The sequence below is a fragment of the Rhodococcus sp. JG-3 genome, assembly GCF_000482405.1.
Lineage (GTDB): Bacteria > Actinomycetota > Actinomycetes > Mycobacteriales > Mycobacteriaceae > Rhodococcoides > Rhodococcoides fascians.
Genome location: NZ_KI519398.1, coordinates 1 through 113,809, shown reverse-complemented (window position 1 = coordinate 113,809; position 113,809 = coordinate 1). Strand labels below are relative to the sequence as shown.

Annotated in this window: 116 protein-coding genes, 1 pseudogene and 2 riboswitches (1 of these 119 cut by a window edge); of the genes and pseudogenes, 68 read left to right on the top strand and 49 right to left on the bottom strand. The window is 65.0% G+C overall.

Translation table 11 applies throughout. The annotated features are described in order from the left end of the window. A protein-coding gene (locus K414_RS25790) for a bifunctional diguanylate cyclase/phosphodiesterase (protein ID WP_094622827.1) crosses the window boundary here: on the top strand, positions 1–1,448 show its 3' portion. Its footprint begins 847 nt before the window's first position; the window shows 1,448 of its 2,295 coding nt (coding positions 848–2,295); the start codon falls outside the window, past its left edge; it ends in the stop codon at positions 1,446–1,448. Positions 1,449–1,463: 15 nt separating this feature from the next. On the opposite strand, the gene K414_RS0101645 is transcribed toward K414_RS25790, so the two are convergent. After that, on the bottom strand, positions 1,464–1,775 hold the full coding sequence (locus K414_RS0101645) for an antibiotic biosynthesis monooxygenase (RefSeq protein ID WP_027494354.1): 312 nt from the start codon (positions 1,773–1,775) through the stop codon (positions 1,464–1,466). Between the two features lie 10 nt (positions 1,776–1,785). Then, positions 1,786–2,763, bottom strand: coding sequence for an IS481 family transposase (locus K414_RS0101640; RefSeq protein ID WP_027494353.1), 978 nt, complete (start codon positions 2,761–2,763; stop codon positions 1,786–1,788). A 131-nt stretch (positions 2,764–2,894) separates the two neighbouring features. Between K414_RS0101640 and K414_RS25785 the strand changes: the two genes are divergently transcribed. Together K414_RS25785 and K414_RS0101630 are read left to right on the top strand one after the other, a co-directional pair. Further along, positions 2,895–3,671 (top strand): alpha/beta hydrolase, encoded by a 777-nt coding sequence (locus K414_RS25785; protein WP_051364884.1) that lies wholly within the window; start codon positions 2,895–2,897, stop codon positions 3,669–3,671. Beyond that, positions 3,638–4,447: an alpha/beta hydrolase gene (locus K414_RS0101630; protein WP_027494352.1), complete on the top strand. Its 810-nt coding sequence runs from the start codon at positions 3,638–3,640 to the stop codon at positions 4,445–4,447. Before K414_RS25785 ends, K414_RS0101630 begins: the two co-directional genes overlap by 34 nt. Here K414_RS0101630 and K414_RS0101625 read toward each other — a convergent pair. Then, on the bottom strand, positions 4,444–5,328 hold the full coding sequence (locus K414_RS0101625) for an A/G-specific adenine glycosylase (protein WP_027494351.1): 885 nt from the start codon (positions 5,326–5,328) through the stop codon (positions 4,444–4,446). The genes K414_RS0101630 and K414_RS0101625 overlap by 4 nt on opposite strands. 121 nt (positions 5,329–5,449) lie before the next feature. Between K414_RS0101625 and K414_RS0101620 the strand changes: the two genes are divergently transcribed. From K414_RS0101620 to K414_RS0101610, 3 genes are all read left to right on the top strand, one after another. Beyond that, positions 5,450–6,076 (top strand): carbonic anhydrase, encoded by a 627-nt coding sequence (locus K414_RS0101620; RefSeq protein WP_027494350.1) that lies wholly within the window; start codon positions 5,450–5,452, stop codon positions 6,074–6,076. A 111-nt stretch (positions 6,077–6,187) separates the two neighbouring features. Continuing rightward, entirely contained in the window at positions 6,188–6,934 is a 747-nt protein-coding gene (locus K414_RS0101615; RefSeq protein ID WP_027494349.1) for a hypothetical protein, read from the top strand. A 15-nt stretch (positions 6,935–6,949) separates the two neighbouring features. Next, positions 6,950–7,819, top strand: a complete 870-nt coding sequence (locus tag K414_RS0101610; protein ID WP_027494348.1) for a hypothetical protein — start codon at positions 6,950–6,952, stop codon at positions 7,817–7,819. A gap of 46 nt (positions 7,820–7,865) precedes the next feature. Here K414_RS0101610 and disA read toward each other — a convergent pair whose 3' ends face one another. From disA to K414_RS0101595, 3 genes are all read right to left on the bottom strand, one after another. Beyond that, on the bottom strand, positions 7,866–8,951 hold the full coding sequence (gene disA / locus K414_RS0101605) for a DNA integrity scanning diadenylate cyclase DisA (RefSeq protein WP_027494347.1): 1,086 nt from the start codon (positions 8,949–8,951) through the stop codon (positions 7,866–7,868). 128 nt (positions 8,952–9,079) lie between these two features. Next, positions 9,080–10,477 carry a DNA repair protein RadA gene (gene radA, locus K414_RS0101600; RefSeq protein WP_027494346.1) on the bottom strand — a complete coding sequence of 466 codons (1,398 nt, stop codon included), beginning with the start codon at positions 10,475–10,477 and terminating at the stop codon, positions 9,080–9,082. Positions 10,478–10,530: 53 nt separating this feature from the next. Beyond that, on the bottom strand, positions 10,531–11,139 hold the full coding sequence (locus K414_RS0101595; RefSeq protein ID WP_027494345.1) for a hypothetical protein: 609 nt from the start codon (positions 11,137–11,139) through the stop codon (positions 10,531–10,533). A 288-nt stretch (positions 11,140–11,427) separates the two neighbouring features. On the opposite strand from K414_RS0101595, the gene K414_RS0101590 reads away from it, so the two are divergent. Genes K414_RS0101590 through rlmB form a run of 5 tightly spaced genes read left to right on the top strand, consistent with a single transcriptional unit; the run spans position 11,428 to position 15,500 of the window. After that, entirely contained in the window at positions 11,428–11,916 is a 489-nt protein-coding gene (locus K414_RS0101590; protein ID WP_027494344.1) for a CarD family transcriptional regulator, read from the top strand. Between the two features lie 35 nt (positions 11,917–11,951). Next, positions 11,952–12,617 (top strand): 2-C-methyl-D-erythritol 4-phosphate cytidylyltransferase, encoded by a 666-nt coding sequence (ispD, locus tag K414_RS0101585; RefSeq protein ID WP_027494343.1) that lies wholly within the window; start codon positions 11,952–11,954, stop codon positions 12,615–12,617. Next, positions 12,614–13,078, top strand: coding sequence for a 2-C-methyl-D-erythritol 2,4-cyclodiphosphate synthase (ispF, locus tag K414_RS0101580; RefSeq protein ID WP_027494342.1), 465 nt, complete (start codon positions 12,614–12,616; stop codon positions 13,076–13,078). The genes ispD and ispF overlap by 4 nt, the downstream gene beginning before the upstream one ends. A gap of 23 nt (positions 13,079–13,101) precedes the next feature. Further along, complete coding sequence (cysS, locus tag K414_RS0101575; protein WP_027494341.1) at positions 13,102–14,517, top strand: cysteine--tRNA ligase; 1,416 nt, start codon at positions 13,102–13,104, stop codon at positions 14,515–14,517. Next, positions 14,517–15,500, top strand: a complete 984-nt coding sequence (gene rlmB, locus K414_RS0101570) for a 23S rRNA (guanosine(2251)-2'-O)-methyltransferase RlmB (protein ID WP_027494340.1) — start codon at positions 14,517–14,519, stop codon at positions 15,498–15,500. Before cysS ends, rlmB begins: the two co-directional genes overlap by 1 nt. A gap of 18 nt (positions 15,501–15,518) precedes the next feature. On the opposite strand, the gene K414_RS0101565 is transcribed toward rlmB, so the two are convergent. The 6 genes from K414_RS0101565 to K414_RS0101540 are packed head-to-tail and all read right to left on the bottom strand — an operon-like array spanning position 15,519 to position 20,508. Then, on the bottom strand, positions 15,519–16,373 hold the full coding sequence (locus K414_RS0101565) for a biotin-dependent carboxyltransferase family protein (protein ID WP_027494339.1): 855 nt from the start codon (positions 16,371–16,373) through the stop codon (positions 15,519–15,521). Beyond that, the gene (locus tag K414_RS0101560; RefSeq protein WP_027494338.1) at positions 16,370–16,972 is read right to left on the bottom strand and encodes an allophanate hydrolase subunit 1; all 603 of its coding nucleotides are present in this window, start codon (positions 16,970–16,972) and stop codon (positions 16,370–16,372) included. Before K414_RS0101560 ends, K414_RS0101565 begins: the two co-directional genes overlap by 4 nt. Beyond that, positions 16,972–17,730: a 5-oxoprolinase subunit PxpA gene (locus K414_RS0101555; RefSeq protein ID WP_027494337.1), complete on the bottom strand. Its 759-nt coding sequence runs from the start codon at positions 17,728–17,730 to the stop codon at positions 16,972–16,974. The genes K414_RS0101560 and K414_RS0101555 overlap by 1 nt, the downstream gene beginning before the upstream one ends. Before the next feature lie 10 nt (positions 17,731–17,740). Beyond that, the gene (locus K414_RS0101550; protein ID WP_027494336.1) at positions 17,741–18,619 is read right to left on the bottom strand and encodes a metal ABC transporter permease; all 879 of its coding nucleotides are present in this window, start codon (positions 18,617–18,619) and stop codon (positions 17,741–17,743) included. After that, positions 18,616–19,449 carry a metal ABC transporter ATP-binding protein gene (locus tag K414_RS0101545; RefSeq protein WP_027494335.1) on the bottom strand — a complete coding sequence of 278 codons (834 nt, stop codon included), beginning with the start codon at positions 19,447–19,449 and terminating at the stop codon, positions 18,616–18,618. The genes K414_RS0101550 and K414_RS0101545 overlap by 4 nt, the downstream gene beginning before the upstream one ends. 48 nt (positions 19,450–19,497) lie before the next feature. After that, entirely contained in the window at positions 19,498–20,508 is a 1,011-nt protein-coding gene (locus K414_RS0101540) for a zinc ABC transporter substrate-binding protein (RefSeq protein WP_027494334.1), read from the bottom strand. Between the two features lie 141 nt (positions 20,509–20,649). Between K414_RS0101540 and K414_RS0101535 the strand changes: the two genes are divergently transcribed. Then, positions 20,650–21,756 (top strand): LacI family DNA-binding transcriptional regulator, encoded by a 1,107-nt coding sequence (locus K414_RS0101535; protein WP_027494333.1) that lies wholly within the window; start codon positions 20,650–20,652, stop codon positions 21,754–21,756. Positions 21,757–21,975: 219 nt separating this feature from the next. Here the strand turns inward: K414_RS0101535 and otsB are convergent, their stop codons facing one another. Then, entirely contained in the window at positions 21,976–24,528 is a 2,553-nt protein-coding gene (gene otsB, locus K414_RS0101530) for a trehalose-phosphatase (protein WP_027494332.1), read from the bottom strand. 59 nt (positions 24,529–24,587) lie between these two features. Continuing rightward, on the bottom strand, positions 24,588–25,331 hold the full coding sequence (locus tag K414_RS0101525) for an FCD domain-containing protein (RefSeq protein ID WP_027494331.1): 744 nt from the start codon (positions 25,329–25,331) through the stop codon (positions 24,588–24,590). 80 nt (positions 25,332–25,411) lie between these two features. On the opposite strand from K414_RS0101525, the gene K414_RS0101520 reads away from it, so the two are divergent. From K414_RS0101520 to K414_RS0101505, 4 genes are all read left to right on the top strand, one after another. Then, positions 25,412–25,972, top strand: a complete 561-nt coding sequence (locus K414_RS0101520; protein ID WP_027494330.1) for a gluconokinase — start codon at positions 25,412–25,414, stop codon at positions 25,970–25,972. Between the two features lie 259 nt (positions 25,973–26,231). Beyond that, positions 26,232–26,534 (top strand): WhiB family transcriptional regulator, encoded by a 303-nt coding sequence (locus K414_RS0101515; RefSeq protein ID WP_027494329.1) that lies wholly within the window; start codon positions 26,232–26,234, stop codon positions 26,532–26,534. 38 nt (positions 26,535–26,572) lie between these two features. Further along, positions 26,573–27,376 (top strand): DUF2637 domain-containing protein, encoded by an 804-nt coding sequence (locus tag K414_RS0101510; protein ID WP_027494328.1) that lies wholly within the window; start codon positions 26,573–26,575, stop codon positions 27,374–27,376. A 22-nt stretch (positions 27,377–27,398) separates the two neighbouring features. Beyond that, positions 27,399–27,911 (top strand): DUF427 domain-containing protein, encoded by a 513-nt coding sequence (locus tag K414_RS0101505; protein WP_027494327.1) that lies wholly within the window; start codon positions 27,399–27,401, stop codon positions 27,909–27,911. 4 nt (positions 27,912–27,915) lie between these two features. Here the strand turns inward: K414_RS0101505 and K414_RS0101500 are convergent, their stop codons facing one another. Genes K414_RS0101500 through K414_RS0101490 form a run of 3 tightly spaced genes read right to left on the bottom strand, consistent with a single transcriptional unit; the run spans position 27,916 to position 31,858 of the window. After that, positions 27,916–28,953 carry a hypothetical protein gene (locus tag K414_RS0101500; protein WP_027494326.1) on the bottom strand — a complete coding sequence of 346 codons (1,038 nt, stop codon included), beginning with the start codon at positions 28,951–28,953 and terminating at the stop codon, positions 27,916–27,918. Beyond that, on the bottom strand, positions 28,950–29,573 hold the full coding sequence (bluB, locus tag K414_RS0101495) for a 5,6-dimethylbenzimidazole synthase (protein ID WP_027494325.1): 624 nt from the start codon (positions 29,571–29,573) through the stop codon (positions 28,950–28,952). The genes K414_RS0101500 and bluB overlap by 4 nt, the downstream gene beginning before the upstream one ends. 11 nt (positions 29,574–29,584) lie before the next feature. Then, complete coding sequence (locus K414_RS0101490; protein ID WP_037218803.1) at positions 29,585–31,858, bottom strand: bifunctional diguanylate cyclase/phosphodiesterase; 2,274 nt, start codon at positions 31,856–31,858, stop codon at positions 29,585–29,587. A 134-nt stretch (positions 31,859–31,992) separates the two neighbouring features. On the opposite strand from K414_RS0101490, the gene dinB reads away from it, so the two are divergent. After that, a complete protein-coding gene (dinB, locus tag K414_RS0101485) occupies positions 31,993–33,225 on the top strand; it encodes a DNA polymerase IV (RefSeq protein ID WP_255032281.1) in 1,233 nt (410 codons plus the stop codon). Here dinB and K414_RS0101480 read toward each other — a convergent pair whose 3' ends face one another. Next, positions 33,226–34,623 carry a cytochrome P450 gene (locus tag K414_RS0101480; RefSeq protein ID WP_027494322.1) on the bottom strand — a complete coding sequence of 466 codons (1,398 nt, stop codon included), beginning with the start codon at positions 34,621–34,623 and terminating at the stop codon, positions 33,226–33,228. Between the two features lie 95 nt (positions 34,624–34,718). Between K414_RS0101480 and K414_RS0101475 the strand changes: the two genes are divergently transcribed. The 3 genes from K414_RS0101475 to K414_RS0101465 all read left to right on the top strand — a co-directional run bounded on the left by K414_RS0101475 (position 34,719) and on the right by K414_RS0101465 (position 36,397). After that, entirely contained in the window at positions 34,719–35,294 is a 576-nt protein-coding gene (locus K414_RS0101475) for a TetR/AcrR family transcriptional regulator (RefSeq protein WP_027494321.1), read from the top strand. 22 nt (positions 35,295–35,316) lie between these two features. Then, complete coding sequence (locus K414_RS0101470; RefSeq protein ID WP_027494320.1) at positions 35,317–35,598, top strand: DUF2277 domain-containing protein; 282 nt, start codon at positions 35,317–35,319, stop codon at positions 35,596–35,598. Between the two features lie 106 nt (positions 35,599–35,704). Continuing rightward, positions 35,705–36,397, top strand: a complete 693-nt coding sequence (locus K414_RS0101465; RefSeq protein ID WP_032371501.1) for a hypothetical protein — start codon at positions 35,705–35,707, stop codon at positions 36,395–36,397. Between the two features lie 17 nt (positions 36,398–36,414). Here K414_RS0101465 and K414_RS0101460 read toward each other — a convergent pair whose 3' ends face one another. Continuing rightward, entirely contained in the window at positions 36,415–37,578 is a 1,164-nt protein-coding gene (locus tag K414_RS0101460; protein ID WP_027494318.1) for a globin domain-containing protein, read from the bottom strand. A 173-nt stretch (positions 37,579–37,751) separates the two neighbouring features. Between K414_RS0101460 and clpB the strand changes: the two genes are divergently transcribed. From clpB to pyrE, 5 genes are all read left to right on the top strand, one after another. Beyond that, a complete protein-coding gene (gene clpB, locus K414_RS0101455) occupies positions 37,752–40,298 on the top strand; it encodes an ATP-dependent chaperone ClpB (protein WP_027494317.1) in 2,547 nt (848 codons plus the stop codon). Between the two features lie 102 nt (positions 40,299–40,400). Further along, entirely contained in the window at positions 40,401–41,342 is a 942-nt protein-coding gene (locus K414_RS25780; RefSeq protein WP_051364883.1) for a DUF5666 domain-containing protein, read from the top strand. Positions 41,343–41,458: 116 nt separating this feature from the next. Beyond that, complete coding sequence (locus K414_RS0101445; RefSeq protein WP_027494316.1) at positions 41,459–42,421, top strand: hypothetical protein; 963 nt, start codon at positions 41,459–41,461, stop codon at positions 42,419–42,421. A gap of 57 nt (positions 42,422–42,478) precedes the next feature. After that, positions 42,479–43,054, top strand: a complete 576-nt coding sequence (locus K414_RS0101440) for a LemA family protein (protein WP_027494315.1) — start codon at positions 42,479–42,481, stop codon at positions 43,052–43,054. A 101-nt stretch (positions 43,055–43,155) separates the two neighbouring features. Next, positions 43,156–43,704, top strand: a complete 549-nt coding sequence (gene pyrE / locus K414_RS0101435) for an orotate phosphoribosyltransferase (RefSeq protein WP_027494314.1) — start codon at positions 43,156–43,158, stop codon at positions 43,702–43,704. 57 nt (positions 43,705–43,761) lie between these two features. Here the strand turns inward: pyrE and K414_RS0101430 are convergent, their stop codons facing one another. From K414_RS0101430 to K414_RS0101410, 5 genes are all read right to left on the bottom strand, one after another. Next, positions 43,762–44,259 carry a class F sortase gene (locus tag K414_RS0101430; RefSeq protein WP_230072970.1) on the bottom strand — a complete coding sequence of 166 codons (498 nt, stop codon included), beginning with the start codon at positions 44,257–44,259 and terminating at the stop codon, positions 43,762–43,764. 97 nt (positions 44,260–44,356) lie between these two features. Beyond that, positions 44,357–46,204, bottom strand: coding sequence for a hypothetical protein (locus tag K414_RS0101425; RefSeq protein ID WP_027494312.1), 1,848 nt, complete (start codon positions 46,202–46,204; stop codon positions 44,357–44,359). A 271-nt stretch (positions 46,205–46,475) separates the two neighbouring features. After that, positions 46,476–47,702 carry an MFS transporter gene (locus K414_RS0101420; RefSeq protein WP_027494311.1) on the bottom strand — a complete coding sequence of 409 codons (1,227 nt, stop codon included), beginning with the start codon at positions 47,700–47,702 and terminating at the stop codon, positions 46,476–46,478. Next, positions 47,699–48,160, bottom strand: a complete 462-nt coding sequence (locus K414_RS25775) for a MarR family transcriptional regulator (RefSeq protein ID WP_037218801.1) — start codon at positions 48,158–48,160, stop codon at positions 47,699–47,701. Before K414_RS25775 ends, K414_RS0101420 begins: the two co-directional genes overlap by 4 nt. A gap of 91 nt (positions 48,161–48,251) precedes the next feature. Beyond that, positions 48,252–48,851 carry a hypothetical protein gene (locus K414_RS0101410; RefSeq protein ID WP_051364882.1) on the bottom strand — a complete coding sequence of 200 codons (600 nt, stop codon included), beginning with the start codon at positions 48,849–48,851 and terminating at the stop codon, positions 48,252–48,254. Between the two features lie 141 nt (positions 48,852–48,992). Between K414_RS0101410 and K414_RS25770 the strand changes: the two genes are divergently transcribed. Continuing rightward, positions 48,993–49,688, top strand: a complete 696-nt coding sequence (locus K414_RS25770) for a lysoplasmalogenase (protein WP_051365285.1) — start codon at positions 48,993–48,995, stop codon at positions 49,686–49,688. Here K414_RS25770 and K414_RS0101400 read toward each other — a convergent pair. After that, complete coding sequence (locus K414_RS0101400) at positions 49,615–50,064, bottom strand: hypothetical protein (RefSeq protein WP_027494309.1); 450 nt, start codon at positions 50,062–50,064, stop codon at positions 49,615–49,617. The two genes, K414_RS25770 and K414_RS0101400, sit on opposite strands and share 74 nt — an antisense overlap. Positions 50,065–50,154: 90 nt before the next feature. Between K414_RS0101400 and K414_RS0101395 the strand changes: the two genes are divergently transcribed. The 4 genes from K414_RS0101395 to K414_RS0101380 all read left to right on the top strand — a co-directional run bounded on the left by K414_RS0101395 (position 50,155) and on the right by K414_RS0101380 (position 53,571). Then, positions 50,155–50,943: an SDR family oxidoreductase gene (locus tag K414_RS0101395; RefSeq protein WP_027494308.1), complete on the top strand. Its 789-nt coding sequence runs from the start codon at positions 50,155–50,157 to the stop codon at positions 50,941–50,943. Between the two features lie 131 nt (positions 50,944–51,074). Beyond that, the gene (locus tag K414_RS25765) at positions 51,075–51,692 is read left to right on the top strand and encodes a DUF6636 domain-containing protein (RefSeq protein WP_027494307.1); all 618 of its coding nucleotides are present in this window, start codon (positions 51,075–51,077) and stop codon (positions 51,690–51,692) included. Further along, the gene (locus tag K414_RS0101385; RefSeq protein WP_051364881.1) at positions 51,689–52,372 is read left to right on the top strand and encodes an RNA methyltransferase; all 684 of its coding nucleotides are present in this window, start codon (positions 51,689–51,691) and stop codon (positions 52,370–52,372) included. Before K414_RS25765 ends, K414_RS0101385 begins: the two co-directional genes overlap by 4 nt. A gap of 62 nt (positions 52,373–52,434) precedes the next feature. Beyond that, entirely contained in the window at positions 52,435–53,571 is a 1,137-nt protein-coding gene (locus K414_RS0101380) for a glycoside hydrolase family 76 protein (RefSeq protein WP_027494305.1), read from the top strand. 16 nt (positions 53,572–53,587) lie between these two features. Here the strand turns inward: K414_RS0101380 and K414_RS0101375 are convergent, their stop codons facing one another. Together K414_RS0101375 and K414_RS0101370 are read right to left on the bottom strand one after the other, a co-directional pair. Continuing rightward, positions 53,588–54,253: a DedA family protein gene (locus tag K414_RS0101375; protein ID WP_027494304.1), complete on the bottom strand. Its 666-nt coding sequence runs from the start codon at positions 54,251–54,253 to the stop codon at positions 53,588–53,590. A gap of 73 nt (positions 54,254–54,326) precedes the next feature. After that, entirely contained in the window at positions 54,327–55,058 is a 732-nt protein-coding gene (locus K414_RS0101370; RefSeq protein ID WP_027494303.1) for a VTT domain-containing protein, read from the bottom strand. A 194-nt stretch (positions 55,059–55,252) separates the two neighbouring features. On the opposite strand from K414_RS0101370, the gene fbaA reads away from it, so the two are divergent. Beyond that, complete coding sequence (fbaA, locus tag K414_RS0101365) at positions 55,253–56,293, top strand: class II fructose-bisphosphate aldolase (RefSeq protein WP_027494302.1); 1,041 nt, start codon at positions 55,253–55,255, stop codon at positions 56,291–56,293. Positions 56,294–56,356: 63 nt separating this feature from the next. On the opposite strand, the gene K414_RS25760 is transcribed toward fbaA, so the two are convergent. Continuing rightward, positions 56,357–57,058, bottom strand: coding sequence for a hypothetical protein (locus tag K414_RS25760; RefSeq protein ID WP_045841401.1), 702 nt, complete (start codon positions 57,056–57,058; stop codon positions 56,357–56,359). Between the two features lie 148 nt (positions 57,059–57,206). On the opposite strand from K414_RS25760, the gene K414_RS0101355 reads away from it, so the two are divergent. From K414_RS0101355 to K414_RS0101345, 3 genes are all read left to right on the top strand, one after another. After that, positions 57,207–57,623 carry a DUF3151 domain-containing protein gene (locus K414_RS0101355; RefSeq protein ID WP_027494301.1) on the top strand — a complete coding sequence of 139 codons (417 nt, stop codon included), beginning with the start codon at positions 57,207–57,209 and terminating at the stop codon, positions 57,621–57,623. Positions 57,624–57,660: 37 nt separating this feature from the next. Beyond that, on the top strand, positions 57,661–58,755 hold the full coding sequence (locus K414_RS0101350; RefSeq protein ID WP_032371495.1) for an FUSC family protein: 1,095 nt from the start codon (positions 57,661–57,663) through the stop codon (positions 58,753–58,755). A gap of 78 nt (positions 58,756–58,833) precedes the next feature. Further along, entirely contained in the window at positions 58,834–59,763 is a 930-nt protein-coding gene (locus K414_RS0101345) for a cation diffusion facilitator family transporter (protein WP_027494299.1), read from the top strand. On the opposite strand, the gene K414_RS0101340 is transcribed toward K414_RS0101345, so the two are convergent. The 3 genes from K414_RS0101340 to K414_RS0101330 form a co-directional block, all read right to left on the bottom strand. Beyond that, complete coding sequence (locus K414_RS0101340) at positions 59,753–60,220, bottom strand: pyridoxamine 5'-phosphate oxidase family protein (RefSeq protein ID WP_027494298.1); 468 nt, start codon at positions 60,218–60,220, stop codon at positions 59,753–59,755. The two genes, K414_RS0101345 and K414_RS0101340, sit on opposite strands and share 11 nt — an antisense overlap. Positions 60,221–60,336: 116 nt before the next feature. Further along, positions 60,337–61,110: a site-2 protease family protein gene (locus K414_RS0101335; RefSeq protein WP_027494297.1), complete on the bottom strand. Its 774-nt coding sequence runs from the start codon at positions 61,108–61,110 to the stop codon at positions 60,337–60,339. Between the two features lie 16 nt (positions 61,111–61,126). Next, positions 61,127–61,792: a hypothetical protein gene (locus K414_RS0101330; protein WP_027494296.1), complete on the bottom strand. Its 666-nt coding sequence runs from the start codon at positions 61,790–61,792 to the stop codon at positions 61,127–61,129. Positions 61,793–61,995: 203 nt separating this feature from the next. On the opposite strand from K414_RS0101330, the gene K414_RS0101325 reads away from it, so the two are divergent. The 5 genes from K414_RS0101325 (at position 61,996) to K414_RS0101295 (ending at position 68,134) form a co-directional block, all read left to right on the top strand. Next, complete coding sequence (locus tag K414_RS0101325) at positions 61,996–63,285, top strand: adenylosuccinate synthase (protein ID WP_027494295.1); 1,290 nt, start codon at positions 61,996–61,998, stop codon at positions 63,283–63,285. Positions 63,286–63,696: 411 nt separating this feature from the next. Then, entirely contained in the window at positions 63,697–64,254 is a 558-nt protein-coding gene (locus K414_RS0101320; protein WP_027494294.1) for an alternate-type signal peptide domain-containing protein, read from the top strand. A 529-nt stretch (positions 64,255–64,783) separates the two neighbouring features. Beyond that, positions 64,784–65,452, top strand: coding sequence for a signal peptidase I (locus K414_RS0101310; RefSeq protein WP_237606114.1), 669 nt, complete (start codon positions 64,784–64,786; stop codon positions 65,450–65,452). 618 nt (positions 65,453–66,070) lie between these two features. Beyond that, entirely contained in the window at positions 66,071–67,603 is a 1,533-nt protein-coding gene (locus K414_RS0101300; RefSeq protein ID WP_051364878.1) for a signal peptidase I, read from the top strand. A 90-nt stretch (positions 67,604–67,693) separates the two neighbouring features. Beyond that, complete coding sequence (locus K414_RS0101295; protein ID WP_027494289.1) at positions 67,694–68,134, top strand: hypothetical protein; 441 nt, start codon at positions 67,694–67,696, stop codon at positions 68,132–68,134. A gap of 72 nt (positions 68,135–68,206) precedes the next feature. Here K414_RS0101295 and K414_RS0101290 read toward each other — a convergent pair whose 3' ends face one another. Continuing rightward, a complete protein-coding gene (locus K414_RS0101290; protein ID WP_027494288.1) occupies positions 68,207–68,731 on the bottom strand; it encodes a methylated-DNA--[protein]-cysteine S-methyltransferase in 525 nt (174 codons plus the stop codon). A 90-nt stretch (positions 68,732–68,821) separates the two neighbouring features. Here K414_RS0101290 and K414_RS0101285 point away from each other — a divergent pair, with 90 nt between their 5' ends. Further along, on the top strand, positions 68,822–70,303 hold the full coding sequence (locus tag K414_RS0101285) for a PLP-dependent aminotransferase family protein (protein ID WP_027494287.1): 1,482 nt from the start codon (positions 68,822–68,824) through the stop codon (positions 70,301–70,303). 84 nt (positions 70,304–70,387) lie between these two features. Here K414_RS0101285 and K414_RS0101280 read toward each other — a convergent pair whose 3' ends face one another. Beyond that, complete coding sequence (locus K414_RS0101280; RefSeq protein WP_027494286.1) at positions 70,388–71,464, bottom strand: CaiB/BaiF CoA-transferase family protein; 1,077 nt, start codon at positions 71,462–71,464, stop codon at positions 70,388–70,390. A gap of 95 nt (positions 71,465–71,559) precedes the next feature. On the opposite strand from K414_RS0101280, the gene purT reads away from it, so the two are divergent. Next, positions 71,560–72,756 carry a formate-dependent phosphoribosylglycinamide formyltransferase gene (gene purT, locus K414_RS0101275; protein WP_027494285.1) on the top strand — a complete coding sequence of 399 codons (1,197 nt, stop codon included), beginning with the start codon at positions 71,560–71,562 and terminating at the stop codon, positions 72,754–72,756. Here the strand turns inward: purT and K414_RS28070 are convergent. Further along, positions 72,753–73,448, bottom strand: a complete 696-nt coding sequence (locus tag K414_RS28070; protein WP_152530340.1) for a type II CAAX endopeptidase family protein — start codon at positions 73,446–73,448, stop codon at positions 72,753–72,755. The genes purT and K414_RS28070 overlap by 4 nt on opposite strands. 42 nt (positions 73,449–73,490) lie before the next feature. On the opposite strand from K414_RS28070, the gene K414_RS0101265 reads away from it, so the two are divergent. Beyond that, a complete protein-coding gene (locus K414_RS0101265; protein ID WP_027494284.1) occupies positions 73,491–73,973 on the top strand; it encodes a DUF456 domain-containing protein in 483 nt (160 codons plus the stop codon). Here K414_RS0101265 and K414_RS0101260 read toward each other — a convergent pair. Further along, the gene (locus K414_RS0101260; protein WP_032382211.1) at positions 73,970–74,716 is read right to left on the bottom strand and encodes an amidohydrolase family protein; all 747 of its coding nucleotides are present in this window, start codon (positions 74,714–74,716) and stop codon (positions 73,970–73,972) included. The genes K414_RS0101265 and K414_RS0101260 overlap by 4 nt on opposite strands. A 55-nt stretch (positions 74,717–74,771) precedes the next feature. Between K414_RS0101260 and K414_RS0101255 the strand changes: the two genes are divergently transcribed. After that, positions 74,772–75,641, top strand: a complete 870-nt coding sequence (locus K414_RS0101255; protein WP_027494282.1) for an SMP-30/gluconolactonase/LRE family protein — start codon at positions 74,772–74,774, stop codon at positions 75,639–75,641. Between the two features lie 104 nt (positions 75,642–75,745). On the opposite strand, the gene K414_RS0101250 is transcribed toward K414_RS0101255, so the two are convergent. After that, complete coding sequence (locus K414_RS0101250; RefSeq protein WP_027494281.1) at positions 75,746–77,131, bottom strand: FAD-dependent oxidoreductase; 1,386 nt, start codon at positions 77,129–77,131, stop codon at positions 75,746–75,748. Between the two features lie 304 nt (positions 77,132–77,435). Here K414_RS0101250 and K414_RS0101245 point away from each other — a divergent pair, with 304 nt between their 5' ends. From K414_RS0101245 to K414_RS0101230, 4 genes are all read left to right on the top strand, one after another. Beyond that, entirely contained in the window at positions 77,436–78,299 is an 864-nt protein-coding gene (locus K414_RS0101245; protein WP_027494280.1) for a TauD/TfdA family dioxygenase, read from the top strand. Between the two features lie 80 nt (positions 78,300–78,379). Continuing rightward, positions 78,380–78,907, top strand: coding sequence for a hypothetical protein (locus K414_RS0101240; RefSeq protein ID WP_027494279.1), 528 nt, complete (start codon positions 78,380–78,382; stop codon positions 78,905–78,907). 48 nt (positions 78,908–78,955) lie between these two features. Next, complete coding sequence (locus K414_RS0101235) at positions 78,956–79,369, top strand: rhodanese-like domain-containing protein (RefSeq protein WP_027494278.1); 414 nt, start codon at positions 78,956–78,958, stop codon at positions 79,367–79,369. After that, on the top strand, positions 79,366–80,589 hold the full coding sequence (locus tag K414_RS0101230; protein ID WP_027494277.1) for an O-succinylhomoserine sulfhydrylase: 1,224 nt from the start codon (positions 79,366–79,368) through the stop codon (positions 80,587–80,589). Before K414_RS0101235 ends, K414_RS0101230 begins: the two co-directional genes overlap by 4 nt. 5 nt (positions 80,590–80,594) lie before the next feature. On the opposite strand, the gene K414_RS0101225 is transcribed toward K414_RS0101230, so the two are convergent. From K414_RS0101225 to K414_RS28065, 5 genes are all read right to left on the bottom strand, one after another. Next, a complete protein-coding gene (locus tag K414_RS0101225; RefSeq protein ID WP_027494276.1) occupies positions 80,595–81,668 on the bottom strand; it encodes an isochorismate synthase in 1,074 nt (357 codons plus the stop codon). Next, positions 81,668–82,483 carry an HAD-IIA family hydrolase gene (locus tag K414_RS0101220; RefSeq protein WP_045840622.1) on the bottom strand — a complete coding sequence of 272 codons (816 nt, stop codon included), beginning with the start codon at positions 82,481–82,483 and terminating at the stop codon, positions 81,668–81,670. Before K414_RS0101220 ends, K414_RS0101225 begins: the two co-directional genes overlap by 1 nt. A gap of 33 nt (positions 82,484–82,516) precedes the next feature. Further along, positions 82,517–82,816, bottom strand: coding sequence for a WhiB family transcriptional regulator (locus K414_RS0101215; RefSeq protein ID WP_027494274.1), 300 nt, complete (start codon positions 82,814–82,816; stop codon positions 82,517–82,519). Between the two features lie 169 nt (positions 82,817–82,985). Then, positions 82,986–83,387 (bottom strand): hypothetical protein, encoded by a 402-nt coding sequence (locus K414_RS0101210; protein WP_027494273.1) that lies wholly within the window; start codon positions 83,385–83,387, stop codon positions 82,986–82,988. Positions 83,388–83,429: 42 nt separating this feature from the next. Then, positions 83,430–84,629 (bottom strand): hypothetical protein, encoded by a 1,200-nt coding sequence (locus tag K414_RS28065; protein ID WP_051364874.1) that lies wholly within the window; start codon positions 84,627–84,629, stop codon positions 83,430–83,432. Between the two features lie 234 nt (positions 84,630–84,863). Next, a riboswitch (SAM riboswitch) is annotated at positions 84,864–84,957 on the top strand. A 162-nt stretch (positions 84,958–85,119) separates the two neighbouring features. On the opposite strand from K414_RS28065, the gene K414_RS0101200 reads away from it, so the two are divergent. The 4 genes from K414_RS0101200 (at position 85,120) to K414_RS0101185 (ending at position 88,435) form a co-directional block, all read left to right on the top strand. Then, positions 85,120–86,031 carry an amino acid ABC transporter permease gene (locus K414_RS0101200; protein ID WP_202595087.1) on the top strand — a complete coding sequence of 304 codons (912 nt, stop codon included), beginning with the start codon at positions 85,120–85,122 and terminating at the stop codon, positions 86,029–86,031. After that, positions 86,028–86,825, top strand: coding sequence for an amino acid ABC transporter ATP-binding protein (locus K414_RS0101195; protein ID WP_027494271.1), 798 nt, complete (start codon positions 86,028–86,030; stop codon positions 86,823–86,825). Before K414_RS0101200 ends, K414_RS0101195 begins: the two co-directional genes overlap by 4 nt. 42 nt (positions 86,826–86,867) lie before the next feature. After that, the gene (locus K414_RS0101190) at positions 86,868–87,842 is read left to right on the top strand and encodes an ABC transporter substrate-binding protein (RefSeq protein ID WP_027494270.1); all 975 of its coding nucleotides are present in this window, start codon (positions 86,868–86,870) and stop codon (positions 87,840–87,842) included. 68 nt (positions 87,843–87,910) lie between these two features. After that, positions 87,911–88,435, top strand: a complete 525-nt coding sequence (locus K414_RS0101185) for a GNAT family N-acetyltransferase (protein WP_048316460.1) — start codon at positions 87,911–87,913, stop codon at positions 88,433–88,435. Positions 88,436–88,497: 62 nt separating this feature from the next. Here K414_RS0101185 and K414_RS29505 read toward each other — a convergent pair whose 3' ends face one another. Both K414_RS29505 and K414_RS28060 read right to left on the bottom strand, forming a co-directional pair. Further along, positions 88,498–88,716 (bottom strand): hypothetical protein, encoded by a 219-nt coding sequence (locus K414_RS29505; RefSeq protein WP_230597364.1) that lies wholly within the window; start codon positions 88,714–88,716, stop codon positions 88,498–88,500. Between the two features lie 314 nt (positions 88,717–89,030). After that, positions 89,031–90,938: an HNH endonuclease signature motif containing protein gene (locus K414_RS28060; protein WP_081701508.1), complete on the bottom strand. Its 1,908-nt coding sequence runs from the start codon at positions 90,936–90,938 to the stop codon at positions 89,031–89,033. A 369-nt stretch (positions 90,939–91,307) separates the two neighbouring features. On the opposite strand from K414_RS28060, the gene K414_RS0101165 reads away from it, so the two are divergent. From K414_RS0101165 to K414_RS0101120, 10 genes are all read left to right on the top strand, one after another. After that, positions 91,308–91,814, top strand: a complete 507-nt coding sequence (locus K414_RS0101165) for a hypothetical protein (RefSeq protein ID WP_152530339.1) — start codon at positions 91,308–91,310, stop codon at positions 91,812–91,814. A 103-nt stretch (positions 91,815–91,917) separates the two neighbouring features. Next, positions 91,918–92,011, top strand: a riboswitch (SAM riboswitch). A gap of 175 nt (positions 92,012–92,186) precedes the next feature. Beyond that, positions 92,187–93,842, top strand: a complete 1,656-nt coding sequence (locus tag K414_RS0101160; protein ID WP_081701507.1) for an ABC transporter substrate-binding protein — start codon at positions 92,187–92,189, stop codon at positions 93,840–93,842. Next, a complete protein-coding gene (locus tag K414_RS0101155; RefSeq protein WP_027494266.1) occupies positions 93,839–94,819 on the top strand; it encodes an ABC transporter permease in 981 nt (326 codons plus the stop codon). Before K414_RS0101160 ends, K414_RS0101155 begins: the two co-directional genes overlap by 4 nt. Then, positions 94,812–95,708: an ABC transporter permease gene (locus K414_RS0101150; protein WP_027494265.1), complete on the top strand. Its 897-nt coding sequence runs from the start codon at positions 94,812–94,814 to the stop codon at positions 95,706–95,708. The genes K414_RS0101155 and K414_RS0101150 overlap by 8 nt, the downstream gene beginning before the upstream one ends. Then, entirely contained in the window at positions 95,705–97,303 is a 1,599-nt protein-coding gene (locus tag K414_RS0101145) for an ABC transporter ATP-binding protein (RefSeq protein ID WP_027494264.1), read from the top strand. The genes K414_RS0101150 and K414_RS0101145 overlap by 4 nt, the downstream gene beginning before the upstream one ends. Beyond that, positions 97,296–98,375 (top strand): LLM class flavin-dependent oxidoreductase, encoded by a 1,080-nt coding sequence (locus K414_RS0101140; protein WP_027494263.1) that lies wholly within the window; start codon positions 97,296–97,298, stop codon positions 98,373–98,375. Before K414_RS0101145 ends, K414_RS0101140 begins: the two co-directional genes overlap by 8 nt. Positions 98,376–98,377: 2 nt before the next feature. Next, entirely contained in the window at positions 98,378–99,742 is a 1,365-nt protein-coding gene (locus K414_RS0101135) for an NtaA/DmoA family FMN-dependent monooxygenase (protein WP_027494262.1), read from the top strand. Further along, the gene (locus K414_RS0101130) at positions 99,739–100,479 is read left to right on the top strand and encodes a DUF1684 domain-containing protein (RefSeq protein WP_230591599.1); all 741 of its coding nucleotides are present in this window, start codon (positions 99,739–99,741) and stop codon (positions 100,477–100,479) included. The genes K414_RS0101135 and K414_RS0101130 overlap by 4 nt, the downstream gene beginning before the upstream one ends. Beyond that, a complete protein-coding gene (locus tag K414_RS0101125) occupies positions 100,476–101,600 on the top strand; it encodes an LLM class flavin-dependent oxidoreductase (RefSeq protein ID WP_027494260.1) in 1,125 nt (374 codons plus the stop codon). The genes K414_RS0101130 and K414_RS0101125 overlap by 4 nt, the downstream gene beginning before the upstream one ends. A 37-nt stretch (positions 101,601–101,637) precedes the next feature. Then, complete coding sequence (locus K414_RS0101120) at positions 101,638–102,573, top strand: NADP-dependent oxidoreductase (protein ID WP_027494259.1); 936 nt, start codon at positions 101,638–101,640, stop codon at positions 102,571–102,573. Between the two features lie 24 nt (positions 102,574–102,597). Here the strand turns inward: K414_RS0101120 and K414_RS0101115 are convergent, their stop codons facing one another. Together K414_RS0101115 and K414_RS0101110 are read right to left on the bottom strand one after the other, a co-directional pair. After that, positions 102,598–103,464 (bottom strand): LLM class flavin-dependent oxidoreductase, encoded by an 867-nt coding sequence (locus tag K414_RS0101115; RefSeq protein ID WP_027494258.1) that lies wholly within the window; start codon positions 103,462–103,464, stop codon positions 102,598–102,600. 1 nt (position 103,465) lies between these two features. Continuing rightward, a complete protein-coding gene (locus tag K414_RS0101110; RefSeq protein WP_027494257.1) occupies positions 103,466–104,485 on the bottom strand; it encodes an aldo/keto reductase in 1,020 nt (339 codons plus the stop codon). A 108-nt stretch (positions 104,486–104,593) separates the two neighbouring features. Here K414_RS0101110 and K414_RS0101105 point away from each other — a divergent pair, with 108 nt between their 5' ends. Further along, positions 104,594–105,169 carry a TetR/AcrR family transcriptional regulator gene (locus K414_RS0101105; protein ID WP_027494256.1) on the top strand — a complete coding sequence of 192 codons (576 nt, stop codon included), beginning with the start codon at positions 104,594–104,596 and terminating at the stop codon, positions 105,167–105,169. A gap of 29 nt (positions 105,170–105,198) precedes the next feature. On the opposite strand, the gene K414_RS0101100 is transcribed toward K414_RS0101105, so the two are convergent. Then, entirely contained in the window at positions 105,199–107,013 is a 1,815-nt protein-coding gene (locus K414_RS0101100; RefSeq protein WP_027494255.1) for an FAD/NAD(P)-binding protein, read from the bottom strand. Positions 107,014–107,139: 126 nt separating this feature from the next. Here K414_RS0101100 and K414_RS0101095 point away from each other — a divergent pair, with 126 nt between their 5' ends. The 4 genes from K414_RS0101095 to K414_RS0101075 all read left to right on the top strand — a co-directional run bounded on the left by K414_RS0101095 (position 107,140) and on the right by K414_RS0101075 (position 110,712). Next, the gene (locus K414_RS0101095) at positions 107,140–107,550 is read left to right on the top strand and encodes a nuclear transport factor 2 family protein (protein WP_027494254.1); all 411 of its coding nucleotides are present in this window, start codon (positions 107,140–107,142) and stop codon (positions 107,548–107,550) included. Positions 107,551–107,877: 327 nt separating this feature from the next. Continuing rightward, positions 107,878–108,750, top strand: a complete 873-nt coding sequence (locus K414_RS0101085) for an LLM class flavin-dependent oxidoreductase (protein ID WP_027494253.1) — start codon at positions 107,878–107,880, stop codon at positions 108,748–108,750. 12 nt (positions 108,751–108,762) lie between these two features. Further along, positions 108,763–110,109, top strand: coding sequence for an LLM class flavin-dependent oxidoreductase (locus tag K414_RS0101080; RefSeq protein WP_027494252.1), 1,347 nt, complete (start codon positions 108,763–108,765; stop codon positions 110,107–110,109). A gap of 78 nt (positions 110,110–110,187) precedes the next feature. Then, the gene (locus tag K414_RS0101075) at positions 110,188–110,712 is read left to right on the top strand and encodes a hypothetical protein (protein WP_027494251.1); all 525 of its coding nucleotides are present in this window, start codon (positions 110,188–110,190) and stop codon (positions 110,710–110,712) included. A 14-nt stretch (positions 110,713–110,726) separates the two neighbouring features. Here the strand turns inward: K414_RS0101075 and K414_RS0101070 are convergent, their stop codons facing one another. Beyond that, the gene (locus K414_RS0101070) at positions 110,727–111,206 is read right to left on the bottom strand and encodes a winged helix-turn-helix domain-containing protein (protein ID WP_032366689.1); all 480 of its coding nucleotides are present in this window, start codon (positions 111,204–111,206) and stop codon (positions 110,727–110,729) included. A gap of 279 nt (positions 111,207–111,485) precedes the next feature. On the opposite strand from K414_RS0101070, the gene K414_RS0101065 reads away from it, so the two are divergent. Then, positions 111,486–111,899 (top strand): GNAT family N-acetyltransferase, encoded by a 414-nt coding sequence (locus K414_RS0101065; protein ID WP_081701671.1) that lies wholly within the window; start codon positions 111,486–111,488, stop codon positions 111,897–111,899. Between the two features lie 17 nt (positions 111,900–111,916). Here the strand turns inward: K414_RS0101065 and map are convergent, their stop codons facing one another. Then, entirely contained in the window at positions 111,917–112,687 is a 771-nt protein-coding gene (gene map / locus K414_RS0101060) for a type I methionyl aminopeptidase (protein WP_027494248.1), read from the bottom strand. 103 nt (positions 112,688–112,790) lie between these two features. On the opposite strand from map, the gene K414_RS0101055 reads away from it, so the two are divergent. Then, positions 112,791–113,486: a GNAT family N-acetyltransferase gene (locus K414_RS0101055; protein ID WP_094643879.1), complete on the top strand. Its 696-nt coding sequence runs from the start codon at positions 112,791–112,793 to the stop codon at positions 113,484–113,486. A 2-nt stretch (positions 113,487–113,488) separates the two neighbouring features. Here K414_RS0101055 and K414_RS29040 read toward each other — a convergent pair. Next, positions 113,489–113,809 (bottom strand): annotated as a pseudogene (locus tag K414_RS29040) (hypothetical protein); the annotation flags it as partial.

The window sequence follows — 113,809 nt, the reverse complement described above, 5'->3', positions numbered from 1 at the left end:
GTTGGGTGATCGTGCTGTCCTCTGCGTTGGTCATATCCCTGGTCGGCGGCAGGATGGCCTGCTTCCTCGGAACGCTGCGCAGGCAGGCTTCGGTGCTCGAGAACGTGGCACGAACGGATGCCGTTACCGGACTGGGCAACCGCAGGCTGCTTCGGGAGCGGCTCGACACGATGCTCGCCACGCGCGGCGAATCGGACGTCTTCACGCTCGTGGTCGACATCGACCGTTTCGCTCAGATCAACGAGACCTTCGGTTACAGCGTGGGCGACAGCGTGCTCCGCGAGATCGGCCATCGCCTCGTCGCCTCGGTGCGGTCCGACGATCTGGTGGGGCGGCTGGGAGGCGATCAGTTCGTCGTGGCGATGCGTCGGCTCCCGGGCAGGACCGATATTTTCGACATGGCTCATCGGCTCCAATTCGCGGTCAGCAGAACGATGTTCGTGCACGACATCAACGTCGCCCTCGATGCGGCGGTAGGGATAGCGGCGTTCGAGGAGTGTTCGGGAGCGTCCGAGACGAACGGCGTCGACGGCGAGGCGATGTTGCAGCGAGCTCATGTGGCGTTGACGTCCGCGAAGGCAGGCCATGCTCGCATCGGTCTGTACGAGCCCGACATGGACCGAAACCGACACGATCAGATGCGACTGTTGGGCGAGCTCGACACGGCGATCCGTGACCATCAGCTCCGGGTGTTCTTCCAGCCGTGTCTCGATCTCGAGTCGGGCAGCGTCGACCGGGTCGAGGCTCTGCTGCGGTGGCTGCACCCTCGCGAGGGACTGATCGGGCCGTCGACGTTTCTCCCCGATGCCGAGCGCACCGGCATGTTGCCCGCCATCACCGCACTGGTGCTGGACGAGGCACTCGCGCAGTGCAGCGCACTACGACGGCGAGGCATCACTCTGTCTGTCTCGGTGAACCTTTCGGTTCGGAATCTTCTCGACGAGACACTCACCGAACAGGTCGCCGCGGCACTGGCGAAACACTCCGTACCGGCGCACGCCCTGGAGTTCGAGGTCACCGAAACGACAGCCATGACCGACCCGGTGCGATCGGTGGCTGCGTTGACCTCGTTGCGCAGCCTGGGGGTGACTCTGGCCATCGACGATTACGGGACCGGCTACAGCTCGCTGGCGTACCTGCAGACCCTGCCGGTGCAGACCCTCAAGATCGACCGCTCGTTCGTCTCGAAGATGAACTCCGACGACACCGACGCGTCCATCGTTCGCTCGACCATCGACCTGGCCCGCAGTCTGGGTGTGCGAATCATGGCCGAGGGCGTCGAGGATGCAGGCACCCTCGACGCCCTTCGTCGGCTGGGTTGCGATGCAGCACAAGGCTTTTACCTCGGTCGCCCGATGCCTGCCGAGCTGTTGTTCGACGCCGTGCACAAACTCGATTCCGATACGCCCACCAGACTGGAGTGGGAGCTCGCCCGTCAGCCCATCTGACGGCGAACTGCGTCGTCACGAGGTGGCGGGCACGTCCAGCACGACCTCGAACTCCAACAGTGACGCGCCCGACGCGACCGGCTTGCTCTCGCCGGAACCTGCGTGCGCCTGCCGTGACGGGCCACCGGACCAGGCCTGGAACGACTCCTCGTCCTCCCACTGGGTGACGACGAAATAGCGTGTCTCGCCCTTGACCGGACGGAGCAACTGGAACCCGAGGAAACCGGGCGAACCGTCGACCGTTCCGGCACGCGCGGCGAAGCGCTTCTCGAGCTCGGGGCCTGCGCCCTCGGGTACGTCGATCGCGTTGATCTTCACAATGGCCATTCTCGGGAGACTACCTGTTCTTCCCGGGGACGTTGTGGACGGTCAGTCGCTCGATGGGTGACTTGCCGCCGATGCCGGTATGGGGTCGGTGGTGATTGTAGTGATGGATCCAGTCTTGGTAGGTCGCCGCTCTGGCTTCGTCGGAGAGGTAGGTGTTCGCGTAGGCCCATTCCTGGTTGAGGGTTCGGTTGAATCGTTCGACTTTGCCGTTGGTCTGCGGCCGATACGGCCTGGTTCGCTTGTGCTTGATTCCAGGGCCTAGGGTCTGCGCGAACAGTGTTGAGCGGTAACAGGATCCGTTGTCGGTCAGCACACGCGCGATCGTGATGTCATGGGCAGCGAAGTAGGCTTTGGCGCGCTCGAAGAACCCCGAGGCGGTTTCTTTGCGTTCATCACCGAGAATCTCCGAATACGCGAGCCGGCTGTGATCGTCGACAGCGTGATGGACGTAGGAGTAACCGCGGCCCTGTTTCTTGTTGTGCCGCTTTCCGATCGCGCGGCCGAGCTTGCGATGTCCGCCGCCGTCGGGGATTCGGCCGAGCTTTTTGATGTCGATGTGGATCAGATCCCCGGGAGCGGGATGCTCGTAGCGATGCGGCTGCGGGCGTCGTACAGCAAGTCCGGTGTTCTGGTCGAGGTGGCGAAGCAGCGGCATCTTGTAGCGGCGCAGGACCGCTGAGACGGTGCTGTGCGGCATGTGTAGGTGGTAGCCGATGCGGTGTGGTCCCCACCGGCGGAGGAAGCGCAGGTTGATGATTCGGCGTTCGGTGCGGGTCGGTGTCCGGTTCGGGTTGTGGTGGGGTCTGCTCGAGCGGTCGGCCATTGCCGGTGGGCCGCCGGTGCGGTAGCGGTCGGCCCATTTCTTGGCTGTGGTCGGTGAAACCTGGAATCGTTCGGCCGCTCGGCGGATCGACCATCCGTCGTCGACAATCGATGCCGCGAGTTTCAATCGCCCCTTCGGGGTGAGCAAGGCATTAGCGTGTGACACGAGGACCTCTCGGTTGTCGGTGCAGTTGTGGTAACCACACCGATACCGGAGGTCCTCACCTATCTGTCGCTGCCACGCCGTCCACAACGTCCCTGCTCATTACAACTACCCCGCCGATATGCTCGGCGGTGATGCTCTACGACGAGGGTGGATCCGGCCGTTCGATACTGCTGCTGCACGGGCTGATGGGCAGTGCGACGACGTGGCGACGCCAGATTCCGTGGCTCCGAGAATTCGGGCGGGTGCACACCTACGACGCCCCGGGCCACCGTCGGCCTCCGCCGCCCGAACTGACGACCGAGGCGTTCGTGGACGACCTGATCGAGCACCTCGAAACAGTGGGTCCCAGTGTGCTGGTCGGTCATTCGATGGGAGCGCTGCACGGCTGGTGTGCGGCTGCGCGGCGACCCGATCTGGTCACCGCGCTCGTCGTCGAAGACATCGCGCCGGACTTTCGCGGTCGAACGGCGGACGGCTGGGCGGCGATGATCCGGGCGTGGCCGCAACCGTTCCCGGACGCCGACGCGGTACGCGCCTTCTTCGGAGATGTTGCCGGACAGTACTTTCTGGATTCGTTCGAGCTCAGCGACGACGGCTGGCGACTGCACGGTGACGTCGATACGTTCGAGGCCATTTCGCAGGAGTGGGGGACGCGGCACTTCTGGAACGAATGGGATGCCGTCCGTGCTCCGGTTCTGTTGATCGAAGGTGAGCACACCATCACGCCGGCCGGACAGATGAGCCGAATGCACTCGGCCAAGCCCGGATCGGTGTACGTCCGAGTCGAGGGTGCGGCGCATCTCGTTCACGACGAAGCCCCGGAGCGGTATCGCGACGCCGTCGAGGGGTTCCTGCGCACACTAGGATCATCCGAATGCCGCTCGCACAGCTCAACGGAATCGACCTGAACTACGACGTCACCGGTGACGGACCGCTCGTGGTTCTGGTGATGGGAACGGGAAGCCCGGGCCGCGTCTGGCGAACCCATCAGGTTCCCGCGCTGGTGAAGAGCGGATATCGCGTGGTCACATTCGACAATCGCGGTATCGCACCGTCGTCCGAGTGTGCGCGCGGGATGACGCTCGACGACCTGGTCGCAGACACCGCCGCCTTGATCGAACATCTCGGCGGCGGAAAGGTGCGCGTCGTCGGCACGTCGATGGGCGCACGCGTGACCCAGGAATTGGCGTTGGCGCGGCCGGATCTGGTGTCGCACGCAGTGATGATGGCCACCTACGGCAAAAACACCACAATGCGTCAGCAGTTGACGAAGGGTGAGAAAGACCTGTTCGACGCCGGAGTCGAACTTCCGGCCTCGTACCGGGCGGCGATGACTGCGATGCAGAACTTCTCGCCCAAGACCTTGGCCGACGAGGCAGCGATCGGCGACTGGCTGGCGGTGCTCGAATACTCCGGCGGCAAGAAGACGGCCGGTATGCGGGCGCAGATCGGACTCGAAATGCGTGCCGGCACAGACAGATTGATAGCGTATCGCCGAATTTCGGCCAAGTCGCTCGTCGTCGGATTTGCCGACGACCGGCTCATTCCGGTGCAGCAGTGTCGTGAAGTGGCTGCGGCGATACCCGGTGCGCGCTACGTCGAAATCGCCGATACGGGCCACTTCGGCTACCTTGAACGACCCGACGCCGTCAATGCGACTCTGGTGGAGTTTCTGTCGTCCTAGCTGTCCGAACCCTCACCGGCCAGCGCGAACAAGCCCGATTCGGTCTGCTCGATCAAGCCGTCGGTCAACAGTGAGTCCAACGCGCGGTCACGCTGGGTTGGGTCGGTGGGCCAGACGATGTCGAGCTGAGCCCGCTCCACCGGCCCGGTGCTCTCCCGCAGGACCGACATCAGTTTGCCGCGTACCTGTCGATCGGTTCCGGCGAATTTCTGCACCTTCTTCGCCGGGCCGGTGTGCGCAGGCCGCCCGGCCTCGATCCAGGCGCACTCGGGAAGTGGGCACAGCAGGCACGCCGGATTCTTGGCGGTGCAGATGAGCGCGCCGAGCTCCATCAATGCCGCCGAATACCGGGCGGCGCGGGGCACGCTGACCGGAAGCAGTTGTTCGACGTCGGCCAAATCCCTTGTCGTCGAGGGATTTCCAGGCTCGGCGTTGCCGTGCAACGCACGCGCGACGACGCGTCGAACATTGGTGTCCACCACCGGAACTCGCTGGCCGTAGGCGAAAGTCGCCACCGCCCTGGCCGTGTAGGCCCCGATGCCGGGCAGGCCGAGCAGGGTGTCGACGTCCCGCGGAACCTCGTCGCAGTAGTCCTCGGCAAGCACCCGAGAACACTCGTGCAGACGCAATGCGCGACGCGGGTACCCCAGCTTCCCCCACGCCCGCAGCACCTCGGCCTGCGACGACGCGGCCATCGCCGAGGGGAGCGGCCACCGCTGCACCCACTGCTCCCAGATGGGAGCCACCCGCACGACGGGCGTCTGCTGCAGCATGATCTCGCTCATCAGGATCTGCCATGCGGTCACTCCCGGACGACGCCACGGCAGGTCGCGTCCGTCGGTATCGAACCATCCGAGCAGGGCCTCGGGATCGATCGGCAACTGTGCGCCCTTCTTCTCGTGTCTGTGACGGGTACCAACAGTAGTGAACCCGACTCGCCGGTAACCCTCTGCGCGTGCACCCGACTCGCCGGTAACCCGCTGCGCGTGCACAATGAGAGCTATGCCTGCTTCGAATCCGATCGCTGCCTGGAAGTCACTCAAGGAAGGCAACCAACGGTTCGTCTCCGGAGAGGTCCTGCATCCGTCGCAGGGGATCGAGGACCGCGCCCGGCTCGAGAGCGCTCAGCACCCCGGGGCCATCCTGTTCGGCTGCGCCGACTCACGCGTCGCCGCCGAGATCATCTTCGATCAGGGCCTCGGCGACATGTTCGTCGTTCGCACCGCCGGCCACGTCGTCGATTCCGCTGTTCTGGGCTCCATCGAGTACGGCGTCGCGGTGCTCAATGCTCCGCTGATCGTCGTGCTCGGACACGACCACTGCGGTGCCGTCCAGGCGACCGTCGACGCACTCGAGAGCGGTGACGTGCCCGGCGGCTACATCCGCGACGTCGTCGAGCGCGTCACCCCGTCGGTGCTCTCGGCCCGACGCGACGGCCACGAAGCCGTCGACGAGTTCGAGGCGCGCCACGTCCAGGAAACCGGCAACCTGCTGATGCAGCGTTCGCGCATCGTCGCCGAGAAGGTCGAAGCCGGCGAGCTGGCGATCGTCGGACTCACGTACCAGCTGTCCAAGGGGCGTGCGCAGCTTCGCGAGGTCATCGGCGACATCGGCGAACAGCCCGCCTGAACGGTCGAGCAGCCCGCCTGACGGTCCGGCAGCCCCCGAAAGCCCGTTCGCCGGTGCGACACGCCGCGTGGGCTCAGGGATAGCCAGGCTTCGGCCGCATACGGTTGATTCGTGTTGGAACCGACCGGGCCATTGCCTCCCGAAATCTATTGGCGACGCCGCGCACTCGCCATCGGTGCGGCCGTTGTCGTCCTCGGCTTGATCGTGTGGTTCATCGCCTCGCTCAGCGGTCGTTCCGACGACCCCGAGGCCGCTCCGGCCGGGGTCGCAGCTCCGGCGACCACGTCCGCCCTGCCGTCGCCCAGCTCGTCTGCCACGCCCGGTGGTTCGGGTGGCTCCGGTGGTTCGGGTGAGGGATCGGGCGGTTCCGGTGGGTCCGGTGGTTCGGGCGGCGGTACCGACTCCGCGGCCGGCGGTGGCACGACAGCAGCAACGACCAGTGGTGCGCCCGCTCCGGCGATCGCCAACCAGTGCCCGGATCAGTCCCTCGCGATCAAGGTGACGCCCGAGAAGGCCACCTATCGCCTCGGCGAAGAGCCCGTGTTCACCGTCGTGATCACCAACATCGGGTCAGCGGAGTGCCAGCGCGACGTCGGTGCCGGGTTGCAGCAGGCACTCGTCTACACGCTCGACAATCAGCGCATCTGGTCCAACATCGACTGCTTCCCGAACGCTGCGTCGGATCTGCGAACCTTCAAGCCCGGTGAGCAGGCCGGCTTCACGGTGAAGTGGTCGGGCACCAACTCGGTTCCCGGTTGCGGTGAAGAGCGCGTCCCGGTCGGCGTCGGTGCATACCAGGCCATCGCGCAGCTCGGCGAGCTCAAGAGCGTGCCGGAACCGTTCAACATCACCGGCTGAGTACGGTCGAATCTCATGACCACCCCGACAGCGCTTGCCCGAGCGGCCTACACGACGCTCGAACCCTTCCATGTGACCGCGTACTTCAATCCGGAACTCGGATCTGCGTACGAGGACACCGGACTCGACGGACATGCCTGGTACGTGGGCGCACGGGCCGCGCCGATGGGTCCGTGCGCGCCCAGCGTCGTCGCGGCTGCGTTCTACAACTTCAACCCGGTGTTGATCGAGCAGGCGTGGCCGGCCGCTGTGGCCGTCGGTCTGGATGCGGTGTCCGATCGTCGGTGGGCACTGCTCGACTCCGTCCTCGGCGCAGCATTGGGTTCCTTGGCCTCCGAGCCCGATCTCGCGACCATCGCGGAGCGATTACGCAGCATCGGCGACGCGGCGTCCTTCGCCGGCCGTCCTCTCGCAGCAGCATGGCATTCCACCGAACGACCCGACGTGCCTCATCTCGCCCTGTGGCATTCGATCACCGTGCTGCGTGAATGGCGGGGCGACGGCCACCTCGCCGCGTTGATCGACGCGGAACTCGACCCCGCGGAAGCAGCGGTATTTCACGAAGCCGTCCGCCCGACACCACAGCCCGGGCGTCGAGCGCTCGGCAAGCGCATCACACAGCTGACGCGACAGTGGTCCGAGACCGAATGGGATTCGGCTGCAGAACGACTCGCCGTCCGGGGACTGCTCACCACTTCTGCCGAGGGGGAGACGTTGACCGAGGCCGGCACCGCTCTCGATCGGCACATCGAGGAGCGCACCGACGCCATGGCTTCGGCAGTGTGGAAGACCGTTCCGGATGCGGAGCAGCTGATCACGAGCGCACGGCCCTACGTGAAAGCCGTGATCGACGCTGGTTTCCTCCCGGGGACCAAGAAGCGGTAGGGGTTACCGGTTCTCCCAGTGGTCCCGGGTAGGGTCGTAGCGCTTCCTAGTCGTAGGGCCCGGAGATCGAGGCCTCTGCCAAGCGGGACAGTCCCTCACGAATGTGTCTGGCCCACAGGCCGCCGATGCCGTCGACCGACTGCAGATCGGCGGCGGTTGCGGCCAGCAGGCCCTGCAAAGTGCCGAATGCGCCCACGAGTCGGTGAATCTGGCTGAACTGCAACCGCGGCACTCGCGTCAGTACGCGATAACCGCGCGGACTCATCGGGGTGTCCAACGCTTCGATGGTCGCGGGATAACCGAATGCCCGGGACAGAGTCGTCAGGTCCAACAGGTCGACATCGGTCAGCTTGTCCAGCGCCGCGAGCGCTTTCTCCACACCGGTGGTGCTCGACGGTTCGTTGCCGGCGAGATAGTCGCGCACGATCAGTTGACGGTCGATGTCGTTGTCGCCCAACAACTCTTCGAGCTGAAGAGCGAGCTGACGGCCGTCGGTGCCGAGTTCGAGGACGTTCTGCTCGATTTCCACCGACACCCGTCGCACCATCTCGAGGCGCTGGGCGACGGTCAACGCGTCGCGCAGGGTCACGAAATCTTCGATCTCCACGACCGAGAGCTGACGCGTGTTCTCGTCGAGCCGGGCCTTGTATCGCTCGAGCGTGGCGACGGCCTGATTGGCGCGCGAGAGGATGGTGGCTGAGCCCTCGACGACGTGCCTGATGCCGCTGATGTAGACACTGACGATGCTCATCGACTGGCTCACGGAGACAACGGGATACCCGGTCTGCATCGCGGTTCGCTCGGCCGCGCGGTGTCGGGTGCCGGATTCGACGGTAGGAATCTTGTGGTCGGGGACGAGCTGAACATTGGCCCGAACGATGCGCTGCCCGTCGGTCGAAAGCACTACTGCGCCATCCATTTTCGACAGCTCGCGCAGTCGTGTCGGCGCGAACTCGACATCGAGCTCGAACCCGCCGTCGCAGATGGCCTCGACCTCTTCGTCGTAGCCCAGGACGATCAATCCGCCGGTGCGGCCGCGCAGGATTCGTTCGAGACCGTCCCGCAGGGCGGTGCCCGGTGCCAGTCGAGCGATGGTCTCGCGTAACGCCGGGGACTGCGCGGCGCCTTCCATGGCCAACCCCCTCGTGTCGTAACGGCATGCGGCAGATCTGGAGCTCGTGCCCAACAAAGACTAACGCGCCGCCGAATGCGGGCCACGCCGTTGCACACGGGCAGCGCCGTAAAGGGTACCGCCCGGTGTCATACCGGCCGCATACGCGTGTACGTCAGGGCCTCGCCGACGTTGGTGACGGTTTTGACCTTGATGCCGGGCGGGATGGGGCCCGCGTCCTCGGGGACGATGGCGTAGTTGAACCCCAGTCTGGCTGCCTCGGCGAGGCGGCGCCCGAGCCCGGCGACGCGTCGTACCTCGCCGGCGAGCCCTACTTCCCCCAGAATCACCATTCCTGCGGGCAACGGTTGATCACGCACCGCCGACGCCACCGCAGCTGCCAGAGCCAGATCTGCGGACGGCTCACTCGTGCGCATCCCGCCGACCGTCGCGGCATAGACCTCGGCCTTGGACACCTTCACGCCGCACCGGCGTTCCAGGACGGCCAGAATCATCGCGACACGGGCGTGATCGAGTCCGCTGACCGCGCGTCGCGGTGACGGCATCGCGGTGTCGACGATCAGTGCCTGCAACTCGGCCAGCAGCGGTCGCTTGCCGTCCATCGTGACGGTGACGGCGGTCCCGGGGACGGCGTCGTTGCGGTGATGCAGGAACAGCCCGGACGGGTCACTGATGCCGACGATTCCGGTCTCCCGCAATTCGAAGCAGCCCACCTCGTCCGAGGCGCCGAACCGGTTCTTGACGCCGCGAATCATGCGCAGCGTGGAGTGCTTGTCGCCCTCGAAGTTGAGGACCACGTCGACGAGGTGTTCGAGCGAGCGTGGACCTGCCACCGCGCCTTCCTTCGTCACGTGCCCCACGAGCAGAACGGCGACTCCGGTGGTCTTGGCCAGCGTGGTCAACGCACTGGTGATGGCGCGGACCTGAGTGACACCGCCGATGACGCCGTCGACGTCGGCGGCGAGCATCGTCTGCACCGAATCGACGATCAACAGGCTGGGCTTGACCTGTTCCACATGTCCGAACACGGTTGCCAGATCGGACTCGGCGGCGAGAAAGACGCGCTCGTGCACCGCGCCGGTACGGTCTGCCCGCAGCCGAACCTGCCCTGCCGATTCCTCGCCGGTGACGTAGAGCGCGCGGCGATCGGGAGCCGAACGCGCCCACCGATGCACCACCTCGAGCAGCAGCGTCGACTTGCCGACGCCCGGCTCACCGGCCAGCAGAACGACCGAACCGGGGACCAGACCGCCGCCGAGGACACGATCGAACTCGTCGATGCCGGTGGTGTTCGCCTGCGAGGTTGCGCTGCTGATGGTCGTCAGTGCAGCTGCGGGCGTCGTCGGGATCATGGCACCGCCGCCCGAGCGGAGCGCCGATGCACCTGCGCGCGACGTGAGCGGTGCCGCGGTGGCCTGGACCTCGTCCATCGAGCCCCAGTCGCCGCATTCGGGACACCGACCGACCCACTTGGAGACCGAATGATGACACGCGGAGCAGCGGTAGCTCGACTTCAGTTTGACCACGTCGGAAGCCTAACGATCGGCACCGACAGGTCCGGTGACCTCGTGCGGAGGGGTCAGTGCCCGCCGCTGTGCTCGGAGACTGCCTCTTCGGAGCGCTCGAGTTCGTGACCGGCGTCGACGGGGACGTTGACGACAACATCGCCCGCATTGGCGAACTCGAAGGTGACCGGCAGCGTCAGGCCCGGGCGCACGTTCTCGCTGATGTCGGCCATCTCGACCTTGATGAGCTGGATCGGAAGCAGAGGATCGTCCAGCTGCGTGTCGGCGGGTGATCCGGCACCGAGCGCGGTCAGCGGAGCGATCTCGGTGCTGCCCGGTTCTGCCTCGTCGACGATGGTGACCTGAGCCTCGGGAGAGGAGATCCCGGTCAGCTCGTCCGCCACGGCGGGGTTGGCGTTGATGGCCGTGAACCCGAGCTCGACGGTGCCGCCGGGCTCGATGCTGTACTCCTCGGAGGAGGGGTACACGACGTGCACGTTGCGAAGCTGAATGTCTCCGACGTCGACGGAATTGCCGTTGACCGCCGCGACCTGAGTGGCCGTCTGCGAGATCTGACCTGCGCCGCAGGCGGTGAGCACGAGGGTGCCACCAGCGAGAAGCGCGAGGGCGGCGGCCGTTCTGCGATGGCGGCCAAGCGGTGTCGCAGCGTCGATTGCAGTCACTTCGGTCGTCCTCCATGTGGTGCCGGGCCGGCTCGGTCCATCTCGTCCACTAGGCAGAGTAGTAGTTCTCGTCCACCGACCGCTCGTGGGGTCCGCCACTGCTCACGATGCGCCAGGTAGGGCAGCCTTCCGCACGGAACGGGGGTGTTACGACCGCGGCCGAAATGTGGCATCGGATACACGTCGAACGGTCTGTGTCAACCCCTGATTCGGCAGCACTGTGCCCCTGACCTGCGCCGTTGATATTGGGCGTGGTATTCTGGATAAATCGAAAGGGGCACTTGTCACATGATTTTCAAGGTCGGAGACACCGTCGTTTACCCCCATCACGGAGCGGCGCTGATCGAAGCGATAGAGACACGCACCATCAAGGGTGAACCGAGAGAGTACTTGGTTCTCAAGGTCGCGCAAGGCGACCTCACCGTTCGAGTCCCCGCGGACAATGCCGAGTACGTCGGCGTTCGCGATGTCGTCGGGCAAGAAGGCCTCGACAAAGTCTTTCAGGTGCTGCGCGCACCGCACACCGAAGAGCCCACCAACTGGTCGCGTCGCTACAAGGCCAACTTGGAGAAGCTGGCTTCCGGTGACGTGAACAAGGTGGCAGAGGTCGTTCGTGATCTATGGCGTCGCGAACAGGATCGTGGATTGTCGGCAGGCGAGAAGCGGATGCTCGCCAAGGCGCGTCAGATCCTCGTCGGCGAGTTGGCACTGGCCGAGGGAACCGACCAGGCCAAGGCCGACACCATGCTCGACGAAGTTCTCGCCACCGCTTCGTAGAGTGAGCAGCTTCGCAGAATGAGCAGCTTCGTAGCGTGAACGGTACCGCCGGCGACGTTGTCGCCCTGGTACCCGCAGCAGGTAAAGGCCTTCGGCTCGGACACGACGAGCCGAAGGCTTTCGTCTGTCTGGGTACCGACTCTCTTCTCGCGCGGTCCGTGGACGGACTGCGTGCCTCGGGTGCCGTCGACCGCATCGTCGTCATCGTGCCCGTCGATCTGCTCGACGCGGCCCGCGGGCTCGTCGGCGACGACGTCATCGTCGTGGCAGGCGGCCGCGAACGCACCGATTCGGTGCGCGCCGGTCTCGCCGTCGTCGGAGACGCTTCCGTCGTGCTGGTCCACGACGCCGCTCGCGCTCTCACCCCGCCCGGGTTGATCGCCCGCGTCGTCGCCGAGGTCCGAGCCGGACGACCAGCGGTCATCCCGGTGCTGCCCGTCGTCGACACCGTCAAGGAAGTCGACCTCATGGGCGCTGTGGTCGGCACGCCCGATCGCGCGAGTCTGCGTGCGGTCCAGACCCCGCAGGGCTTCGACGCCGACGTCCTGCGTCGCGCCTATGCCGCCGCTACCGACATCTCCACCGACGATGCGGGACTGGTCGAGCGCATCGGCGAGACGGTGCACACCATCGTCGGCGACGCGCTCGCATTCAAGATCACCACTCCGCACGACCTACTACTGGCAGAGGCGCTCCTATGAGAGTCGGCATCGGCACCGACGTCCACCCCATCGCTCCCGGCCGACCCTGCTGGCTGGCCGGACTGCTCTTCGAGGACGCGGACGGTCTCGAGGGCCACTCCGACGGCGACGTCGCCGCGCACGCGCTGTGTGACGCCCTGCTGTCCGCTGCGGGCCTGGGCGATCTGGGGTCGGTCTTCGGTACCGGGCGTCCGGAGTGGGACGGGGTCAGTGGAGCCGCGATGCTGACCGAGGTACGACGGTTGCTCGACGCCGACGGGTTTGCGGTCGGCAACGCTGCGGTGCAGATCATCGGTAATCGGCCCAAGATCGGACCGCGCCGCGTCGAGGCGCAGGACGTTCTCTCGGGTGTGCTCGGTGCACCGGTGTCGGTGTCCGCGACCACCACCGATGGGCTCGGGCTGACCGGTCGCGGCGAAGGAATCGCGGCCGTCGCGACCGCACTTGTCATGACGAGGTAAAACCACCGGTAGCATTGCTGGTCGTGACCCTTCACCTACACGACACCGAGACGAGGGCCCTGCGGGAATTCACCCCCTTGGTCCCTGGCCATGTATCGGTGTACCTGTGTGGGGCAACGGTGCAGGGTGAGCCTCACATCGGCCACGTACGCAGCGGAGTGGCGTTCGACGTCCTGCGCCGCTGGCTGTTGGCACACGACTACGACGTCGCTTTCGTTCGCAACGTGACGGACATCGACGACAAGATCCTGAACAAGGCGCGCGACGCCGGTCGTCCGTGGTGGGAGTGGGCGGCAACGTACGAGCGTTCGTTCACCTGGGCCTACGACCGACTCGGTGTGCTGCCGCCGTCCGCCGAACCGCGTGCGACGGGCCACATCACTCAGATGGTTCAGATGATCGAGCGGCTGATCGAGCGTGGGCACGCGTATGCCGATTCGTGCGGAGACGTGTACTTCGACGTACAGAGTTTCCCGAGTTACGGCGCGTTGTCCGGTCACAAGCTCGACGACGTACACCAGGGCGAGAGCGTTGCCGAGGGCAAGCGCGATCCTCGCGACTTCACACTGTGGAAGGGTGCCAAGCCCGGCGAGCCCTCGTGGCCGACGCCGTGGGGTCCAGGCCGTCCCGGCTGGCATCTCGAGTGCTCGGCGATGGCGGAGACGTACCTCGGCGCGGACTTCGACATCCATTGTGGCGGACTCGATCTGGTGTTTCCGCATCACGAGAACGAGCGGGCTCAATCCATGGCGGCCGGCGACGGCTTCTCGCGCTACTGGCTGCACAACGGCTGGGTGACGATGGGCGGCGAGAAGATGTCCAAGTCTCTCGGCAACGTCCTCTCGGTACCCAACGTGCTCAAAAAGGTTCGGCCGCAAGAACTTCGGTTCTACCTCGGTGGCGCGCACTATCGCTCGATGCTGGAATACTCCGACACTGCGCTCGAGACCGCGGCGGTGACGTACCGGGGCATCGAAGGGTTCGTCCGGCGAGCCGTCGAACGTGCCGGTGACGTACCGATGGGCAAGTGGACCGCCGGGTTTGCCGCGGCTCTCGACGACGATCTCGGTGTGCCCAAAGCGTTGGCCGAGATTCACGCCACCGTCACCCTCGGCAACACCGCCCTCGAGTCCGGTGACCTACCGGCAGCCGTGGAGCATGCGGGCAGTGTGCGGGCGATGCTCGACATCCTCGGTGTCGACCCCCTCGATCCGCACTGGTCGAGCGACAGTGGTTCGGATGCAGCAGCTCTCGGTGCACTCGGCGTTCTCGTCGAGGCCGAGCTGGAGCGTCGAGCAACGGCGAAGGCGACCAAGGACTGGGCCGTCGCCGACGAGATACGCGATCGACTGGCGCAAGCCGGAGTCGATGTGACAGATACACCCAACGGGCCCGAATGGTCGCTGGGTACGAGCAAGACCGACGAAGCAGGTTTGTGATGGCAGGCAATTCGAGTAGGCGCGGCGCAATCCGCAAGGACGGCACCAAGAAGGGGCAGGTCGCCGGATCCGGAGGCAAGCGTCGTAAGGGCCTCGAGGGCCGCGGTGCAACGCCCCCCGCCTCCGAGCGCACCAAGCATCCCGCAGCGCGTCGGGCCAAGCTCGCCGAGAAGTCCGCGCAGAACCGCGGCGCTACCACCGGAGGACGCGCGGGTGGACGCCCGGCCGGACGCAAGGCCGAAGACGGTCCCGAGGTGGTACTCGGGCGCAACCCGGTCGTCGAGTGCCTGCGTGCAGGCGTTCCGGCCACCGCCCTGTGGGTTGCCGTCGGTACCGACAGCGACGATCGACTCAAGGAAGCCGTGCAGCGTGCAGGCGATGCGCGGATCTCCATCCTCGAAGTGCCTCGCTCCGATCTGGACAAGCTCAGCGCCAACGGACTGCACCAGGGCCTCGCCCTGCAGGTGCCGCCGTACCGCTACGCGCACCCCGACGATCTGATCTCGAACGCGCGCACGCACCAGGAACCCGCACTGCTCGTGGCGCTCGACAACATCACCGACCCGCGCAACCTCGGTGCCGTCGTGCGTTCGGTGGCCGCGTTCGGTGGTCACGGCGTCGTGATTCCGCAGCGTCGCAGCGCCAGCGTGTCGGCGGTGGCCTGGCGCACCAGCGCCGGTGCCGCAGCCCGACTGCCCATCGCGCGGGCGGTCAATCTGACTCGCACACTGAAGGATTGGCAGTCCAAGGGCGTCACCGTCGTCGGCCTCGACGCAGGCGGCGACACCGACCTCGACACCTTCGACGGTAAGGGCCCGGTCGTCATCGTCGTCGGATCCGAGGGCAAGGGCCTCTCGCGTCTGGTCAGCGAGACCTGTGACCACATCCTGTCGATCCCGATGGCCGGGCCGGTGGAATCGCTCAACGCATCCGTCGCTGCTGGCGTCGTGCTGGCCGACATCGCGCGTCAGCGTCGAGGCTGAGGTTGCGCGGGGCCTGGATCAACCGGCAGCGTGGAACTGGATCCGCGTTCCGGGGGTCAGTTGCGCGGCGGCGGACACATCGTCCGCGGTGACGACGGCGATCACCGGATAGCCGCCCGTGACGGGATGGTCGGCGAGAAACAACACCGGCTGTCCCGAGGGCGGCACCTGTAGTGCCCCGAGAACCATTCCCTCGCTGGGCAATTCGTCGTCGACCGCGCGGGCCAAGGGCTCCGCACCGTCGAGCCTGATGCCGACGCGATCCGAATCCTGCGTGACCGTCCAGGGCTGCTGCACCAGGACCGATCGGGCATGCTCGGTGAACCAGTCATCGCGCGGGCCGAATGTGATGTGCAGTGTTTGTCGAATCGGCGGTGGTACTACGAAATCCGCTGCAGGCCAATGGTCTGTGGCGTCGCCGACCGGGAGCACCGTGCCGGGGGAGAGTCGAGCGGGCCCGAGGCCCGACATCGTGTCCGTCGATCTGCTGCCGAGAACCGGAGGGACGTCGATGCCTCCTCGGACGGCGAGGTAGCTGCGCAGACCCGATGAGGGCGGCAACAGAGTCAACTCCTGCCCGGCTCGGACCACGAGCGTCGAATGCGGTCCCTGCACGGTGCCGTCCACGCGGCAGATCACGTGCGCTCCGGTGACGGCCATGACGGCGTCGAACTCGGCTCGGACCTGCAGGCCACCGAACGTCACTTCCAGGGTGGCGGCCCCGGAGTCGTTGCCCACCAGACGGTTTGCCGCATCGTGTGAACGGAGATCCGCTGCACCGGATCGTCCGACGCCCACCGCCGCGTGGCCACGTCGTCCACGATCCTGGACGGTGCACAGCGGACCCGTCTGCAGGACGGTCAGGGTCCTCATGTCGACTCGAATCTGACGGTGGTGCCGGGTGTGAGCAGTGCCGGTGGAGTGCGCTCACTGTCCCACAGCGTCACGTCGCTGCGGCCGATCAATTGCCATCCCCCGGGTGAGGATCGCGGGTAGATGCCGGAGAACTCGCCGGCCAGACCCACTGCGCCTGCCGGGACGCTGGTGCGCGGTGAATCACGTCGCGGCACGTGCAGTCGGGTGTCGGTGCCGACGAGGTAGCCGAAGCCGGGCGCGAAGCCTCCGAACGCGACCGTCCAGGTCTGTTCCGTATGCGCTGCAACCACTTCGGCGACAGACAGGCCCGTCAGGCGGGCGACGTCGTCGAGATCAGCGCCGTCGTAGGTGACGGGAATCGTGACCGCCTCGGATGCGGCAGTGGGGTCGTCGACAGCGGGTTCCAGCGCCGCGACCCACTCGAGTATCGGTGCCGGTGCCCCGTCGAAGATCACCAGCACGGTGCGGGCGGCAGGAACCAGATCGACGACCGCGTCCGGCCGTTGGCGGACCATGGACCGGTTGTACGACATGGTCTCGGGCAGGTCGGCGAACTCGATCAGCAGCGCGTTCTCGCCTGCGGGGAGGAGGCGCATCAGACGAAGGAGGCGATATCGACAGCGTTGACGCGCAACAGGTCCCGCACGGCATTCGCCATCGCCACCGCGCCGGGGGAGTCGCCGTGCAAGCAGATCGATTCGGCGCGGACTTCGACCGTTGTGCCGTCCACCGCCTCGACCGTACCGTCGGTGATCATCGTCAGTACCCGCTCGGCGACCGCCTCGGGATCGCCGAGCACGGCTCCCGGTTCCGAGCGCGAGACCAGAGTTCCCTGTGGGGTGTAGGCGCGATCGGCGAAAGCCTCTGCGACCGTGCGTAACCCGACGCGTTCGGCTTCGTCGAGGAATGCCGAACCGGGCAGTCCGAGTACCGGCAGGTGCGGGTCGTACGCGGCTACTGCCTCGGCGACGGCTTTCGCTTGCTCGCGGTGATGCACGATCGCGTTGTACAGCGCACCGTGCGGTTTGACGTACGTGACGGCCGAACCGGCCACTCGGGCAAGGCCGTCGAGGGCACCGATCTGGTAGATCACGTCGGCGGTGAGGTCTGCGGGGGCGACGTCGAGAAAGCGTCGACCGAATCCGGCGAGGTCCTGATAGCCGACCTGAGCCCCGATCCGCACGCCTGCGTTCGCAGCCGAGCGACACGTGCGCAGCAGAGTGGTCGGATCACCGGCGTGAAAGCCGCACGCGACGTTGGCACTGGACACCACTGCGAGCATCGCGTCGTCGTCGCCCAGAGTCCACGCACCGTAGCTTTCGCCGAGATCGGCGTTGAGATCGATGGCCGTCACCTTGGACAGTCTAGGCGGCGACGAGCCGTCCCGAATTGGCCTTGCGGGTTGCCCCGATGCCGCGGCAGAGGAGGTAGATGACGAACGAGATGGTCGTGACGAAAGTCGAGACCGGGAGCCCCGGAGCGAGCGAGAGCAAGATGCCACCGACAGCGGCGATCTCGGCGAAGAGGATGGACAGCAGCGTCGCCTTCAGCGGGCTGGCCGTGACCCGCGCGGCGGCCGCGGCAGGCGTGATGAGCAGCGAGAGCACCAGCAGCGCGCCGACGATCTGCACGCCGAGTGCGCAGGCAACACCGACGAGTACGGCGAACACGACCGAGAGTGCGCGAACGGGGACGCCGCGGGCCAGGGCCACCTCGGGGTCGGTGCTGGCGAACAACAGCGGGCGGTACACGACGGTGAGGACGATCAGCACGAGAACGGCGCACACCAGCAGCAGCTGGATTCCGCTCTGCCCGACGCCGACGATCTGGCCGATGAGCAACGAGAAGCTGGTGCCGGTTCGGCCCGGGTACAGCCAGATGAACAGCACCGACAGGCCGAGGCCGAACGACATGATGACGCCGATGACCGAGTCACGGTCGCGGGCCTTGTTGCCGAGCAGGGCGAACATCACCGCGGCGACGACGGATCCGACGATGGCCCCGAGTCCGACGGTGATACCGACGAGCAGTGCAGCGGACGCACCGGTGAGGGAGAGCTCACTCGATCCGTGTACCGCGAAGGCCCACTGTCTACTGACGATGAGCGGTCCGAGCGCACCGGCGAGCAATCCGAGAATGGCAGCGGCGATCAACGCCTGCTGAACGAAGTCGTAGCTCAGCAGATTCGCCGTGGTGTCGAAGTCGAGCATTTTCGAGAATGCGTCGAGAACCTTCTCGTTCATGCCTTGTCTTCTCCGTCGTGCGGTACGGGTGGATGGTGGGCGCCGGCCGAGCCGAGCGCATCGATCGAGTCGCCGGTTCCGACGACGACGAGCCGACCGCGAACCTTCAACACCTCGACCTCGGTGCCGTACAGCTCGGACAGCACCTCGGTGGTCATGACGTCCTCGGGAGTCCCGATCCGGAACCGGCCGTCGACGATGTAGACGACGCGGTCGACGAGCGGGAGGATCGGGTTGATCTCGTGCGTCACGAACAGCACGGCTGTGTCGTGCTCCCGCCGTCGGCGATCGATGAGGCCGGAGACCAACGATTGGTTGGCGAGGTCGAGGCTGAGCAGGGGCTCGTCGCACAGCAGTACCGACGGATCGCCGACGAGTGCCTGGGCGATCCGCAGTCGCTGCTGTTCACCACCGGACATCGAGCCGACCGGTGCGCCGGCGAAGGAATTGGCGTCGACCTGATCGATGGCGCGCTGCACCGTCTCCTTGCGCTGCCGCATGCCGCGCAGTCCCATGCCCCATTTGTGGCCGTCCCAGCCCAGACCGACGAGATCGCGTCCGCGTAGCGGCAGATCGTCGTCGATGTTGCGTTGCTGGGGGACGTACCCCACGCCCGACTGGCCGCGGCGAACGGGACTGCCGCCGATCGACGCGGTGCCGGACGTGAGGTGGTTCTGACCGAGCAGCACCTTGAGCAACGACGTCTTACCCGACCCGTTGGGGCCGAGGACGGCGACGAACTCGCCCGCCGCGACGGACAGATCCAGGTTCTGCCAGAGTGTGCGGTCGCCGAAGGCCAGTCCGGCATCGCGCAGTTCTACAGCAGGCATGCGTTACAGCTTTCCATCAGCTGCCCACCGATCTGGAGGCGGATCGGCTCACGGGTTGGTGCTGAGCGCGGCCTGCAGGTCCGTCGCGGCCTTGGTCTGCCACTCGATGAACGTCATCCCGGCGGGCAGAGTTTCGGTGACCTCGACGACGGGGATGCCCGCAGCCTCGCTGGTGGTGCGAATGTCCTGTGTGACAGCGTCTTCGGTCTGAGTGTTGTAGACCAGCGCGCGGACGGACTTGGACGTGAACAGATCCCGTGTCGAGGCGATCGATGCGGGCGACGGGTCGTTGCCCTCCTCGATGGCGTCCTTGAAGTCCTCGGGAGTGCGGTCGTCGAGATCGGACTCTTCGAGGAGGTAGTGCGCGATCGGTTCGGTCTGGGCCACCGGTGCGTTCGGGAACTCGGCGGCGATCCGGTCCGTCACGTCGGTGATGGCGTGGATCTGCTCGTGGAACGTTTCGGCGTTGGCGGTGTACTGCGCGGCGTTGTCCGGGTCGAGTTGACCGAGCTTGTCGGCGATCTCCTCGGCGGTGTGCGCTGCGACCTCGGCGTTGTACCAGACGTGTTCGTTGACCTCGCCGTGCGAGTGGCCGTCTTCGGTAGCGGGCTCGGTTGCTGCCTCGGACGTCGTCTCGGAGTCGTGATCGTGGTCCGCGTCGAGCAACGTGAAGGCATCGACGGACGGCACGTCCTTGCCCTCGGAGCCGAGGATGTCCTCGATGAACTGGTCGTAGCCACCGCCGTTGTAGACCACCAAGGACGCCTCGGCAACCGCGGCGGCGTCACCGGGGCTCGCCTCGTACGAGTGTGGATCTGCCGACGGGTCGGCGATGATCGACTTCACGGTGGCCAGGTCGCCCGCAACGGCCTCGGCAACGCTGCCCCACACGTTCGTGGACGCGACGATCGTGATCGGACCGTCGACGGGGTTGGCCGGAGCGGACTCGGTGCTCGTCGGCTCGTTCGAGCTGCACGCGGTCAGTGCCAGCGCAGCAGCGCAGGTCAGGCCGATGAGGGCCGAGCTCTTGACCCGAGACGGGCGGTGGAAGGACGACATCGATGTACTCCTGAAGGCAGGGCTTGACGCTAATGGAAACCGTTACCGTTGTACTCTAGCTCTCGGGCGGGCTCGGTATCGAATCGGACGAGCCCAACCTCGATTTTCACTGCAGCGTGGTGTGGGACTAACGTCCCGGTTATGGCCAGGTCAAGCGAGCCCCGACGTCAAGCGACGTTGGCGTCGATCGCAGCCGAGCTGAAGGTATCGCGAACCACCGTCTCGAATGCCTACAACCGACCCGATCAACTCTCGCCCGAACTGCGCGAACGCGTCCTCCAGGCAGCCAAGCGACGCGGTTACGCAGGCCCGGACCCGGTCGCGCGATCGCTGCGCACCCGCAAAGCCGGAGCCATCGGACTACTGCTCACCGAAGCCCTCAGCTACTCCTTCCGCGACCCCGCCGCCATGAGCTTCCTCGCCGGTCTCGCCGAATCCTGCGAGGCCGCAGGACAAGGACTGCTGCTCATCCCCGCCGGAGCCGAACGCGACGACGTCCAAGCCGCAGCCGTCGTCCAACAAGCAGGAGTCGACGGATTCGTCGTCTACTCCGTCGCCGACGACGACCCCTACCTGGCCGCAGTGCGCGAACGACACCTACCCATCGTCGTGTGCGACCAACCCCGCAACATCCCCGAGGCCGCCCTCGTCGCAATCGACGACCGCGTCGCCATGAAAATGCTCGCCGCACATCTGATCTCGCTGGGACACGAGCATCTTGCAGTGCTGTGCATGCGGCTCGGACGCGACCGCCGCGATGGCGTCGTACCCCCGGGGCGGCTGGCCGACAGTCACTTCCACGTCCAACGTGAACGCATCGCCGGCGTCCAGGCAGCCATTGTCGACGCCGGACTCGACCCCGACACCCTCACCGTCGTCGAACGATTCGACCACACCGTGCGCTCCGGCCACTCCGCCGCAGCCCAGGCACTACAGGCCAACCGCGAGACCACCGCACTGCTCTGCACCACCGACGTCATCGCCCTCGGTGCACTCAACTTCGCCAGAGTCTCGGGAATCGATGTGCCGAGCCAACTCTCGGTCACCGGATTCGACGGCATCTCCGACGCCATTCGCGAGAACCTGACCACCGTGCGCCAGGACGCCGAGGAAAAAGGCCGCCGCGCAGGCAAACTGGTGCTCTCGTCCTCGCACTCGGGCATCGTCGCCGCCGAAACCCTCCCGACCGAACTCTTCCGCGGCCGCACCGCAGCACCGCCGCCGGCTCAACCGCCCGCAATCGCCTGACCTTTACCGTCGCCCGTTTGGCCGCTCACCCCAGATTTGCGCCCCAGATCTGCGCCCCTTTTGGGATCAATGTGGGTTTCAGTCACTCAGAGTGCAACAAAGCCACATTCATTCAGTGTCGGCCGGAACCCCGTTCGGGATGAATGTGGGTTTCAGTCAGTCTGACTGCAACAAAGGCGCATTGATCCCAACTGGGGAGGAGTGAACCGGGGGTGGGGGTCAGACGGGCTGAGCGCTGAGCAATCTCGCGCAACGCAGCAGACCCAGGTGACTGTAGGCCTGAGGGTGGTTGCCGAGAGAGCGTTCGGCAATCGGGTCGTATTCCTCACTGAGCAGTCCGGTCGGTCCGGCGGCGCTGACGAGTTGAGCGAACAGAGCCTCGGCCTCGGCGCGTTGGCCCACCAGCAGGTATGCCTCGACGAGCCACGCTGCGCACAGGTGGAATCCGCCTTCGCCGCCGGGCAGACCGTCGTCGTGGCGGTAGCGGTAGACCGTCGATCCACTGCGCAGTTCGGCTTCGGTTGCGGTGACGGTGGCTGCGAAACGTGGGTCCGACGGCTCGATCAGTCCGGACAGGCCGATGTACAGCGTCGCGGCGTCGAGGTCGGTGCCGTCGTATGCGGCGGTGAAGGACTGCACTTCGTCGTTCCAGCCGTTGGCGAGCACTTCTTCTCGGATGGTGTCACGAAGCTCGGACCAGCTCGATTCGGCTGTGCGACCGAAGGTTTCGGCCAGACCGATGGCGCGGTCCACCGTCGTCCAGCCCATCACCTTCGAGTAGACGTGGTGGCGGGGATTGTCTCGGATTTCCCAGATGCCGTGATCGGGTTCGAACCAGCGTCGCTCGACGGCTTCGACCATCGCGCGGACGAGGTCCCAGTCGTCGTCGGACAGGCCGTTCTCCGACCCCGCGGCTTTGCGGGCGTGTGCGAGGGCGGACACCAATTCGACGATGGGGCCGAAGACGTCGAGCTGAACCTGTTGGTTGGCAGCGTTTCCCACGCGGACCGGACGTGAACCCGCGTAGCCGGGCAGCTCGTCGATGACGGCCTCGGGCGGCAGGCCCAGGCCCCAGATGGTGTAGAGCGGGTGCAGGCGTTCGGGTCCCGACACCGATTCGAGTACCCCGTGGATCCACGAGAGGTAGTTCTCGGCCTCGGCTGTCGATCCGACGTCGACCAGTGCGGTCGCGGTCAGTGCAGCGTCGCGCAGCCAGCAGTATCGGTAGTCCCAGTTACGCACTCCACCAATGTCTTCGGGCAGCGAGGTGGTGGCGGCCGCCATGATCGAGCCGGACTCGGAGTGCACGAGGCCGCGCAAGGTCAAGGCCGATCGCTTCATCAGGTCGCGTTTGAGCGGCGGCAGATTCAGGCCGTCGGCCCAGTCCTTCCAGTACGACTCCGATGCTCGACGCCGTTCGACCTCGGGCCACGGGTGCTCGCTCAGATCGTCTGTGCCGAGCCGCAATTCGAGAACGATCGGCCCGTTCGACGGGTCGACCTCGGCGTGGGCGGACTGCTGGGATCCGTCGGAGACGATGTTCCAGGTGACACCGGGGCTGCGCAGGACCATCGGGTCCGCGGTGCCTAGGATGCGCAGTCCGTCGACGTCGGGTTCCAGTGACGCCCACGCCTTTCCGAACTCCGGACGCGGCGCGAACGTGACGATGGCCGGTGCCTTGCCGGTGATGACGCGGGTCAGTGCGGTCTGGCCCTGGCCGATGTCGTGCGGGAGGTAGTCGGTGACCTGCAGGCTGGCCCATTTGGTCTGCACGGTCATCGTGCCGTCCACGTACTGCTGGCTCAACGGAAGCGATGCGCGGACGGGCCCGATGCTGAAGTGTCCGGCCTGATCGCCGCCGAGCAGGTGTGCGAACACCGCTGCCGAATCGGGCTCGGGGTGACAGAGCCAGGTGACGTCGGCATCGGGAGTGAGCAGCGCGACGGCGTTGGGGCTGGCCAACATCGTCAGTCGTTCGATGCGCGGGGCGTCGGCTCCGGAGAGCCACTGCCGACGCTCCTCGAGCAGGAACGCCAAGGCCAGTGCCACATGCTCGGTGCTGTCGATGCGGAACTCGGCGAGAGTATCGCCCGGTCCGATCTTGACCCCGATGTCGGGTCCGTGCAGGTGGCCGAATGCCTTCTCGTCGGTGACGTCGTCGCCGAAAAAGACTGCGGCAGTGGAGGCTTCCTGATGTCTGAGGATATCGAGGGCGACGCCCTTGTCGGTGATGATGACGGCCAGCTCGATGACGGACTTGCCTTCGGTCACCTGGACGCCGTCGCGTGCGGCAGCACCGGAACGCACGGCGGCCAGGGCTTCCTCGCCCGCGGCGGGCTCGGCGTTGCGCACGTGCAGTGCGACGCTGGCCGGCTTGGTTTCGATACTCACGCCCGGATGGGCGTCGGCGATGGCTTGGAGCTCGCCGGTGATGACGGTGAGGAGCTTCTTGGCATCGTCGTCGATGGCGTTGACGAACCCGGCGTCGAACTCGCTGCCGTGGCTGCCCACGAGCTGCACCTCGGACGGCAATCGCGAGAGGATCGCGAGATCGCGAAGAGCGCGGCCGGAGATGACCGCAGCGTTGGTGCCGGCGAGGGAGGCGAGCCCGCGCATGGCGCTGACGGACTCGGGGTGCGGGAAGGCCTTCTGCGGGTCGGAGACGATCGGAGCCATGGTTCCGTCGTAATCGGACGCGACGAGCAAACGCGGAGTCCGAGCGACTCCGACGAGTGCGCGGCGAAGTTCGAGCGGCAATTCGAGAGCAGTCACGCGTCGAATCTAGGCGATGAACCTCGTCTCGGCGTACCTGGCTTCGTGCGTCCGGTGCATCACTGCTGGTCGGGAACCAGACCGGGCGACGGCGTCACACCGGAAGCAGCCGACATCGACCTCGCGGACTTGGTGACGATGGCCAACATCGCTCGTTGTGCGGCGTCGGCGTCACCGGACTGGATCGAGGACGCGACCACTCCGTGCAACCGGATGGCCTCGGGGTCTGCTTGCCGCGACATCAAGGCATGGCGGGTGCGTCCGGCGAGTACCTCGACGACGATGTCCGACATCGACCGCAACATGGGATTGCCCGACGCCTCCAGCAGCGTGCGGTGAAAGTTGCAGTCGTGTTCGAGGTAGGCCTCCGAGTCCGCGGACCGCGACGTCGACGACATTCCGATGACGGCAGCGGTGAGCGCCCCGCAGTGCTCGGGGGTGGCTCGGTGGGCAGCGAGTTTGGCTGCCAAAGGTTCGATACCGGACCGCAGTTCGCTGAGCAGCAGCAGCTGCTCGGCGCGGGCAGGCCCGGCCAGTTGCCAGCGGATGACCACCGGGTCGAGGGAGTTCCAGTTCTGCGAACCCAGCACCGTGATGCCGACGCGTCGCCGAACGGTGAGCAGGCCCAGTGACTCGAGAACACGAACGACTTCTCGCACCACGGTTCGCGATACGGCGAACCGCACGGCGACGTCGTCGGCCGAGATTCGGGTGCCACTCGGGATCGCGCCACTCACGATGTCGCGCCCGAGCTCGTCGAGCACCGAATCGTGGAGTTGGCGAAAATCATTGGTCTCGGTCATGTCCGATCGATCGTCCCACGGGTTGCCCGGTTTCTCGCGTCTGTCCGATCCCGATGCACCGGATGGAGCAGTATCGAGGCATGGCAGCAGAGAAGACAGGCAGAGCGCACCATCCGGTTCTCGTGGTGATGGGAGTGTCCGGATCGGGAAAATCCACGGTGGCGGGCATCCTCGCCGGAGCATTGAAGTGGGACCTCCAAGAGGGCGACGACCTGCACCCGGACGCCAACGTCGCGAAGATGGCGTCGGGTCAGCCCCTGACCGACGAGGACCGATGGCCCTGGCTCGACATCATCGCCGAGTGGATCACCGACCACACCAGCACAGGACGATCGGGAATCGTGACGTGCTCGGCACTCAAACGGTCGTATCGGGACGTACTGAGCGCAGGGGCGAAGGACGGGGCGCCGGTGATCTTCGTGCACCTGGCCGGAACCAAGGACCGAATCAGCGGGCGTCTGAATGCACGGATGGACCACTTCATGCCGTCCTCGCTGCTCGACACCCAGATCTCGACCCTGGAACCCCTCGGCGACGACGAGAACGCCATCGTCGTCGACATCGGCCCGCCGCCCACCAAAATCGCTGAACACGTCCTCGTCGAACTCGAAAAACGCGCAGGAATGTCCGAAAGCCACTGAGTGCTAGCTGCCTCGGTCCTCTCGCTCCCCACCCGGGTTCGGATCAATGCGGGATTCAGTCGGTCAGAGTGCGGCAATGGGACATTGATCCACACCCGGGGGCCGAAACAGGGCAGAGGTCCGGGGCGGAGTGTCCGGTAAGTGCATATTCCAAGCAAGCGCGCTTGATTTTAAGTACTACGAATGACCGAAAGGACTTGTAAAAGTACGACGAATGCGAGAAGGTGAGCTTGTTCACTTTTCAGTGAGGAGACAGCTCATGGTGCGAGGCGCACCCGCCAGGCCGGTCCAACTTCCCGTTCCCAATGCAGATGTCTGGGACTGGCAACTCGACGGTCTGTGTCGTGGTCTCGACTCGTCCGTGTTCTTCCATCCCGAGGGGGAGCGAGGCCGCGCCCGCGCCACTCGGGAAAAGACCGCCAAGCAGGTCTGCGGCCGGTGCCCGGTGCTCGAGCAATGCCGTCAGCACGCACTCGAGGCGAACGAGCCGTACGGCGTGTGGGGCGGAATGTCTGCACACGATCGCGCCGACTTCTACCGAGGGGCCATCCGAACCGCTTGATCGGAACCTGTCGGTGGTCTCGTGTTTCATGACGACCCATGAACAAGGTCCTGCGTGCGACGCTCGTCAGTGCGGTCGTCATCACCACCGTCATCGGAATCGCGTCGTTCGTGTTGAGTTTCGCCGCACTGTGGGATCTCGCCACGATGGCGGGCGTCCCGCGATCACTGTCGTGGCTGTGGCCGGTGATCGTCGACGGCACCATCCTGCAGGCTACGATCTCCGTCATCGCACTCGCCCAATTCGAGGAACAACGCAGTGGTCGACGCTTCTTCTGGGGCGTGTTGATCACGGCAGCTCTGGTCAGTATCGGCGCAAATGCCATGCACGCCTTCATTTCCGACGCCGGAACACTGCATCCGGCGCTGTCGGCCGCCATTGCGACGGTCGCCCCGGTCAGTCTGTTGGCCGCGACCCACGGACTCGGCATCCTGGTCCGAGTGCCGGCCGAACTGCCGCGCGACGTCGAACCACCCGAACTACCCGTACCCGAACAGACCCGTGAAGTCGGACAGGTCCATGCGGTCGAAACGGCCGGCAGGGCCGAGGCGCAAGACCACCACAAGACCGAGCAACCCGATGACGTCGAGTCGAGCATCGCAGACGTTCCGGTCGATGCCCGGAGGCTGACGGTCCCCGTCGCCGCGAGCATCGACGACCGTGACGGCGACACCTCGGGCGCGCGAACCCAGGAGACGCTGATCGAGGACGTTCGTCGCGAGGTGCCGGCGCGCGATATTCCGGTCACCTCCGTGCGTACGGTCGAACCTCTCGACGACGTCGATCGCTGGATTCTCGACGAGGAACGGGTGGACGATCTCTATCCCGTCGACGCTCCGTGACATCCGGTGGCACCATCGAGTGATGAGCCAGAATCTGCCGAGATCCGTAGTTCCCGAGAAGCCGAAGCCGGGTCAGGAGTCGGTGTGGGATTACCCCCGTCCACCGAAGCTCGAGTCCTCCAACCGTTCGCTGGTCGTCCGGCTCGGCGGAGAGGTGGTCGCGCGCACTACCGCCGCGTACCGAGTGCTCGAAACCAGCCATCCGCCCACCTGGTACGTCTCGCCCGCGGACGTGGTTCCGGGTGCGTTGACGCCGTCCGAGGCCCGGTCGACGCACTGCGAATGGAAGGGCGCGGCGACGTACTGGGACGTGCACGGCGGCGACGCCGTGGCACCGGCCGCGGGGTGGAGCTACGAGAACCCGACACCGCGGTTCGCCGAGATCGCCGGCTACCTCGCGTTCTCACCCAGCCGACTCGACTGCGAAATCGACGGCGAGGCGGTCCGGCCGCAAGAAGGCGGTTTCTACGAGGGCTGGATCACCGACGACGTGGTCGGCCCGTTCAAGGGCATTCCAGGCTCCTACGGCTGGTGATCACTCACCCCGCGGGTAGCTCGGCGCGGGGGATGATCTGAATCGAACTCGTTGCGCCGGGGTCGCTGCCGGTCACCAGCACGTCCCCGGTGCGCGGGTCCACGGCAACGGAGTTGGCCTGTGTCACGGTCGGAACGTCGCCCAGGATTCGCGGTGCGGAGACGTCCGAAACATCGACCACGCGCAGCAGGTTCGACGCGGTCAACGTCACGAACAGCAGTGCCCGGTCGCGGTCGACGGCCAGTCCATACGGATTTCCCGGGGCCTCGATCGACGCGGTCTGGCGAATACTCCCCGCAGCGTCGACCGAGGCGAGAAGAACGGTTCCGCCGTCGGTATCGGCGAATCCGGCCGTTGTCTCGTTCACCGTCACGGCGTGGGTCAGCTTGACGCCGATCGGGGCCTGCGCCACCTCCCGCTGGGTCGCGCCGTCATAGACCCACACGCCGTTGCCCTGCACGTCTGCGACGGCGGCGTACGGGCCGAGAGCGGCAGCGCCACCGGGCTGGACCGGGCCCGGCGGTAGCTCCGACAAGACCGATCCCTCGCGCAGGAAGATCACCCCGCCGCCCATCTCGTTGGTGGCCAAGATCGTGCCGCCGGAGGTGAGCACCGCGTCGTGCGGCTGCCGTCCGACACCCGTGGCCGTGGACAGGATCGCGCCGTCGTTCAGCGCCACTTCGAGTAGTTCGTCACTGCCTTCGAGCGGGGCCAGGACCGGGCCGTCGGGACCTGCCAGCGACAGGTGCCGGGGTGCGCCCGTCGTCTGGACCATCTGCCGGACGGCACCCGTCGCCGCGTCGAACAGCACCACGCCGTCGGGCTCGCGTACTCCGGCGGCGGCGATGCCCGACGTCCCTACGACGATGCCCTCGGGAGCCCCGGGGAGCGGAACGACAGTTCCGACGGGATCGGCAGAATCGGGCGCCTGGGCGGGTTCGGCTGCCGGAGTGGTTGCCGGCGAGAGGGATTCGTCAGGGGCAGAAGAGCACCCCACGAGCAGGAGGCACATGACCGTCGCCGCGGCGAGAGCGGTTTTCACGATCGGCGGTACTGCTCGAAGTGCAGGGCATCGTCCAGTGGACGCCCCGTGCGCCAGCCGAATCGCTCGAGATCCGGTACCTCCTGGAACGACTCGACCGGGCCCACACACAACCATGCGATCGGACGCACCGGGGCGGGGATGTCGAGCAGTTCGATGAGGTACGCCTCGTCGTAGAACGACACCCAGCCGACCCCGACGTTCTCGGCTATCGCTGCGAGCCAGAGGTTTTCGATGGCCAGTACTGCCGAGAACAATCCGGTGTCGTCGACGGTGTCGCGGCCGAGGACGTGCGGGCCTCCCCGGTTCGGGTCGTACGTGACCACCACTCCGGTGCCGCTGGTCTCGATCCCTTCGATACGGATGGGATCGAACGTCTGTCGGCGCTCGGAGTCGAGCTTGTCCGCGAAGTCCTGTCGGCAGTCGGCGACGTGTGCGGCGAAGGCGCGCAACGTGTCGGGTTTGCGGACCACTATGAAATCCCAGGGCTGGGTGTTACCGACGCTCGGTGCCTGATGCGCTGCGCCGAGGATGCGGCGCAAGGTGTCGTCGTCGACGACGGTTCCGTCGAACTCGTCTCGCACGTCGCGGCGAGATCGAATGGCCGCGTATACCGACAGTGTGGCTTCGGTCATGATATCCGTTCTCCGATAACAGTTTTCAGGTTCTCGTTCAGTTCGTCGACGAGGGCGGGCAGGTGCTCGCCGGGGGTGGGGCGGCCCAGATGGAAGCCCTGCGCCCGTCCGCATCGCAGCTCACGCAACACCGATACCGTCCTTTCGTCCTCCACGCCTTCTGCGGTCACCGACAGCCCCAGTGTGCGCGCCAGTTCGATGGTCGAGCGAACGATGGCGGCGTGAGTGGCGTTGTGCGACATTCCGCTGACGAACGTTCGATCTATCTTGAGTTCCTGGACCGGGAGGCGCTCGATGTAGGCCAGAGAACTGTAGCCCGTGCCGTAATCGTCGATGGCGACCTGCACTCCCATGGCGTGCAGACCGGCCAGCACCTCGGTGGCACCGGCGGGGTCGGTCATCGCGGAGCTCTCGGTCACCTCCAAGGTCAACTGCTCAGCAGGACAATCGAACTCGGACAGGACCCGGGACACGTGGAAGATCAGGCTGTCGTCGAACAGGTTTCGGGTGGAGATGTTGACGGCCATGCGCAGGTGCAGGCCCGATGCCGCCCATCGCTGTCGTTCCGCCAGGGCTTGCTCGAGGACGTAGCGGGTCAGTGGGCGGATCAGTCCGGTGTGCTCGGCCGTGGGCAGAAATGCGCTGGGAGAGAGAATGTCTCCACTCGGGTGGTGCCAACGCAGCAGGGCTTCGACCCCCACCACGGTCATAGAGTCCAGATCGACCTGGGGCTGATAGCGCAGTCTCAGTTGATCCGACGCGAGGGCGGCGGTGAGCTCGCCCAGCATGATCAACTGCTCGCTCTTGTCCCGGTCCATGGACCGGTCGTAGTACGCGACGCGCGATTGCACGGTCTTCGCGGCCTGCACGGCGAGGTCGGCGCGCTGCACCAGACGGTCGGGTGTGGCGTCGTCCTCGGCGACGCCCACCGGGGCGTTCGTCGCCACCCCCACGCTCGCTTCGATGAGCAACGACATGTTGCCCACCTCGAACGGCGTCGAGAATTGTTCGAGTATGTCGCGGGCGAGGGCTGCGGGATCCATCGAATCCGACTCACCGCACAGCGCGAATTCGTCACCGGCCAAGCGTGCCAACAGGATCGCGTCGTCGCCTACCGTGCGCAGTCGGGTGGCGACGGCGGCCAGCACCTGATCTCCGAGGCCCCGTCCGAACGTGTCGTTGATTTCGGTGAAGCGGTCGATGTCGACCGTCAGCAACGTCGATTCACCGGCGTTGCCGTAGATCCGGTGTTCGAGGGCGCGCAGATTGGCCAGTCCGGTGAGGTGGTCGGTGTCGGCGACGGCACGGAGCTGAACGGTCTGGGTGTGCAGCAGTCGCAGCAGGTCGGTGATGCGCAGGATCACCAGGACCACCAGAATGCCCGCGCACAGCATGACCGCCCATCCCCATTGTGCGATCGGCTTCTCGCGCACGACTTCGACGACCATCACGGCGGGGGCGGTGAGCGTGGCGGCGGTCAGCACGACGACGGACGGTGTGGTGAACGACGCCATCAGGTGGGCGTCGGATTCGATGGTGGGGCTGGTGATTCTCCGCATCGACGGGTGGAGTGCGGCGACGCCGATGAGGACGTAGGACAACGTCCACCCCGCGTCGAGCAGCGAGCGGTCGGCCGAGGAATCGGACACGATGGAGAAGTTGTTCACGGTGTCGGTGACGACGAGCAGGACCACCGCCGCGGTGAGCAGTCGGTAGGACAGTGCCCGCCATTGACGAGAGCCGACGAAGTGGGCGAGCAACCCGAGCAGAAAGATGTCCATCGCGGGATAGGCGACATCGACCAGCCCGGCGACGCCGGAAATGCCGTCCCCGTCCAGCGACGGTTGGACCGCAAAAACCCAGGTGAGCAGTGCGAATGCGACCATCACGATAGCGCTGTTGGCGATGTGGCCGCGTTCGCTCGCCCGCCACTTGTGCCGGACCAGCAGGAACAGTCCGAAACCGTAGATCGGGTAGCCGACGAGGTAGAGCGCGTCGGCGAGCGACGGATAGGGCGCGACGCCTCCGCCGGCGTGAAGCCACTCGTAGACGATGTCGCCGAGCACCCATACCGCGGTGCCCGCGGCGATGCTCCACCAGGCGGTTCGGTTGCGCGGACGGTTCAGCCTGGTTCCCACGATCGTGGCGGCGACGGCGGACGCCCCGACCACGACGAAGATCGATTGCGACCAGACGGAGTCGGGCACCGCGAAGTAGGCGATGCAGCCGAGTACGCCGAGTGCTCCGTACCACCGCCACCAGGCCGTCACAGTTGTCTCCAGCCGTTCGCGTGATCCGACGACTCAACAATGGCACATCAGGTGACCTGGGTCACTTTCTCGGGGTGCTTTTCGGGCTCGATGCAGGTAACGGGGATGTCGGTGCCTCGTGGGAGCATGAAAACGTGGAGTCGAGCGCCGAAACGGCGAAGAGCGGGGAAGCGAGCATCATGCATGCCGATCTCGACTCCTTCTATGCCTCGGTGGAGCAGCGAGACGACCCGCGGCTGCGGGGAAAACCGGTGATCGTCGGCGGGGGAGTGGTACTCGCGGCCAGCTACGAGGCCAAGGCCTTCGGGGTACGCACCGCGATGAGCGGTGGGCAGGCGCGGGCGGTCTGTCCGCAGGCGATCGTCGTGCCGCCGCGTATGGAGGCGTACTCCCAGGCGAGCAAGGACGTGTTCGACGTCTTTCACGACACGACGCCGCTCGTCGAGGGAATCTCCATCGACGAGGCCTTTCTCGACGTCGGAGGCCTGCGCAAGATAGCGGGCAGCGCACTCGACATCGGGCAGCAACTGCGCCGCGACGTCGCCGAACAGGTAGGGCTCCCAATCACCGTCGGGATTGCCACCACCAAGTTCCTGGCGAAGGTGGCCAGTGCGTTCGCCAAACCCGACGGGCTGCTGTTGGTGCCACCCGGTGGTGAACTCGAGTTCCTGCACCCGCTGAACATCGAAAGGCTGTGGGGCGTCGGCAAGGTCACCGCCGAGAAGCTGCACGTACTCGACATCAGAACCGTGGGAGACATCGCGGCCTACGGCGAGAGATCGCTGGCCTCGGTGTTGGGAAAGGGCGCAGGAGCGCACCTGTACGCACTGGCCATGGGACGAGATCCGCGCCGCGTGCAGCCCGGAAAGTCGCGCAGTTCCATCGGTGCCCAGCGGGCCCTGGGCCGCGGGCGGCACGACGCGGCCGAGGTGGAGGCGTCGTTGATCGGCCTCGTCGATCGCGTCACGCACCGAATGCGGGGCGCGCAGCGGACCGGCCGAACCGTGATGTTGCGCTTGCGGTTTGCCGATTTCACCCGGGCCACCCGATCGCACACCCTCGATCGCGCCACCGCCGACACCCGGGACATCCTCGATGCCGCACTCGAGCTGCTGCACGAGGCGGCTCCGCTGATCGCGGAGAAGGGCATCACTCTGGTCGGGGTGACGGTCTCGAGCATCGACAGGGGCGGAGCCGAGCAACTGGAACTGCAGTTCGACGCCCCCTCGGTACGCAGACCACCCGAGGCGTCGGCTCTCGACCGTGCGTTGGACGGGGTGCACAAGAAGTTCGGGTCGACGTCGCTGACGCGCGGGGTACTGCTCGGACGAGACCCGGGGGTATCGGTACCGCTGCTGCCGGACTGACTACGTGCGCACCGTGGGCTGCACCCGAAAGCCCTCGGGCATGATGGTCAGCCGCTCCGTGACCTTCAGCCGATACGACGGGTCGGCCTGCAGATCGAAGCGTTGCAGCACGGTGCCGAGTACCAGTACGGCCTCATGGATGGCGAATTGCCTTCCGATGCATGCTCTTTCGCCCGTCCCGAAGGGCTTGTACACGTGCGCCGGCCGAGCTTTGATGCGGGCGGGCAGAAAGTTGTCGGGGTCGAATTTCTCCGGCCGATCGCCCCACACCGGATTTCGATGCAGTGCCGTCGCGAGCACGATCGCCCAGTCTCCTGCCGCCATGGGGTAGCCGTCGCCGATGACGGTGTCGGCTCGTGCGCCGCGTCCGAACGCGGGAACCGTCGGCCACAGGCGCAGTGATTCGTCCAGGACTCGGCGGACGTACCGGAGTTTGGGGACCTGGCCGAACTCCGGCTTGTCCGTCCCCCAGATCTCGTCCACCTCGGCCCGGGCACGTTCAAAGACCTCGGGGTGGGTGGCCAGGAAGTACAGTGCGAAAGACAATGCGCCAGAGGTGGTCTCGTGCCCGGCGATCAAGAACGTCAGAATCTGGTGGCCGATGTTGGTTTCGCTCAATGCATTCGGGTTGTCGGCCTCGCGCGCCGCGTCCATCATGATCTGCAGTAGGTCGGTGAAGTCCCCGTCGGACTGTCGACGAGTACGTACGACGTCGGTGAGTACCTCGGCCAGGTACTTCTTGTTCTGCTCGTATCGGCGGTCCGATCGGGCGAACAGCGGCGCGGCGAACGCCGGGATCGACACCAACGCCCGCCGTTGGTTGTACGTCAGTGCGCCGACCATCGCGGACACGAACGGGTGTGGTTCGGCGCGGGTGAACGAGCCGAAGCTGTAGCTGAATCCGGTGCGTCCGATGGTCTCGAGTGTCAGCTTCGTCATGTCCGAGGACACGTCGGTCGTCGACGCGTCGCGTGAACGTTCGGTCCAATGCTCGATCAGATCGTCCGCGACGTTCACCATGATGTCGTGGTAGCCCCGCATGGCTCCGGCGGTGAACGCCGGCCGCAGCAGATCGTGGGCCCGTTGCCAATTGGGCTCGTCGTTGTAGGCGGTGAACAGGCCGTCGGCACCGATGTCGCGGAGGCGCTCGACGCCCGGCGGCAGGAACTTCTCGAAGCGGCGTTCGTCGCAGAGATCGCCGACCACGTCGGCACCCGAGGCGAAGACGAAGCGCTTGCCGAGGATGTGGCGCTCGAACATCGGTCCGAGCCGGGCGGCCAGAGCTGTCGAATCCTGGATCGGCGAGCGCGGGTCGACACCGATGACGTCGCCCAGTATCGGCAATCGATACGGCGGATGCGGTAGTACGCCGTCTCGTAGTGCGAATTCCGTCGACATGGCCGCTCCTCAGTCCCCGAACCGACTCGTTGAACCGGTGTCAAATAGTGACCGTACTCACCGTTGAACTCGTGTCAAGTAAGGTTCGAGACCCCATGACCACACCTCGAAAACGCATGACACCGGAGCAGCGGCGTGCGCAGCTGATCGAGATCGGGTCGACCCTGTTCGCCGAACGTCCCTACGAGGACGTGTGGATCGAGGAAGTGGCAGACCTGGCCGGGGTCTCACGGGGTCTGATGTACCACTACTTCCCGTCCAAACGGGAGTTCTTCGTCGAGATCGTGCGCACCGAATCCGAGCGCAACCTCGCCGTCACCGCCCCGGACCCGTCGTTGCCGGTCCTCGAGCAGATAGCCGCCGGACTCGACGCCTACATTGCCTACACCGACGAGCATGCGCACGGCGTCCGCGCGGTCAATCGAGGCGCGCTGCTCGGAGACGACCGCATCAACGACATTCTCACGCGCGAGTTCGACATCCAGCAGCAACGCATTCTCGACGCGCTGCCGGACGAGTTCCACGACGACGAGATGATCCGGGCCGCGCTCCGCGGGTGGGTGGCATTCGTCCGCGCGGTCTGTCACGACTGGGTGGAGCGCAGGACTCTGAAGAGGGAACAGGTTCGCGAGCTGTGTCTGAAGGCGATCGCAGGTCTTCTCGAGGTGTGACCTGCGGGTCTATCGTCGGGGAATGTGCCGAAACATCACCACCCTGCGGGGCTTGGAACCACACGCCACCGACGACGAGATCGAGGCTGCGGCGCGTCAGTACGTTCGCAAGATCAGCGGAGTGCAGAAGACGTCCGACGCCACCCGTGACGCGTTCGAGACGGCAGTCGCCGAGGTGACGGCCACGACGCATCGGCTGCTCGACGCCCTGCCGGACCGGCGGCAGCCACCTCCGACGGTGCCTCCGCTCAGGCGTCCCGAAGTGCAGGCGCGGATTGCCGCCAAGGCGGCTGCCCGGGCCTGACGCGCGCTAGCAGACCACTGCATCGAATGGATGGTTTTCCGCAGAATCGGACGCGCGATCGGGGTCGAGGGTGGCAAACTGGTCGAGTCAGGCAAAGGGGGTGACGATGACCGATCGACGACGACGACGCACGTTCGATTCCCGAGACGGTGACGCCGAGGTCGCCGAGCCGCTGCTGCGAGCGGTGTTGTCCTACGCGCCCCGCGACGAGACCCCGATGCCCCATCCTTCCGAGGGCATCACCTTGCGGGCCGAGAACGGATCCGGTTCGATCCGCCTGGAATTGGCCATCGCCGACGATCTCGGGGTAGGCGTACCGGGACCGTTCGGATCCAGATTCTACGAATGTGGATCGTTCGAAGTGGTTGTGCCGCAACGGGACCCACGCGAGGGTGCGTTGTTGATGATTCACCTGCTCGAAGCCGAGGCTCCGCACCGATTCGAGTTCACCGCATCCATGCCCGCGTGTTGGGCGTTACGGCTCGAGCGAGACGGTTCCGTATCGGTGCTCGACGACACCGGCGACGCGGTGATATTCATCGGCCGCCCTTGGGCTTTCGACTCCGACCTGCACCCGGTGCACGTGTACTACACCATCGAGAACGGCCTGCTGGTGCAGAATGTCGGAGCTACCTCCGACACCGGATACCCCATCCTCGTCGACCCCGATCCCGAGGCGATCATCACCGGAGACGGCAGGCTCGTCACCGAGAGCTGGACACCGCGGCTGGTCGTCGGAGGCATCGTCGAGGACCTCCCGCCGCGGTCGATCTCCAGACGAAAGATCATTCCCGGCTGAAAAATGTTGCAGCGCAATCAGAACGGATCGTGCTGAATGTGCTCCATCGGCGTACCGACCTTGCGCAGTGCGTACAGCGTGGTGCGCACCATCGACGGCGATCCAGAGATCTGAATCTGCCGATCGGCCCACGAGCCGAACCGCGTCACCACCTTGCCTACCGGGCCGTGCAGCCGATGATGCATGCCCCACGGTAGTTCGCGCGTCGGACCCGAGTGCCACCACGGATCCTCGAGCTCCTCGGTCACCGGCACCACCGTCAGCCACGGATTCGACAACGACAGCTGCCACAGTGTGTCGAGGTCGTAGAGGTCGCACGGATACGTCCCGCTGACGAACAGATGCACCCGCGGATTGGTGCTGCGCTGGGCCATCTCCATCACCTGCGCGCGCAACGGCGCCAAACCGGTGCCCCCGGCGATCATCAGCACGTCCTCGCCGATCGTGCGATCGACGTGCATGCCGCCCAGCGGCGGGCTGATCAGCCAACGGTCGCCGACAGTCGTTTCGGTGACCATCGCCGGTGATACCCAGCCCCCGGATACGCGTCGAACATGGAACTCGATCTCGCCGTAGGGGTTGCTGGGAATGGCAGGGGATAGGTAGCGCCACAGTTTGGGCCGCTGCGGAATCTGCACACTGACGTACTGGCCGGGGAAGTAGGGAATCTCCCCGTCGGTCTTCAGTCGCACCACGGCCAGGTCGTCGAGCAGGCGGTGATGTTCGACGACCGTCGCGCTCCAATACGGGGGCAGTTCGTCGTTGTCGGCGGCGGCGGCCATTGCGTTGCTCACCACGGTGAGGGCGTCTCGCCAGGCGGTCTCGACCTCGTCGGTCCACATCTCGGTGCCGGCGAAGCTCCGGAAGGCGCTGATCAGCGCCGAACTCCCCGCCCGGAAATGTGCCCCGGAAATTCCGTGCTTGCGGTGGTCCCGGCCCAGCTGTTCGAGGAACGGCTCGACGCGGTCGGCGTCGTCCAGATTGTCGAAGATGTACCCCAGTGCCAGAACGAAATGCTCGCGCAATGCGTCCATCGATGCCGGGAACAGGGAACGGAAGTCGGGATACTCGGCGAAAAGGTGAGCGTAGAACGACCGGGACAGCTGTTCGGGACCGTTCGGTGCAGCCGCTACCGACTTGAATCCGGTGCGGACCAGGGAGACCGTGCGTGCGTCGAGCAACCTCCACCCCCACCGATTGACACCTTCGACCGTCACCAAAGTAGACCGATCGAGACTTTCGCGCATCAGGGCATCGCGCACGAAAAGAATCAAGGTTGAGCGGAACAGACTCAACTTGTCTATGGTTGTACCCAGCGACACGCTCGAACCCCACACTGGAAAGAAGGTGACCGGTGGACAGTTTCACTCCCACCACGAAGTCGCAGGCAGCACTTTCCGCTGCCCTGCAGGCCGCATCCGCGGCCGGTAACCCGGATATCCGTCCGGCACATTTGTTGGTGGCGTTGCTCGATCAGACCGACGGCATCGCCACACCATTGCTGAAGGCCGTCGGCGTCGACCCCGCAACGGTGCGTCGAGAAGCGCAGAACCTCGTCGACCGCCTGCCCTCGGCATCCGGTTCGACCACCACTCCGCAACTCGGCCGTGAAACCCTCGCCGCGATCACCGCAGCGCAGCACCTGGCCACCGAACTGGACGACGAGTTCGTTTCCACCGAACACCTCATGGTGGGTCTCGCGACCGGAAACGACGACGTCGCCAAGCTCCTCTCCGGCCATGGTGCCGGAGCCAACGAGCTGCGCGACGCGTTCCAGGCGGTCCGCGGCAGTGCCCGCGTCACCAGCGCGGATCCGGAGAACACCTACCAGGCGCTGGAGAAGTACAGCACCGACCTGACGGCGCTCGCCCGAGAAGGCAAGCTCGATCCCGTCATCGGCCGCGACACCGAAATCAGGCGTGTCGTCCAGGTGCTGTCCCGGCGAACCAAGAACAACCCCGTTCTGATCGGTGAGCCCGGTGTCGGCAAGACCGCCATTGTCGAAGGACTCGCACAACGCGTCATCGCCGGCGACGTACCCGAAAGCCTGCGTGGCAAGACCGTCGTATCCCTCGATCTCGGTTCGATGGTCGCCGGCGCGAAGTTCCGCGGTGAGTTCGAGGAGCGGCTCAAGGCCGTGCTCGACGACATCAAGAACTCCGCCGGTCAGGTCATCACGTTCATCGACGAGCTGCACACCATCGTGGGCGCAGGAGCCACCGGCGACTCGGCGATGGACGCGGGCAACATGATCAAGCCGATGCTTGCTCGCGGCGAGCTCCGACTCGTCGGCGCGACCACCCTCGAGGAGTACCGCAAGTACATCGAGAAGGACGCCGCCCTCGAACGCCGCTTCCAGCAGGTCTACGTCGGGGAGCCGTCGGTCGAAGACACCGTCGGCATCCTGCGCGGACTCAAGGAACGCTACGAGGTGCACCACGGCGTCCGCATCACGGACTCCGCCCTGGTGGCCGCCGCGACCCTCAGCGACCGGTACATCACGGCCCGGTTCCTGCCGGACAAGGCGATCGACCTCGTCGACGAGGCTGCATCGCGTCTGCGCATGGAGATCGACTCGCGTCCCGTCGAAATCGACGAGGTGGAGCGAGCCGTCCGTCGCCTCGAGATCGAGGAGATGGCCCTGGCCAAGGAGACCGACGACGCATCGAAGGCCCGGCTGGACAAACTGCGTCAGGAACTCGCCGACCTGCGGGAGAAGCTGGCCGAGCTCAGCACGCGGTGGCAGAACGAGAAGAACGCCATCGACTCGGTGCGGGCGCTGAAGGAAGAACTCGAGAACCTGCGCGGAGAATCCGATCGTGCCGAACGCGACGGTGATCTCGGCAAGGCCGCCGAACTGCGGTACGGCCGGATCCCGACCCTGGAGAAGGAGCTCGCGGCCAAGACCGAGGACTCACCTGCCCAGGGCGACGTGATGCTCAAGGAGGAGGTAGGCCCGGACGACGTCGCCGACGTGGTGGCGACGTGGACCGGAATTCCGGCCGGCCGAATGCTGGAAGGCGAGACCGCCAAGCTGCTGCGGATGGAAGACGAACTCGGCAAGCGAGTCGTCGGACAGAAGGATGCAGTGCAAGCGGTGTCCGACGCCGTCCGACGGGCCCGCGCCGGGGTGGCCGACCCGAACCGTCCGACGGGCTCGTTCCTGTTCCTCGGACCCACCGGCGTCGGTAAGACCGAGCTCGCGAAAGCGTTGGCGGAGTTCCTCTTCGACGACGAACGCGCGATGGTGCGCATCGACATGAGCGAGTACAGCGAGAAGCACGCCGTCGCCAGGCTCGTCGGTGCCCCTCCGGGCTACGTCGGCTACGAGGCCGGCGGGCAGCTGACCGAGGCGGTACGCAGGCGTCCGTACACGGTGGTGCTCTTCGATGAGGTGGAGAAGGCACATCCGGATGTGTTCGACATCCTGCTGGCCGTGCTCGACGAGGGCAGGCTCACCGACGGCCAGGGCCGCACGGTCGACTTCCGCAACACGATCCTGATCCTCACCTCGAACCTCGGTGCCGGCGGCACCAAGGACGAAGTGATGGACGCAGTGCGGCGCTCGTTCAAGCCCGAGTTCGTCAACCGGCTCGACGACGTCGTCGTGTTCGACGCACTGTCGGAGGACCAGCTCGAGTCGATCGTCGACATCCAGCTCGGCTTCCTCGCGAACCGTCTGGCAGCTCGTCGACTGACTCTCGACGTGTCGTCGCCGGCCAAGATGTGGCTGGCCGTACGCGGTTACGACCCGCTGTACGGTGCTCGACCGCTTCGCCGACTGATTCAGCAGGCAATCGGCGACCAGCTGGCGAAGCTCCTCCTCGCCGGTGACGTGCACGACGGCGACGTGGTGCCCGTCAACGTCAGCCCCGACGGCGAACGGCTCATCCTGGGCTGACGCCCGAGCCGGCAACCAGCCCGAGCAGGCCCGCACGACACCTCGTGCGGGCCTGCTGTCGGTAGCCACTGTCGACGTTCTCGGCGTGGGTACCCTCGTGGAATGACAAATCCGGACGACCCGCGAGCACCCCGAGATCGCGATCAGGACGCGGCGCAGCAGCCGGAGTCATCCCAGCCGACCCAGGACTACGGGCACCCAGGTGCCCAGCAGTACCCGGATGCCCAGCAGTACCCGGATGCCCAGCAGTACCCGGACGCTCAGCCGACGGAGGCGTATCCGACCCAGGCCTACGGCAACCCCGACCCGCAGGCGTACCCACCGGGCTACCAGCCGACGCAGGCGTTCCCGCCCTTCGACCCGGCGCAGCAGGCGGCCGCGAACCAGGCCTACGGACAGGCCCCGGGATACGACACCCAGCAGTACGGTCACACCCAGCAGTTCGGTCACACCCAGCAGTTCGGTCACACCCAGCAGTTCGGACAACCACAGCAGTTCGGGGGCACCCAGCAGTTCGGGGGTGCGCCGCCGCCGCAGGAGCCGAACAGCGTCGATTCCGGCAGTAAGGGGCCCCGTCCGTGGGTTCTGGCGCTGATCGGGCTCGTTGTGCTCGTCATCGTCGTCTCGTTCGGGATTGCGTTTCTGAGCGGCGGGCGCGACGAACCGGGCACCACCGCCGCGGCACCGTCCACCTCCATCCGGCCCTCGCCGTCCAGCGCGCCCACGACCACGCCGCGGCCCACGGAATCGGGTGCGACAACCACACCCGAGCTCATCCCGGGCGGCATTCCCGAGATCCTCGGCCAGCTCGGCTCGTCGGTGGGAACGATCAACGCCAACGACGGTTCGACTCTTACGCTCGACGGCCTCGACGGCGCTCCGGTCACAGTGCAAACCACACCGCAGACCCAGATAATCTCGTTGTCCGGTCGCGATCTCGCGTCGTTGGCCGTCGGTGCTTTCGTCGTGGTGCAGGGCGAGGCCGTCGAGGACGGAATCATCCGTGCGAACGTCATCATCGAGACCCCCAAGCTCGGAGGGTAAGGCGGGAGTGGAGCCTGCGGAATGACCCGCAGCTCTCCGTGCGGCTCCTATGACCGTTCACAGGAGTCGGCGGCCGTGGACGGGCGCGAGGTGGAAGTCGATTAAGGTGGTTCGCGATGACGGCAATGTGGTTCGGCCTGGCGGTAATTGCACTCGTGGGCGCAGCAGCGCTGCTCTACATCGACCGATCCAAGCGAGATCGATCCGGTCGGGTACGGCAGATGTGGGCCAAGGCCCAGGGGTACGAGTACCGACCCCACGACCGAGAGCTGGTCACCCAGTTCTCGCGCGCCGCGCTGTCCAAGCCCGAGTTCGATGTGGCTCTCGGCGTCGTCACCGGAGTTCGGCGTGGTGAGGAGTTCGTACTCTTCGACGTCGAGGAGACGGGCACCATCGTGGCCGTCCAGCGTTCCGTCGGCTCCGATGTCGATATCGACCTGAGACCCCGCTCGACGCCACCTCCGCGCGACGAGGACATGCAACTGCTCGGGTCCATCGGACCGCGAGTCGTGTTCGCCACCGACGTCGACATCGCTCGTCGTGTCTGTGACCAGCGGATGGCGGCGTTCACCGAGTCGATTCCCGAGAATCTGCAGCTGTTGTGGAGTGAACAGGACTGGACTCTCGGATCGATGCCCCTGACCAGCTCGGGGCGCGATTGGGATGCCGCGATCGATGCGGTCGCGCGACTGTCGGGGATGCTGCACGTTCTGCCGCCGGTCCGCGGTAGCGCCGTGTACGGCTCGCGTCCGGGCGGCGGCGAGTCCGTTCGTGATCGAAGCGATCCGGGTCGACCGTTGGTGCAGGAACCGCGCGTCGGGCCGCCCCGCAACCAGCAGTCCGGGAACGTGCCGCCGCGCAGTGTAGAACCGCGCAGCGTGGAGCCGCGCGGTGTGGAGACGAGAAGTCCTGCTGCCGATTCTCGTCCGCAGGAGGCGACTCGACGGCCGAGTCCACCGAGGCCGGATCAGAGCGGACCGCAGGCCACGCGATCGGTGAATCCGGTGCGACCGGTGCCGCGTCCGCCCGTGTCCCGTCCGATTCCGTTCGATGCGGATCGGCGACGCAACCAACCCTGATCATTCTCGGGCGTGCCTACCGGCCTCGGCGGCTGGGCACCGTTAAATTCGTACCTCGTGACGGTTTTCTCGGGCGTTGTGGTCCTCGTGCTGGTACTCGTCGTTCTCGGTTACGTCCTGAGTGTGGTGCGCCGCCTCGCGCGGTACCGCGGTCTGGCCGAGCAGAGCGCACGGCTCGTCGACATCGAGCTCGAGCGTCGATACGAGCAACTGCAACCGTTTCTGACTGCGGCCGAGTCGGCGGACCTGTCGGGCGACCTGCTGCGTCAGCTCGCCGGAGCGCGTTCGTGGTCCAAGGCAGTCCGTGATCGCGGACTGGGCCTGCAGGCGCAGGCTGCCGCCGAGAACGCTCTGTCCGCCGCCTTCCACGCGGTTCTCGACGACGCCGAAGCGCGCCGCAGTGTCGTCGGCAACTGGGCGTTCCAGGGGCCGGCCGGCGAACTGACGGTCACCGAGAAGCGGATTGCCGGCGCGGTGCGGGTGTACAACGACACGGCGTATCAGCTGTCCGAGGCCGTCGGATCGTTCCCCTCGTCGCTGGTCGCGAAGGCTCGATCGGTGACCGCGCCCGAACCGTTCGTCGAAACCAAGGAGTCCCTGGACGAGCACCGCGCCGCCGAGCTCGCCGCGTAGGGGAGCGCTGCGCCCAGTACCCGGGTGCGGGTGGTCGAGAATCTCGGTGGGTAAGTTCGTACCGACCCGACCGCCTCATGGCACGACGAGAGGAACCGAACATGGCCGACAGCGCTGCGAATTCGGACAGGCAGGAACTGGCCGATCTGGTGAAAGAGCTCGCCGTCGTGCACGGGAAGGTGACGTTGTCCTCGGGCAAGGAAGCCGACTACTACGTGGATCTGCGTCGGGCGACCCTCCATCATCGCGCAGGTGCCTTGATCGGTTCGCTGATGCGCGAACTCGTCGCCGACTGGGATTTCGCGTCGGTCGGCGGTTTGACGATGGGCGCAGATCCGGTCGCGATGGCGATCATGCACGCGCAGGGCCGGCCGATCGACGCATTCGTGGTGCGCAAGGCCGCGAAGGCTCACGGCATGCAGCGCCAGATCGAGGGACCGGACATCGTCGGCAAACGTGTTCTGGTGGTGGAAGATACGACGACGACCGGCAATTCGCCCCTGACCGCAGTTCGAGCCCTGCGCGACGCGGGCGCGACGGTGGTCGGGGTCGCCACAGTCGTGGATCGGGCGACGGGTGCGGACGATGTCATCGCCGCCGAAGGGCTCGAATATCGATCCCTGCTCGGCTTGGCCGACCTCGGTCTGTAGCCACTTCGCGGCCGGACCGGGGGCCCGGCCGCGAAAATGACTGTCTACAAGCCGGATTCAGCGAATGAGCTGTGCGACGACCACGAAGTTGTCGTCGGTGGGTTCGCCGCCTTGGACGTCGCAGTTGGCCAGGATCAATCGTCCTGCTACCGACTTGCGCAGTTCGTTGTCCGCGAGCAGAGATCCCTTCGGTAGGGGGCCCACCGATTCGACGGCGTACTCCAGAGTGCCGCTCGCGGTGCGCAGCACAACGGTGTCGCCAGGGGTCACCACCCGCAACGCCTTGAACGGGGCGTCCCGCTTCGAATAGTTGTGTCCGGCAACAACTACCGTCTGCTCGGTCGAGGTGCCCGGCATGCCACTCTCGGCCCACCAGGCCGGTAGTTCGTCCACCGGGTTCAGCACCTGCCCGCTTTCCCCGCCGCGATAGAGGGGGTCCGGATGAATGGGACTGCTCAGATAGGTCGACCCGTCCGCCGAGCGCAGCTCGATGTACTCCGGTCGAGAGGGGGCGACATCGCCCGTCGGTGCAGCCCCCGAGATCTGTGACTGCACCGGCGAACGATCGGGTGCGGCGATCCCGACTTCGTCACTCGCACAACCTGATACGAGAAGAACGAACGTCAGGATCGCCGTCCACAGCCAGCGGGTGTTACGAGGTGGCATCGGTGGAGCTGCGGCGACGCAGGTAGAACGCGCCACCGGCAGCTGCGACGACGACCACGCCGACGCCGGCCAGGATCACCGGGGTGTTCGACGAGCTGTCCGAAGCGCCCGACGCCTCGTTCGAGGAATCGCCGAGTGCCAGATCGACCGGCGGGAGCTCTCCGGCCACGCTGACGACGCCGTTGTCGTCGGTGGTGAAGTAGTCCGCGACGGTGAAGGATCCGTCCTCGTTCTTGACGCCGACGAGCGAGACTCCGGTCTCGTCGACGACGACGGTGTTCTCGTCGACCTCGGTGACGGGTACGTCTTCCTTCACGGTGTTGCCGAGGTTGATGGTCCACTCGAACTTCGGTCCGCTGGCTGCCAATTCGGCTGCCTCGGCCTTGAGATCGGCCTCGGCCTTCGCCTTGGCGTCGGCCTCGGTCTTGGCGGCCGTTGCGGCGTCCTGAGCCGTCTTCAACGTGGCTGCTGCCTCCGTGGCCTTGGTCTTGGCGGCCGCGGCTGCGTCGGTCTTGGCCTGCAGGTCGGCGTTCGCCGTCTCGACGGCCGTATTCGCCGTCACCAGTGCCGCTGCGGCCGCGTCGGCCTTGGCCTGCAATTCAGCGACATCGGCGTCCGACGGCGCGGAATCGAGTGCAGCCTGGGCAGCGGTTGCCGCCTCGGCCTTGGCGTCGGCATCGGCCTTCGCTGCGTCGGCGGCAGTTCGGGCGTCGGCTGCGGCCTTCTCGGATGCAGTGTCTTCACCGGCTGCGGCCTCGGCGGCGGCTTCGAGGTTCTTCGCGTTCTGCTCGGCCACTGCAGCCACTGCGGCAGCGGTCTGAGCCTCGATGTTCAGTGCCAGCGACTTCGCGGCAGCGGCAGCGGCAGCGCGAACTGCAGCGGTCACCTTGGCGAGGTTGAAGTTCTTGAACGAATCCTGAACAGCGGTAACGGAATCCGCGAGCGCCTTGTTCGATGCGTCGGCTTCGACCTTGGCGGTGGCGGCGAGTTCGGCCTTCGCGTCGGCGTCTGCACGAGCTGCCTCGGCTGCGGCGGTGGCGTCGGGGTCGCCCGAGACGGCTGCGGCTTCGAGCTCCTTCGCCTTCGCCTCGGCCTCGGCTGCGACTGTTGCAGCGCTGTCGGCGGCGGCCTTGGTTTCGTCGGCCTTGGTCTTCAGTTCGGCAGCGGTGTTCTTCGCTGCGGTGACCGCTGCGCTCGCTGCTGCGCTCTCGACCTTGGCGTTCGAGGCGGCCGTGACGGCGGCCTTGGCCTTGACGTCTGCCTCGGCAGCAGCAACCTCGGCCTTGGTGGCGTCGGTGCTCGCGGTGGCCTCGGCTGCCTTGGCCGTCTCGAGTCGTACCTGGGCGGCAGCCGATGCAGCTGCAGCTTCCTTGCTGGCGGCCTCGGCGTCGGCGATCGCCTTCTTCTCGGCGTCGGACAACTGCGGAATGACGTCGAGATTGACTGTGGCCGTGCCGTCTTCGTTGAACACGACGCCGCCGGTGATCTGCGGCAGTGGACGAACGGCGGAGGGGGCTTCGGGTGTCGGGACTGCGGCTGCGGCGGCCGCGGCTGCGTCCTCGGACGTGACGGCCGGGACAGGTGCGTCGATCTGTCCTTCGGCTGTTGCGGTGCCCGATCCTTCTACTGCGGCACCCTGTTCGCCTGTGGGAGCGGCGGGTTCGACGCCCTCGGATTCTTCGCCCGCCGGTGCTTGAACCTCGGAGCTTTCCGGCGTGCTGGGCTCCTGAGCACTGGCGATTCCCGGTGCAGCGATGGACAGTGACAGTGCCATGGCGGCCCCGGCTGCGGCGAGGCGCGCCTTCTTGGACCTGGCGATCGACTTCTGCGACATGGAGATTGTGGCCCTTCGGTCAGTGGCAGCAGTGAGCTGCGCGCACCCGTCCTCCCACGCGGAACGAGTGTTGTTGGTGAGTCACACGAACAACCGTGATGACGTGACCGTAAACCAACCGGACGGTACATCGAACCGAAAAGTCCTTTACTGAGGTATTGGTTACCAAAGTGTTACTGATGAGACGGATGTGACGAATGAGGCCATTGATACACGTCGACGGCCGAAAGCGATGCTCTCGGCCGTCGGATTCAGCGGTTGATCGAAAGGCTCAGTCGCCTACTGTCACCGCGCGGGCCTCGTCGATGCTGTGCGGTGCCGGCTCGTGTTCGTCCACGTGAGCGAGGACTTTTCGGCCGCTCGCAAGGACGACGATGGCCAGGGCCGTGCAGGCCGCGCCGACCCAGAACGGGACGTGCATGTTGGATTCACCGAGCTTGCCGGCCAGGTAGGGAGCGGCGGCACCGCCGGTGAAGCGGACGAAGCTGTAGGCCGCCGACGCGGTCGAGCGCTCCACCGGCGCCGAGATCATGACGGTCTCGGTGATCAGAGTGTTGTTGACGCCCAGGAAGAGGCCGGCCACGACGGTTCCGACGATCAGGACGGTCTTGTTCTCGGTGAACATCGCCATGACGCCGAGGTCGACGGCGAAGAGCAGGAGCGAGAGCATCATCATGTTCAGCGTTCCGTAGGCCCGCTGCAGTCTCGGTGCGATGAACACCGATGCCACGGCCAGGCAGAGGCCCCAGCCGAAGAAGATGAAACCGATCGAGTAGGTGCCCATGTCCAGGGGGAACGGGGTGTACGCCAGCAGGGTGAAGAAGCCGTAGTTGTAGAGCAGTGCGGTGATGCCGACGGTCAGCAGTCCGCGGTGTCGCAGTGCCCGGAACGGGTCGAGGATCGACGTGGTGTGCGCGGGCTTGGGGGTGTCCGGGAGCATGACGATCAGCAGGATGAACGCGATGGCCATCAGTACCGCGACGCCGAAGAACGGTCCGCGCCAGCTGAATCCGCCGAGTAGGCCGCCGACCAGCGGGCCGGTCGCGATTCCGATGCCCAGTGCGGCCTCGTAGAGGATGATCGCGCGAGCGACGCCGCCGGATGCTGCACCGACGATGGTCGAGAGTGCCGTGGCGATGAACAGGGCATTGCCCAGTCCCCAGCCGGCGCGGAATCCGATGATCTCGCCGACGGAACCGGACATGCCGGCGAGGGCGGCGAAGACCACGATGACGGCCAGGCCGGCCAGTAGCGTGCGTTTGGGTCCGAATCGGCTGGACACGACGCCGGTGATGAGCATCGCGACGCCGGTGACGAGCATGTAGCTGGTGAACAGCAGCGACACCTGAGACGGCGAGGCGTGCAGTTGTTCGCCGATCGGCTTGAGGATCGGGTCGACGAGACCGATGCCCATGAAGGCGATGACGCTGGCGAACGCGACGGCCCATACTGCGCGCGGTTGCTTCAGCAGGCTGTCGGGGGAGGTGCTGGTGGTCACGAAAGAGTTCCTCTCTTTTCGCGATCGACGGGTTCGAGGATGCTGCGAAGCTCGCTCAGGCCGTCGGTCAATTTCTGGATTTGTTCCGGGTCTCGGTCGGACAGGTACGGGACGAGTCCGTCGACGATGTGACGGCGACTCGCGGCGAGCCACCGACGGCCGGCCTCGGTCATCTCGACGAGCACGGCTCGTGAGTCGTCCGGGTCGGACGTCTTGGTCACCAGACCGTTCTTGCCCAGCTTCGCGAGCAGTGCCGTGGCCGAGGGCTGAGAGCATCGGTCCAACTCGGCGAATGTGCTGATGCGCAGGGGCTGGTACTCCTCGAGCAGCGACAGTGCGCGCATCCACGCTCTGGGCCATCCGTCGCTGCCGAACCGGGCGGCCAATCGAACGAAGCGTGACGAACTGGTGACCAGCTCCGAGACCAGATCTTTGAGGTCGTCGTGGGAATGGCTCACGGTTTATTGTTACATACACTAACTATCTATCGCAACGCGAGGCTCACCTGCCGTTGAAATCGGGTGAGGTGAGCTCGGGGGAAGAGAACGGTCAGTGTCGACTCAGTAGATCGGCGATCTCGCGATCCCACTCGGCGTTTCGGCGCCCGTCGTAACGGAAGCGCATGACGTAGTAGAAGCCGATCAGCGCAGTGGCCGCCAGGATCCAACTTCCGACAGCACTGAAGATCGCGGCAGCGACGACATCCGACGAGGTCAGTGGCCGCAGGCTCAGCTCGCCGGCGTCGTTCACCCAGATCTGAGCGGTCGTACCTACCGGCGACCCGGTGTCGACGCTGACGCGGCCGGTGTGCTCGACGCCTCGGTAGACCCACTGCGAGGGAACGGCCGTCACGGCGGCACCGTTGGTGGAGTCGAAGCTGGTCGCGGCAGTCGGTGCCACGGTTGCGACATCGGTCGTGGTGGCCGTCACCTGGTGGATCGACGTGCGCTGCTCGTCGAGTCGTTGCTGCTGCTCGGAGTAGGCACCGATGCCGATCCACAGTGAGAACGGCACCATGACGATCAACAGGGTGACGACCCAGCGCTTGATCTGTGCCTGGCGGAGGTCGCAGTCGCGGAGAAGCGGATTGGGGTAGCCGGCGACCTCGTCACCTGCGATGCGAGTGTGCCCGGTGAGTTTGCGGCGCATGATGGTCCCCAGTGCTTTCGAAAATGATCCGACCGACCTGTCCACGATGCCCACGCTCACTGCGAGTATCAAGCGATAGGGGTCAGGGTCACATGTGACGGTCGTTATGACGGATTCGCCCCGGAAAGGTCGGAAGTGAACATCGATCGGGTGGGATGTGCCCGCGTTGCCGCGTCGGTAGCAGGTGCGGTGACAGTGCTCGGGGCGTGGACGGGCTCGGCACGGCTGCAGAAGATTGCCAAGCCGCTGATCGTTCCTGCATTGGCCACCGCCCTCGATCCAGCACACGACCGGGTGCTGGCGACGGGTCTGGTCGCAGCCACCATCGGCGACGTGCTGTTGATCGACCCGGACGACGACTCGGCCCTCGAACTCGGTGCCACTGCATTCGGAGTCATGCAGAGTTGCTACACGTTTCTGCTGTGGCGTCGTGGTGCGCGACCGGTTCTGCTGGACGCCGTTCCGCGATACGCGGGCTGGCTGGCCGCGTCGATCCTGCTGGCTCGACGCCAACCGGCGGTCGCCCCGACCCTGTCGGCCTACGGCGGCGTGCTCGCGACGACGTCGACGTTGTCTGCACGGTCGGTCTCGCGTGGGGGTGACCGCCGGCTCGTCGTTGGCGGCATCCTGTTCACGGTGTCCGACGCGTTGATCGTCCACCGACGACTGTTCCTCACCGACGAACGGCACCGCCGCACGGCGGAGGCGGTGATCCTGTCCACGTACGTGGCCGCTCAGATGTTGCTCGTCGACGCCCTGGCCACTACTCGTCGACGCCGTGACGGGGAAGCAGCAGAACCCGCTCTCGATGGGCCGGGTCCACTCGAACGGCGATGACCGTGCCCGGCTCGAAGTGTGCGGTGTCGGCTCGGGGAATGCCGTAGACGATCTTGCCGAAGTAGCTGCTCGAGCCCGGCACGGTGAACTCCAGGTCCAGCTCGGCGGTGTCGTCGTCGATGCGCCGGATCGCGTCCACCGTCGCCCACCCCTCGACGCCGTGTTCGATCAGATCCTTCTGCTCGCGCGTGGGGCGTCCGGCGATCATCATGGCCAGGCCGAGGGCTGCGCCGAATCCGGCCACCAGGGCTGCCAACTGGTACGGCAATGTGCCGGGCGGGGTCTTGTCCACGAGCCAGCCGATCCAGACTGCCAGCACTATCGAATAGCCGATCGCCACGACGACGACGGCTCGCACGATCCTCGAGTCGTTCACTTCGGTACTCCTGTGCCGTCGGGAGACGGCGTTCGATCGATCGGAGATTGGGGGTTACTCGTAAGTAGGGTTACATGTACGGTGATCGATGTGACTCGACCAACTGTCTTCATCTCAGGTGCCGCGGCCGGCATCGGCCGTGCAACGGCACTCAAGTTCGCTGCCAACGGTTACCTTGTCGGTGCGTACGACATCGACGAGACCGGTTTGGCGTCACTCGGCAAGGAAGCTGCTTCGCTCAGCGGTCGGGTGTTCACCGGTACTTTGGATGTAACCAACTCCGACCAGTGGGAAACCCGGTTGAAGGAGTTCGTTGCCGAGGGTGACGGTCGACTCGACATCTTGATCAACAATGCCGGGATCCTCGCTGCAGGGGCCTTCGAAGACATGCCGCTCTCGGTGCATCGCCGCCAGATCGACATCAACGTCAACGGCGTCGTCTACGGCACCCACGCTGCATTCCCCTACCTCAGGGACACCCCGGGCGCGCAGGTCGTCAACCTGTGCTCGGCCTCGGCCATCTACGGTCAGCCCGAGTTGGTGACGTACGGCGCATCCAAGTTCGCGGTGCGCGGCATCACCGAGGCGTTGGATCTCGAATGGAGCAAGTACGACATCGCGGTCAAGGCCATGTGGCCGCTGTTCGTCCAGACGGCGATGACCGAGAAGATCTCGACGGGCACCACGAGCTCGTTGGGCATCAAGCTCACCGTCAAAGATGTGTCCGACGCGATCTTCGACGCCACCCGTCCGGTGAAGCGCCGGTTGCACAAGGTGCACTTCCCGGTCGGGCTGCCCTCCAAGGCGCTCTCGCTCGGTTCACGGTTCTCGCCTGCGTGGCTCACCCGTGAAGTCAACCGCCGTCTGAGCCACACCTAGAACGCCGCACCGGACGATGCCGGCGCTGCGCCGGTATCGTCTGTCTTTCGAGCAGTAGGTGTCGAAAGGTGGGTCGGGTTTTCTTCATGCTGAGCACGGTGCGGTCGAGCAGGACAAGACAATTCGGGACAGTGCGATTCGGAACGGTGCGGGCGTGGGTGGTCGCTGTCGGGGTCGGGTCGGCGCTCGTACTCACCGGCTGCAGTAGCGAGTCGGCTGCGCAAGCGCCGCCTACGTCGTCGACCACCACCCCCGTGCCGACCACCACGACGACCGCACCGACCACGACTCCGCCGCCGGTGACGACCACGTCGGAAGCGCCGCCGCCCCCGCCGGTCGAACCACCCCCACCGGTCGCGGAGCCGCAGACGACGTATGCCGCGATCGGCGGGGCCTATTACTTCACTTCGCCCGACGGGCTGTTTCAATGCGGCATCGTGCCGCTGTCGAGTCGCACCGAGGCCGGCTGTCAAGGCACGACCACCCCGGTTTCGCCGCGGCCCGACGACTGCATGATCAACTGGGGCAACGGTATTCGCGTGACCAACGACGGTCCCGCGGCATTCATGTGTTCCGGGGGAGTGGTGTACACCTCGGGTGGCGAGTCGATGGATCCGCCGCTGGCTGTCGGTGCGACCATCGCCGAGGGTGGCTACACCTGTACCTCGGCCGAGAACGGAATCTCGTGCGCGAACGACGCCACCGGTCACGGATTCCGGATCGCGCCCGACAGTAACGAAATCTATTGAGCGAGAACGAGATCGACGGCCAACCGGCCGAAGCCGGTCCCACCGAATGGGGTGAGAACCCGAACGGCGTCGGCCCGTGGTCGGACACCCACGACGAGCCGCCGCCCGCCGACCCGCGACTGGACCCCGAACTACTCGCCGCCGGTGATCGACGCAATGTCGTCGACGCATATCGATACTGGCGACGCGAGGCCATAGTTGCCGACATCGACACTCGCCGTCATTCACTGCACGTCGCCATCGAGAACTTCGCGAACGACGCGAACATCGGCACCGTGGTGCGCACGGCCAACGCCTTCGCTGCACAGGCGGTGCACATCGTCGGGAGGCGTCGATGGAACCGTCGCGGCGCGATGGTCACCGACCGGTACCAACACATTCACCACCACGATTCGGTGGAGGCGCTGATGGCGTTCGCCGAGGACCAGGGGCTCGTCGTCGTCGCCGTCGACAACACCCCGGGCTCGGTGCCGATCGAAACGGCAGAATTGCCGCGCAACTGCCTGCTGCTGTTCGGTCAGGAGGGTCCCGGCGTCTCCGATAGTGCGCGGGAGTCCGCGTCCATGACGGTCTCGATCGCGCAGTTCGGGTCGACACGCAGCATCAATGCCGGTGTTGCGGCCGGGATTGCGATGCACTCGTGGATTCGTCGCCACGCCGATCTCGATACCGCATGGTGAGGACAGGGCCTTACCAGGACGGGATGTAACGGTTCGGCAACGGTAGTGGCAGGATTGCGGGTATGCAGGAGTTGTGGTCGCAGCGTGCCGACGCTGCGGAGGGGGCCGTCGTCGCACGGCACATGCGTCGGCTGTGGGGACTGCCCGGTACGGCGCTCGGAGTCGTCGCGTGGCCGCCCGTCAAGCATGAGCGTGCCTTCCTGCGCTGGCACTACTGGTGGCAGGCACACATGCTCGACTGCGCAGTGGATGCCGCCGACCGCGAACTCACCACAAAACGTCGTCGACGCCTGACGAAGATCACCCGCGCGCACCGCACGCGAAACCTCACCGGCTGGACCAACAACTACTACGACGACATGGCCTGGCTCGGGTTGGCCCTCGAACGTGCGCAGCGTCAGCACTTCGTCGGAAATCGCAGCGGCATCCAGCAGATCGAGATGGAACTGTTCGACGCCTGGGCTCCGGCCGAAGGCGGCGGCATCCCGTGGCGCAAGAAATCCGACTTCTACAACGCGCCTGCCAACGGCCCGGCCGCGATCATGCTCGCCCGCACCGGCCGGCTCTGGCGTGCCCAGGAGATGTCGGACTGGATGGACCGCACGCTGCGTGACTCACGCACCGGATTGATCCTCGACGGCATGCACTCCACTCGCGCCCTCGTCGACGTGGGCAAGTCCGGCGAGGTCGAACGCGCGATCTACAGCTACTGCCAGGGCGTCGCACTCGGCCTGGAAACCGAACTCGCACTCCGTCTCGGCGAGCCGAGGCATGCGCAGCGCGTCCACGCGCTGGTCGACGCCGTCGAGAACCACCTCACCCGCAACCTCGTCATCACCGGCGGCGGCGGGGGAGACGGGGGCCTGTTCAATCCGATTCTCGCGCGCTACCTCGCGTTGGTGGCCACCGAACTACCCGGCGACACCGACGCCGACGATCGTGCACGAGAGGTCGCGGCCGCAATCGTCCTCGTCTCGGCCGAGGCCGCATGGGAGAACAGACTCGAAGTGGAGGACAACCCACTGTTCGGTGCCGACTGGACCCGCGAAGCACGATTCCCGGGGCAGGGCCTGCACATCGCCACCTTCGCCGAGGGAACGGTCCGACCGTCCGAGGTGCCGGAACGCGACCTGTCCGTGCAACTAGGTGGCTGGATGCTCATGGAAGCGGCCTACCGCGTCTGTGCTGCTGGTTTCTAGGTCGTACCGGCTGGTCCTACTCGACAACCTCGTCGACGACGATCGTCTCTTCGGGACGCGCCATTTCCTTGCGGTATTGCCAGATGCCCAGACCCGTTCCGACGACCAGCAGCACGATCATGCTGATCAGCACCGCGGGCATCAGCCACGGGATGCGTTGGATGAACGAGCCGAAGTAGAAGCCGACGAGCAGCAGCACCGGTGCCCAGATGATTGCGCCCAGAGTGCTGGCGATGGTGTAGCGACGGTGATCCATCTTCGCGGCCCCGGCGACCATCGGACACAGCGTGCGCACCCACGGGATCCAACGCGCGACGAGAACCGCCCAGAATCCGTGCTTTTCCAGCAGCAGATTGACCTTGTGCAGGTTCTTGGTGTTGAGGTACTTGCCGTTCTTGCGGGCCACCAGCGTCGAACCGGTTCGGTGGCCGATCATGTATCCCACCTGGTTGCCTGCGATCGCCGCGACCATCGCACCGACCGAGAGAGCCCAGATGTGGCCGGTGCCCGACGCGTGCGTCGCCATGACGATGCCCGCCGTGATAAGCATCGAGTCGCCGGGTAGGAACAGGCCGATGATCACCGCGCATTCGATGAACACGAATGCCATCACGATCACCCACACGACCAGCGGACCCGCCGACTGCAGCGGTCCGAAACTGCCGACGGCCTCGGTGGACACGGTCTGCAGTGCGGTGGCGGTCAATGCGGTGGCGCTCAGTGACACGGGCTCGATCGCTTTCGGAATTTCTCGATCAGGACTTGGAGTCCGGGGCGTCGGCTTCGATCGCGTCGGCTGCTTCCCCGAGTGGAGTCTTGCGGGCCTTGATCATGCGCTTGCCGACCTCGATCACGATGGGTAGTACGGACACGGCGACGATCAGCAGGAAGATGATGTCGACGTGGTCGCGGATGAACGCGATCTGTCCGAGCAGGTACCCCAGAACCGTGACACCCGCGCCCCACAGGATGCCGCCGACGACGTTGTACGTCAGGAACAGCGAGTACTTCATGTGCGACGCACCGGCGACGACCGGCGCGAACGTCCGCACGATGGGTACGAATCTCGCCAGGATGATCGTGATCGGGCCGTGCTTCTCGAAGAAGACGTGCGACTCGTCGATGTACTTCTTCTTGAAGAATCGGGCGTCGTTCGTCTTGAACAGGGCGGCACCACCCTTGGTGCCGATGAGGAAACCGACCTGGTCGCCGAGGATCGCCGCGATGGGAATCAGGATGACCAGCGTCCAGATGGACGCGAACGGCTCGATCTCGGTGGACTTCGATGCCGCGATCAGGCCGGCTGTGAAGAGCAACGAGTCGCCGGGCAGCAGCGGGAACAGCAGGCCCGACTCGATGAACACCACCAGCAGCAGACCGATCAGGACCCAGTGACCGAAGGAATTGAGCAGGTTCACCGGATCGAGGAAACCGGGCAACAGGGCCAGATTCGTCGTCACCGATTCCGAAGCAGCAAGAAGACTCACCGCGCCCACACTACCGGCCGAAACCGGCAACTCCTGAACAGTCGGTGTCGGCCGACCGTGAACTCGATGGCCTGTTCGGCACCCCTCGACGGACAACCACCCGAGAGGGACGTGAGCGGGTACGCACGACACCGAGCCCGGAGGTTGCCATACTGCACAGGACACAATCGAACTTTCAATGGAGGAATGACGCCGTGCCTATCGCAACTCCCGAGGTCTACGCCGAGATGCTGGGCCGGGCGAAGGAACACAAGTTCGCCTTCCCGGCAATCAACTGTGTGGGTTCAGAGTCCATCAACGCCGCCATCAAAGGCTTCGCCGACGCGGGTAGCGACGGCATCATCCAGTTCTCGACCGGCGGCGCAGAATTCGGCTCCGGCCTGGGTGTGAAGAGCATGGTCACCGGCGCTGTCGCGCTCGCCGAGTTCGCTCACGTCGTGGCTGCCGAATACGACGTCACGATCGCGCTGCACACCGACCACTGCCCCAAGGACAAGCTGGACACCTACGTGCGTCCGCTGCTCGCGATCTCGCAGGAGCGCGTCGACGCCGGCAAGAACCCGCTGTTCCAGTCGCACATGTGGGACGGATCGGCCGTACCGATCGACGAGAACCTGGAGATCGCCAAGGATCTGCTGGCCCGCGCTGCGGCCGCGAAGATCATCCTGGAGATCGAAATCGGCGTCGTCGGCGGCGAGGAAGACGGCGTCGAGGCCGAGATCAACGACAAGCTGTACACGTCGAACGAGGACTTCCTCAAGACCGTCGAGGCCCTCGGTGCCGGAGACGCCGGCTCGCGCTACCTGCTGGCGGCCACCTTCGGCAACGTGCACGGCGTCTACAAGCCGGGCAACGTCAAGCTCAAGCCGTCCGTTCTCGCCGACGGTCAGCGTGTGGCCAGCGAGAAGCTCGGTCTGGCATCGGGCTCGAAGCCGTTCGACTTCGTATTCCATGGCGGATCGGGCTCGGCGAAGAGCGAAATCGAAGAGGCGCTCGAGTACGGAACGGTGAAGATGAACGTCGACACCGATACCCAGTACGCATTCAGCCGCCCGATCGCCGGACACTTCTTCTCCAACTACGACGGAGTGCTCAAGATCGACGGCGAGGTGGGCAACAAGAAGGCCTACGACCCGCGCAGCTACCTCAAGAAGGCAGAAGCCGGAATGACGGCCCGTGTGATCGAGGCCTGCAACGACCTGAAGTCGGCCGGACGCAGCGTCAGCGCCGGATAAGCGGCTGCACCCCATGTGAGTGGAACCTCGTAGTGGGCTACGAAGTTCCACTCACATGGGTACTCAGCTGCACACCTTCCACTGATCGCCGTCGAGGCTCAGGTCGAAGGTGCGCGGCGAACGATCGTTCGGGTTGGCGTCCGTGTGGGCGATGACCTGGGCGATCGCCGTGGAGTCGTCGGTGACCTGGATGGCGTCGATGCTGTCGACGGTGGGGATGTTGCCCTGCTCCACGGACACCCGATGCACGTCGGCGAACTCCGCGTCCGGGATGTCGCGATAGAACGTCGCCAGGTCTCCGCAGGACGTGCTGCGCAGCGTGGCCAGATCCCCGGCGGCCAGCGCCCTGGTGAACGACTCGACCGTCGTGCGAATCTGCGCTTCCGGGGAGTCTTCGACGTTCGTGCGGTCGATCAGCAGGTACGCACCGGCGGCCACTGCCGCGATCACGACTACCGCGGCCACCAGAGCCGCCCACCACTTCTTGTGACTCGGTTTGTTCGGTTCCGCAGCCGGCGGTCCGACGCGGCGTGGTCCGACCTGCTGCGGCCGAGCTTTCTGCGGTTCGATCTTTCTGGGCGCGATCTTTTGGGCCGCAATCTTCTGGGGCTCGGCTTTTCGAGGCGCAGCTACCGGCGAATCGGCTGCAGGTGCAGCGATCTTCTCGGTGGAGGCGTCCGTCGATTCGTCGGCCGGCTTCTTCTTGTTCAGGTCGATCTTGGTCGTGTCGGCCTCGGGGGTCGCATTGTTCTTCTCGTCCGGCATGCGTTCTCCCTCGTTCACCGAATTCCTCGAAAGCTGTAAGTCCGAAATTTCGTCAGCTGGCAGCCTATCGACCGCGTGTGCAGCGCAGCGTGAGCGCCGCCGGGGGTGTTCGGACACGATTGGGTGACGTAGGGGCACAATGAGCGCCATGACTTCTTTCGGTGATCTGCTCGGACCTCAACCAACGCTGTTGCCCGGCGACGACGAGGCCGAATCCGCACTGCTGAATCACGAGGCTCCCGAGACGGTTGCTGCGGCACATCCGACGGCGTCGATCGCGTGGGCGTATCTCGCCGAGGCCGCTCTCGAATCGGGTGCCACCATCACCGCGTACGCCTATGCGCGTACCGGTTATCACCGAGGTCTGGACCAGTTGCGTCGTAACGGATGGAAGGGATTCGGGCCGGTCCCGTACAGCCATGAGCCCAACCGCGGATTCCTCCGATGCGTCGCAGTCCTCGCCAAAGCCGCCCGCGACATCGGCGAGCACGACGAGTACGCCCGCTGCCTCGACCTCCTCGAAGACTGTGACCCCAAAGCAGCGGAAGCGCTCGGCCTGGGCTGATCGGGCCCGCGCGAGCCGGGCGCGTGGCCGAACCCGGATGAAGGCGGGCACCGAGCGGCTGCGGTTGTCGCTGTTGCCCATCGTGCAGTGCGCGTTGGCGGCCGGGGTCGCGTGGTTCGTCGCTACGGATCTCGTCGGTCACGAACGTCCGTTCTTCGCGCCCATTGCGGCCGTCGTCTCGCTCGGTGTGTCCCTCGGGGCGCGGTTGCGCCGATCGGCCGAGCTGGTGGCCGGCGTGACGGTCGGCATCGGCGTCGGCGATCTGTTGATCTCCCTGATCGGCAGTGGGCCGTGGCAGATCGCGCTGGTGGTCGTGTTGGCGATGTCGGCTGCGGTGTTCCTCGACGGTGGCCCCATCATCGCGATGCAGGCCGGATCGTCCGCGGTGCTGGTGGCGACCCTCATTCCTCCTGGCAACATGGGTGGCCCCAACCGCATGGTCGACGCGTTGGTCGGTGGTCTGGTGGGCATCGCGATCGTGGCGTTGATTCCGACGCATCCGGTGTGGCGGGCGCGTAAGGATGCGGCGAACGTGTTGGCGACGGCGGCGAGTGTGTTGCAGAAAGTGGCCGACGGGTTAGTGGCGAACGACCCGAAGCCCATCGAGGATGCGTTGCGCAAGGCTCGGGCGACGCAGTCCGGAATCGATGCTCTGCGGACCGATCTCAAGGGCGGCCGGGAGATCGCGCGCATTTCTCCGATGTACTGGAATCATCGCACTCGGTTGGCGGCCCTGGCGGCGACAGCCGACCCCATCGACAACGCTGTTCGCAATATTCGGGTGCTGGCACGGCGGTCGTTGACCTTGGTGCGCGACGACGAAATTCTCGACCCGCGGGTGGTCGACGAGGTGGAGAAGCTGGCGCATGCGGTGGAGGTCCTGCGCCAGATGATTCTCGCCGATCCGGGGCAGAAGCCGGATGCGGCGGAGGCCGCGCGGGTGTTGCGGTCGGTCGCTGCCGGAGCGAAGCCGGAACTGATCTCGAACGCCGGGTTGTCGGCGACCGTGGTGCTCGCTCAGTTGCGGTCGATCATCGTCGATCTGTTGCAGGTCGCCGGGCTCAAGCGCATCTCAGCGCTGGCGACTCTGCCGCCGACGGTCAAGCATCCGCACGTCCCGCCGGAGTTATGACCCGAGCACACCATTGCATATATGCGTATGTACGCATATGGTGACTGCCTGAAGTCGTTGCAGTCACGAGGGGGAGTCATGGGCGCGGGTCACGGACACAGCCACGGCGTGGGTGGTCATTCGCCCGACGGCGCGGGACCGCCCAGATCTCGGGTTCGCAAGATGATCGTGGCGTTGGCCGTTCTGGTGGTGTTCCTGGTGGTCGAACTGACCGTGGCGCTGGCCATCGGCTCGCTCGGTCTGCTGGCCGATGCCGGCCACATGCTCACCGACGTACTCGGAATGTCGATGGGCTTGATCGCTCTCGTCCTTGCGCGAAAGGGAAGTGCCGCAGCGGCACGGACATTCGGTTGGCACCGTGCCGAGGTGCTGACCGCGATCGCGAATGCTGTTCTGCTGCTGGGCGTTGCGGCGTTCATCATGTACGAGGCGATATCTCGCATCGGCGATGCGCCCGAGATCCCCGGTCTTCCGTTGATTCTCACCGCTGCGGCCGGTCTTGCCGCGAACATCGTCGTCATGATGCTCATCCGCGGCGATGCGAAGGACTCTCTCGCCGTTCGCGGTGCCTACATGGAGGTGCTGGCCGACGCCGTCGGCAGCGTCGGTGTGTTGGTGGGCGGTGTGCTCATGCTGGTGTTCGGGTGGACCTGGGTCGACATCGTCGTCGGCGTGCTCATCTCGCTGTGGGTGGTTCCGCGTGCGATCAAGCTCGCCGGGTCGGCACTGCGCATCCTCACTCAGGCGAGTCCTGCCGATGTCGACGTGGACGCGCTGACCGGAGATCTGAGCGCCCTTCCCGGAGTGACGGGAGTGCACGACCTACATGTGTGGACCCTGACCACCGGAATGGACGTGGCCACCGTGCACCTGGAATGCGAGGGGTCGTCGTCGATGGTGCTCGATCGAGCGCGCTCGCTGTTGTCGACCTACGGACTCGACCATGCCACCGTGCAGGTCGAGCCGACCGCACACGGCCGAACCTGCAAGGAAGAGCTCACCTGGTGACGGTGCGTACCTCGGTTCCCGGACGCCAGACGTCGATCTGCATGTGATCGTCCACCAGTGACGTCAGTACCACTTCGCCGATGTCGAGATCGAACACGTGATACGGCACGAGTTCGCCGGGAGCCGCGTCGAATATCGGTTGCAGCACAGCAGGATCGGTGATTTCTGCGGCGATTCCGCTGATCTTTGCGTCGCCGCCCTCCATCGAGTGGTGGCCGGGATTGCTGTGCAATGCGAAGCGGCCGTCGCGCTGAAGATCTCGCGCTTTGGCGGCACCGAGCATCGAGCCGAGTCGCAGCACCCCGGTGTCCACGAACTCCACCTCGGTTCCACTGACGCGCGGTGAGCCGTCTGTTCGTAGCGTCGCAAGAACATGGTGCTTGTGCGCGGTGAATCGAGCCCGTACCGCGGACGCGAGAGTCGGGACCGCTGCCGAGAATTCGTTCCACGTCGTCATGCGCACATTATGCGATCCGACACCGACAGTGTTGGAAAGAATGCACGGAACCCGCCCGAACAGACGGAATCCCGCCGATTGCGTTCGATATCGTGCACTCTTTCCCGCTGGACCTGTCAGATCCAGAATCGCATCAGGTAGTTGCCGTTGCCGGCGAAGAACTCGGGGACCCCCGACAATCCGAACAAGGTGTAGATCGCTCCGAAGAAGGCGGCATTGACGGCCGGCACGAAAAGCAACGCAACGAGGACGAGGATTCCGTATCCCTTGAACTGGTTCAGCGACGCTCGGGTGGTGGGTGAGAGCGAGGGTTCGAGGGCGGCGTAGCCGTCGAGTCCGGGCACCGGGATCAGGTTGAGGATCGTAGCCATGATCTGCAGAAACGCCAGAAAGCTGAGCCCGTACCAGAAGGCGGCGTTGGTGCCGGCGGTACCGAACAGCCTGATGACCGTCAGAAGAACAACGGCGAGAACGGCATTGGCGAACGGGCCGGCCAGTGCGATGCGCCGCTGGGTCGACGCCGAGAACTGCCCGGTGCGCAGGTAGACGGCACCGCCCGGCAGGCCGATCCCACCGATCGCGATGAACACCACCGGGAGAACGATGGACAGCAGCGGGTGGGTGTACCTCAGCGGGTTCAGGGTCAGGTAGCCGCGGAGCTCGACTTCGCGATCACCGGCTCGAAACGCGGTGTAGGCGTGGCCGAATTCGTGCAGGCACACCGACGCGATCCACCCGGCGAGAACGAGCACGAACACTCCGATGCGCGCGGCGACGGACGTGACGTCGTCCGCCGTCCAGGCAAGGGCACCACCGATTCCGGCGACGGCGAGCACCGCGACGAAGATCGGGCTCGGCAGTACGGGACTGCGCCGCACCGGAACGGTCATCGGACCAGTGGGGCTGTCATCGGACCAGCAACCACTCCTGATGGTGGCGGTAGAAGGTCGACCGCTTCACCGCCTTGCCGCCGGCGATGCCGTCGCGCGTCAGTTCGGCGGCGGGGGAGCCGAGTTGCATGGCGCGGCCGCTGACCCAGCGGCGCGGCAGAAATCGGCGACGGCCGACGACGCGTGCGCGGAGGCCGGGCATGTCCGCGGTGGGAGCCACCTCGACTCCGGGCACGACGCCGGAGAACAACCGGGTGTCGTCGACGTACGCCTCGCCTTCGAGGTCGGTTCCGTCGGCACCGCCGAGCAGTGCCCTCCCGACGACGGCCTTGCCTGCATCGTCGCGGATGAGGGGTGTGCTCGACGCCGTACCCGTCAGGGCGACCTTGGCGGCACGTGACCCGGTGCCCAGCTTGTAGATGTGCGCGGCATCGGTTGCGTTCTCCGGCACGAACGCGACCTCGACGTGCAGCCGTTCGGTGCGCATCAGGCGCGTCAGCAGCGCGGCGAGGGATGCATCGTCGCCCAGGACGATGATGCGTGGCTCGGGAGCGGATTCGATGTCGGAGAAGATCGCGCTGCAGTCGTCGTCGGTCGGTACTGCGTCGGCGTTGCGCAGTGGGACGTCGGTCAGCGTGATCGGCAGCAGCGGGTTGCCGCACTGCAGAACGAACGGTGTCACGGCGCTCCTAGATCTTCCGATGAATCCTCGTCACGACCATAGTGCCCTCGTTCGGCGTCGACCGTAGCGGCATGCGGGCCAGCTCACCGCCTCGGCTAGACTGTTCCCCCGGCCACTGTCGCGCCTGCGACGAATGGTGACTGCTGCATTCGCTCGAGTACATCTGCAGCACGTCCTTGCACGAAAGCAACGTAGGAGAGCACATGCCGGCGATAGTCCTGATCGGCGCCCAGTGGGGCGACGAAGGCAAAGGCAAAGCCACCGACCTGTTCGGCGAACGACTTCAGTGGGTGGTTCGCTACCAAGGCGGCAACAACGCCGGCCACACCGTCGTTCTTCCCAACGGAGACAAGTTCGCACTGCACCTGATCCCGTCGGGAATTCTCACGCCGGGCGTCAAGAACGTCATCGGTAACGGTGTCGTCGTCGATCCGGGTGTGCTGCTCACCGAGCTCGACGGCCTCGAGAAGCGCGATGTCGATACGTCGAATCTGCTGCTCAGCGCCGATGCGCACCTGATCATGCCGTACCACGTGGCCATCGACAAGGTCACCGAGCGGTTCCTCGGTGCCAAGAAGATCGGCACTACCGGGCGCGGCATCGGCCCGTGCTACCAGGACAAGCTCGCCCGCGTCGGTGTGCGTGCGGCGGATGTGCTCGACGAGAAGATCCTGACCCAAAAGGTCGAGGCCGCACTGGAATTCAAGAACCAGGTGCTCTCGAAGATCTACAACCGCCGGGCGTTGGACCCACAGCAGGTCGTCGACGAGGTGCTCGAGCAGGCCGAGGGATTCAAGCACCGCATCACCGATACGCGCCTGCAGCTCAACCTCGCGCTCGAGCGCGGCGACACGATTCTGCTCGAGGGGTCGCAGGGCACGTTGCTCGACGTCGACCACGGCACCTATCCGTACGTGACGTCGTCGAACCCGACGGCAGGCGGTGCGTCCGTCGGCTCCGGCATCGGCCCGAACAAGATCACCACGGTCCTCGGCATCCTCAAGGCCTACACGACGCGTGTCGGTTCGGGTCCGTTCCCGACCGAGCTGTTCGACAACCACGGTGAGTACCTGGCCAAGCAGGGCGGCGAGGTGGGCGTCACCACCGGTCGTGCCCGACGTACGGGCTGGTTCGACGCGGTCATCGCTCGGTACGCCACCCGCGTCAACGGCATCACCGACTACTTCCTGACCAAGCTCGACGTGTTGTCCAGCCTGGACACCGTGCCCATCTGCGTCGCCTACGACGTCGACGGCGTCCGTCACGACGAAATGCCGATGACGCAGACCGGTTTCCACCACGCGAAGCCGATCTACGAAGAAATGCCCGGTTGGTGGGAAGACATCTCCGGTGCCCGGACATTCGAGGAACTGCCGATCAACGCGCAGAACTACGTCCTGCGTCTCGAGGAACTGTCGGGCGCGTACATGTCGTGCATTGGTGTGGGACCGGGCCGCGACGAAACCATCGTCCGTCGAGACATCCTGCGGTAGCCGAACCCGTCCCCGAAAAGCCCCGAGGCGCTCTGCCTCGGGGCTTTTTCGTGCGTTCCGACGGGCCTCACGCCGACGGGCTCAACGGTTCGATTGAAACAGCGGTTCGAGGTGGAAAGACCATGTCGAAATGAACGTGTCAATTCTTGATTGGCTTCTGACCAGCGAGAATCGCCGTGGCAACGACGGATCTGATTCTTTACAGCTAGCGGCAAAGTGTAAACCAGGAGTCTGCTTCAGCCGGTTAAAAAGTCCCTCGGACTTTTACTGTCACATGGGTAACGGACCAGGTGGTCGTGACGAAACAATGAGCATCGCACCAGTTGCGGAGGCCTCTTCGGATGGCCGACGACCCGACCGGGTCACCCCCTCTCGGCCTCATGAACAAGGCCACCGAAGAAAGTAGAACGAATGAACAAGGCAACCAAAGGCGCACTGGCCGCGGGCGCAGCGGTGGTACTACTGCTCGGTGGTGCGGGTTCGTTTGCGTTGTGGCAGGATTCCGCCGACGTAGATGCCGAGGATATTTCTACCGGTGTGTTGCGGCTGACGCCGGTGGGCGAAGGTAGGTGGGTCGACATTTCGCCCACCGGACCGCGGACCAACCCCGTGACGATCGGAACGTTCAACATGGTCCCGGAAGATCTTCTCGAGTATTCGGCAGACTTCCGGGTAGATGCTGAGGGCGACAACCTGTTGGCAACCGTGACGCCGGATCTGGCATCTATCGACTTACCTGAGAACGGTTCCGTCACGGCCGACATGGTCACGCTGGCGACCACTATCGAGACTGCCGGCGGTGTGGTCCCGACGTTGACCGAGGCAAATGACGGTGACCTGGTGACCGTTGTGGTCCAAATCGGTTTCGACGCGGATGGCATTGCCGGACAGGATGGAACGATCGGTTTGGATCAGTTTCAGGTCGTGCTTCAGCAGATCCGCGAAACTCCTGTGGATCCTGAAGACTGACTCCCTTGGCTGTGTGAAATGAGTGCGTTGAAGTGAGCAGTAGTCGACTGCTGTGGTGTGCACTTCTGGTTGCGGTGGCTGCGCTGACTTATGGGTCGGTGCAGTCCACCTCCGCTCTGTGGCGAGACCAGGCAACTGTGCCCGACGCGGGTTCAATCGCGACCGGAAAGCTCGTCCTGACGGCTGGAGCCCCAGGATCAACTCAGTCGGCCACTTACCCGTTCGAGGAACTGAAACCCCCGGGTCGTGTGCAGATCGGAGACTACGTCCAGCGACCGCTGACTATTGTCAACGCCGGAACCATCCCACTGAAATTTCGCCTAGGCACCGCAGCCGTTCCGTCTTCGTCTGCAGGAGTCGCTACTGTGCACCTCGACGTACGTCTGACTGCGTCGACAACTGAGTGTCCGACGACAGGAGCGTTGCCGGTCGGTACCAAGACGCTTGCCAATGTCGATGTGGCAACCAAAGGTTCGGCCAGTGGAGCATTGGAATGGACCGATGTTGCGCGCGGTGCGAGCGTCTTGTTGTGCGTCCGCTCCACCTTGGTCGCGGCTCCGGCCATGTCGGTTTCATACCGGCACGTGTTCACTTTCGACGCGCAGCAGACGAAGAACAACCCATGACAACGACAGACGATCACCTCATCGACCAACCGACCAACGGCACCCGTTGGTGGGTTGGTCAGGTGTTCTCGTGGACTGCATTGCTGTTTGTCGTAGCAGTGCTTCTCTCCTCGATTGTGGTGCCGAAGCTGGGTGGTGCAATGCCGTATACCGTTTTGACGTCATCGATGGAGCCCACGTACCCACCTGGAACTCTGATCGTCGTCCAGCAGGCCGACGTCGAGAATCTCGGTGTTGGCGAGGCGATTACGTATCAGATCAGATCGGGTGAACCCAGCGTCGTCACCCACCGCATCATCGGGACGACTTTCGACAAAGAAGGTGAGCAGCGGTACATCACCCAGGGAGACAACAACAGCGATCCGGATGTTGAACCGGTCCGACCGATACAAATACGCGGCACTGTTTGGTACAGCATTCCCTACCTGGGTTACGTGAACAACTGGATCACGGGGGAGCGTCGGTCGATTTTCGTGGGGGTCGTCGTGGCCGGGCTGTTCGGGTTCGCGCTGTACCAGTTCATCGGTGCGGGAATCGAGAAAAGGCGATCCAGAAAGAAGACTGATCTCTGATGGGCCAGCATGCGACGCCGGTGTCGTTCTCCCGTCGTACCTTTCAGCTAATGGGTAGTGCAAGACTGCGTGCCTTGCTATCGCTTGGAATGGTTCTGGGATTGGGGGCGGTGGGCACGCTCGCCGTGTGGTCGACAAGTGCTACGGCAACATCTGGCGAATTTGTTACCGGCTCCGTCGACATCAGACTCGACGGCGATGAGGGGCTCGTGTCGAAAATGTACCCGTTCACATTTCCGGTCCAACCACTACTTCCTGGCCAGAGCACGGCGACCGTTGTCGCAGTACAGAACCGAGGATCACTCGCTTTCAGATATGGCGTTTCCGTCGTCGGTTCCGGATCCCTGTCCTCTGTGCTTTCGTTGTCTGCAATGCCGTCGGGGTCGGTGTCCTCGAACGGAACCAGCCGAACGTGCACCGGTGGTACGGCTCAGACTGCGGTGGTACCCAGCGCCAGCTCGCAAGTGATGGTTCCAAATGCATCGGTCGGCCCTGTCGCAGCGACGACGGGTAACACGGATCTCTGTATTCAGGCGACCCTGTCGCCCGGCGCGGCAACTAATTTCCAAGGTACGCAGGCGAATTTGACGCTGCTGTTCACTGCGACGGGAGCGACCGGTGCGTGACGCGTCGCGAAAACGGTTGAGGCCGATTCAAGAGGTCGCACTGTCCGTTGGCGCAATTCTGGGACTGCTGTGTGTGATTGCCAGCCTGTCGGCCGTGGTCTTCGGGGTGACTCCGCTTGTGTTCAGATCGGGTTCCATGGTTCCTGCCATCGATACCGGCGCGCTGGCGTTGGCCGAGACAGTCCCCGCGGCCGAACTCGCAGTGGGCGATATCGTGAGCGTGGACTTGGAGGACGGGACAAAGATTACTCACCGAGTAGCCGATATCGTTACTGTGGTTGGTAATTCCGCGGAACTGGTCCTCAAGGGCGATGCGAACGATGTCGTCGATCCCGAGACGTATGTAGTCGCTGAAGCGCAGCGAGTGTTCGCGGACGTGCCCTATGCGGGGTACTTCGTCTCGTGGCTCAGTACGCCTCTTGCGTGGGGAACCGGCGCATTGCTCTCAGTCTCGTTGCTCGTGGTTGCGTGGCGGCCAACCGACCGAGAACGTCGTGAACCGACGCATTCATCAGGCATGCACGCGGTCATGGCATCGGTCTCACTCGTTGCGGTGACCGCGACGGTGATCGGGGTGGGTGTCTCTCGAGGCGAAATGACCTTGGCCGCAAGCACCGATATCGCCTACGCCGGGACATCGGTGACAGCCGGAACGCTGGCTCGACCAGGGGTAATCAGTTGTACAACAACAGGAACAATTGTCACCGACGCCGTCCTGACGTGGCCGAACAATGAGGCCTACGGCTACGAACTCGCTTACAGGGCATTGTTCCTGGGTCCGTCCGGGCAGGTCCCGCTTGCTCCGGTCTCTGGGACTACCAGAACCTATCGTGTATCCCAGATGGCGCAATTGCTCTCGGCTGGCCAATTCGAGCTGACACTGCGATCGAAGGTGGGAAACTTCGTCTCGGTGGGTTCTCGCATAATAAGAATCAACGTACTGCTCGGCCTGACGAGTTCGTGCGGAAGTGCAACCTCGACGAATGCCGGGGCGGCCGCCCGCAGCGGGCCTGCCCAGATGCCCGAGACTGAGCCGACACAAATAAGCACTTCTACAATCGTCGAACCCGAGCCGATGACGACTGTCGTTCCGCCCACGACAACGGAGTCGACTCCTGCTCCCTTGCCGGAGGCACCCGCCCCAACCTCGACCACCACTACGCCGTCAACAACCACCCCGCCCTCACCCCCGGTAACGACCACCACCACCCCACCCACACCCGCACTGCTGGCGGCTCCCAGGACCTCTCCGTCGGGTGCGTCGACTGCTCAGGTTGTCGATCTCGATGGCGCCCCGACGCTGCAGATCGTCGACACCGCCGGCATCGTTCAGTACAGCGCTCCCGCTACCTCCAGCGAGGCGTACGGCTACGGCGTGCAATGGGCGGCCGGGGATCAGCTGTGGTTGCTCGGTCCGAATCAGTTGGTTCGGCTGGACGCGTCGGGTGGAAGCTGGTCTCGAACGGCAGTCGACCCCGCAGCGACGGATGAGATCCCCGCCGAGATTCTCGCCCTTCTGCAATAGCGGAGACGCCACATATATCTTCGAATCGAAGTGCGCGTCTACGAATCGGGTGGATAATCGAGGCTAAGTAAAGCGACGGAGGGCCGGTCGATGACTGAAAATTACAATGGCTTGGAAGTTTTCAGCTACCAATTCGATCGGTTTGCTTACGAACACTCGTGGATCGGGGCGCAGACTGGCGAATTCATGCTCGGTCCGCAAGGGGGCGGCATGTTGGAGTTCACCCACGCGATGGTGTTCGCCCTCCCCGAGGGTGGTGCGCACGAAGTACACGGACCCATTCTGGAGTGGTACCTCTCGCACGGCGGACCCTATGGCGCACTTGGCTATCCGATCAGCAACGAGCGCCCGACTCCCACCGGTTCCGGACGCTACAACCTGTTCCAGCGCGGAGCGATCGGCTGGCTACCGGATACGGGCGCATTCACCATCGGCGGTAGAGAAGAGGATTCCGATGTCAGTCCGGGTCCCGACGCCGCGACGGTCTCCGTTGTCGACGCCTCGATGTCTTCGGTCGGCATATCTGGCTGACAAAGCCAACTTCAGTCCTGTTTTTCATCTATTTATTCGGTCGAGAAGTATCTTTATCGATTACCGATGAATTCAGAACAGCGTCGGCTCGTCGAATCCGGCGACGCCTTCGATGCCGAGAATTCGTTGTTTCGTATTTGCCCCGCCGGGAGCGGAGAAGCCGCCGACTTCTCGGCCCGCGCCGAGCACGCGATGACACGGAACAATGATCGGTATCGGATTTCGGCCCAGTGCCCCGCCCACCGCCTGGGCCGCGCCCGGCACCCCGAGTCGACGCGCGATGTCTCCGTACGTCAGCGTTGCGCCCCGGGGAATCGCGCTGCACACGGTGTAGACCGAGGCGTCGAACGCCGACACCTCGAGCACCAACGGGATCGGGCTCATGTCCACGGCGCGCCCGGCGAGGAGCGCCACGATTCGATCGATCGCGTCCTCGGCGAGAGCGTCGACCGGACCTAGTTCAGCGGCGAAGCCGGCCAGGTAATCGAGCATCGCCTCGTCCGACGGCTCGGGTAGTGCCACGGCAATCACGCCGTCCGCGCTCCAGGCAAGACCGCATCGCCCGATGGCCGTGTCGAAGAGGGTGCTGCTCGGCATGGGTCGAGTATCCACCGGACGCCAACAGGCAGTCCAGTCGAACGCCCAATGGACTTGAAAGTTCGATGCCAGTGGGTGAATATGGGCTGTATGGCCTCCAGAGTGCTCAATGCAACGTCACTGGCACGAGATCTCGGAAGCTGGCGCGGCGACGCGTCGGCCGATGGATCCGGCAGGCGCAAGGCCTCCCGTCCCACGTACAGGGCGCTCGCAGACGGGGTTCGACTGCTCATTCACGACGGCCGCATCCCGTTGGGTGTCGGGTTGCCGAGTGAACGCGATCTGTCGGCTGCTCTCGACCTGAGTCGCACCACGATCACCTCGTCGTATTCGGTGCTGCGCGACGAGGGCTATCTCATCAGCAAACAGGGATCGCGCAGCACCGTGGCGTTGCCTGCCGCGCCGACCCCCAACGGAATGCTGATTCAGTCGACGTCACCGTCGGGTCCGGTGGTGGACATGAGTCATGCGGCCATGTCGGCGGCCGACGGAACCATGACGGCAGCGTACGAGTCTGCGCTACAAGCACTTCCGACGTATCTGCCCACTCACGGTATGGAGCCCATCGGACTCGCAGTGCTGCGGGAGGCCATCGCGCAGCGTTTCGTCGAACGCGGACTGCCCACCACTGCCGACCAGATCATGGTCACTTCGGGTGCGCAGCAAGCGGTTCGGTTGCTGCTGGGTACGTTGACCGCGCCCGGTGATCGCGTCCTGATCGATCACCCGACGTATCCCAATGCACTCGAGGCCATCAGGCGTGTCGGTGCCCGGCCGGTGCCGGTGCCGGTCCGTCCCGTCGAAGGGGATTGGGATCTGGACGGAATCCGCAGTGCAGCAAGGCAAACTGCCGCCAAGGTGGCGTACTTGATTCCCGACTTCCACAACCCCACCGGGCAGGTGCTCGACGCGGAGGGGCGCGCCGAGCTCGCGCGCATCACCCGAGACACCCGAATGACGCTCATCGTCGACGAAACCATGGTGGACCTGTGGCTCGACGCGCCACCGCCGCCACCGGTCGCATCGTTCGGGCGGGTGTCGGGATCGGACATCGTGACGATCGGGTCGGCGTCGAAGTCGTTCTGGGGCGGTCTGCGCATCGGATGGATCAGAGCGCATCCATCGCTCGTGTCGCAGCTCGCCGGCTCGCGAGCAGCACACGACCTCGGTACCTCGATCGTCGATCAACTGGCGTCGTCGTTCCTGCTGCAGGATGCCGAACCTGCTCTGGAGGTCCGTCGATCCCAGCTGCGCGAGCGTCGAGATGTGCTCGAAGATGCTCTGGCCGAACATGTTCCGGAGTGGAAGTACCGGCGCTCGGAGGGCGGGATGTCGCTGTGGCTTCAGCTACCCGCTCCGGTGTCGAGTGCGCTCGCCGCTACTGCGCCTGCGTTCGGGGCAGTATTGGCCGCAGGTCCGCGGTTCGGGGTCGAGGGTGCGTTCGAGCGTTACCTTCGGCTGCCGTACACCCGTGAGCCGCAGGAGCTTCGGGCTGCGGTTGCAGCCACCGCCGCGGCGTATCGAGCCTTGGCACCGAGCGTCGAATCCGAGCAGCCGGCCCTGGTGTTCTGAGCGGCGGTGTTCTGACCGCGAGCTCGAAGTTATGGACGAGAATCAGCCGTAAAGCGTCCATAACTTCGAGTTCGAGGCAAAGAATTACGCCCAGACGGATGCGATGTCGGTCGCCGTGGCGGGCGGTGGCGTCGGGACTCCGTTTTCGGTGCGCGAGAACCGGGGTGCCGGTCGGTGCTGCGTCACGCCACCGATGTCGATGAGCGAGTCTCGGTCCTTCATGTGTGGGTGGTTCGGGGCCTCGGCGAAGGTGAGGACGGGGGAGACGCAGGCGTCGGTGCCGTCGAAGATTGCGGCCCATTCGTCGCGGGTCTTGGTCAGGAATGTCGCGGTGAACGTCTCGCGCAGTTCCGGCCAGCGCGACTTGTCCATCTGTGACGGTAGGTCTGCATCGGCGAGACCGAGGCCGGTCACGAGCTGGGCGTAGAACTGCGGTTCGAGGGACCCGACCGCCATGTACTTACCGTCCGATGTCTCGTAGGTGTCGTAGAACGGCGCGCCGGTGTCGAGCAGGTTGACGCCGCGGTCGTCGCTCCATGCTCCGACGCCTCGCCAGGCCCAGATCATGTGCGACAGTGCTGCGGTGCCGTCGACCATGGCTGCGTCGACGACCTGTCCCTGTCCCGAATTCTGTCGTTCGTAGAGCGCCGCCATGATGCCGAAGACGAGGAACATCGATCCGCCGCCGAAATCGCCGACCATGTTCATCGGTGGTACCGGTCGTTCGCCGTCGCGGCCGATGGCGTTGAGGACGCCCGTGACGGAGATGTAGTTGATGTCGTGGCCGGCGGTCTGTGCCCAGGGGCCTTCCTGCCCCCAGCCCGTCATGCGGCCGTAGACCAGGCGCGGGTTTCGGGCGAGGGCGTCGTCGGGCCCGAGTCCGAGTCGCTCGGTGACGCCGGGGCGAAAGCCCTCGATGAGGACGTCGGCGCGTTCGATCAGGCCGAGGACCTTCTCGATGTCGGCGGGATCCTTGAGGTTCGCTTCGACGATGGTGCGGCTGCGCAGCTGGTGGTCGTGTGGAGAGACCTGTCCGGCGCGCTGGACGCGGACGACGTCTGCGCCGAGGTCGGCGAGCAGTAGCGCTGCGTGCGGACCGGGCCCGATCCCTGCGAGTTCGACGACGCGGAGCCCTGCGAGCGGTCCACCAGTGTTAGCCACGTTTGTTGCCTCGTTCCGACTCGTCAGCTGCGATAGTGAATGGAGACTAACGTGTACTAGGGCGTCCAAGTGATGTGGGTGTGGATAATAAGGCTGTGACTGCCCCAGATCCCGTCCGCATCGGTACTCCACTCACGCCCGGTGCCACCCGGGTCATGCTCCTCGGAGCAGGTGAGCTGGGCAAAGAGGTCATCATTGCGTTCCAGCGCCTCGGTGTCGAGGTGATTGCCGTCGACCGTTACGACAACGCCCCGGGCCATCAGGTGGCGCATCACGCGTACACGATCGACATGAGCAATCCCGAAGAGCTGCTGGCCCTGATCGACGCTCAGCAGCCGGACTTCGTCGTCCCGGAGATCGAAGCCATTGCCACCGATGCGCTCGCCGAAGTAGAGGCCAAAGGGCGCTCGGTGGTCATTCCGACCGCGCGTGCAACACAATTGACGATGAATCGCGAAGGGATCAGGCGGCTCGCGGCCGAGGAACTCGGTCTGCCGACCTCGCCGTACGCGTTTGCCGATTCGTTGGACGAGGTCCGACAAGCGTTGTCCCGCATCGGCTTCCCCGCCGTCATCAAGCCGGTGATGTCCTCGTCCGGTAAGGGGCAGTCGGTGGTACGAAGCGAAGCCGACGTCGAGACGGCGTGGGACTACGCGTTGAAGGGCGGTCGAGTCGACCTGGGCCGCGTCATCGTCGAGGGATTCGTCGATTTCGATTACGAGATAACACTTCTCACCGTGCGCGCCACCGACGGGACGTCGTTCTGCGAGCCGATCGGCCATCTGCAGGAGTCGGGCGACTACATCGAATCCTGGCAGCCGCAACCGATGTCCGACGCCGCTCTCGCGTCGGCACGCGAGGTGGCCGAGAGAATCACGACGGCACTCGGTGGTCGGGGACTGTTCGGCGTGGAGCTGTTCGTACAGGGCGACAACGTCTACTTTTCCGAGGTCAGCCCCCGGCCGCACGATACCGGCCTGGTGACGCTTCGGACGCAACGGTTCTCGGAGTTCGAGCTGCATGCCCGCGCCGTTCTGGGGCTGCCGATCGACACGACGCTGCTCTCGCCGGGAGCGTCGGCGGTCATCTACGGCGGCGTCGATGCGGACGGCATCGCGTTCGAAGGCGTCGCCGATGCCCTGGCGGTTCCCGAAACCGACCTTCGACTGTTCGGCAAGCCCACCAGCTTCGTCCGGCGGCGAATGGGTGTTGCGGTGTCGACGGCGTCGGACATCGAGACTGCGCGGGCTCGGGCCCGCGAGGCAGCAGGCAAGGTTCGACCGACCGTCTAGATTGAGGCCACCACCGCGGCGGTAGCAAGGGCGTTGTTCATCGTGTGCAGTGCGATGCCCGGAATCAACGATCGGTGCAGCCGAACCAGCAGGGCCGCAGCGGAGCCTATGCAGACCATGATCAGCGCGATGGCGGGCAGCACGTGTACGGCCCCGAAACACAGTGCGGATGCGAGAACCGCGATCTGCCATCGTGTTCTGGTCTCGAACCACCCGAAGATCACCCGGCGGAAGAGGACTTCCTCGAGTACCGGTGCGATCAGCACAGTGCAGACGATGGTGAGGGTTCCGGCGACCACACCCACGTCGAGTGCATCGAGAGTCGACGCGCTTCCGCCGGCATCCGAGGCGGGAGCTATGCCGACAGCGCCGGCGAGTGCAATGCCGACGCCCATGGCGGCAATCCACGCGACGGGTACTTCCCACAGCAGGTGCCACAGCGATCGTGGACCCGACGTGAGCTGCAGATCCTTCCACGTCCAGCCGCGGCGACTCAGCGACTGCCACAAGGCAACTGCGAACACCGCCGTCGCCAGCGGAATGGCGTAGCCGAGTACCCAATTCAGGTCGAACACACCGACGAGAAGCACGACCGCGGCCACCACAGCGATGGCACCGATGAGCAGGCTGCCGATGGACAGCAGGGCGTCGCCGCCGGAAACAGGACGATCGAAAGTCGCGGTTCGGGGCACAGGCGTCAACTTACCGGCGATCGGCGTGCACACTTGACCACCATGAGCGCTCTCGGAGAAATACTGGTCGGCCTGGTGATTCTGGTCGGACTCGTCGGCATCGTCGTGCCCGTTCTGCCGGGCACCATCTTGATCTTCGCGGCTGTTGCGGTGTGGGCGTGGGTTACCGGCGGCACCGCCGCGTGGACGGTGTTCGGCATCGCGACGGTGCTGCTGGTTCTGAGCGGCGTCGTGAAGTACACCTGGCCGGGCCGCCGGATGCGCGAGGCCGGCGTGCCGATGCGGTCGCTGATCGTCGGCGGCCTGCTCGGCATCGTCGGCTTCTTCGTCATTCCCGTGGTGGGCCTGTTCATCGGTTTCATCGCCGGCGTCTACGTGGCCGAACTACCCAGGCACCGCAACCATTCCGAGGCCTGGCGATCGACCGTGCATGCGACCAAGGCGGCCGGGCTGTCGATCCTGGTGGAACTGTTCGGCGCGCTGCTCGCCTCAGCGGTGTGGCTCGGCGGGGCCTTGTTGATCTAGGGGACCCGATACCAAGTCCGGGCATTACCGTCGAGAACGGCGGGGAGGTCGCCGCCGACCGCTCCGGAAATGATGTCGATGTCGGTCTCGGAGAACGGCCGTGGGGCTCGCGTACCGGGCAGGTCGGTGCCGAACAGCAGGGCCTCCGGGTTCACGCGGTGGATCTGCTGCAGGGTGTCGACGATGTCGAGATCAACCCGGCCGAATCCTGTTGCTTTGACGCGTACTCCACGGTCGACCAGATTCAACAGATAGGGAAGTCCCTGCGTCGACAGTCCCAGATGGTCGATGCTCACCGCCGGTAGTTTCGCGAGGATCGGCTCGAGCGAGAGCAGCAGAGACGCATCGACGTACAGCTCGGCGTGCCAGCCCACCAGTTCGTGCACTCGTCGGGCCTGCGTGGTGAGCATCTCGACGTCGGTCTCACCGCGTTTGAGGTTGAATCGCATTGCTCGCACGCCTGCCTCATCGAGGGCAACGATCTCTTCGTCGGTGCACCCCGGATCGAGCTGGGCCACCCCCACCCAACCGCGTCCGAGCGTCTCCAACGCGGCCAACAGATAGCTCTGATCGGTGCCTTGGAACGATGCGGTGACCACTGCACCACCGGTGATCCCGAGCCCGTCGACGTCGTAGAGATAGTTCGAGACGGTGTACGGATCCGGCGTGTATCCCTGGTTCTCGATCAGCGGAAATCTGGGGTCGATGATGTGTAGGTGGGCGTCGAACACGGGTCCCAGCATGCCAGCTCGCCGATTCGCCGTCGCGGCGACCTGACGCGGTGTTTGAATGCGAAATATGAAACCGGAGACCACCGTCGTTCTCGACGGATACACATACTTCGAATGTCCCCGCTGGCACGACGGGAGGATCTGGGTATCGGACTTCTACAGCCATCGCGTCGTATCCGCTCTCGAGGACGGTTCCGATGTGCGAGTCGAAGCCGAGGTGCCCAATCAGCCGTCGGGCCTGGGCTGGCTACCCGACGGGCGGCTGCTGATCGTCTCGATGCGCGATTACAAACTGCTACTACGCGAGCACGACGGGTCGCTGACCGTCCATGCCGATCTGTCGACGTACGTGAAGGCGAACCTCAACGACATGCTCGTCGACGCACAGGGACGCGCGTACATCGGCAACTTCGGATTCGACCTGATGAATTTCGCACCCGTCGAGACGGCCGACCTGATTCGCGTCGACCCGGACGGGTCCGCACACGTGGTGGCCTCGGATCTGTACTTCCCCAACGGAATGGCGTTCACCGATTCCGGTGAACTGCTCGTCGACGAGACGGTCGGGAACCGGGTCAGTGCCTTCGACATCGCCGAGGACGGATCACTGGGGGAGCGGCGTGATTGGGCGACGTTCGGTGAACTGCCGTCGTCGACGGACATGGCAACGGCCATGAGTGAGGTGAAGGTGGCTGCCGACGGCTGCTGCATCGACACCGACGGCACGATGTGGATCGCCGACGCACTCGGTCAGCGCGTGTTGCACGTCGCGCCGGGCGGAGAGGTTCTCGAGCAGCTCGACTTCGACCTCGGCGTGTTCGCGTGTGGACTCGGCGGATCCGACGGCCGCACGCTGTTCGTTTGCGCTGCACCCGATTTCAACGAGCATCAACGCAAGATCGAAACCGAGGGAAAGCTGCTGGCGGTTCGGGTGTAGAGCGCTTCGCGCATGTGAGTGGAAACTCGTAGCGGGCTACGAGGCAGGAGTGGAGCCTGCGGAACGACCCGCAGGCTCCACACTCACATGCGGCGCCAGCCGCTCTACGCCTTGTCGGGCTCGGAGGCTTTCAGCATGTCTTCGCGCTCGACGACCTTGACGCGCTCGCGGCCCTCGGGCTCGCCGAGTGAACGCTCGTGGGCGTCGAGGCGGTACCAACCGTCCCAGGTGGTGAACGGAACCTGCTTGCCTTCGAGGAAGGAGGTGACGCTGTCGAGGTCCGGCTCGGCTGCACCGGTGAAGCTCGGTGCGTCTTCGAGCAGGTTCGCGACGGTTTCGTTGGCGTCGCCCTTGGTGTGACCGATGAGGCCGACGGGTCCGCGCTTGATCCAGCCGGTGACGTACGTGGCCGGAACGGGCGTGGTGGACGACGGGGACTCGACGACGCGTCCGGCCTCGTTGGGGATGGTGCCTGCCTGCTCGTCGAACGGGAGCTGGCTGATGTTCTGGCTGAGGTAGCCGACGGCGCGGTAGACGGCCTGAACGTCCCAGTCGTTGTACTTGCCGGTGCCGCGCACATTGCCGGTGCCGTCGAGCTCGGTGCGCTCGGTACGCAGACCGACGACCTTGCCGTCCTCCCCGAGCACCTCGTGCGGGGACTCGAAGAAGTGCAGGAACAGCTTGTGCGGGCGAGCGCCGACGTCGCGGATGGCCCAGTCCTGCAGGGTGTTGGCGACCATGTCGATCTGCTTGGAGCTGCGGCGAGCCTGCTCGGAGCCTTCGTCGTAGTCGATGTCCTCGGGGGCGACGATGACCTCGATGTTGGGCGAATGGTCGAGCTCGCGCAGTTCGAGCGGGGTGAACTTGGCCTGAGCCGGTCCGCGGCGGCCGAAGACGTGCACCTCGAGAGCCTTGTTGGCCTTGAGGCCTTCGTAGACGTTGGCCGGGATTTCGGTGGGGAGCAGTTCGTCGCCGGTCTTGGCCAGCACGCGTGCGACGTCGAGGGCGACGTTGCCGACGCCGAGGACGGCGACCTTCTCGGCTTCGAGGGGCCAGGTGCGGGGGACGTCGGGGTGGCCGTCGTACCAGGAGACGAAGTCGGCGGCGCCGTGGCTGCCGTCGAGGTCGATGCCGGGGATGTTCAGTGCGCGGTCGGCGTTGGCTCCGGTGGAGAAGATGACGGCGTCGTAGAAGCGACGCAGGTCGTCGAGGTTGATGTCGGTGCCGTAGTCGATGTTGCCGAGCAGGCGAACCTGGGGCTTGTCGAGCACCTTGTGCAGGGCGGTGATGATGCCCTTGATGCGTGGGTGGTCGGGGGCAACGCCGTAGCGAATGAGCCCGAACGGGGCCGGCATCCGCTCGAAGAGGTCGATGCTCACGCCCGGTCCGCTGACATTGTGGTCGGACTTCATGAGCGCGTCGGCGGCGTAGATGCCTGCCGGTCCGGCACCGACGATGGCGACGCGGAGTGGACGAGTCTGATCAGTCATGTGCAGCGAGCTACCTTCTTCGAGGGAAGTGCGGACACCCCAGCATAAATTAAGGACAACCTGAGCTGGGGCAGTGGGCAACTTGCCGTATTCCCCGGGTTCCGGTAGGAATTGACCCGTGCAGACGACATACCTGGTCCGACGGTTCACCGTCGACTTCTGTCGCACCTGCACCAACATGTGTTGTCGGTGACCTGACCCGACGCCCAATCCCTGTTCCCCGACGTCGTCGGGACGGGATCCCTCCCTCGACGGCCGTGCCGCGACCAGTAGGCGCACCGCTGTCTCTCGGATTCGAGGACACATGACCACTCTGGAACAGACAGTTTCGCTCACTCTCGACAAGTTCGGCCCGAGCTTCGGTGCCGAAGTCATCGGCCTCGATGTCGCGTCGGCCTCCGATGCGCAGATCCACGCCGTCCGCCGAGCTCTCGTCGAGCACAAGGTACTCGTGCTTCGAGGTCAGTCGATCGACGACGCAGGCCACATCGAGTTCGGCCGCCGACTCGGTGACCTCACCGCCGGGCACCCCGTGCACGACAGTGGTCACGTCGCCCCCGAGGTCTATGCCCTCGACAGCCAGGACAACGGTTTCGCCGACGTGTGGCACACCGACGTGACATTCATGGAGCGCCCGCCGATGGGGTCGATCCTGCGGCCCGTCGTACTACCGCCGCACGGCGGCGACACCAACTGGGCCGACAGTCAACTCGCCTACGAGTCCCTGTCCGCGCCGGTTCGCCGAATGATCGACGGGCTCAACGCAATTCACGACGGCAACCGCGAGTTCGGCTACTACCTCGCGCAGAAGCGCGGCGGTAAGGGCAACGTGTGGGACGGCAAGGAAGTGACCGCGCTGGTCCCCGTCGAACATCCCGTCGTGCGGGTGCATCCGGAAACCGGCCGCAAGGGGCTGTTCGTCAATCCGGGTTTCACCTCCCACATCGTGGGCGTCTCGGAGGCGGAGAGCCGCGGAATCCTGGATCTGCTGTACGCGCACCTCACCAAGCCCGAGCACATCGTGCGCCACCGTTGGCGCCTGGGCGATCTGGTGCTGTGGGACAACCGCAGCACCTCGCACTACGCCAACCGCGATTACGGCACCGAGCACCGCAAGATGCACCGCATCACGTTGAAGGGCGACATCCCCGTCGGGCCCACTCGCTGAAGGACCCACTCACGACGAGGACCCACACACTGCAGGACCCAGCTGAACGCAGACCCGTCGGATCGAGGAAGATTGCCTACATGGCGTCGTGGAGTGAACGTAGGCAGCAGTGGGTCGACAGTCGTGAGGAAGCGCGCAACAACGCATCTCAGGCGGCTGCCGACTCCGGTGAGCAGCGTCCGCCCACCGCGTGGCCGTTCATCATTGCCGCGGGCATCGTCGTCGTGCTGCTCGTCGGCATCTTCGCGGCGTCCAAGTTCGCCCCCGCGGAGGACAACGTGACGCAGGCGCAGTTGCTCACCGACGCCGTCGACGGTTTCCTCGAAGCACAGAACACCGGCGACGCGGATCTGCTGCGTGCGAACACGTGCGCCGATCAGGTCGAGCGCCTGATTCCCGGCGACGACGCCCAGTACCGCACCGACCGCGCAGGCGAAGTGGATCGCAACGGCGAGACGTCGATCGACGGAGTGCCCACGGGGTACGAGGTCAACGGCGACCGCGGCGTAGTCACGGTACCGCTGAAGGAAGAGAAATCCGGAGCGCAGACCGACGACAAATGGAAGTTCGTCCGGGTGAACGACACCTGGTTGGTGTGCAATGTGTGATTCGGGCCCGTGTGATGTCGTAACAGCAAGTGACGGAAGGCTGATCCAGTGACCTACGCAGGTGACATAACCCCCCAGGCGGCGTGGGAGTTGTTGCAGAGCAACCCCGATGCCGTTCTCGTCGACGTCCGAACCCATGCCGAGTGGCAGTACGTCGGCGTACCCGACACCTCCGGCATCGATCGCCCGACGCACCTGATCGAGTGGGTGAGCTACCCCGACGGTGCTCGCAACGCCGACTTCGTCGACGAGCTGAAAGCCGCAGGCGTGGACGGCGATCGTCCGGTCGTGTTCCTGTGCCGCTCCGGCCAGCGATCCATCGGTGCGGCCGAGGCCGCCACGGCTGCGGGAATCGGCCCGTCCTACAACGTGCTCGACGGTTTCGAAGGTGCAACCGATGCCGATGGCCACCGCGGTGCCGTGGGGTGGCGTGCGGTCGGGTTGCCCTGGAGGCAGTCGTGACGAACATTCCCAGAGGCGGGGGTTTTCAGAAGCCGCTACCCGACGGCGTGGGTCAGGGAACGCTGGGAGTGCGCGGCGGTCTGATGCGATCGGGGTTCGACGAGAACGCCGAAGCGCTGTATCTCTCTTCGGGTTTCGTGTACGAGAGTGCCGGTGCCGCAGAGCAGGCGTTCACCGGTGAGATCGATCATTTCGTCTACTCGCGCTACGGCAACCCTACGGTCAAGATGTTCGAGGAGCGGTTGCGGCTGATCGAGGGTGCCGAGGCATGCTTCGGCACGTCGAGTGGAATGTCCGCGGTGTTCACCGCGCTCGGCGCATTGTTGAAGGCCGGCGACCGATTGGTCGCTGCGCGTAGCCTTTTCGGCTCGTGCTTCGTGGTGTGCAACGAGATTCTTCCGCGCTGGGGCGTCGAGACCGTCTTCGTCGACGGCGAGGACCTCGAGCAGTGGGAGCAGGCGCTGTCGGTACCGACGACCGCGGTGTTCTTCGAGACCCCGTCCAATCCGATGCAGTCGCTCGTCGACGTCAGGCGCGTCTCCGAGATGGCGCACGCCGCCGGCGCAACGGTGGTGTTGGACAACGTGTTCGCGACGCCTCTGCTGCAGCGCAGCCTGGAACTCGGTGCCGACGTGGTGGTGTATTCCGGCACCAAGCACATCGACGGTCAGGGCCGGGTGCTCGGCGGCGCGATCCTGGGATCGAAGGAGTACATCGACGGTCCGGTGCAGACGCTGATGCGGCACACCGGCCCGGCGCTGAGTCCGTTCAACGCCTGGACACTGCTCAAGGGCTTGGAGACGATGCCGGTGCGCGTACGGCATTCGGTGAACTCCGCGCTGCAGATCGCCGAGTTCCTCGAAGGGCATTCGGCGGTGCGGTGGGTCAAATACCCGTTCCTGCCATCACATCCGCAGTACGAGCTGGCGACGTCGCAGATGTCGGGCGGCGGCACGGTCGTCACATTCGAGCTCGATGCCCCCGAGGGCGCAGGCAAGCAGCGTGCTTTCGAGTTGCTCGACGGCCTGAAGATCGTGGACATCTCGAACAACCTCGGCGATTCCAAGACGCTCATCACCCATCCGGCCACCACCACGCACCGCGCGATGGGGCCGGAAGGTCGTGCCGCAGTGGGCATCACCGATGGCGTCGTGCGGATCTCCATCGGTCTCGAAGACACCGAGGACCTGATCGGGGATCTGGACCAGGCGTTGAAGTAGCTGGGTCAGTTCTCGAAGACGCTGAGTACCGTTCTGAACTTTGCCGTGGTTTCGTCCAGTTCGGCGTCGGGGTCCGAGTCGGCGACGATGCCGCCGCCGGCTGTGGCGGTACCGGACAGGCCGTCGGCGGTGAGTTCGATGCACCGGATCGCGACCATCCATTCACCGTCCCCGCTGCCGTCGGTCCATCCGAGCGCACCGGCATAGAAGCCGCGAGATCCCTCGATCTCGGTGATCGCTCGCATGGCGGCGGCGCGGGGAACACCGGCGACGGCAGCGGTGGGATGCAGCGCCAATGCGAGGTCGAGGGCGGACGTCGACGGGTCGGCCAACGTACCGACGATCGGCGTGGACAGGTGCCACAGCTGCGGAGTGCTGCTCAGCTGAGGTGTCGCGGGTACATCCAGTGTCTCGCAGAACGGAGCCAGTGCTGCCTTGATCTCGTCGACGACGAAGCGATGCTCGGCCTGGTCTTTCGCGCTGGCCGCCAGTGCCGCCGAGATACGCGCGTCCTCGTCGGGGTCGGTGGATCGCGCGGCCGTCCCGGCGAAGGGATGGCAGCTGACGACGTTGCCGCGTTTGCGCACCAGCAGTTCGGGGCTTGCGCCGACGAGATGTCTGCCGGGCTCGTCTGTGGGCGAGAGGTCTGCGAGAAATCCGTTTCCCATCGGATCGCGAGTCACCAACGCGCTCAACACCGCTGACGGATCAATGGGCGACTCGGCGGCCAATTCGATCGCTCGTGCGAGCACGATCTTCTCGGCGGCACCGGCTTTCACACGCCGCACGACCTCACGTACCCGTTCGACGTGGACGCCCGGTTCGGGGATCTGGCGTACGACGGTGACGGACGGCAGCGGCGGCTGAGCATCCGGTACCGCCCACGCACCGGCGCGTCGGTAGAACTCCGCCGGCTCGATCAGCGCGGTGGCGTCGGACATGTCGAAAGGCAATACCCCGACGACGTTTCGGCCTTGCTGTACCGCCGCGACTGCGTCGGCGACGTCCGGAAACTGTTGCTGCACTCCCAAGCCGACGACATGATGATCCTGCCGAGACAGAACGAATCGGAGTTTCATCAGAACGGGTTCTGTGTGCGGCCCACCAGGTCTGCGACGGAATCGAGCACTTTCGTCGGACGGTACGGGTACTGCTCGACGGACTGTACGGTCGAAATGCCGGTCAACACCAGAATGGTCTGCAATCCGGCTTCGAGGCCGGACAGTACGTCGGTGTCCATCCGGTCGCCGATCATCAGCGTGTTTTCGGAATGCCCGCCGATGGCGCGTAGAGCCGAACGCATCATCAACGCGTTGGGCTTGCCCACGTAGTACGGCTCCTTGCCCGTCGCCTTGGTGATGAGTGCGGCGACCGAACCGGTCGCGGGCAGCGAACCCTCGCGCGACGGACCGGTCGCGTCGGGGTTGGTGGCGATGAAGCGTGAACCCTTCTCGACGAGACGAATGGCGGTGGTGATGGCCTCGAACGAGTACGTTCGGGTCTCCCCGAGCACCACGTAGTCGGGGCTGGAGTCGGTGAGGGTGTAACCGATGTCGTGCAGGGCGGTGGTCAGACCCGACTCGCCGACGACATAGGCGCTACCGCCGGGCCGCTGATTGCCGAGGAAGGTGGCGGTGGCGAGAGCCGAGGTCCAGATCGACTTCTCCGGAATGTCCAAGCCGGTGAATGCGAGACGTGCGCGCAGGTCACGTGGGGTGCGGATCGAATTGTTCGTCAACACGATGAACGGGATCTCGTTGGCCTGCAGCTCGGCGAGGAACGTGTCGGCACCGGGGATCAGGTGATCCTCGTGGACCAGAACTCCGTCCATGTCCATCAGGTACGTCCACGGCAGGGGCTTCTCGATATCGGTCACCCCTCCATTGTGGACCATCCGGCGACCTGCGGACCATCTTCTGGTCGCGGCCTAACTTGCCCGCCGCTCGTGGTCGCGTCGCGAGTTGGCCCGATGCACCAGCCGTTCGCGGGCCGTCATGCCGCCCCACACTCCGAACGGTTCGTTGGCTGCCAACGCGAACCGCTTGCAGGCGTCGAGCACTCCGCAGCCGGCGCACACCTGCTTGGCGCGATCCTCGCGTTGGCGACGCGCCGTTCGCCCCTCACCCGAGGGGGAGAAGAAGATCTCCGAGTCCTGACCCCGGCACAGTGCGTCGAGCTGCCAGTCCCAGGATTCGGCGGTGGACGAGGAAATCCTGCGTTCGATCATGGCGATTGCGGTGTTCTTCGACGGGGCAGATTCGTTCGGCATCGTGGCGACCCATTCCTTTCGTCGACGCTGCGCGAGACTGCTCCCGCACAAGGCCATTCGCCAGGAACTCTCGCCGCGTCGAGGGCGCGAGGCAAGGGTTGGAATCAGGGTGATTCGAGGTCGCGGTTCAGGACACGTCGGGGGTGTACCGATAGAGGGCGTTCACTCGGTCGTCCAGCATGAACAGCGGAAGGACCACAGCCTGGATCGCGGCGACCACAGCAGGGAGATAGTCGCCTGCGACGACACACACGAGACTGCCGAGACCGAACAGAATCAGTGTCGTACGGGGAAGAAGCCACGTCGGCTTTCGATCAGTTCGCCTGAGTGCGTGCAGAATTGCGGCTGCGACCGCAATGAGGATGGCGCTGTGGACGGCCAGGCGTATCGAATCGGACGTGTCGGCCGCCTGGAACGTGCCGATCACGACCAGCGAACCGAGAAAGACGACACTCGCTGCGTTCAGCTGCCGATAGCGCGGCGTTTTTCGAAAGCCATCGTCACCGATCCTGGCTTTCCACACGTGCATGGGTCGAATTCTCGCACGAGGGTGGTGGAGTTCGTCGACCCTCTACAGATCCAACCCGGGGGCGGTTGCGAGCTCGACCAGTGAACCGACTGCGATCGTGTCGTCGAAACGAAACTGCACCAGTGTGTTCGACGGCCTGAGCACACTGAGCCACTCGGTCGGTTCCGTCCCTATCGTGCGCATGTCGGACCTGCGGGTCACCACGGTGCCGTCGGGCAGAACACTGCGCACCACGTCCGGATTTTCGGGCCAATCCTTGTTGTCCTCGAGGGATATCTCGACGTTCAGCTGTGCGGTGCCGCGCGAGGTGGTGAGAACGACTGCAGTGCAGGTGCTTCCGCTTCCCGAGCGACCTGGCATCAGGTCGCCCACAGCAACATCGGTGGACGTGTTCGGAAACGTGGTTTCCCACTGCGTCTGGAGTGCCGATCCGATGCGCTCGACCACATCGCGTGGGAGTGGGGGAACGGGGGACTCGCGCGATGATCCACAGTCGGCTCGCGCTGGTTTCGTACCTTCGGGGACGCGTGCGCTCACCCGCAGTTCGGGATTCGAGACGATGTCGCGGAGCTCGTCGGCCTCGAGGGGGAGTTCGGCCTCGGCTCCTTCGGTCGAAGTCCGTGCGTGGACGGTGGTGTCCGGGAAGTATGCGGTCGCTGTGCGTCGATGCGTCGATACCCCGTCGCACTCGGACACCGCATCGAGCATATCGACGACAGTGCCGTCGGGCAGCGTGGTTCGTTCGTCTACCGATCCCTCGGTACACGGCGGAATCGCATCGTCCCACGCCTCTGCCGAGACCCGAAGTGGTGCAGCGACTCCTGCACGATCGACAACCCCGGATGCCGTGCTGTCCCCACTGAGGTCCTCGACGGTTACGCCGCCCGACAGTTCGGCATTCTTGGAGTAGATCTGCATCGGTTGGAACACCAGTGAATTCGAGGGGGAAGCGAACTGCACTTCGACGTCTGCGGGCAAGGAGCGAACCAGGGACTCCGACATCGCCGACGCCTTCTCGGCCGTCAGCCACGGGTAGTCGGGGTTGTCGTACTTACCTGGGTAGGAACCGGTGAAAAAGGAGAACGTCTCGCCGGCGGGAACTACGACGTCACAACCCGGTATGCCCTCGACCTCGGGTTGCGAAGCATGGGTGATTCCGGCTGCCACACAGCCTACGGTGACGATCGCAGCGACGACCACGGCGTCGATCCACACTCCACCGCGTCGTATGTCGAGTCGCACACGACAAGCCTAATCGGTGATCGAGTGGCTCGTGAGTAGTGCGCAACTCCCGGTTCCGGCCGACGACCTGCTCTTCACATCCAACGGCCCGCGTCGCATCCGGCGGCCCGATGCCGGGGCATATTCAGCTGACACTCGGCTAACATCGTCGGTGGCAAGGGTTGAAATCATAGTGATTGTAACCGAATGCGCACGTGCACTTGACTTTTCGATAGATTGTTCTGTACGTTCCTGTCACCATCCAGAGCGACCGAGAGACCTTGGCTCGATGACGTCGCAGCAACCCCGCCCTACGGCGTGTGGGTGCTACCGCCAGGACCGATGGAGGCACGACCGATGAACATCTGTATCTGTACGCACGCTTGACCGATCGGCGTACTCACAGCACGAAATCTTCGAAAGGCAACCCAGCGATGATCGCTGCCCATCCGACCCGGCGGTTCCGGTGACTCAACTCGACTCTCGTCCCGTTGTGGACACGACGGACGACATTCCCGACGAACAACTCGTCGTTGCACGCACGTGGCACCCGTGGCGCTGGGTGATCGCGGCCGCAACGCTGATCGTGGTCGGTCAGTTCCTGCACGGCTTCGTCACCAACCCCGGCTGGGATTGGGGCACCTTCGCGCAGTACTTCACTGCAGCATCGGTGATGTCGGCGCTGTGGTTGACCATCCAGCTCACCTTCTGGGGAACGCTGATCGGTTTCGCCATCGGTATCGGCCTGGCGGTGGCCCGGCTGTCCGACAATCCTGTGCTGCAGGTTATTTCCTGGTTCTACATCTGGGCCTTCCGTTCCATCCCGTTGATCGTGCAGCTTCTGTTCTGGTTTAATGTTGCGTACCTGTACCAGACTCTGTCGTTGGGAATTCCGTTCGGTCCCAGCTTCTTTCAGTTCGACGTCAACAACGTCATCAGTGGGTCGACGGCGGCCATCATCGGGCTGGCCCTGCACCAAGCGGCCTACTCCGCCGAGATCGTTCGGGCCGGCATCATCTCGGTGGACCAGGGGCAACTCGAAGCTGCAGCAGCGCTGGGGATTCCGAAGAGGCGGGAGTTCTTCAAGATCGTTCTGCCGCAGGCGATGCGAGGGATTCTCCCCAACGCGGCCAACGAGGTGATCAGTCTGTTCAAAGGCACGTCGATCGTGTCGGTGATGGCTATCGCCGAATTGTTCTATCAGGTGCAGGTCATATACGGACGCAACGGGCGCGTGGTTCCTCTGCTCATGGTCGCGACCGTCTGGTACATCATTCTGACGTCGGTGCTGTCGATCGTGCAGTTCTACGTCGAGCGGCACTACGCCAAGGGCGCGGTACGCACCATTCCGCTGACGCCGATCCAGCAGATTCGCCACAAGCTCTCCAACGTCACCTTCGCGCCGAGAGGGGCAACCCGATGACCACTCTCGATGCCTCCACATCCACTGCCGCAACGAGATACGCGGTCGAGGTGCGCGGCGTCCACAAGTCCTACGGCGGGCTCGAGGTGCTCAAAGGCGTCGACCTCCTCGTACGTCCCGGTGAGGTGACCGCGATTCTCGGCCCCTCGGGTTCGGGCAAGTCGACCCTGCTGCGCGCTCTGAACCATCTGGAGAAGGTGGATCAGGGCACCGTCCGGATCGACGGTGATCTGGTGGGATATCGGCGCAAAGGCAACAAACTGCACGAACTCAGCAACAAGGAGATTCTGCGGCAGCGTTCCCAGATCGGTTTCGTGTTTCAGAACTTCAATCTGTTTCCTCACCTGACGGTCCTCGAGAATGTCATCGAAGCCCCGATCTCTGCGCAGAAGCGCACGCGTTCCGACGTCGAACCCGAGGCGCTGGCTCTCCTCGAACGAGTCGGGGTGCACGCGAAAGCCCATGATTATCCGCGACGACTCTCCGGCGGACAACAGCAGCGGGTCGCCATCGCGCGTGCACTTGCCCTGCGTCCCACTGTCATTCTGTTCGACGAGCCGACGTCAGCGCTCGACCCCGAATTGGTGGGAGAGGTTCTCGAGGTCATCCGCGGCCTGGCACGCGATGGTGCCACCCTGGTGATCGTCACGCACGAGGTCGGGTTCGCCCGCGAGATCGCCGACACCGTCGTCTTCATGGATGGCGGCGTCATCGTCGAACAAGGCTCTCCTGCAGAGCTTCTCGATTCACCCCAGGAGGAACGCACCAAGTCGTTCCTCGCTCACGTTCTCTAGCTCTCACTCATGCTTCACCTGCACCCACGAACGGGGAAAGTCATGTCCGGATCATCTCGTAGGCTCGCGGTAGTAGCGTCGGCATTCGCTGTCCTGGCACTCACTGCGACAGCATGCAGCGAGCCCACTGCCGAATCTCAGGTCGTCACCGAGGACGGCGGATCGTTCGATCTTTCACCCGAGCAGGCCGACCGCGTTCGCGCCCAGAAGGTCGACGACATCGCAGCGGAAGTGCCGCAAGCGATTCGCGATCGCGGCACCCTGATCGTCACCGGGGCGGGCGGTACCGCGCCACCGCTGCGTTTCTACGCGACCGACGACACCACCATCGTGGGGTCCGAGGTGGACTTCTCGTACCTGATCGCCGACATTCTCGGTCTCGACGTCGATCTTCAGGTCGCAGATTGGTCGCAGAACTTCGTGAAGATCGACTCCGGCGAGAACGACGTGTTCATCTCCAATGTCACCGTCACCGAGGAGCGCAAGGAAAAGTACGACTTCGCGACCTATCGACTGGACAACCTCGCTTTCGAGGCGCAGAAGGACACCGATTGGACAGTCGAGAAGCGTCAGGACATCGCAGGCAAGAAGATCGGTGTCGGCTCCGGTACCAACCAAGAGCAGTTGCTGGTCGACTGGAACGAGCAGAACGTAGCCGAGGGTCTGGCTCCAGCCGAGATCGCTTATTACCAGAACACCTCTGATTACTACCTGGCGCTCGGGTCAGGCCGTATCGACGGGTACCTGGGACCCAATCCGTCCGCGGTTTATCACGCGGCAACCGGTGGTGAAACCAAGATCATCGGCACGTTCTCGGGTGCCGGAGATGCGCTGCAGGGTGAAATAGCAGTACTGACCAAGAAGGACAATGGGCTCATCGACGCCGTGCAGGACGCAGTGAACCACGCCATCGAGGACGGCAGCTATCAGAAGGTGATCGATCGTTGGGGCCTGCAGTCCGAGGCAGTGACCGAGTCCGTCATCAACCCGCCCGGGCTACCCCGCAAGGAAGGTTAGACAACTGAGCAGAGTTGACGTCGGCCGGGAAGCTGATCTGGTCGACAGTTAATCGAGACAGGAAGCACATGAGCGCGACGTTCGATGTCAACATTCGCACTGGTGACACGGGTCCAGGACGCGTGGACTTCGTCGAGGTCGATCAGCACGATCGGCTGGCGACGCCCCTGCTGCAAGAACTGGCGATCGAATATTCGTCCCGGTACGGCCGGAGCCCCGGTGTCCAATACGAGGAACTGAAGTCCTATCCCGCCCGGGAGTTCGCACCGCCGGGTGGTGTGTTGGTAATTGCCTTGGCCGATGGCGTTCCTGTCGCCGGAGGTGCGTACCGGAAATACGACTCGGAAACCGCAGAGCTGAAACGTATTTGGACATCGAAAGAGCACCGCGGCAGGGGATTCGGCAGACTCGTCGTGGCCGAGCTGGAACGCAGCGCACGTGATCGCGGGTATCGCAGGGTCTACCTGACGACCGGCTGGAATCAGCCCGAGGCCGTTGCGCTGTACCTGGCAGCTGGATACACCCCGCTCTACGACCGAAGTCTGCCGTCCAGAACAGTCGGATCGCACCCCTTCGAGAAGAGTCTCGAATGAGCCCGGTTCAGTGATGCCCGACTACGGCCCGAGTGGGCTGCGGTGTCGCCGAGCAATGTTTGTCAGCCCGACGTGTCGGCGTGGTGTTCCAGAGCTGCACCGACCCAGAACTGCAGTGCCTGTTCGCTCGTCAGCGCTTCTGCATCGACGGTGATCCAGCCTTCACCCATCGACCGCCCCTTGCCCATGACGGCATGGTGGGCCCCATCGAGCTGGAGGTATTCGGGTTCGCGTACCCCGTCCACACGAACAAGCAAGGCACGGTTTTTGGGTGCCGACACACACCACCATTCTGTCTCGCACCATGAACGCCAGACCGCCGAACATCTTCTGCTCACGCAGACTCTCCTGGTCCCAGAGAGCGTCGCGGATGCGGTCCGCAAGAAGCTCGTCGTACGCCATGCGCTCGTACTCCTCCTGTGATGGTTGTATCGATGGAACCCCCTGGTCGTGTCGAGCGCAACTGTGGGTCGACGCAATGGGGGATTCGTGTGTCAGCGTTGCAATCCTGCCGGAGGCGGGGCTGTGTCGATGGCCGGCTGTGTGGGAGACGAGGCTCTGTGATGGCAGAGCTGTGCCGTGGTGGTGTGGGTAGTCATGCGGGTTGTCGTGGTTCTTCGTCTCCGGTGTCGCCTGTGTCGTTGTGGTGGTCGGGTGGGTAGAGGACTTCTTCGGGGTGGTGTGCGTGGTTGATCAGCCCGCGGCGTGTGGGGTCCATTCCGGTGGGTGGGTGCCACAGGGTGCGGCCCGGGTATCTGTGTCGTGCTGTGGTTTTGGTGGTGGCCCACTTTCCGGGTCCGGTGCCGATGAGTGCGTGGTGCATGTCGCAACCGAAGGTGAGGGAGTCGATGTCGGTGGGTCCGCCCTCGACCCAGTCGTCGAGGTGATGTGACTGGCACCAGGTTGCGGGGCGGGTGCAGGAGGGGAAGCTGCAGCCGCGGTCGCGGGCGATGAGGACGATGCGTTGGTCGGCGGAGGCGATGCGTTTGGATCGTCCGAGGTAGAGGGCTCTGCCGTTGTCGTCGAAGATGGTGAGGTAGTGGTGGGCGTGCGAGGCCATGCGGATGGCGTCGCGGATCGAGACGCGGGATCCGGTGGCGGTCATGGCGTATCCGCAACCTGATTCGAGGTCTTTCGAACTCATGGTGACGATGGCGGTGACGGGCAGCCCGCGGTGGGTGCCGAGGGTCCCGGAGGCGAGGGTGTGCCTCAGTGCCATCTTCAGGGCGTCGTGACGGCGTTCGTTCTGGGTGCGTCGATCCCGCGCGGCGGCAGCGTCGCGAGCAGCGGTGTCCGATGCGTCGGCGTCGGCGTGGCCGCCGGGTTCAGCAGTGCTGTCGGAGCCGGCATCGTCGTTGGTGTCGTTGGTGTCGTTGGTGTCGTTGGTGTCGGGCGTGCTGTGTGGCGTTGTGCCGCAACCACAATCGCTGCTGTCGGTGCATTCACCCTCACCGCGGTCTTCGCCACTGCGGTTTTCTCCACTGCGGTCGTCGTGACCGTAGAAGTTGGCACCGTTGTCGTCGGTCCCATCCCACAGGTATTCGTCATGCGATCGAGCATCGCTCGATCCTGCCTCGTCGGGCATCGGCCCGGGCTTTGGCGTAGCCGTACTGCCGTCCCCGCCGTCGCCCCTGTCCCCGCCGCCGTCCCCGCCGCCGTCCTCGTCGCCGGTGGTCTCATCCTCGTGGACGATCGATGTCGGGTCGGCAGGATTGTTCACTCCCGGCTTCGCGGCTTTCGAGAACAGGGCTTCGAGGTAGGCCCGTAGTTCGGAGTCGACGCAGAACTTTCCTTCGGACATTCCGTCGGACCCCTGCTCACCGAGGTAGAAGAACGCATCCCGTTTCCGTGGCCTCGGCTTTGCGTTCTTGTCTTCGTCTTCGTTCTCGTCGAAGTCGCCGTCGGGGTCGAGGATCGAGTCCAGGTGCGCGACCAGTGGTGCGAAGTCGTCGGGCCGTCGGGTCGAGGCGAGACCGACCAACTGCTGTTCGGCGCGATCGCGGGTCTGCGGATCGACACTCGACGGTAGGTGTCGGAAGAATTCACGGATCATCTGCACATGCTGGGCATCGAGCAACCCTGCCCGCACCGCAGCAGCGGTGCGCGGTAACAAGGGAGGCAGCATTTCGCCGGACAATGCGGTGCGATCACCCAACTCCGCGGCCAGACGCACCCGCGCCCCGGCCGCACGTGGGGTGATCCGCAGCATCCACGCCACCGAACACGGCACCGACCCCGGATAGACATCGAGGCCGTGCTGCGCGATCAGCTCGTTGAGCCAGGTGTGCGAATACGCCGTCACAGACCGCGACACAGTTTCCATGCGTTGGATCACCGCACGCCGGTCGGCATTCGACCACGACACCGACGCCTGCCCCGCCAACTCGGCGACCGCCGACTCCACCGCCTCGACCAACCCAGCCAAGTCGGGGTCGGACACGACGGGGGCAGGCGGCACCGTTTCGATGCCGTCCACCCCTGATCCGCCGTCCCCCGAAAGCATGAACAGAATCTACCGCGACCCACCGACAAGTATTCGAACGTACGTTCCCGCATCATTTGGCTGTCGCTGCGGCCCAGCTGGAGTCGGAACACGGCACTATGCGACCAATTACATATGGACCAAAAGTGTGACGTTGTCGGTTTTGTACAACCACGAGTCGCGGAGATGCTGGTGGCGGCGTTCAATATTCCCCAAGGCGGACGTAACGACCACAGCAGCGTTGCTTCATCGGTGACGAAAGCCACTGCTCGACGGTATCTGCGAATGCGACTGTCGAGCCGGTGTCCAATGTTGTGTGTTGACCCAGTGGGGATGATCGACATGAACGACTCGTGTGGCTCCGCGCTTTCGTGCAGTTCGCCCAAGGACATGATCACCCGTCTCCAGTTCGGCACCGCCGACCTGTGGCCAGAGGACGCGGCGCTTCCTGCCCGCTGGCGCTACATGGCCGATCTGGTCGACTCCGATCGCGGCATTCTCGCTGAGCTCCACGGTTCGGTGTCGAATCCGGTGGCGGATGCTCTCGCTGCGGCTGCGGAACTGTGCAGACAATCGGCCGATGAGCCTGTGACCGCCGGAGACTGGGCGCTACTCGGACGAGCGCTGGCGTGGCTCGGCCCCGGCGGTTCCGATATCGATCGCGCGTTGCTTGCTGTGGGAGAAGAGTTGACACTGATCGGTCTCGACGGTGCGGAGCATGACTTCTCGGTCGCGACCTGGCTCTGCATGGACGTCCTCGTCCGATTCGCTCATGCCGGCGAAGCGATCGACTACTGGGTGCACCGCGTAAATGCGCCAGAGTTGAACAAGGTTGCCTCGCATGATGATTCGAGATCTTGCGCGAGTGGGAGCGCTGGACTGGCGCTGGCCGTCTGAACGGTAGGCGTCGGTCCGACCGCGCTTCTCGCGTCTGTTATCGGCGGGTTTTCCTACCCCGGTTGGCAACCGGGGCGATGCTCTCGTAGTATCGGAAACTGTAGGACCATCCAGAGCGACCGAGAGACCTGGCTCTATGACGTCGCAGCAACCCCCCGCTCGTCGGGTGAGGGTGCTACCGCCGGGACCGATGGAGGATTGCACGTGAACACCCGAGTTGCCGCAGGCTTCGTCAACGGTTGCCGCCGTCTCCATGTCGATCTGTGCCGCCTCAACGGTTCGACCTGTCGCAGCTGACATTTCGTCACAACTCGTACTTCACACCTCACCTCATCATCTGCGCGCACTCCTTCCTGGGCACACCCAGCTCGGATGCGGGATCGTGCGCGCGATCGACCAGATATCGGAGACACCTACGTGTCCACTCGTCCTGCATTCCTGGTGGCCGGCCTGATCGCCACTACGGCCACAGTCCTCGCCGGATGCGCCGGTGGTGCCGCCACCACGGCCGCCGACGCCGGTCCGGCCCAGTCCGGCGGAACTTTGCGTTACGGCTTGTCCGGGGCCCCGACCTGCTCGGATCCCGCCCAGTCCGGCACCAACCAGACCATCTACGTGACCCGTCAGGTCGTCGATTCACTCACCGATCAGAACCCCGAAACCGGTGAGATCGAACCGTGGCTGGCCGAGCGGTGGGACGTGGGTCCCGATGCGAAATCCTTCACATTCACGCTGAAGGACGGCGTCACCTTCAGTGACGGCACGGTGCTCGACGCGGCGGCGGTGAAGGCGAATTTCGACGCGATCATCGGCCTCGGCGCAGCGAAGGCACCGCTGGCGGCGAGCTATCTGACCGGTTATCAGAGCGCGACGGTGGTCGACCCCTCGACGGTGCGCATCGACTTCGCAGCATCGAATGCACAGTTCCTGCAGGCGAGTTCGACACCTCAGCTCGGAATTCAATCCATCGCGACCTCCGCGCAGTCGGCCGAGTCGCGGTGCTTGGGTACCAATATCGGATCGGGACCGTTCACCTACGCGGACTACCAGCAGGACCGTTCAGTCACTCTGGGCAAGCGAAGCGGATACAACTGGGGCTCTGCGGTATTCGGTCACACCGGCGAGGCCTATCTCGATCGCATCGAATTCACCATCGTGCCCGAGTCGGGCGTTCGCACAGGAAGCTTGTCCTCCGATCAACTCGACGCCGTCAGCGACGCGTTGCCGCAGGACGCTCCGCAGATCGAAGCGATCGGCGGCCGAATTCTGACCAACTCGAACCCGGGAGTTCCGTTCGGCATTCAGCCCAACGTCACTCGCGGGGCGCTACAAGACCCCGTCGTACGGAAGGCCCTGGTACCGGCGATCAACCGTCAGGAACTCGTCGATACCGTCCTCGGGCCCGACTTCCGCACGGCGACAAGCACGTTGGCGAGCGCCACCCCAGGTTACGTCGAGCTCGCCGATGTCACCTACGATCCCGAGAAGTCCAAATCGCTGCTCGACGACGCAGACTGGGTTCCCGGTGCCGACGGAATCCGTGAAAAGGACGGGCGGAGGCTGAGTTTCGAGGTCATGTACTCCGCAGTGTTCGCTGGCAGCCAGGCGATCCTGGAGTTGACGCAGCAGCAGCTACGTGCGGTGGGCGTCGACCTGCAGCTCGAGTTGGTCTCGACGTCCGAGGCGACAGCACGTCAGGGCACCAAGGACTACGACTCCACGTACTACAACAGCACCCGCGCCGACGGCGACATTCTGCGCACCACGTTCGCCGTCGACGGACGTAACCTGAACGCGCGCAGCACGATTCCTGATCTGGATGCTTCGCTGACCGATCAGCTCTCGACCACCGATGCAACGGCGCGCAATGACATCCTCGCCACCGCTCAGCAGCAGGTGCTCGACAACGGACTGTGGATCCCCACGATCGAACTGTCGCAGGCCGTCGGCGCGGCGTCGAAAGTGCAGGACCTGAAGTTCGAGGCCTCCGCTCGACTGCAGTTCTTCGATACCTGGCTGAGCGCATGATCCGGTACCTCGGGCAGCGCGTACTGCAGGCAGTGGCAGTGCTGTGGGCCGCGTTCACCATCTCGTTCGGCGTGCTGTTCCTGCTGCCCTCGGACCCTGTCAGTCTCGCTGTCGACTCTGCCGGTTCGGGCACACCGGTCGACGCGGCGGCCGTCGCAGAATTGCAGGCCCGCTACGGTTTGGACCAGCCGGTGTGGGTGCAGTACTGGCATTCGCTGTCCGGGGCTGTGCAGGGCGATTTCGGATTGTCCATCGCCACCGGACAGCCGGTGACGACGGCGATCCTCGATGCCGTGCCGAGCACGCTCGGCCTTGCAAGCACCGCACTGGTATTGGCGGTCGTGTTCGGGTCGGCACTGGCGTACGCCGCGACGTACACCCGAACGCCGTGGCTCGAGAATCTGTTGTTCGCACTCCCGCCGCTCGGGGTGGCTGTACCGACCTTCTGGGTGGGACTGCTGTTACTGCAACTGTTCTCGTTCCAGTTGAGGTGGTTCCCGGCCTTCGGTGACGCCGGAGCGGCTGCACTGGTGTTGCCTGCGGTCACGTTGGCATTGCCGACCGGTGCGGTCATCGCTCAGGTGTTGGCCACCAGCATGTCGACTACCTGGAAGCAGCCGTTCGTCGATGTCGCTCGCGCCAAGGGCGTTTCGCGGCTACGGGTGCAGACGCGGCATATAGCGCGGCTGTCGTCCATCCCGGCTTTCACGATCGCGGGTGTGTTGGTGGGGACGCTGCTCGCCGGATCGGTCGTCGTCGAGACGGTCTTCTCGCGGGCCGGAGTGGGACGGCTGACCCAGACCTCGGTGTTGGCCCAGGACATTCCGGTGGTGCAGGGCATCGTGGTGTTGACCTCGCTGGTGTTCGTCGTGGTGAACCTGGCCGTGGACCTGCTGTATCCGCTGATAGACCCGCGCATCGTGCGCGAGTACAAGCCTGCGCGCGCAGTCGCGGAACCGGAGAAAGCTCATGTCTGACATTCTGATTCGTGACCGCGAGGTTCGGGCAGAGGCGTTGCTCGAGGCAGAGCCGGTGCCGTCGACAGCTCGGCGTCGCCGGGTTCTGACGGACGCCCTGAAGCACGTGTGGCTTGCCTTGTCCGCGCTCGTGCTGCTGCTCGCGCTGGGATTCGCACTCTTCCCCTCCGTGTTCGCGAGCGGAGACCCGTTGGTGGGCATGCCCGCCGACAAGCTCCAGGCCCCCAGTACGGCACATTGGTTCGGCACCGACAACATCGGCCGTGACGTCTTCACCCGCGTGGTGCACGGCTCCGGTCTGTCGTTGACCGCGACACTGCTCGCCGTCGGGATCGCACTGGTCGTCGGATCGCTCGTCGGCCTGATCTCCGGGGCAGTCGGGGGCCTCGTCGACGCCGTGCTGATGCGCATCGTCGATGTGCTGCTCTCGATTCCGACGCTGTTGCTGTCGCTGGCACTGGTCACAGCGCTCGGCTTCGGAACCATCAACGTCGCCATCGCCGTGGGGGTCACCCTCATCGCCAACTTCGCCCGGGTCATGCGGTCGGAGGTGTTGCGTGTGCGTCGATCGCTGTATGTCGAGGCGGCGTACGCCTCGGGTGTGCGATGGTTCGACGTCTTTCGCCGACACATCCTCCGCAACTCGTACGGTCCCGTGATTGCCCTCGCAGCAGTCGAATTCGGTATGGCGGTCCTGGCGGTCTCGGCGTTGAGCTTCCTGGGATTCGGCGCTGTTCCGCCTACACCGGAGTGGGGATCGCTGATCTCCGAGGGTCGGAACTTCCTCGCCACCGCGTGGTGGATGACCACCTTACCGGGCCTGGTGATCGTGGCAGTCGTGCTGTCCGCGCACCGTCTCGGGCACGCACTCGAGAGGCGATCCGAATGAGCCCCATCCTCGAAGTCGACAACCTCTCGGTCGGCTACGGCACGACGACGGCCGTGCGCGGAATTTCGTTCACCGTCGAACGCGGCGAGGTACTGGCCGTCGTAGGCAAATCCGGTTCGGGAAAATCCACCACGGCCCACGCGGTCATCGGCTTGCTGGCCGGCAACGGTCGGATCCGAAGTGGCTCGGTGACCTTCGACGGCCGGCGCCTGGACACCGCGTCGGACAAGACACTGAATCGCTTGCGCGGTCGGCATATCGGGCTCGTGCCGCAGGATCCGACCACCTCACTGAACCCCGTCGTACGCGTCGGAGACCAGGTGGCCGAGGTGCTGCGTGTGCACGGGTTGGCAGATCGGCGTACCGCGAAGCTCGAGGCGATCCGCATTCTCACCGACGCGGGCCTCGACAACCCCGAGGTGCGGGCACGCCAGTACCCGCAGGACCTGTCCGGTGGGCAGCGGCAGCGGGTACTGATCGGTATCGCTCTCGCGTGCCGCCCCGAACTGGTGATCGCCGACGAACCGACCAGCGCCCTGGACGTCACCGTGCAACGACGCATCCTCGACCATCTGGACGCCCGAATTGCCGAGACGGGTGCCGCAGTTCTGTTGATCACGCACGATCTGGGCGTTGCGGCCGATCGCGCCGACCGGCTGGTCGTCATGAGTGGTGGTGAGATCGTCGAAACCGGTCCGACTGCAGAGGTGTTGGCGAACCCCACCCATCCCTACACACAGAAGCTGCTCGCGGCCGCGCCGTCTCTGAACTCGACGCTCCGTCCGGCCAGGACGGGTGCGGGCGATCCAATTCTGTCCGTCTCGTCGGTGTCGAAGCGTTTCGCCATCGGACGAGGCGTTCACCTGGATGCGGTGCGAGACGCCACGATCACGGTCGAGCGGGGTCGAACCGTCTCTGTCGTCGGCGAATCCGGTTCGGGGAAGTCCACCCTGGCGCGTATCGCGATCGGCCTGGAAACACCCTCCGCGGGCACGGTCACGTTCGACGGAATCGAGGTGACCGGCCTTCGTGGCACGGCGAGGCGGGAGCTGCGGCGTCGAGTCCAGATCGTCTATCAGAACCCGTACGCATCACTGAACCCGAAGTTGCGCGTCGGCGAGATCGTGCGAGAACCGCTGGACGCGTTCAAGATCGGGACGTCGCGAGACCGCTCGGCGCGTGCCGCGGAACTGCTCGACCAAGTTGCTCTGAGCAGTGACCACCTGGCGCGTCGCCCGGCCGAGTTGTCGGGTGGTCAGCGTCAACGCGTCGCAATCGCTCGGGCACTGGCGTTGGCACCGGAGGTGGTGGTGCTCGACGAGCCCGTATCGGCCTTGGACGTGTCGGTGCAGGCACAAATTCTTTCGCTGCTCGGTGATCTGCAATCCGAGTTCGGTCTGAGCTATCTGTTCATCTCGCACGACCTGGCCGTGGTTCGCCAGATCAGCGACACCGTGGCTGTGATGCAGTCGGGTGTGATCGTCGAATATGGCAGCACCGCTTCGATATTCGACAACCCCCAGCAGGAATACACCCGCGAGTTGCTCGCGGCCATCCCAGGAACAGCGACACAGAGAGTGGGTACCGGTGTCTGACAAGCTTTTCGTCACGGCAATCGAACCGAGGGGAACCGGCGCACATCCACAGGCGTGGCGGCGACAAGATTCTCGCGCCGAGGAAGTGTTCACCGCGGCATTCTGGATCGATCAGCTCCGCGCGGCAGACCGGGCCGGAATCGATCTGGTCTTTCTCGCAGACTCCTTCGCTTCCCGGACCCTCGAGGCGGTTGCCGTGGCAGCCCGGGCTGCTGCGCTCACCGAACGCATCGGTTTGATCCCGACGGTCACCGTCACCCACACCGAGCCGTTCCACATCTCGAAGCAGATCGCGAGTCTGGACTTCGCCTCACACGGTCGCGCAGGTTGGCAGGTCGAGGTGTCCGGCGGCGCGGAGCAGGCAGCACTGTTCGGGCGTAAGGGCGAGCAGGACGAAGAGAGCCTGTGGCAGGAGGCCGACGAGGCCATCGAGGTCGTCACTCGGCTGTGGGACAGCTGGGAGGACGACGCCGAGATTCGAGACGCTGCGACGGGTCGGTTCGTCGACCGAGACAAGTTGCACTACATCGACTTTCTGGGTGAGCACTTCTCGGTGAAAGGGCCGTCCATCACGCCGAGGTCACCTCAAGGACAGCCACTGGTAGCAGTGCGCGCCCACTCCGCCGAATCGACCGCGGTAGCGGCCGCCAGAGCGGACATCGTGCGGATTGCTGCAGACTCGATCGAGGGCGCAGCTGGCCTCGCGGCGCGTGTTCGACGGGCCGTCGTGGCCGAGGGACGCGACCCGGTGGACGTGTTCGTGCTACTCGACGTCGAGACCTTGGTGTCGGAGACCGCGGCCGAAGAATTGGCGCAGCTCGACAACTGGGCGGGTCGGGTACGTACGCCGCAATCGCTGCAGTACGTGGGCGACGTCGCCGGGCTCAACTTGCTTCTCGGAGCGGCCGAATCCGCGGGACTGGACGGGGTCACTCTCGTGCCGCTCGCGCTTCCGTCGGGAGTGAAGACACTCCCGGCCACGGACAGCAGAACCGGAGCGACGGTGCGTGAGCGCCTCGGCCTGGCTCGTCCGACAAATCGTTTTGCAGCACCCGAAAGGAACAGTCGGTGACGATCTCGAAGCGGACCAAGAAGCAGATCCACCTCGGCGCGCATTTCCCTGGCGTCAACAACACCACCGTCTGGACCGACCCGGCGTCGAAGAGCCAGATCGAATTCGATTCGTTCGTCCACCTGGCCGAGTCCGCAGAGCGTGGGCTGTTCGACTTCTTCTTCCTCGCCGAAGGTCTGCGATTACGCGAGCATCGCAACAAGATTCACGATCTCGACGTCGTCGGCCGCCCGGACACGCTCACGGTGTTGAACGCGTTGGCATCGGTGACGACGAAGCTCGGACTCGCCGGGACGATCAACACCACGTTCAACGAGCCCTTCGAGCTCGCCAAGCAGTTCTCTTCGCTGGACCACCTGTCCGACGGGCGCGCGGCGTGGAACATGGTGACCTCGTCCGACGCGTTCACCGGAGAGAACTTCCGACGCGGTGGCTACCTCGACCGGGCCGACCGCTACGTGCGAGCGAACGAGATCATCGACGTCGCCCGAGAGTTCTGGGATTCGTGGCAGTCCGATGCGTTCGTCGTCGATCGGGATCGAGGTGTCTTCGGCCGAGAATCCGAGATCCGCACGGTCTCGCATTCGGGTCGTCAATTCGATGTGACGGGCCGCTTCACGTTGCCGCGCAGTCCGCAGGGACACCCGGTGTTGTTGCAGGCCGGCGATTCCGACGAAGGTCGTGAGTTCGGTGCGGCCAAGGCGGATGCGATCTTCACCATCCACGGGACGCTGGAGGACGGGCAGAAGTTCTACACCGACGTCAAGGGAAGGTTGGCCAAATACGGCCGCGAGCACGCCGACCTGAAGGTGCTACCCGCCGCCACGTTCGTCCTCGGGGACTCGGCCCAGGATGCAGCCGAGAAGGCCGACCACATACGGCACCAACAGGTCAGCGGCAAGACGGCAATCTCGTTTCTGGAGCAGGTGTGGGGACGAGACCTGTCCGACTACGACCCGGACGGACCGTTGCCCGACGTCGAGCCGAGTGGTGACGTGAGCATCACCCGTGGTCGCGCTCGCCACGGTGACCCGAGAACCCTTGCGCAGCAGTACCGTGAGCGTGCCGAGGCCGAGAACCTGAGCATCCGGGAGCTCATCATCGCGGTGACGACCCGGCAGCAGTTCGTCGGAACGCCGGCACAGGTAGCAGAGGACATCGACAGCTACGTCCAGAACGATGCGTGCGACGGGTTCATCCTCGTCCCGCACATCACGCCGGCCGGACTCGACGAGTTCGTCGACAAAGTCGTCCCACAGCTGCAGGATCGCGGTAGTTTCCGTACCGAGTACACCGGGAACACGCTGCGTGATCACCTCGGTCTGCGTCACCCGTACCAACAGCGTGAAGGAGTGCGAGCATCGTGAGTGAATTCGAGCAGGACTGGAAGCAGTGGCACGCGGACCGGGAAGCGTCCTACGGCGATCCACTGGGATGGTTGTCGCTGACCGGATTGTATTGGCTGACCGACGAGTTCGAGATCGTTGCCGATCTGCCCGGCCGATGGCGGGCCGATGCGGACTCGGTGACCGTCGAGGGAGTGGACGGGGTGACGACTCTGAATCCGGTGGAGGGTGCGCCCGGGATCCTCGTCGACGACGGTGAACGCCGTATCGAGGTCATCCGCCGCACCGGCGCGGTGGCGCTACGGGTCCACGATCCTAAAGCCTCGACCCTGCAGTCCTACAACGGAATACCGGCCTTCGAGCCCAGTGAGGAGTTCGTGGCCCGAGCCACGTTCACGCCCTACGACGCCCCGGTCACCGTGACGACAGGTGCCGTGGTCGAGGGTCTCGAACACCACCACACTGCGGTGGGCACCCTCGATTTCGAGCTGGCCGGTGCAGCCCAGCAGTTGGTTGCGTTCGGCGGCAACGACACTGGTCTGAAGGTTCTGTTCACCGATGCCACGAGCGGGGTCACCACGTACCCGGCAGCGCGGATCCTTGCTGTGGCGGAACCCGAGGGTGGCTCCGTGGCACTCGATTTCAACCGAGCGGCAAACCTGCCGTGCGCGTTCACCGACTACGCGACGTGCCCGGTCGCGCCGGCGGAGAACCGGCTGACGGTGGCTGTCGAAGCAGGGGAGAAGACGCCCGGATGACGCGCGTGCCGCTGTCCGTTCTCGACCTGGCACCGATCAGCGCTGGGTCGAGCACTGCTCAGGCGCTCCGGAATTCGCTCGATCTGGCACGACAGGCCGAAGAGTGGGGCTACGAGCGCTACTGGGTTGCCGAGCATCACTTCGTCGCTGCGGCCAGTTCTGCGCCTGCCGTACTGGTGGGTTTGATTGCGGCTGCCACCAACCGCATTCGTGTCGGATCGGCTGCGGTCCAGCTCGGTTTCACGACAGCTGCTGCCGTTGTGGAGTCCTTCGGAACGGTGGACGCGCTGTATCCGGGTCGTATCGATCTTGGTGTGGGTCGATCCGGGCAGCGCAGAGCAGCAGCCCTGACCGGTGCACAGCAGGCTGCGCCCGAGCACGCGGTGTCATCGGAACCCGGTGGACTGTTCCCAGTGGCGCCCGCTGCGGCGACCCCGCGAACGACCCCGCTGCTGGCTGCGTCTCTGGCTGCGCTGCAGCAGCCGCACGCTGAGGTCCCGGAATTCGTCGATCAACTCGACGACCTTGTTGCGCTGCTTGCCGGTAGCTACGAGCGCGACGGGGTGCCGTTGACGGCACGCCCGGGTGTCGGGGCCGATGTGGCGCTGTGGCTGTTCGGCAGCAGCGCTGGGCCGACTGCCCGTGAGGCCGGTGCCCGCGGTCTGCCGTTCGCGGCGAGTTATCACTTCAGCCCGGGGACGACTCTCGAGGCGATCGACGAGTATCGCCGTGCTTTCGTGCCGTCGGCCGGGTTGTCCTCGCCGTACGTGGCGGTGTCGGCCGATGTGGTTGTTGCAGAAACGGATTCGCAGGCCCGTGAGCTGGCAGCGTCTTTCCCGCAATGGGTGCACAGCATTCGCAGCGGTCGAGGTGCGATCGAGTACCCGGATCCGAAGAACGTGGCACCGCTGACCGGCGAGCAATACGAGCTCGTCGCTGATCGAGTGGACACTCAGATCGTCGGATCTGCGGCGACGGTCGCGGTGAAGCTCGACGCCCTGCAGGAAGCGACCGATGCGGACGAACTCGTGCTCACCTCGGTCACATACGACCATGAGGACCGGCTGCGCTCGTACGAATTGCTCGGTAGGGAATGGGGACTGCCGCGCCTGCGGATCTGAGCGGAACATTTGCGTCGTGGTGACCGTTGTACCGCGCATGACACGAGTTGCAGTTGCAGCGTCCTACGGTGGACCGGACGTCATCGAGATCGTCGAACGAGAGCTGCCTGAACCGTCCGAGGGCCAGGTTCTGGTCGAGGTCAAGGCGATCGGCGTCAACCCCTTCGACTACAAGAGCTACAGCGGCGCCTTCGGTACCGACGGGTCGAAGCTTCCGATTGCGTTGGGCAGCGAGGCGTCGGGCATCGTGGTGGCGGTCGGAGGAACCGTCGAGGGCCCGGTCGGTCCTGTCGCCGTCGGCGACGCGGTGGTTGTCTCCGGCCAGAACGGTACGTACGCCGAGAGGATTCTGGTTCCTGCGCGGTTCGTGTTCCAGAAGCCGGAAGCGTTGGACTGGAACGTTGCTGCGGGAGTACTCGCCGTGGCTGGAACGGCCTACGACGCACTCGAATCCGTCGATGTCACGAGCGGAGACACCGTTCTCGTGCATGGAGCGGCAGGCGGCGTCGGGTCCGTGGTGGCTCAGCTCGCTCTGGAGCGCGGGGCCACCGTCATCGGGACTGCGCGCCAACAGAACCACGACGCGCTCCGGTCCTACGGTGTCGAGCCCGTCGAATACGGCGACGGACTGATCGACCGGGTACGAGCAGCCGCACCGAATGGGGTGGATGCGGCAATCGACACGGTGGGCACCGAGGAGGCCGTCGACGTCTCTCTCGAATTACTACCGGACAGAGCGAGATTGGTCAGCACGGCCGCCTTCGGGCGAGCTTCGGCAGACGGGTTCCTCACCGTCGGTGGGCCGGTGAGTATGGAGCGTCGACGCCTCGCATCCCCGGTGCTGTTGGAGCAGGCGGGTGCAGGCGTATTCGAGGTCACGGTTGCCAAGACGTTTCCCCTCGCCGATGCGGCGAGAGCACACGCCGAGCTGCAGTCGACGCACCCGCGCGGCAAGTTCATCCTGATTCCTTGACGAGTACCGGGGGCTCAGAACGCTTCACGAGCTCGTACTCGGACCGATGAACTCCTCGGTCACTCTCTGCGCGATGCCGTCGGGATAGGGGCCGGGGAGGATGAGAACGACATGATCGAATCCGGCGGCCACCGCGTCGCCGATGTCGTTTCTCAACCTCTCGGGTTCTTCGAACGACACCCCGAGAGCGATCGATCGGGTGATCGCCCCTGGATCGCGCCCGATCTCGGCGCAGTACCGGTCGAGTAGTCTGCCTCTGTCCAGTGCGTCGGCCAGGTCCCCACCGGGAATGTTCCATACGTCGGCGTGTTCGGCGACGAGGCGCAGCACTCCTGCCGCCCGGCCGCCGATCACGATCGGCGGGCCCGGTCGCTGAATCGGTTTCGGATTCTGGAACGCCCCGACGAGGTCGACGTGGTTGCGGTGAAAGTCGAAGGGCTCACTCTCGGTCCAGAGCCTACGAATCACCGTGAGCGATTCACTCAGTCGCGCAACAGCATTCGCAGCGTCGCTGTAGGGCAGCCCGCTCCCGTCGTACTCCCGTCTCGCCATCGGCACGCTCGGCCGTGATCCGGCACCGATGCCGAAGTCCAGCCGCCCGTCCGAGACCGTGTCGACCGTGACGGCGATCTTCGCGAGAATCGCGGGTGGACGGATCCGATTGCTGGTGACCATGATTCCCAATCGCAACCGCTCGGTGCGAGCGGCCAATGCGGACAGCATGGTCCAGCCTTCGAAGATCGGGCCGTCGAGGTCACCGCCGATGGGCATGAGGTGATCGAACAGCCACGCGTGCTCGATTTCCGGAATGCCGTCTGCCTCGCGCCACACCCGGAGCAGGTCGGCGTAGGAGACGTTCTGGGGAGGGGTCATGATCCCGTAGCTGACCATGTCAGCGTCTCCGCAGGGAGGCGTCGAGCAGTGCCGGCGGGGTGTCGAACTTGTCGTCCGGCGCGAGATCGACTCCCGGAGCCACGATCTCGTCGATCCTGTCGAGGACATCGGCCGGGAGGACGGTGTCGGCGGCAGCGAGCTGCGAGTGTAGGTGCTCGACGGTACGCGGCCCGACTATCGCGCTGGTGACTCCCGGATGAGCCGTCACGAAACCGAGTGCGAGTTGGATCAGTGTCAGTCCGGCTTCGTCGGCAACGCCGACCAGTTTCTCGACGGCGTCGAGTTTGGCCCGTCCCGTGGGAGTGTCCGTGCCGAATCGCTCGGGCATCATCGCCGCGCGGTTGGTGGTGGCCTCTCGCCCGGCCCGGATGGCTCCGGAGAGGAAGCCGCCCGCCAGGGGACTCCACGCGAGAACGCCCATTCCGTACTCCTGCGCGACCGGGAGGACGTGGGATTCGATGCCGCGCTGCAGGATCGAGTACGGCGGCTGCTCGGTGACGAACCGCCCGAGACGGTGCTCCCGTGCGGTCCACTGCGCCTGCACGATTCGGTAAGCCGGATAGGTGGAGGAGCCGAAGTATCGAATCTTCCCGGCACGCTGCAGATCTGTCAGCGCCGAGAGGGTTTCCTCGTCGCTCGTTGTGGGGTCCCAGCGGTGTATCTGGTAGAGGTCGACGTGATCGGTACCGAGTCGGCGCAGACTGTTCTCCAGTTCGGTGACGATCCAGCGGCGGGAGCTGCCCTGATGATTGCGTTCGTCGCCCATGGGGTTGAACACTTTGGTGGCCAGCACGATGTTCTCGCGCCGACCTTCGATCGCCTTGCCGACCATTTCCTCGGATTGTCCCTGGCTGTACATGTCCGCGGTGTCGATGAGGTTGATACCGCCCTCGAGTGCGGCGTCGACGATCGCGGTTGCCTCGTCTTGCGTGGTGCGTCCGATGGCACCGAAGTTCATCGCGCCGAGCGAGAGAGTGCTGACCTGGACGCCGGTGCGTCCCAGTGTGCGGTACTGCATGGGGATCTCCTTGTGGCCTCTGGAGGGGTTACTCTGCGAGTAAGCGGAACAACGTTCCGTAAACAAACATACGGAACGTTGTTCCGTTTGTCGATGGCTGGAGGAACAGTGACCGAGGCCGAAGCCGAGCAGCCCAGAAAGCGGGCGGATGCGAGGCGCAACGAAGCGACCCTGCTCGACGCAGCGGCGGCTGCGTTCGTCGAGTCGGGAGTAGAAGTCCCGGTGCGCGATATCGCCAGGCGGGCCGGCGTCGGCGTGGGAACCATCTACCGGCACTTCCCGACGCGGGGCGACCTCGTCGTCGCCGTCTTCCGACATCAGGTGGAGGCCTGCGCCGTCGCCGGTCAGGAGCTTCTCGCCGGCCGCGAATCACCGCACGCGGCGTTGGTGCTCTGGATCGATCGGTTCGTCGACTTCCTGGTCACCAAACACGGTCTGGCCGAGGCCATGCAGTCGGACAGCGCCGGATTCGAGACCTTGCACAGCTACTTCCTGAACCGGCTGGTTCCGGTGTGCGAGTCATTGCTCGACGCCGCTGCGGACTCGGGGGAGATCGCCCCGGGGCAGACCGCATTGGAGTTGATGCGGGCGGTCGGCAACCTGTGCATCGGTCCCACGGACAGCCGCTACGATCCCCGCAAGATGGCGCGGGTGCTGATCGCCGGACTGCGCATCGCGCCGTGATCCGGTCCGTTGTTCGGCCGACCGACGGTTCAGCGGCTGTGCCGCAGTAGTTCTGCCGCGAGCTGGTCGTTGTGTCGGAAGAAGCCGGCGTTGGTCCTCGGCCGCGGAAAGGCGCTCGACCACGTGTGTCCGGCGACCCACGGACCCACCGCGTAGCGGTTCTCGGCAACCTCTCCCGACGCGGTGATCAATCGAGAGCGCCCGTCGACTGCTACTTTCGCTGCGCTGTGCTCGGTGGCGCGGATGTCGGTGATGTCGCCGCGCGCATGGAGGGTGCGGAGCAATTCGTCACCGGCGGCGGCGATCGATGCGACGGGTAAGCGCGCGTCGATCAGAGTGTCGGCGTGCACCACCACATCGTGTGCAGAGCTACGGGCGACGAACGACCCGTTCTCCGGGGAGAAGGTGACATCGGGGCCGAGGAAGTGAACGATGTTCGCCCGGCTGAGGGCCAGGAGTTGTTCGAGCCGTTCCGGTGGCGGACCGCTCGCGACGAAACTGAAGAACGCGTGCAGCCACCCTTCCACATCGCCTGCGACCGACTGCGCCGGAATGCGCCCGCGTCGCAACAACTCTCCGATGGTCATGTACACCGAGAGCAGCGCCGAGAAGACGGCGGCATCCGAGCTGTAGTAGGGATCTGCTCGACGACGAAGGTCCGTCTCGATGTAGGTCTGCAGCTCGGTACGTACCTCGTCGAGTCCATCGAAACGCCGTCCGGCAAAGGGTTTGTCGAGCCGTGCCAGATCGATGCGGTCCTCGTCCTTCGGAACGAATTGCTCCACGAAGGCGGTGAGTTCCTGCGATCCCCAGGTGATCTCGCTCAATCCGATCTCGAACTCCGGCCAGGAGCCGACTGTTCGCTCGGGGTGGGCCGTGAACAACTCGTAGTAATGAGCCCAGGCCAGTTCTTTGGATGCGAGCGGCCAGATTTCGTCGCGGAAGTGCAGGGGGCCGTGGCCGGGGAAGGCGTCGGCGATGAAGAACTTCGGGAGTGGCGGGCGCGCCGCGGCGATGTCGTAGGAGATCTTCGCGTGGTACGGAACTCCGCGCCGCGAACCTGCATAGAGAATCGGTTCGCGGCCGGAGGCGGTGTACTCGAGCACGCCGTCCGCGTTGCGGGCGAACGATCCACCGCGAGTTTCCGCGAGCAACACCATCCAGTCGATGAATGCCAATCCGAGCCCGGCAATCAGCAACGGTTCTCCCGCAGGCGCTCGGCTGGGATCGAGATCTGCGGTGTATCCGGGGCCGATGTACGTCAGCCCATGGGTTCGGGAGAACTCATCGAGCTGTGATTCACGATGCGATGCAAGCGCATCCGGATGTCCCTGGGCCAAGAGCACGGCATCGGTGCGGATGGTCGACCCGTCGTCGAGTAGCAGTACCTGGTCGGCGGTCAGGTCCGTCACCCGTGCTCGATGAACGTGAACGTGCGTGTCGGTGTCGGCAACGGCGTGCTCGAACACCCAGCTGAGGTAGCGACTCTGTAAAGTCCGCGACGCGAAGGAATGCGGACCGAAATCGCGCAGTTCGTCCCGCAATTCGAGGTCCTGGCGCAGGGTGTCGGCATGTTCCAGAACCCACTGCGCCAGCGTCGGACCGGGGCGGATCGGACCGTCGACGACGGTGGTGTCGTCGGTGAACATGGTGACGTCGGCGGCCACCGAATTCATCCACAGCAGCGGTGGTTGACTGCTACGCCAGATGCGACCGGCCCCCGGAGGGAACGGATCGACGACGTGGATGTGCAGCTCCGCATCGGACCGGCGCGCCAGCAGTCGTTCGAGTACACCTGTGCCGCGCGGACCCGCACCCACAATGGCGATAGTGAACGATTTCACCGGCGGCCCTCCATCTGACACTGTCCCACTACGAGAAGTATGCACACGCCGAAAGTCGTTGCTGCAGGGGCAAAAAATCACGATGAGCGAATGTCTTGCGTCCTGGCGGTCGGCTACCCTTGCTTCATGAACTCGTCCGCGGACCACTTGGTCGAGCAGTACCTCGATGCACTTCGACGGGCCGACGTCGATGCGGTCCTGACTCTGTTCGCACCCGGTGCGGTTGTGCACTCGCCGCTGTACGGACCGACGCCCGCATCCGACTTCTATCGCGCGCTTTTCGCGGACACCTCGGGTGCGACGCTGACCTCGAAGGGCGTCGCCGAAGGTCGTACGTCCGAGGGCGCTCGACTCGTCACGTTCTGGTTCCATTTCGACTGGAGACTGCCCTCGGGTGTGGCGGCCCCGTTCGACGTGGTCGACGTCGCCGAACTCGACGAGAACGGACGCATTTCTGCACTGTCCATCGTCTACGACACCGTGGATGTGCGGCCGGTCTTCGAGCGCGAAACCGGGTCCTCGTGGAGGTCGACGTAGGTCGCACGACCTGATCGGTGGCAGCACAGGCATGGGGTCCGGGCCCGCGAAGTGGTGACCTCGTGCTGACACTGCGCGTCTACGTACCGGCGTCTACGTCGTTCGAATCAGCGTGATCGCAACGGGTGTGCTCTACAGCGGATGAACCTAGGGTCCACGTATGACCTGGCTGAAAGCACTGGCGGCGGCGTTGATCGATCGACTCGGAGCTCAGCCTGCCTGCACCGCCGCGGCGCTGGACTTCGGAACTCGTGGTTGAGCCGTCCGGTGAAGATCGTCGGTACAGAGGACGCAGGAACACGACGAGTGCGAAGGGCTGAACCGAGGATGACCGAGACGTTGTACTTCGCCGTCGAACTCGACGGGTTCGACGAGACACCTGCGCTCCTGAAGGAGAACGCGGCCGCCGCCGAACGCGCCGGCTTCACCCTCGTCACCTTCGGTGATTCGCTGGTCTCCTCACGCGAGCGCCTCGATGCAGGTACTCGTGCGGCATTCGTCGCCTCCACCACGTCCACCCTCGGCCTGGCTCCCACGGTCCACACTCTGACGACCGAACCGTTCTTTCTCGCAACACAACTCGCGAGTGTGGACCACGCCTCGCACGGCCGCGGGGCCTGGGTGGTCGGTGTCGACAACAGCGCGGACACTCATGCGGCTGTCGGATCCGAGGTCCGCTCCGAGACCACCGCCGAAGTGCGGGACGTCATCGACGTGGCGGGGCGGCTGTGGGATTCGTGGGAAGACGACGCCGTCGTTCGAGACGCGGAGTCCGGCCGGTATCTCGATCCCGCTCGCGTGCATCACGTGCGCTTCGAGGGCGAATTCTTCGACGTCGTAGGGCCACTGATCACTCCTCGTCCGCCGCAGGGGCAGGTCGTCGTCATCGGCGACGCCGACCTGGGAGTCACCGATCTGCTCGATGTCGCACTCGTACGCGGGGACGGGATCAGCGAGCAGGCCGACACCGCTCGCCGCGACGGAGCCGCGCTGGTGTTCGCCGATATCGACCACCTGTCGAAGGCCGAGGCCCTCGCCGGTGTCGTCGACGGCGTCCGGCTGCACCTCGGTGGTGCGGCGTTGAAAGAGCTTGCGGTACCGGCACATCTGATTCGTCGACCGACGCCGGGACTGTCGCTGCGGGAGAACCTGGGGTTGCCGCGTCCGGTCAGCCGCTACGCCGCGGCTGCGCACGAGTAGAGAAGAGCTGTCATGGGCATCATCGACCATCACCCGGACACCGGCGCACCGTTCGACCCGAACGCGCAGATTCACCTGGGCGTGTTCTATCCAGGGATCGGCGCGCAGACGGTCTGGGAGGATTCGCACGCCCCCGATCAAGTGGCCACCGACACGTTCGTCGAGGTCGCCGTCACACTCGAACGCGGTTTGTTCGACGCGTTCTTTCTCGGGGACGGTCAACGTATCCGAGAAAACCGTGGCGACATTCTCTCCACCGACATCGCCGGCAGGCCCGACGCCATCACGCAACTGGCGGCTCTGGCGTCGGTGACCGAGCGCATCGGACTTGTCGCGACCCAGAACACCACGTACAGCATCCCGGTGGAGTTGGCTCGTCGTTTGGCCAGCCTGGACGCACTGTCGGACGGGCGCGCCGGATGGAACATCGTCACCACCGACAACGCCTGGACGGGTGAAAACTTGAGGCGCGGAGGGTGGTTGGAGCACGAACGCCGTTACGAGCGCGCCACCCAGGTGGTCGAACTGGCGAAGCAGTATTGGGCAGGTTCTCCTGTGGAGTTCCACACCGATCTGCTCGAAGCGGTTGCGGCACCCAACGTTCGGTCCAGTGTGCAAGGTGGGCCGGTGCTGTTCCAGGCCGGCGATTCGCCGGGAGGACGGGACCTCGCAGCCCGGCACGCCGACGTCGTCTTCTCGGCCAACAACGCCTACGACGCAGCGGTGGCCTACGCCAAAGATCTACGTGGCCGGACGGTCGCCTACGGCCGACCCGCCGATGCCGTGAAGATCTTGCCCGGGGTGACCGTCGTACTCGGTGATACCGAAGCCGAGGCCGAAGAGAAGGTGCGGTGGCTTCGATCCAACGCGCACAACGGTGTTCGAGCCATCGCCTTTCTCGAGCACTACTGGGGCAAGGACCTCTCGGCGTACGACCCGGAGGGCCCACTACCCGACATCGATCCGGTGGACGCCGAGCTGGATCCGTCACGCGGCACGCTGTCCATCGACGCTCGGACCGGCAAACTGACTCAGATCGCGCAATGGCGAGCCCTCTCGGAAGAGAAAGGGCTGTCCATCCGAGAGTTGGTGCTCGAAGTGTCGCCGGCGTCGCGCTTCCACTCGGGAACCCCTGCGGCAGTGGCAGACCACTGGGCAGACCTCGTGCGTCACCGTGTGGTCGACGGCTTCAACATCAACCCGTACCACTTGCGCGACGCCATCGGCGATCTGGTCGACAAATTGGTCCCGGCATTGCAGGAGCGAGGGGTGTTCCGTACCGAATACACCTCGACGACGTTGCGGGGACACCTGGGCCTCGACGGTGACGATGCTTCGGAGCGTGCACGGGCGTCGTAGCGGGCTGGGCACATCCCCATCTAACGATCAGGTCTCGGGTCGGGTCCGATGGGAACGTGAACGCTCTACCATGGGCCTATGACTGCTGACCCGACCACGCCTGCACCGTCGACCAGCTCGGCGAATTGGAAGCGGCGCGGCATCCTGCTCGGTGCCGGCGTCGTTCTTCTGTTGATCGCCTACTTCGTTCTGGCGGCGTTCCTGCCACGGTGGTGGAGCCTGCGCGTCGAGAGCCTGGCTGATCGCACGTTCACCAAAGGAATTCTGTGGGGCCTGCTGTTCGGAATCGTCTGCACGTTCGCGCCACTGATGTTCTTCTGGAGTGCGTGGTCGGTCCGAAAGGGTAGGGCGGGAAAGCAGTTGGCGATCGGATCGGTAATTCTCGCAGTCGTCACCGCCATCCCGAACCTGCTGACTCTGACCATCGTTCTGGGTACCAGCAATGCCGCCCACGCCGGCGAACGCACCCTCGATACCAGCGCACCCGGCTTCCGCGGCGCGACGGCACTGGGCGCGATCATCGCGGTGGTTCTGGTCGCGTTGCTCGTGTTCGTGGTGGTACGTCGGAACCGTCGACGTCGAACAGCAGCACTGACGCGGTAGTCGTGTAACTGATCTCAGGCGCTGCGCAGCACCGACGGCTCGGTGATGACGCGGATTCCGGGCTCGGGGTCGAATCGGTAGCCGGTGCCGCGGACCGTCGTGATCAGTCGGCCGTACTGCCCGAGTTTGGTTCGCACCCTGGAGAGATGGACGTCGACACTGCGGCCGCCGTTCGAGTCACTCAGCTCGGATCTGTTCACCACGACACGAGGATGCTGGGCGAGATAGGCGAAGATCTCGAACTCGGTGTGGCTGAACCGAACGCTCTTGCCGGCGAGAACCACATCGCGCGCGGGTAGGTCGATGACAAGGGGAGCGTTGAGTTCGTTCACCCGGACGTCGAAACGCGTCAGGATCTTGGCATGTGGTGCATAGCTTTTGGCGGCGACGCGGAGAGCATCGGCGAGGGCGTGCAACTGCGGTCGAGTCAATCCCTGCAAGGATGACGTCCCGGAATCGGAGATACGAAGAACGACGGTCGCTTCGGTGCTCATGGCTGTGGCTCCTGTGACAAGTGTCGACTGTGACAAGTGCTGTCGACGGTGGGGAGGTCGGATGGTCAGCGTGGGCAGCGACAGTTCGTGTTCACGCTGTCACAGTGCACGACGACGACTGATCGCACCAGCAATAAACTCACCGTGATTGCAGCGGTTGACGGCGGCCCGTAGCGCGTGGTCCGATCGAGCGTGACCGATGTAGCGCAGTCCCGAACAGACCTCGTCACCCGCGCCGTCGACTGGAACCATCCCGACGCCGAATCGCTCCGTGCCGCAATGGCATCGGAGGTGGGTCCCCGATACGCGGACCGAGCGGCCTTGATGGCGAAGACGCAGGCCAATGCCGTGGACGAAGGCGACGTGCATCGCACGTTCGTCGTCTATCGGTGCGATGCGCAGAACGTCGAGCAGGCCGTCGGACATGCCGCTCTGCGGTGGAACGGCCCCGACCTCGAACTGAAGCGAATGTTCGTTCATCCTGATCACCGTGGGTCGGGAGTCTCCACCGCGCTGCTGCAGGCGGCCGAGAATGCGGCCCGCGACCAGGGATTGCGACGCTTGATTTTGCAGACCGGTGATCGTCAGCCCGACGCGGTGCGGCTGTACGAGAAGAGCGGCTACACCCGCATCCCGGTGTTTCCGCCGTACGAACTGCTGCCGTTCTCCAACACCTTCGAGAAGCGTTTGTGACTCCTACCGACGCACAATCACGAACGTAGGGTCATGATTTCGGCCCCGCTGTCGGTGATGACGACGGTGTGTTCGCTGTGCGCGGTGCGGCAACCGGTGGTGCTGCGCAACGTCCACCCGTCGGGGTCGGTGACCAGCTCGTCGGTATCCGCCATCACCCAGGGCTCGAGCGCCAACATCAGGCCGGGGCGAAGGCCGTAGCCGCGGCCGGGCCTGCCGGTATTGGATACGTGCGGATCCTGATGCATCGTCGACCCGATTCCATGACCACCGAACTGAACGTTGATGGGATAACCGGCTTCGCGAAGAACCGTCCCGATGGCGTGAGAGATATCGCCGATCTTGTTGCCCGGAAGTGCCGCGGCGATGCCGGCGGTCAACGCTCGTTCGGTGGCATCGATCATCGCCAGGCTCTCTGCCGGCTTGTTCTCACCGACGACGAAACTGATGGCCGAGTCCGATGCCACGCCGCCGAGGATGACGGCAAGATCGAGCGTCAGCAGATCGCCGTCGGCCAGGTTGTAGTCGTGCGGTAAACCGTGCAGCACAGCGTCGTTGACCGACGTGCAGATGTAGTGGCCGAACGGTCCGCGCCCGAAGGACGGCGCGTAGTCGACGTAGCACGACGTCGCCCCCGCCCCGAGGATGATGTCCTTGGACCATTCGTCGATCTCGAGCAGGTTGGTGCCGACGGTCGCGCGTTCGCGGACGGTCTCGAGAATTTCGGCGACGAGTGCGCCGGTTTCACGGGCAAGGGGAATCTTGCTCGGGGGCAGGATTTCGATCACGGAATGCCTTTCGGTTCGATGCGAATAACTATACCGGTATTAGTATTGGTGACGGAGTGGGTCGTGAGCAACTGACCGGGCCCGACATGGGACGCTGACCGACGTGTCTGTTCACCCTCTCGACGATCCCATTCGTACCTCCCTCGGGGGTCCGCTGTCGCGGTTTGCGATCACGCGCGGCCGAGTGATTCGCGCTGATCCCCAGGTCTCGCCTTTTCTGGCGCATCCCGATGTTCTGCAGCCACGGGACTGGGACGACATCGCAGTGCTGTTCGGGCCGCGAAGCATCGTGGGATTGCGGGGGCCGGTGCTGGATGTGCCCGAGGGGTGGTCCGTGGTCGACAGCTTCGGGATCGTTCAACTCGTGGGCACTGAACTGGAGACCCGGCCGTTGGCCGAGGCGGTAGAACTGACAGCCGACGACGTGCCCGAGATGCTCGATCTCGTGCGACGCACCGAGCCGGGCCCGTTCCTTCCTCGCACCCGCGAACTCGGCACGTATCTCGGTATCCGACGGGGCGGCGCACTGATCGCGATGGCAGGGGAGCGCATGCGTCCGCCGGGGTGGACCGAGATCAGCGCAGTGTGTACCGACCCGGCTCATCGCGGACAGGGCTTGGCCACCGAGCTGGTCCGCGCGGTCGGTCACGGCATCAGGGCCCGAGGCGACGAGCCGTTCCTGCATGCCGCCGCGACGAACATCCGCGCTATCGAGCTGTACCTCTCGATCGGATTCTCGCTGCGCCAGACCTCGCAGCTGACGCTGGTGAGAACACCGGAACGAGCGGCCGACGTCTGAGGTCAGAAGGGCGGCTCCTCGTCCTCTTCGTTGGTCGGTTCTGGTTCGGGGGTCGGGTTGTCGGGTGGGTCGGGGTAGGCGATGATGCCGGATCGTCTGGGTTGGGTGGGGATGCAGGGCTGCAGGTCGTTGCCGATGATGGGTACGGCGGTTCCGTTGGCGGGCAGGGTGATTCGGGTGGTTTTCGAGGTGGAGGTCCGCAGGATGGCACCGCCGGGGAGCGTGGCTGCGGTCCAGTAGCCTGCGGTTTTGACGCTGTGGTGGTATTCGCAGAGGCATTGGAGGTTGTTGACGGTGGTCCAGCCGCCGCCGAGGGGATTGGC

What these genes read in the sequence shown, in the direction of transcription:
- K414_RS25760 (WP_045841401.1), bottom strand. Translation starts at nt 57,058, where the DNA reads ATGCCGGACGAGAAGAACAATGCGACCCCCGAGGCCGACACGACCAAG.
- K414_RS0101425 (WP_027494312.1), bottom strand. Translation starts at nt 46,204, where the DNA reads ATGTCGCAGAAGTCGATCGCCAGGTCCAAGAAGGCGCGCCTCGCCGCA.
- K414_RS0101165 (WP_152530339.1), top strand. Translation starts at nt 91,308, where the DNA reads ATGATCACCCGTCTCCAGTTCGGCACCGCCGACCTGTGGCCAGAGGAC.
- K414_RS0101195 (WP_027494271.1), top strand. Translation starts at nt 86,028, where the DNA reads ATGACCACTCTCGATGCCTCCACATCCACTGCCGCAACGAGATACGCG.
- K414_RS0101505 (WP_027494327.1), top strand. Translation starts at nt 27,399, where the DNA reads ATGAGCCAGAATCTGCCGAGATCCGTAGTTCCCGAGAAGCCGAAGCCG.
- pyrE (WP_027494314.1), top strand. Translation starts at nt 43,156, where the DNA reads ATGGCCGACAGCGCTGCGAATTCGGACAGGCAGGAACTGGCCGATCTG.
- K414_RS0101445 (WP_027494316.1), top strand. Translation starts at nt 41,459, where the DNA reads ATGACGGCAATGTGGTTCGGCCTGGCGGTAATTGCACTCGTGGGCGCA.
- K414_RS0101250 (WP_027494281.1), bottom strand. Translation starts at nt 77,131, where the DNA reads ATGACTGATCAGACTCGTCCACTCCGCGTCGCCATCGTCGGTGCCGGA.
- K414_RS0101145 (WP_027494264.1), top strand. Translation starts at nt 95,705, where the DNA reads ATGAGCCCCATCCTCGAAGTCGACAACCTCTCGGTCGGCTACGGCACG.
- K414_RS0101215 (WP_027494274.1), bottom strand. Translation starts at nt 82,816, where the DNA reads ATGATCGAACGCAGGATTTCCTCGTCCACCGCCGAATCCTGGGACTGG.
- K414_RS0101295 (WP_027494289.1), top strand. Translation starts at nt 67,694, where the DNA reads ATGACTGAAAATTACAATGGCTTGGAAGTTTTCAGCTACCAATTCGAT.
- K414_RS0101265 (WP_027494284.1), top strand. Translation starts at nt 73,491, where the DNA reads ATGAGCGCTCTCGGAGAAATACTGGTCGGCCTGGTGATTCTGGTCGGA.
- K414_RS0101115 (WP_027494258.1), bottom strand. Translation starts at nt 103,464, where the DNA reads ATGGTCAGCTACGGGATCATGACCCCTCCCCAGAACGTCTCCTACGCC.
- K414_RS0101590 (WP_027494344.1), top strand. Translation starts at nt 11,428, where the DNA reads ATGATTTTCAAGGTCGGAGACACCGTCGTTTACCCCCATCACGGAGCG.
- K414_RS0101285 (WP_027494287.1), top strand. Translation starts at nt 68,822, where the DNA reads ATGGCCTCCAGAGTGCTCAATGCAACGTCACTGGCACGAGATCTCGGA.
- K414_RS0101515 (WP_027494329.1), top strand. Translation starts at nt 26,232, where the DNA reads ATGGTGCGAGGCGCACCCGCCAGGCCGGTCCAACTTCCCGTTCCCAAT.
- K414_RS0101520 (WP_027494330.1), top strand. Translation starts at nt 25,412, where the DNA reads ATGGCAGCAGAGAAGACAGGCAGAGCGCACCATCCGGTTCTCGTGGTG.
- K414_RS0101565 (WP_027494339.1), bottom strand. Translation starts at nt 16,373, where the DNA reads ATGAGGACCCTGACCGTCCTGCAGACGGGTCCGCTGTGCACCGTCCAG.
- K414_RS0101125 (WP_027494260.1), top strand. Translation starts at nt 100,476, where the DNA reads ATGACGCGCGTGCCGCTGTCCGTTCTCGACCTGGCACCGATCAGCGCT.
- K414_RS28060 (WP_081701508.1), bottom strand. Translation starts at nt 90,938, where the DNA reads ATGCTTTCGGGGGACGGCGGATCAGGGGTGGACGGCATCGAAACGGTG.
- K414_RS0101190 (WP_027494270.1), top strand. Translation starts at nt 86,868, where the DNA reads ATGTCCGGATCATCTCGTAGGCTCGCGGTAGTAGCGTCGGCATTCGCT.
- K414_RS0101525 (WP_027494331.1), bottom strand. Translation starts at nt 25,331, where the DNA reads ATGACCGAGACCAATGATTTTCGCCAACTCCACGATTCGGTGCTCGAC.
- K414_RS0101380 (WP_027494305.1), top strand. Translation starts at nt 52,435, where the DNA reads ATGCAGGAGTTGTGGTCGCAGCGTGCCGACGCTGCGGAGGGGGCCGTC.
- K414_RS0101210 (WP_027494273.1), bottom strand. Translation starts at nt 83,387, where the DNA reads ATGCACGTGTGGAAAGCCAGGATCGGTGACGATGGCTTTCGAAAAACG.
- K414_RS0101550 (WP_027494336.1), bottom strand. Translation starts at nt 18,619, where the DNA reads ATGAACGAGAAGGTTCTCGACGCATTCTCGAAAATGCTCGACTTCGAC.
- K414_RS0101475 (WP_027494321.1), top strand. Translation starts at nt 34,719, where the DNA reads ATGACCACACCTCGAAAACGCATGACACCGGAGCAGCGGCGTGCGCAG.
- K414_RS0101545 (WP_027494335.1), bottom strand. Translation starts at nt 19,449, where the DNA reads ATGCCTGCTGTAGAACTGCGCGATGCCGGACTGGCCTTCGGCGACCGC.
- K414_RS0101110 (WP_027494257.1), bottom strand. Translation starts at nt 104,485, where the DNA reads ATGCAGTACCGCACACTGGGACGCACCGGCGTCCAGGTCAGCACTCTC.
- K414_RS0101610 (WP_027494348.1), top strand. Translation starts at nt 6,950, where the DNA reads ATGACCACCCCGACAGCGCTTGCCCGAGCGGCCTACACGACGCTCGAA.
- K414_RS0101345 (WP_027494299.1), top strand. Translation starts at nt 58,834, where the DNA reads ATGGGCGCGGGTCACGGACACAGCCACGGCGTGGGTGGTCATTCGCCC.
- K414_RS0101560 (WP_027494338.1), bottom strand. Translation starts at nt 16,972, where the DNA reads ATGCGCCTCCTCCCCGCAGGCGAGAACGCGCTGCTGATCGAGTTCGCC.
- K414_RS0101155 (WP_027494266.1), top strand. Translation starts at nt 93,839, where the DNA reads ATGATCCGGTACCTCGGGCAGCGCGTACTGCAGGCAGTGGCAGTGCTG.
- K414_RS0101095 (WP_027494254.1), top strand. Translation starts at nt 107,140, where the DNA reads ATGAACTCGTCCGCGGACCACTTGGTCGAGCAGTACCTCGATGCACTT.
- K414_RS0101535 (WP_027494333.1), top strand. Translation starts at nt 20,650, where the DNA reads ATGGCCAGGTCAAGCGAGCCCCGACGTCAAGCGACGTTGGCGTCGATC.
- K414_RS25785 (WP_051364884.1), top strand. Translation starts at nt 2,895, where the DNA reads ATGCTCTACGACGAGGGTGGATCCGGCCGTTCGATACTGCTGCTGCAC.
- K414_RS0101335 (WP_027494297.1), bottom strand. Translation starts at nt 61,110, where the DNA reads ATGACCGTTCCGGTGCGGCGCAGTCCCGTACTGCCGAGCCCGATCTTC.
- K414_RS0101290 (WP_027494288.1), bottom strand. Translation starts at nt 68,731, where the DNA reads ATGCCGAGCAGCACCCTCTTCGACACGGCCATCGGGCGATGCGGTCTT.
- K414_RS0101540 (WP_027494334.1), bottom strand. Translation starts at nt 20,508, where the DNA reads ATGTCGTCCTTCCACCGCCCGTCTCGGGTCAAGAGCTCGGCCCTCATC.
- K414_RS0101160 (WP_081701507.1), top strand. Translation starts at nt 92,187, where the DNA reads ATGCGGGATCGTGCGCGCGATCGACCAGATATCGGAGACACCTACGTG.
- K414_RS0101620 (WP_027494350.1), top strand. Translation starts at nt 5,450, where the DNA reads ATGCCTGCTTCGAATCCGATCGCTGCCTGGAAGTCACTCAAGGAAGGC.
- ispF (WP_027494342.1), top strand. Translation starts at nt 12,614, where the DNA reads ATGAGAGTCGGCATCGGCACCGACGTCCACCCCATCGCTCCCGGCCGA.
- K414_RS0101220 (WP_045840622.1), bottom strand. Translation starts at nt 82,483, where the DNA reads ATGGTCCACAATGGAGGGGTGACCGATATCGAGAAGCCCCTGCCGTGG.
- K414_RS0101630 (WP_027494352.1), top strand. Translation starts at nt 3,638, where the DNA reads ATGCCGCTCGCACAGCTCAACGGAATCGACCTGAACTACGACGTCACC.
- K414_RS0101075 (WP_027494251.1), top strand. Translation starts at nt 110,188, where the DNA reads ATGACTGCTGACCCGACCACGCCTGCACCGTCGACCAGCTCGGCGAAT.
- K414_RS0101480 (WP_027494322.1), bottom strand. Translation starts at nt 34,623, where the DNA reads ATGTCGACGGAATTCGCACTACGAGACGGCGTACTACCGCATCCGCCG.
- K414_RS0101355 (WP_027494301.1), top strand. Translation starts at nt 57,207, where the DNA reads ATGACTTCTTTCGGTGATCTGCTCGGACCTCAACCAACGCTGTTGCCC.
- K414_RS0101085 (WP_027494253.1), top strand. Translation starts at nt 107,878, where the DNA reads ATGACCGAGACGTTGTACTTCGCCGTCGAACTCGACGGGTTCGACGAG.
- K414_RS0101470 (WP_027494320.1), top strand. Translation starts at nt 35,317, where the DNA reads ATGTGCCGAAACATCACCACCCTGCGGGGCTTGGAACCACACGCCACC.
- K414_RS0101410 (WP_051364882.1), bottom strand. Translation starts at nt 48,851, where the DNA reads ATGCGCCGCAAACTCACCGGGCACACTCGCATCGCAGGTGACGAGGTC.
- K414_RS0101070 (WP_032366689.1), bottom strand. Translation starts at nt 111,206, where the DNA reads ATGAGCACCGAAGCGACCGTCGTTCTTCGTATCTCCGATTCCGGGACG.
- K414_RS0101080 (WP_027494252.1), top strand. Translation starts at nt 108,763, where the DNA reads ATGGGCATCATCGACCATCACCCGGACACCGGCGCACCGTTCGACCCG.
- K414_RS0101065 (WP_081701671.1), top strand. Translation starts at nt 111,486, where the DNA reads ATGGCATCGGAGGTGGGTCCCCGATACGCGGACCGAGCGGCCTTGATG.
- K414_RS0101150 (WP_027494265.1), top strand. Translation starts at nt 94,812, where the DNA reads ATGTCTGACATTCTGATTCGTGACCGCGAGGTTCGGGCAGAGGCGTTG.
- K414_RS25780 (WP_051364883.1), top strand. Translation starts at nt 40,401, where the DNA reads ATGACAAATCCGGACGACCCGCGAGCACCCCGAGATCGCGATCAGGAC.
- K414_RS0101120 (WP_027494259.1), top strand. Translation starts at nt 101,638, where the DNA reads ATGACACGAGTTGCAGTTGCAGCGTCCTACGGTGGACCGGACGTCATC.
- K414_RS0101245 (WP_027494280.1), top strand. Translation starts at nt 77,436, where the DNA reads ATGACCACTCTGGAACAGACAGTTTCGCTCACTCTCGACAAGTTCGGC.
- K414_RS0101260 (WP_032382211.1), bottom strand. Translation starts at nt 74,716, where the DNA reads ATGCTGGGACCCGTGTTCGACGCCCACCTACACATCATCGACCCCAGA.
- K414_RS0101240 (WP_027494279.1), top strand. Translation starts at nt 78,380, where the DNA reads ATGGCGTCGTGGAGTGAACGTAGGCAGCAGTGGGTCGACAGTCGTGAG.
- K414_RS0101510 (WP_027494328.1), top strand. Translation starts at nt 26,573, where the DNA reads ATGAACAAGGTCCTGCGTGCGACGCTCGTCAGTGCGGTCGTCATCACC.
- rlmB (WP_027494340.1), top strand. Translation starts at nt 14,517, where the DNA reads ATGGCAGGCAATTCGAGTAGGCGCGGCGCAATCCGCAAGGACGGCACC.
- K414_RS0101185 (WP_048316460.1), top strand. Translation starts at nt 87,911, where the DNA reads ATGAGCGCGACGTTCGATGTCAACATTCGCACTGGTGACACGGGTCCA.
- K414_RS0101225 (WP_027494276.1), bottom strand. Translation starts at nt 81,668, where the DNA reads ATGAAACTCCGATTCGTTCTGTCTCGGCAGGATCATCATGTCGTCGGC.
- K414_RS0101645 (WP_027494354.1), bottom strand. Translation starts at nt 1,775, where the DNA reads ATGGCCATTGTGAAGATCAACGCGATCGACGTACCCGAGGGCGCAGGC.
- K414_RS0101350 (WP_032371495.1), top strand. Translation starts at nt 57,661, where the DNA reads ATGAAGGCGGGCACCGAGCGGCTGCGGTTGTCGCTGTTGCCCATCGTG.
- K414_RS0101320 (WP_027494294.1), top strand. Translation starts at nt 63,697, where the DNA reads ATGAACAAGGCAACCAAAGGCGCACTGGCCGCGGGCGCAGCGGTGGTA.
- K414_RS0101465 (WP_032371501.1), top strand. Translation starts at nt 35,705, where the DNA reads ATGACCGATCGACGACGACGACGCACGTTCGATTCCCGAGACGGTGAC.
- K414_RS0101325 (WP_027494295.1), top strand. Translation starts at nt 61,996, where the DNA reads ATGCCGGCGATAGTCCTGATCGGCGCCCAGTGGGGCGACGAAGGCAAA.
- K414_RS0101340 (WP_027494298.1), bottom strand. Translation starts at nt 60,220, where the DNA reads ATGACGACGTGGAACGAATTCTCGGCAGCGGTCCCGACTCTCGCGTCC.
- disA (WP_027494347.1), bottom strand. Translation starts at nt 8,951, where the DNA reads ATGGAAGGCGCCGCGCAGTCCCCGGCGTTACGCGAGACCATCGCTCGA.
- K414_RS0101255 (WP_027494282.1), top strand. Translation starts at nt 74,772, where the DNA reads ATGAAACCGGAGACCACCGTCGTTCTCGACGGATACACATACTTCGAA.